This window comes from Synechocystis sp. PCC 7509, assembly GCF_000332075.2.
Lineage (GTDB): Bacteria > Cyanobacteriota > Cyanobacteriia > Cyanobacteriales > Chroococcidiopsidaceae > Aliterella.
The window spans coordinates 1778494-1889478 of the sequence record NZ_ALVU02000001.1; the positions used below are offsets into that span (position 1 = coordinate 1778494).

The following is a 110985-nucleotide window of genomic DNA, read 5'->3' on the forward strand; positions in this document are numbered from 1 at the left end:
CTCTCAAGTGGAACTTAGTCCTGAGCAATGGATAGTCAACGCCAATACAGCTAAACAGCTAATTGAATCAGACGCAACAGTTCTTGATGTTCGTAACAAAATTACCTGGAGATTGGGACATTTACCTAAAGCTCGTTGTATCAATTGGCAGCAATTTTCCCAAAAAACTATACCAAACAAAGGCAAACTTTTAGATAATTCTCAAGTTTTAGCTCAACTTCTCCGTCACCAAGGGATATCCAACCATCAGCCTGTAATTGTAGTTGGTAATCCCTCGCAAGCTTTCCACTTTGGCGAAGAAGGGCGAATTGTTTGGATGTTACACACCTTGGGACATTCTCAAGCCGCTTTTGTCGATGGCGGACAACAGGCGCTAGTTAACGCGGGAGTAGAACTAGAAATGTGGGGGAGTAAACCTCAAAAAGCAGGGGATTTTACTATTAATCGTACAGATCATTGGGAAATTCAAGCCGATCAATTGCAGTCTAGTCTAGCAAATTCCCAAAACCTGATTATCCTTGATAACCGCGAAGCAAGAGAATACGCAGGCGCTACACCTTACGGCGAAAAACGCGGCGGCCACATCCCTAGAGCAATACATTTCTACTTTAAAGAACTATTGCAACCTAATGGTTACTTACTCTCTTGCGAACAAATTAATTCCTTGCTTAACCAACTAGGGATTGAAAAGGGTAGCAATATTATTACCTATTGTACTGGCGGCATTCGTTCCGCTTTTTTTGTTGCCGTGCTAGTTAGTTTAGGCTACAACAACAGCAAAAACTATACGGGTTCAATGTGGGAATGGTCGCAAGCTGAACCTTCTAGCCATCCGCTTGTAAATTAAACAACTATTTTTCCCAACACACAACAAAGCCGCGTAAAATAAATTGCACGTATTCGGTGGACTTAGAAATTAAATCATGCCAGCAGCAGTAGGGACAATAGAAGCATTGGGATTTCCAGCAGTGCTTGCCGCAGCAGACGCAATGGTTAAAGCTGGTTCAGTAACGCTAGTTAATTACAACTTAGCAGAGAGCGGACGTTTTGTCGTCAGCATTCGGGGAAAGGTTTCGGAAGTAAAAATTGCTTTAGAGGCGGGAATTGAGGCAGGGGCAAAAGTTTGTGGAGAACAAGCAATAACTTACTTTATTGTCGCAAATCCGCCCGAAAATGTCGAAAGTGTTTTGCCAATTCACTATACGCCACAAGTAGAAGAATATAGAACATAGTAGCTTTTGGCAACATCAAGCGCGATCGCTCTTGCCTAAATGTTCGTACAATTATTGTCTGGTACATAATCTATTAAACTTAGGAGATTTCCCATGTCCTCAGCACAGGCAGTTGGGTCGATTGAAACGAAAGGTTTTCCGGCAGTTTTGGCAGCATCAGACGCGATGGTTAAAGCTGGTCGAGTTACCTTAGTTGGCTATTTGAGAGCCGGAAGCGCGCGTTTTACTGTCAACATTCGGGGGGATGTTTCGGAAGTCAAGGTAGCGATGGAGGCGGGTATTGCTGTAGTTGAGAAGGTTTACGGCGGTACGTTGGAATCATGGGTTATTATTCCTCGTCCTCATGAAAACGTTGAAGCAGTTTTACCGATTGGCTATGGTGATGATGTGGAAATGTATAGAGAATCCCTCGACCGACCAATTATTAGAGGCGCAAACTAGAAACTATATTTATTAAAAACATCATAAATTGCTAACACTGTAGAGATGCCTAAAACGTCTCTACTACCATTAACCTTAAAATGTCTCGCGTCTCAATTGTTATTCCTACTCTTAACGAAGCAAGCTGTTTAGAACGTACTTTGCACCAGTTAAGTATTTTAAACCCTCCCGCCGGGGAAATATTAGTAGTTGATGGTGGTAGTGAAGATGCAACGATCGCAATTGCTAATAAAATAGGTATTAAGGTTTTAAGTTGCCAACCACCAGGGCGAAGTCTGCAAATGAATTATGGAGCAAAAGCCGCTACTGGGGATATATTGTGTTTTCTCCACGCCGATACCTGCGTCCCTGATGATTTAATTGCTGTAATTATCGCTACGTTAGAAGATAAAAGTGTTGCAGGTGGCGGGTTTATTTCTTTAATGGCAGGTTTTGAAACTACCCGTTGGGGAGTATCGCTACATAACTATTTAAAAACTTACTATGCCCCATTAATCTTTCATCCACACCTATTTTTTAAAGGACTACGCTTGTTGTTTGGCGACCAGGTGATGTTTTGTCGTCGTGGAGATTTTTGGGAGTGTGGCGGCTTTAATGATGCCTTACCGATTTTAGAAGAAGCAGATTTATGTTTGAAGCTAGTAAAGCGGGGAAAGATACGCCAAGTGAATCGAATAGTTACTTCAAGTGATCGCCGTGTGGCTCGTTGGGGTACGCTAAAAGCTACAGGCATATATCTTTATATTGGTTTATTGTGGGGTTTGGGTGTTTCGCCAACCTATTTAAAAAAGTTCTACGAAGATATCCGTTGATTCTGGGTTAATAAACAGACAAGTTAGAATAAATAGGCGCAAGTTCTTTTTCCGGGTGAGTCAAAAGCTTTGCAAACACAAACTCTCAAACGCATACGGCTAATTATCAATCCGGTTTCTGGCGATGACGAGCCTAATTTGATGAAATTGCCAGAGATTATTGCCGCAATGGAGGCTGAGGGGATTAGAGCCGATATTGCCTTTACAGACCCCGATAACTCCCCGGCTTTAATTGCCCTTAAAGCGATTGAAGAAAACTACGAGTTAGTGGTAGTTGCAGGGGGAGATGGTACAGTTGGCGAAGTTGCTAAAGGTTTGCTGCGATCGCCCGTTACTTTAGGAATTATTCCTGTTGGCACATACAATAATATTGCCCGTAGTTTGAGCATTCCCACCGATATAGTTGCAGCTTGTCAGGTAATTGCCAATGGTCAAATTAAAAGTATTGATGTGGGTCAAGCTAATAACGAACATTACTTTTTTGAAGCGGCGGGAGTTGGTTTAGATGCGGCGCTGTTTCCCATTGGTGAAGAAATTAAAGGCGGTCGTTGGGGACAACTACTGCAAGCGATTCGACTAGCAATAAATTACAAACCCCAACGGTTGCGTATGGAGTTTGACCGCCCAATAACAGAAGCCCGTGTATCGACTGTAAAGCGGCGGTTTGTGCGGAAAAAGCCCCTTGCTAGGCACGAGTTGCGGCTTTCCGCCTTGCTAATTGTAATTGCCAATGGATCTTATTACGGTACTGGTTTTACTGTTGCTCCTGATGCCGCCATTGATGATGGGTTGCTCACAATTAGTGTTTTCCGCAACTTTAGCAAATGGGAACTAATGCGTCATTTTTGGTCAATTAGCAAAGGTCAGCGTCAGTATAGCCCCAAAATAGAAACTTATCGGGTTGGTGAAGTAAAGTTTACGTCTGATGTCAGTATACCAGTACATATTGACGGTCATCCTATTGGCGAATTACCCGTAATTTTGAAAGTAGTTAAAGATGCTCTCAATGTAATTGTGCCAAAAACTACCGTAATTTTACCTGTTGGTGAAACTTAGGGGGAAGATGTGTGATCGCTAAAAGTTTGTGTTTAGGAGTTAATGGTCATAGTCTACTGACCTAAAGATTTAAATCTTACATCAAAAAAGAGTTTTTCTATAAATTGTAAATATCTAACTGTGTATTGGTGGGCAGATTATTTATTGGTGAATTAGGTTCTGGCTCGTTATCTTCCCAAGGACGTAGAGATATTAATTGATATACCTGTTTTTCTTCTCCCGTCACAGGTGTGGAGTTATTAACTTCCTGAATAGTTGCAATGTATATCTGACTTATAGTAGCTGTTCCTGCGTCTGGCATTGCTTCCTCAAGAATTGCGCCTTTGTATTTTATTTTTGATTGAATATCTTGTATTTCAAATCTTTTATTGCGTTTATGAATTGCAATCAATTCTCCTATAATTTTATATTCATTTTGATTTTCTAGTTCTATTTGATTAATTATTTCTAGAACCTCTTTTACGAGAGAGAAAGATAATTCAGCAGAACCTCCTCTACCTGGAGTGGGCGAACCCCAATTAACATGAAGTCCAGTTCCAGCACCTGCTATTGAATGAAGAAAGTCACGATACTCAGACGCAGTTTTACTTTTTTCAGTACGAGTAAACGCCCATGCAATTCTTCACGATTTCTACCGATCCTCAGTAATTTTAAAAATTCTTCAATAGCATCTCCGGCAAGTGTATTACCAAAAATATCTTTTTGAGACGATGGTGACGAGCCTAGCGTTGCTACAAAAGAGCCTGAAGATGTTCCAGTGATTGCCATCTCTGTTTGCTTCAATATTTGTGAAGAAATCTTTTTAGATATTTCTCCCACACTCTTTATTTGACCAAGAGCATCTACAAAAGGTTGAAACGAACTTAAAGTTTTTCCTAAATGTAGCGATGGAGCTTCTGTTGACTGTACGGATGGAAACTTAAATGTAAAGTTTATAATTTCGCGCTTTTTTTCTAATGCTAATTGATTTATATTGCTTGCTTCCAGGGCAAAAAGAGATTCGTTTCCAACCTCAATCATTTCACCTGATTTAGGAAGTTGTTCATCACTAAGAGTTTTACAACTTAATTGCTCAACTTCAGCAGGACTGTTATCATAGAAGGTTGTAACTTTATAGACAAACCTATCTTCTGAGTTTAAAAAGACATTTTTTAAATCTATGTCTCCGGCTCTAATCCGCTTAAATCTCTGCAAAGAAACTGGAGCGTATAACCATGTTTTGTGAGTTTCTGTTTGATCTATCCAAACTGCAAGAAAGATTTGTCCCGAACCATTTTTACAGGCAAAAAGACAAGGTTCATCGTAATAATCATAAACCTCAATAATTTCAATATTGCCTAAAACACTCAATTGTAGAGAACTACTCATGGCAATGTCTCATCTGGAATACTGATAATTTGAAAGACAGCCCAAGGGCTAGTATCTTTATATAGCCATTAAGTATGGTGAGATTTACCTGTTTTTGAAGGAGTATTTTGTATTAACCCCAAATTAGAAGTTAAATTACCTAAAGCAAGCTTCTTTTTTTTAAAGGCTGGAATTCTTTTAGGAACTCTACGCACATCATCTATCGATCTATAAACAGATACCCCACAATATTGACATTCTGTAGCCCCTTTAGGGCAAGGTTTATCAGGGTTCAATTCCCGAAGTGATAAGAAATCTTCAGGTAGTGGGGTGCTATGGTTCATATCAATAAAACGATCCACTTCCCCAGAAGTGCTTTCGGTAGATGAAGGTGGACAATCACTAGGAAGATGAGCGCGAAATTCCATCATTTGCTAGATTAATGCAAAAGCCAGTTAATTAAGCATTCTAGCGATCTTTTTAGAGTTATGCTTTTTTTGTATGAAGGTTGTTATACAGTACAATTGTACTATTAAAGTTGAGAAACTCAACAGTTTTATTGCCAGTTGCTCTGACGGTTATTAGCGGTTTATCAAACTATTAACGTAATTTTCCGACTCAGTAATTATTTCAGCCCTTACATATACGTTATTAAGTGCGATCGCCTGTCTTCCCTAAATTAGAATGTTGTGGGCGATCGCCAGGTAGATAAGTTATTAAATGCGATCGCACATTTTCCCTAAAATAGAATTATTTATGCGATCGTATTATTAAAAACTTGTTAGTCTAATATCCTACCGCCGCCCCATCTCCGCGCGGATCTGCTCCTCCTGATTTAACATTAGTTTGAGGATCGATTAAAATTGCGCCAGCGTGTCCCATTGTATCGGTATAATCATCAACCATTTTGACAGGATGACCTCTTTTAACTAATTCTTCACTGACAGCTTTTGTGATTCGTCCTTCCATCTTTAAATCGTTAGAAGATGCGCCCCAAGTCCTTCCTTGCAGCCATCTTGGGGCTTCAATCGCCTCTTGGACGCTAAAACCAAAATCAACAATGCGAGTTACTAGCGCCGCTTGAGTTTGTGGTTGTCCTTCTCCTCCCATTGTGCCGTAAACAAGATAAGGTTTCCCTGTTTTAAATAGCATTGCTGGATTTAATGTGTGAAAGCTACGTTTTCGGGGTTGTAAATGATTAACGTGAGTTGGATCTAAGGAAAAGAAACTACCCCGATTTTGCAGCAAAACTCCAGTGTTTTTTGCAACAACACCTGATCCAAAATCATGATAAATGCTTTGAATTAAAGAAACAGAATTACCATTTTTATCTACTACCCCTAACCATACAGTATCGCCTTTAGGATCGAGGAGTTTTGCTTCTTTAACTGTCTTCGTTAAGTTAATGCGGCTGGCTAATTCTGTGCCATATTTTTTTGATAATAGGGAATCCAAGGGAATTTTTACAAACTCAGGATCGCTCAAATATTTATCGCGATCGGCAAAAGCTAGTTTAGTTGCTTCTACAATTACATGATAGTAATCTGCTGTTCCTTCTCCGATCTTTTTCAAATCAAAATTATTCAAGATGTTTAAAATTGATAAAGAAGCCATCCCTTGAGTATTGGGAGGGAAATTATAAGCCTGATATTCACGGTAATTAACAGAAATTGGATTTACCCAGTTGGCAGTATGTTGAGCAAAATCTTTAGTAGTTAAAACTCCGCCATTAGCTTGTACATCTGCTACTATATTTTTCGCAATTCCTCCTTGATAAAATTCTTTTGCCCCTTTAGTTGCAATTAATTTCAATGTTTTGTTAAGATCAGGTTGCTTAAAAATTTCTCCAGCTTTATACGGTTGATTTTTTGCATTAAGATAAGTTTTTCGGAAGCTGTCAAAACGTTGCAAATCGCGTAACTCTTTGTTATCTTGCCCGATATTTGTAGTAGTCCAAATTTCTTGACTTGGTGTTACTGGAAAACCGTTTTCTGCATAGGAAATAGCCGAAGTCATTACTTGCGACCAAGGAAGACTATTACCCATTGTTTTTTGAGCATATTTATAAGCTTCATCCCAACCGGAAATAGTGCCAGGTACGGAATTTGCAGCCAGATAGCCTCTAGCTGGAATTTTTTTATATCCCAAATCCTGATAGAATTTAATTGTTGCTTTTTCACTAGAACGGCCACTAGCATTTAAAGCTTTAAGTTCTTTAGTTTTTGCATTATAAATTAGCCAAAAGCTATCTCCTCCTATACTATTCATATGAGGATAAACTACTGCTAAAGTTGAAGCTGCGCCAATTGCTGCATCCACCGCATTTCCACCGTCTTTAAGAATATCTATCGCTGCTTGAGAAGCTAAATAGTGCGGAGTTGTTACCATGCCATTAGTTGACATGGTTGTTGGTCGGTTAGCGGCTTTTGCTACAGAAATTGTAGAGATTAATGTCCCTGTTGAAATTGTTGAAAATCCAATAGTTCCTGTTAAAGCAAAAGCTGTTACTTTTCTACTAATTAAATGCACCCTAAAGCCTCCCTAGAATTACTTAAGTTATAAATCTTTGTGGAATTAATGTAATGTTTCCCAAAATAAAAAATAGTAGCAAACTTTACAGCTTTTAGCCAAATAGATAAAATGTTTTTTATTTTAGTAGGGGCGCAATGCTTTGCGCCCCTAAGATTAATGTTTATGAATATAGATAGGATTGCTATATCTTCATCCTAATTAAAGATTGACAAAATAACGAAAATATATGTTTAGGATTCAAAGATAATTTGATTTCAAAACCAATGCAAGAGACGTTGCAAAAATTGGCGTTGTTAAACGTGCAATGATTTTCCTGAATCTATAGCTCTCCCGTCTCACCCTCTTTAATAATGTATTGGGAATTACTCATTAAAGTTATTACCAATTATCAATTACCTATTCAGCAACGCATTAATCAAAACTCAACAATTACAGGCGCGTGATCGCTAGGTTGGGTAAGTTTTCTAGGCGCAGTATCAATAATGCAGCTAGTCGCCTGTTTGTAAAGGTCAGAAGTTAGATAATGATGGTCGATTCGCCACCCCAAGTTACGCCGAAAAGCCGCAGCGCGATAGTCCCACCAACTATAATGTCCGCCTTCGGTAGTAAACTTGCGAAAAGCATCAGCAAAACCCAATTCAATAATTGCTTGCAAAGCTTGACGCTCTAACTGAGATGCCATAGTCTGACCTGTTAGTAAAGCTGGAGCATGAATATCTTTATCTTCTAAAGCAATATTGAAGTCGCCGCAAATACAAATGTTAGATATTTCATACAAAGCAAAGCGCAAGTATTCTCCCAAGGCTTTTAACCACGCCAGCTTGTAAATATATTTCTCGCTACCTACCGCGCCACCATTAGGGACATACACGCAGACAATCTTCACATCGTCAATAACCCCAGTAATTACCCGCTTTTGAATATCTAGGTCACTAACTCCAATTAAAGGTGCAAACCCTGTACTAACATCTTCCAAAGGCTGGTTGCTAATTATTGCCACACCATTGTAGGACTTTTGTCCTGAAGCATAGATGTGATAACCTAATTCCGTAAAAGGCGATCGCGGAAAATCATCATCTACAACTTTGGTTTCTTGCAAGCACAACACATCTACCGGATTTTCTTTTAGCCAATTTACCACCGTCTCTAGGCGAATCCGAATTGAATTTACATTCCAACTGGCAACTTTCATTGACTATAAGTAATTAATTTGTTAGAACTAGCTTGAACAAAAAATCTGATTTCTTAACTTTTTATCATACTAATTATTTAAGTTTATTTAACTAATAACATTTTTTTATTAATACATATTTCCAGTTTATTAACAGTAAACTTAAACTTACTCCTGAGAGCAAATAATTAAAATAATATTTATTCCTACCGATGGAAGCTAAATATAGCGTTTTCTAAATCAATTGTGAACGTAGCAATGCTTTGCGCCCCTACGAGATAGTGTTTATGAATCAAATAGGATTGCTATAGTAGCTATTAGTTATTGTGTTTAAATAGCTACTCTGGTAATATAAGCTTTTTGCCGCTACTCTTTATGCAATACTACATAGATGATTAAACAGTTGATTATAGGCTTCATGCAAGGCTTTAATGCACCTTGGTGGGCAGAAATTACAACTGTTAAGCCCCGTTGCGTGTACTACTTTGGGCCTTTCAAAACCTCTGCGGAAGCCAAAGCCGCCTATCCAGGCTATGTTGAAGATTTGAATAATGAAGGAGCGGAAGGAATTGTAGTAGTTGTTAAACGCTGCAACCCAAAACAACTAACTATAGATGACGAATAGCGCTCATAAGCGCCAAAAGAGTAAGAAGAAATAACAAATTTTAGTATAAATACCTTCTTACTCAGTCAAAGGTATTGATAAACTAGGTTTGGTAGAAGATGGGTTTATAACTTACAGTTTAAATCGCCAGATTTTTGCGTAAATCTAGAGTTTTCGCGGTAATCTACCGGGCAATCAATTACCGCCGGGACATTTTGGGCTAAAGCAGTTTTGAGGATAGGAATAAAATCTGTTGCCGATTCTACGCGGTAGCCTTTTAAGCCCATACTTTCAGCAAACTTTACAAAATCTGGGTTGCCAAAATGAACGTAGGAGGAACTACCAAATTGATTTTGCTGTTTCCACTCAATTAAACCGTAACCGCCATCATTGAAAATTAAAGTTACAAAAGGCGTACCGACTCGTAAAGCCGTTTCTAATTCTTGGCAATTCATCATAAAACCACCATCTCCAGTAGCTGCGACTACTTTACGGTCGGGATAAACAAGTTTTGCTGCTACCGCGCCAGGAATGGCGATCCCCATCGCGGCAAAGCCATTAGAAATTAAGCAAGTATTGGGGCGATCGCAATGATAATGACGAGCCAGCCACATTTTGTGTGCGCCAACGTCCGAAATTACAATATCTTCCGGGCCCATTACCTGGCGCAAATCGTAAATTAGTTTTTGGGGCTTAATCGGAAACCCGCTATCGTTGGCGTATTCTTCATAATCTGCCCGAATATCGGCGCGTAATTGCAAGGCGTAGGGTTCGGGTTTGCCTTGACGATCAACTCTGTGCAAAATCTCCTCTAAGGAATCAGAAATGTCGCCCACAACCTCCACTATTGGCACGTAGCTACTATCAATCTCGGCAGACATGGCATTGATATGGATAATCGGAATATGGGCTTGAGGATTCCATTTTTTAGGCGAATATTCGATTAAATCATAGCCGATCGCAATCACCAAATCCGTATTGTCAAACCCGCAATTGATATAGTCTCGCTGCTGCAATCCCATCGTCCACAACGCCAAAGGATGAGTATAAGGAATTACGCCTTTACCCATAAAAGTATTGACGACAGGAATATTTAACTCTGTAGCAAACTTAGTTAAAATCTCGCTGGCATTGGCTCTAATTGCCCCATTACCCACTAATATCAACGGATTTTTTGCTTCAGAAATAGCGGCGGCGGCGGCGGTAATACTTTGAAAAGCCGCATAGGTTTTTTGCAGAGCGCTGTTATTTAAAGGTGTCCCCACCGCAGGCATGGCGGCAATATTTTCGGGTAAATCGATATGTACCGCCCCAGGTTTTTCACTTTGGGCAGTCTTAAAAGCCCGGCGGACAATTTCGGGAGTATTGCTAGGTCTAACTATTTGGCTATTCCACTTGGTTACAGGGGCAAACATTGCCACTAAGTCGAGATACTGGTGCGCCTCAATGTGCATCCGATCTGTTCCTACTTGCCCAGTAATGGCAACTAAAGGAGCGCCGTCTAAATTCGCGTCAGCAACGCCCGTCATTAAGTTTGTGGCCCCAGGGCCCAAAGTTGAAAGACATACCCCAGACATACCCGTTAAGCGCCCGTAAACGTCTGCCATAAACGCCGCGCCTTGCTCGTGTCGAGTAGTAATAAACTTGATGGAGGATTTTTTTATTGCCTCCAAAACGTGCAGGTTTTCTTCTCCAGGTAAGCCAAAAATGTATTGCACGCCTTCGTTTTCTAGACATTGAACTAATAATTCTGCTGTATTCATTAACTTGCTTCCTTCACACTCTATATAAAAAATAGTTGACGCGATCGCCCTTCTACCTAATAGTTCCCAATTAGATAGGACTTTATTTCACCCAAACGGTTTTAATATTCACAAATTCATGAATCCCCGCTCTGCCCAATTCTCGACCATAACCGGACTTTTTGATGCCGCCAAAGGGCATTCGGGGGTCAGACTTGACCATACTGTTGATAAATACCGCTCCGGCTTCGATTTCGTCAATTAGGCGATCGCTTTGGGCTTTATTATTTGTCCACCCACTAGCACCTAACCCAAAGGGCGTATCGTTGGCTAACTTAATCGCTTCATCAATATTTGCTACTTTAAATAACAATGCCACTGGCCCAAAAAATTCCTCTTTTGCTGTGGGGCTTTCGGGGGGAATATCCGTTAATATTGTCGCTGGATAGTAGTTTCCGGGGCGTTCTAACCTTTGTCCGCCAATTAACACTTTTGCGCCGTCTTTTACTGCTTGGCTAACTTGATAGTCTAAGTCTTTGAGAATGTTCGGCGTTGCCAATGGGCCTAAGTCTGTATCTGGCTGCATGGGATCGCCGACTTTTAAAGCGGCAAATTTTTCTACTAATTTTTGCTGGAATTGCTCGGCAATTTCTTCTACCACAATAAAGCGTTTTGCCGCAATGCAAGATTGTCCATTATTAAGCATCCGCGCTGTGACAGCGGTAGTTACAGCAGCTTCTAAATCGGCGCTACCCAAAACTATAAACGGATCGCTGCCTCCCAATTCTAAAACTACTTTTTTAATTTGTTTTCCGGCGGCGGCGGCTAAACTTGCTCCTGCTACTTCACTTCCGGTTAAAGTTGCGGCAGAAATGCGATCGCTATTTATTAAATCGCTAACTTTGTCCGCTCCTACTAACAATGTTTGAAATACTCCCGTAGAAAAACCTGCTTTAGTAAAAATCTCCTCTATTGCTAAGGCACACTGCGGTACATTGGAAGCGTGTTTAAGTAAGCCTACATTCCCCGCCATTAACGCGGGTGCTGCAAAGCGAAATACTTGCCAAAATGGGAAATTCCAAGGCATTACCGCCAAAATTGCCCCCATTGGTTGGTAGCGAATAAAACTAGCACTAGCATCGGTAGCAACGGGTACATCGGCGAGAAATTTGGCAGCGTTTTCGGCATAGTAACGACACACCAAAGCGCATTTTTCAACTTCCGAAATTGCACCTTTAATCGGTTTGCCCATTTCTAAAGTCATAAGTTGCGCGTATTGCGCTTTATTTTGCTCTAACATGGCGGCGGCGGCGATCATTACCTCCGCGCGTTTGTTTATCGGTGTTTTTCGCCACTTTTCACTAGCTTGCTGCGATAACTCAAGTTTAGTTTCAATTTCACTATCTGTTAGTGCTGTAAAGGTTTTTAGCGTTTCCCCCGTAGCCGGATTAATTGTAGAAATCGCCATTACTTTTCGCCTCCAGAAGTGCGATCGCCTTTCCCTTTCTATTTTGGCGCTAAAATTAGGGAATGTAACGCTTTTTGAGCGATCGCTTTCTCCTTTGTTTTTGACAAATTTTTCATTATTTTAATAAAACGTATTGCTTTGTAAACCTAACTACAGCTTTCTCCAAAAACCTAAGCTATTGTTAAAAAATATTAAGTTTATTTGAGATGCCAACCAGTTGAATCTTAATAATCTTGGCTACTGTTAACAGCGATACTAAAACTTAGTTAGCTTTTTTGCCTGTCTCGTCTCAGTAATACAGTAAAAAATTAGTTAAGAGCCAGTCCGTCACGAGCGCCAGCTACGCCGCTTGGGGAATGCCTCAATTAGAAGTTAGGGCAAAAATGCTTTCGTCTGTTGATGAAGTCCCACTTAATGGAGTAAAAAAAATTGGAAGTTTTAGCTAAAAATAGCGAAACAATTGCTAAACAAGCACAAATTTTAGCTGTAGATGATAATGAAGATAATTTGCTGTTACTGAGAGAAGTATTAAATGTATTTGACTGTTCGTTAATCACCGCAACAGAGGGGCAAATAGCTTTACTCCTAGCCCAAGTTTACCATCCTGACCTGATTTTGCTAGATGTAATGCTGCCAGATTTAAACGGTGTAGAGGTTGTCCGCCATCTGAAGCAAAACCCAACTACAAAAAATATTCCTGTAATTGCTGTAACGGCTTTAGCTAGACAAGAAGACCGCGATCGCCTATTAGCGGCGGGTTGCCAGGAATATATCACAAAGCCCTATATGCTGGAAGAATTAGAAGCAATGGTGCGTTGTTATTTAGCTAGAAATAGTTAACTCTGGGGCATGAGCTAAAATCGCTACAATGCTAGTTCTCCCACTATCTAATGATGACTTGCTAATTAAATCTGTAAGTGGAATAGACGTAACTTCTTCAATTGTCGATTTAAGATAAGGTTCAAAAGCCAAGTGAATATTAGTTCTTACTTCTTGCGCCAATTCTCCCTTGCCAATATCTATCAATAACTGCTCTGGTTGGGTAACAGAATCTTCAATAATCACTGTTAAATTTTTATCTAGCAGTTTACAAGAAATTTGCTGGGGTTGATGTCCGAGAATTTTTAAATATACCTGTTGAATGCGCTCTAATAACTTTTGCTCTAACTGTTCTTGAGTTGGGGGAAAACTTTTTGTCATAAATTATTTGTTAAAAAAGTAACTAATTTAATTTTTTAATAATTTATCCGATCAAGGTTTAACTACAAACAACCCATAGGCATATATAGCGATCCTATTCGAGTTATGAAATATGAATAGCCCCCAACCCCCAATTAAAGGTGGCTAAGAGTCTTGTCCCCCAAAAAAAGGGAGTTAGGGGGCGAAACTCTCTTGCTGTTCACGACTGATTGCAAACGTTGTAGGGGGCGGCATCTTTTGGGGAGAATCCTTCTTCCCAAAAGATGCCTTCGCAATGCATTGCACCGGTGCATAAATAAAAAAGCAGAGCTTCCTGAGAAACTCTGCTTTTTTTAAAGTAACGGTTAAGGCGCAAGTAATACTTACACCTACGGACGATTAATAATCGTAGTCGCCGCCACCCATACCGCCACCTGCTGGCGCTGCGCCATCTTTTGGCTCTGGCTTGTCAACTACAATGCACTCAGTAGTTAAAACCATACCAGCGATAGAAGCTGCATTTTGCAGAGCAGAACGAGTTACCTTAGCAGGATCGACAATTCCCGCCGCAAACATATCGACAAATTCGTTAGTTGCAGCGTTAAAGCCGACATTAAAGTCTTTTTCTTTGACGCGCTCGGCAATTACTGCGCCATTTTGTCCGGCGTTTTCAGCAATCCGCTTCAGGGGAGCAGCCAAAGCACGAGAAACAATCATCGCCCCAATCAATTCTTCATCTTTGAGGTTAGCTGTTGCCCAAGCTTCCAATTCAGGAGATAGGTGAGCTAGAGTTGTACCACCACCGGGAACAATACCTTCTTCTACGGCGGCTTTAGTCGCGTTAATCGCGTCTTCTAAACGCAATTTGCGATCTTTCATTTCTGTTTCTGTCGCTGCACCAACTTTAACTACCGCTACACCACCAGCCAACTTAGCTAGACGCTCTTGGAGTTTCTCTTTGTCGTAGGAAGATTCGGTTTCTTCCATTTGACGGCGGATTTGTTCGCAGCGAGTTTTAACCGCTTGCTCGTTACCTTCAGCCACAATTGTTGTAGTGTCTTTGGTAATGTTGATGCGACGGGCTTTACCTAGCATTTCTAGCTTGGTGCTTTCTAGCTTCAAGCCAGCGTCTTCCGTAATTAGTTGACCGCCAGTCAATACGGCGATATCTTCTAACATAGCTTTACGGCGATCGCCAAATCCTGGAGCTTTAACCGCCGCTACGTTTAGTACACCCCGTAAACGGTTAACTACCAAAGTTGCCAAAGCTTCTTTTTCAATGTCTTCAGCAATAATTACCAAAGGACGACCCGAACGAGCTACTTGCTCTAATACAGGTACTAAGTCTTGAACTAAAGCAATTTTCTTGTCGGTTAACAAGATATAAGGCTCTTCAAAAATTGTTTCCATCCGCTCAGGATCGGTGGCAAAGTAAGGAGAGATATAGCCTTTATCAAAGCGCATCCCTTCGGTAATTTCTAGCTCGGTGTTCATAGATTTCCCTTCTTCTAGGGAAATTACGCCTTCTTTACCAACTTTGTCCATCGCGTCAGCAATCATTTGACCGACTTCTTCATCATTACCCGCAGAAATTGAGCCAACTTGAGCGATAGATTTAGAATCTTCTACTGGACGAGCGTGTTCGGCAATTTTGCCTACTAAGAAATTAGTTGCTTTGTCTACGCCACGCTTGAGGGAAATTGCATTAGCTCCCGCCGCTACGTTTCTTAGCCCTTCTTTGACCATTGCGTGAGCAAGGACGGTAGCTGTAGTAGTACCGTCTCCCGCCGCGTCATTAGTCTTAGAAGCTGCTTGACGAATTAGCGCTACGCCAGTATTTTCTACGTGGTCTTCTAATTCGATTTCTTTGGCAATGGTTACGCCATCGTTAACAATTTGGGGTGCGCCAAATTTCTTCTCTAGAACTACGTTACGACCTTTGGGACCTAAAGTAACGGCAACGGCTTCTGCCAAAATGTCCATGCCCTTTTCTAACGCACGACGAGCATTCTCGTTATATATAATTCGCTTTGCCATATGGATAAACCTGTGTGGTGAGGGGGTTAAATTGCTTAAGGACGAAAGAAAATAAATCTTTTATCTTTGCAGTGAGATTGCTTAGGCAACTACGGCAAGAATGTCTTTTTCAGATAACAGGACGTATTCTTCTGTACCAAGCTTGATATCTGTGCCAGCATACTTGGAGTAAAGGACTTTGTGTCCTATTTCTACTTCCATTTGCTGACGAGTACCGTCATCATTACGCTTACCATCACCCAAAGCGACTACTTCCCCTACTTGGGGCTTTTCTTTGGCGTTATCGGGCAAATATAGACCTCCGGCGGTCTTTTCTTCGGCGGCGCTGACTTTGACAAATACGCGATCGCCTAGGGGCTTAACTGTCGATACACTTAAAGTTACTGCTGCCATAAATAGGTTTCTCCCAAAAAATTAGCACTCTCTGCTCCTGAGTGCTAATTTAGCTAAATATGCAGCCTAAAAGCAACAAAATTTTGTGTACGGGTTTCCGAACTTATACCCTGTGATAGTTGCAATGGCTGTGGTAATTGGTTTAGAAGTGCGATCGCTCTATTGACACCAAATATTATCTTTTGTAACAATGACCCCAGAAAATCCCGCCGCCATCGAGCTAGTTGAAAAAAATGAAACTTGCCAAGCTAAAGACTTAGACTCCTTAGCTATTTGTATTAAAAACTTAGGATTAGAGCAAATTGAACGCCACATTTTTATTTGTGCTGGCCCAACTTTTCCTCAATGCTGCTCCACAAAGACGAGTTTAGAATCTTGGGAGTATCTAAAAAAGCGATTAAAACAGTTAAAACTCGATAAGCCAACAGATACTCGTCCTAGTTGTATATTTCGCACCAAAGCTAATTGCTTGCGAGTTTGTAGCGCTGGCCCAATTTTAGTAGTTTATCCTGATGGCGTTTGGTATCGTCAAGCAACTCCTGAAGTTATTGAGCGGATTATTCAAGAACATTTAATTAATAACTGTGTTGTTGAAGAATATGCTTTTTTAACTCATCCTTTACCGCAACCTGTAGTTTTTGATACACAAGTAAATAAATAATAGTGACAATGGTTTTTTATGCTAAGACAATATCAAACCTAATAGCAACATTTGTTGATAAGACTGCTAAGATTTTAGACGGAAAAATTAATATATAATAACGCATTAGATATACTATATAATTCCGTAGCATTACTGGAATGCAATTTTTTAAGATTGGCAACTTCGCTTTAACCGCTAGATGCTATCTTTCGGGAAACAAGGCAAGACACCTATTTATAAAATTTCCTTGAATTAAAAGTAACCACCGTAGCAAAGTATGAAAGAAACTAGCGTTAAAGAACACAAAAGACTGCTATTAATTGATGATGACCCAAATTTAATATTGCTAGTCAAGGATTATTTAGAATTTCGGGGTTATGAAGTGATCACGGCAGAAAATGGTAGAGAAGCTCTAGAAGTTTTAGAAAATGATGTCCCAGACATGATTGTTTGCGATGTGATGATGCCAGAAATGGATGGCTATGATTTTGTAAGTAACATTCGCGAAGATGAGCGTACTAGCTGGATTCCTGTCTTATTTCTTTCTGCCAAAGGTCAAGCTCAAGACCGAGTCAAGGGTTTAAATGTAGGCGCAGATGTGTACATGGTCAAACCTTTTGAACCAGAGGAATTAGTAGCCCAAGTAGAAGCATCGCTCAAACAAGCTTTTCGGCAAAGACAGCAATCAAGTGATGGGGGCGATAATGAATCAAAAATTCAAGTTCCCTTCGATGTTCACCTGACGCAAACAGAATTGAAAGTAGTGCAATTTGTAGCTAGAGGTTTAGCTAATAAAAATATTGCTGACGAACTCAATGTAAGTCAGCGCACCGTAGAAAGTCACGTTTCCAATATGCTAGGCAAAACCGGGTTGCACAACCGCACCGAACTAGCGCGGTGGGCAATTGAAAACCAAATGACTTAAAAGTTACAGAAACTCAAACTTATTATCAATTACCAATTACCAACCATCTTCTTCCGCCCTCGATTGTCCCCAAATTTCTAAATCCAACTCATTGAGGTAAGTCAAAGCACTTTGAATTTGCTCGGCTTTACCTCGCAATTCGAGTTCAAACCAGCCATCATCTCGGATATTTGCGCCCAGTAAGGCGGCAGCAATATTTACGGTGACACCATAATGTGAAACTAAACGCGAAATTATGGGTTCTTCGTGCAAGTTTTTGGGGATATGAATTTTGATTCGAGTTTGAGTTGGTCTAGAGTGCAAAGAAAAGTTGTCTTGATTTTGGATAGACATAACACGCTCTCCTATTCAATATCTTTGATTTGAGTTTTACGTTCCAAAACTTCCTTCAATACCAACGTTACCAAGGCTAAACCCGCCAGCAAAACCGCCGCCGCAAAAGCAGATTCGGTTTGATACTGCTTGTAAGCCTCCTCTACAAATAAAGGTAAAGTTTGGGTTTTGCCGCCAATATTTCCCGATACAACCGAAACTGCACCAAATTCGCCCATAACTCTAGCATTGGTTAAAATTACTCCGTAGAGCAGACCCCAGCGAATATTTGGCAGGGTGACGCGCCAAAATATTTGCCAATCGTTCGCTCCTAAAGTTTTTGCCGCTTCTTCTTGGTCAAAACCGGATTCTTCCAAAACCGGGATAACTTCACGGGCGACAAAAGGCATCGTAATAAAAGCACTAGCAATTACCATGGCTGGCAGCGCAAAAATTATTTTAATATTTGCCGCATTTAGTAATGGCCCAAACCAGCCATTACGCCCGTAGAGTAATACAAGCATTAATCCTGCTACTACGGGAGAAACGGCAAAAGGTATATCAAGAATGCTAATTAGCAATGCTCTACCGCGAAATTGATTGCGGGCAATTACCCAGGCTGCACAAAGTCCAAAAACGGTGTTGACGGGGACAACAATTAAGGCAATTATGACGGTGAGCTTAATTGCATGAAGAAAAACAGGTTGGGTTAGGTTTGTCAAAAAAGGCGCAAACCCTGACTTAAAAGCTTGAACAAAAACGTTTGCGGCGGGAATAAATAGAATTAAAGCAAGATAAGCAACCGCAATTCCAATTAAAACAAATTTTACCCAGGGGCGATCGCCATTAGCTAATTTTTTCTTAGGAAAACTTGCATTAAAAGACTTACCAGCAATGTTGTTAGAGTTCATAGCGTCGCCCCCAAGCTTGCAACAGGTTGATTGCTAACAAAATCAGTAGCGACAGCACCAGCAAAACTGTACCAATTACTGTTGCTCCCGAATAGTCGTATTGTTCCAATCTTTGAATAATTAGCACCGAAGCAATCAAGTCCTGATAAGGGATATTTGAGGCAATAATTACCACCGAACCATATTCCCCTACCGCACGAGAAAAAGCTAAAGCTATTCCCGTCAACATCGCCGGCATTAAGGGCGGTAAAATTACCCGCCAAAAAGTCTGCCATCTAGAAGCCCCCAATGACCAAGCTGCTTCTTCGATTTCTTTTTCCATTTCTTGCAACACAGGCTGCAAGGCACGCACGACAAAGGGCAGAGAGATGAATAACATCGCTATCCCTACCCCTAAGCGCGTAAAAGCTATTTTAATTCCGTAGGGGGCAACCAAAGAGCCAAGCCAGCCGTTATCGCTATAAACCGTTGCTAAAGTTAATCCGGCAACGGAAGTAGGCAAAGCAAAGGGTAAATCAATTGCCGCGTCTACTAAGCGTTTGAGCGGGAAATCGTACCTAACTAACACCCAAGCAATTAATAGTCCCAAAACTCCGTTAATTAGGGCGGCAACAAAGGCAGTAACAAAAGTAACATCGTAAGTTGCTAAAGCAACAGGACTTGTGGCAATTTTCCAAAAGTCAATTGGCTTTTCTGTTGCTGCTTTTAAAATTAAGGCTGATACTGGCAACAACAGCACAATTGTCAAGTAGCCTAAAGTAATTCGCCAAGGGACAGACAGCCCTAATATTTTGTTTAGGGGTTCCCAGGAAGTCGGTTTTTTTTGCTTGGAGTAAGAAGATACCATTTATAGTTTTTTGGTTGCGAATATTTCTTTAACTAGCTTGAATTTTGTCAAAAACTGCCCCATCTTCAAAAAACTTTTTCTGAATTTCGTCCCATCCGCCCATATCTTGGGCAGTAAACAAGGTTTTAATCGGTACGTACTGCTTTGACACTTCGGCTGCTACGGTAGGATCTACGGGGCGAAAGCCGACTTTAGCAAATTCTCTTTGGGCTTCTGGAGTGTAAAGATACTCTACAAAGGCTTGGGCAATTTCTCTTGTGCCGTGCTTGTCAACATTTGCATCTACCACTGCTACAGGATTGTCGATAGAGATATTAACATCGGGAACTACATAAGGCAATTTTTCGCCATTTAATCCTGCTAAAATTACTTCATTTTCGTAGTTAATTAATACATCTCCCTGTCCTTGCTTAAAAAATACATCGCTAGATTCGCGAGCATCCCTAGGCAATATCGGAGCATTTTTGATTACTTTAGTTGCAAAGTCAAGGGCTTTTGCTTCGTCGCCTCCGGTTCTTGTTACCGAACCCCATAATCCTAAAAAGTTCCATCGCGCCCCCCCGGAGGTTTTGGGATTGGCGGTAATTACGCCTACTCCTGGTTTGGCTAAATCTGCCCAAGTTTTAATGCCTTTGGGGTTGCCTTCACGGGTAACTAATGCCGCTACAGATTTATGGACGATCGCATTATTAGGTGCTTGTTGTTCCCATCCTGGTTCAATTAGTTTTGCTTGCTCGATTTTTTTTGTATCTAATGCCAATGCTAAAGCTACTACGTCGGCTTCTAAACCGTCAATTACTGCACGGGTTTGAGAACCACTACCGCCGTAACTTTGGTTAAAAGTGACATTTTGATTTTTTTCTTGTTTCCACTTGGCGGTAAATTGAGGAATAATTTTTTCATAAGCAGCGCGGGTAACAGCGTAGGAGACAAGGGTTAATTCTTTATCGCCTCCACTGGCGGCGGTGCTGGAAGTGCTGCTAGTGCTGTTTCCTCCCGAACAAGCGGCGATCGCACTTGATAATACTACTCCTACCAAAAATAAAGCTACAAAGTTTTTTAACTTGCTTTTAGTTATACGCCACCAACTCATACTCTTTTCTCCTTTTAATCCCCGGTTAATCGGTCGGAATACCGGACTATTGTATCAAAATAAATGATACAGGATAATTAGGCAACTGATGGGGAGGTAAAAATTTTTGTTACTTATTGCCATGAAGTATCCAAAGCCAAAGTAAACCACAACTGGCTGACTTGAATTTGGAAAATACAAATGTATTCAACTCCAAGCTAATTACCAGTCAGCAATCAAAAATCGCACTCACTGACTAAAACTAATCAATTAAATTACTTACAAGTAACCATTTTCCGCCAAAAACGCCGGAGTCAAATCATTTTCATGCCGGGAATTAGGAATTAATTTTTCCATGTACTTACCCAAAATATCGGCTTCCAAATTCACCGCATCACCTAGCTGTAAATAGCTGAGGTTAGTCTCTGAGTAAGTTAGGGGAATAACCGCTACTTTAAACCAATAACGTTCATGGTTATAATCAGCAATGGTTAAACTTATACCATTAACCGCAATACTACCTTTGGGGACAATGTAACGCGCGATCGCACTTGTAGTTGTAAAACTTATCTCCCAAGAAGTCGAAGTTTGCTCAATTGCGTCCACGTAACCAATCCCGTCTATATGTCCCATGACAAAATGTCCCCCCAACTTACTCCCTACGCGCAAAGAAGGTTCTAAGTTGACAAAACGATCGCTCCTCTGACTTTGAGCTAAAGTAGTTCGCCCTAGAGTTTCGGGAGAAACGGCGGCGATAAATCCTTGGGGCAAAACTTCCATAACTGTTAAACAAATACCATCTACCGCCACGCTGTCACCAAGGGCAAGATCGGTCAAAATTAGACTAGCATTATCATCGTTGCAACTGACCCTTAGGCGATCGCTGCCCAAGGCGCGAACTTGTCCTAAAGCCTGAACTAATCCTGTAAACATATAAAAAACTTACCTAAATAAAAATCATCTTAATTTCTTCTAATCCGCTTTACATAAAACTCATCAAGACGGGTCATACTGGGGTAAAGAGCGTTTGTTGGACACTGACACAAAAAACTAAATACCGCTCCTAAATTGGAGTTAAATCAATCCACTTTATCAATATAAATATGTATAACGTTTCTACTAGCTTATCTCTAGTTTCCGTTGACCTCCATACTGCGATCGCTATAAAAACAAAGAATTTTAGAGGCTACGTCAATGATTGAAATGAGAGTTGCTGGCATTGCCATAGATGCTGTAAACCGCAGCCCGATTGTATTGCTAAAAGACGGAACCGAGCGTCGGGCGCTACCAATTTATATAAATCAAGACCAAGCTAAGGCAATTATTAGCGCCTTAGAACACCAAAAACCGCCTCGCCCCCTAACTCATGACTTACTAGCAAATATGTTAGAAGTTTGGGGGATGGTATTAGATCGCGTGGTGATTCACTCAATTCAAGATGGGACGTTTTTCGCTGTCTTAAGCATCCGCCAAGGGGAAGTAAAAAAAGAAATTGATGCTCGTCCTAGTGATGCGATTGCGATCGCCTTGCGTACCAATAGCCCCATCTGGGTAATGGAAGAAGTAATCGCTGATGCCTCTATTCCCGTTGATAGAGATGCCGATGAAGCCGAACAACTAGCTTTTAAGGAATTTTTGTCTAATCTCCGCCCCGAAGACTTAATTCAAGGCAAAGGTTTTAGTCCTGGGGAAGCCTAAATTATTATTTCTTTATGCGTTATCGACGTTTTGGTAAAACTAATCTCTATTTATCTGTTTTCTCGTTGGGAACGATGCGCTACTTAGCATCTGCCGATTGTGCGCGACAAACTATCGAAAAAGCTTATGCTTGTGGCATCAATCACTTTGAAACAGCTAGAGGTTACGGCAAAAGTGAGGAGTATTTGGGAGCGGCGTTAGCTTCCTTACCCATCGAACGAAGTCAAATCTACATTACAACCAAAATCTCCCCCACCGTAGATGCTGATTCTATGAGTTGCTACATTGACGAATCATTGCAGCGCTTGCAATTAGACTACATAGATTGCTTGGCAATGCACGGCATCAATACTTGGGAACATCTCAAACAGTTACTTGGCAAAGGTTGCATGAGCGCAGTGCAAGCGGCGGTAAAGGCGGGGAAAGTCAAACACGTTGGGTTTTCAACACACGGCTCTTTGGAATTAATTACTGAAGCGATCGCCACAGGCTTATTTGAGTTTGTTAACCTACATTACTACTACTTTTTTCAACGTCATGCCGCCGCCCTAGAGTTAGCCAAAACTAAAGATATGGGAATATTTATTATTTCCCCCGCCGATAAAGGCGGTAAGCTCTATAACCCTCCCCAAAAGCTAACTGATTTATGTTATCCCCTCACACCTTTGGAATTAAACTACCGTTTTTTACTTAGCGATCCGAGGATTACTACTTTAAGTGTAGGAGCGGCTAAGGCGGAAGAACTCATTGAGCCGCTTAAACAGTGCGATCGCACTGAACCATTAAATCCCACCGAAATTGCTGCGTTTCAACGCTTAGAGGCGCAATTAACTACCATAGAACCGCAAAAATGCAGTCAGTGCTACGCCTGCTTGCCTTGCCCGGAAAATATCAATATTCCCGAAATTCTCCGCCTACGTAATCTTGCGGATGCTTACGATCTGAGTGACTATAGTAATTACCGATACACAATGCTAGAAAATGCTGGTCATTGGTTTCCTGGCAATAAAGGCGATCGCTGTACATCCTGCGGTGACTGCCTGCCACGATGCCCCGAACAACTAGATATTCCGGCGCTGTTAGCTGATGCTCACCAAAAACTTAATGGCTCACCCCGTCGTCGCCTCTGGGAATAGGTATAAAAAGTAATGTTTCTAAAAGCAAAGTAGCTTTTTGCCCACAAAAACTTAACTTACTCAATTAAAACTATGAAAATCAATTCCCTTGCGGATCTAAAACCTTTAGAAAACACTCAATTTTGGTTATTAGCGACTTCTGCTAGTTTGACAGCCGTTTATGCCAGTGTATATTTAAGGCTTGATGGTAATTCAAGTCAAGTAGCTGTAAGCTTGCTAGGTCTAGGGGCAGTATTTTCTTTACTAGCAGAGAAACGTCAAACTTTAAAATTTGAAAGCGATATTTTTTCAAGTTTGCTAGGTATTTTATTAATTGGTTTTGTTTTACTAAGAAGTAATTATGTTGGGGCTGTGGATTCTTTTGTAGAACTGACACCATTTATAGCTTTTTTTGGTCTAGCGCTGCTGGCTTCAGGGATAAAAGGGCTGCGTCAGTATTGGTTAGAACTACTAATTATTTTTGCTTTTAATTTACCTGTAGCTTATATTTCCCAACACTTAGATATATCAATATTTACAGCCAAATTTTCCAGCGCATTTTTAGCTTACTTGGGTTTGCCAGTGGTACGCCAAGGGGTAAACATTATCATGCCTACGGGAGCAGTAGAAGTCTATCCGGGTTGTTCGGGAATGGAAACTATATCGCAGCTAGTAAAGTTGGCTTTACTATTTCTAATTATGTTTCCTACCCACAGCTTATTTAAAAAAATCCTTGTTCCGCTTGTCGCGACAATCATTGCCTTCTTGATTAATGCCGTCAGAGTCGCGTTAATGGCTTATTTAGTCGCCAAATCAACCCCCGAATCATTTGACTACTGGCACACAGGTACAGGATCGCAGATATTCTTTTTAGCCTGCACGCTCCTTTTTGGTGGTTTTTGTTACTTAATTACCAAACAAGATGACGATAGCGATCGCAACGAACAATTGGAGTTGCCCAGCTAATGAAACTTAAACAGTTACATATTCCACTGCTGATATTTGTCTTTGCAAGTACCACTTTGGTTTTAGGCAAATTACTTATAGACCCAAACATTGGCAAACGCCAACTGACTCCGGTTGTATTTCCCCAAAACGTACCTTTAAACGGCTGGCAACTCCAATCTAGCGAACCATTGATTAGCAAAACTGCCGAATACGGTCAAACTATCGGTAAACCCTTTGACAAAGGTAAACAATATCGCTATAGCCAAAATAACTTGCTGCTAGATATTCAAATGGTCTATGAAATAGAAAGTCATAGTGCTTACCAGCAGTTTTTGTCAAACTACAGCCCTCTGCCAACTTCATCTAACGAACAATTTTTTGTTGCCCGCCAACAACCACAAGTCGGAACTTATAGTTTATACGTTGTCAAAGACCGTGCTTATCTAACTACTTGTATGAACTCGCGAGGTGGTAGTACCCTAACAAGGCAGGAGTTTAACGATAATCGCACTCGTTACGATTTGTTGTCAAATCGTACCATCCCTTGGCTACTAGGTCAGCTAAGTTTACGAGATACTCGTTGCTTATGGAACCATTTTTCCATACCCTTAAATAAGTCTTCGCCACAGGCAGCTTATGCCATTTTAGAAAAAGCGTGGATTTCTTGGTATCAGTGGTGGATTTTAAACTATCCCCAAGAATGATTTGTGTTCGAGATTAATTGTCGTAATTCAAGGTTTTGTTGGCGTGACAAAAGCAAATAGTAATGAATCGTGGTTCGCTCCTCTCTTTCGCATCGTTGGTTATGCGTTATTAGCTTTGTCATTATTTGACGTAATCGATATTTTTATCCCAGCGCTATTTACAAACGCCGCTTGGGAATTTCAAACAGTAAGAAGTTTGGTAGAGCGAGTACCTGTACCTTTACTAGGTGCGGTGCTGGTATTTTCTGGCGAAAAAAGCCTAAAAATCTTTAGATTTTTATCTTGGGCTTGTTTACTTGTAGGCATATTATTTTTCTTATTAGTACCTTTAGGAATTAGTGCCAGTTTGAGACTTGACAACCAAAGCGCTCAAGAACTTAATACTAGAGTCACTCAGCAAGCCAATCAATTGCAACAGTTGCAAGGTGTACTTAATAAAGCCACTACTCCCGCAGAAATTCAAAGCGTGTTAACGCGCCTCAATCCCCAAGCGGGTGCTGTACCGACTCAAAACGTTGCTGAACTCAAAACTCAACTGCTAGCCAGAATTGCTGGTGGTCAAAAGCAATTACAAGCCCAAGCCGCTACCAATCGCTCCAACGCTCAAAGATTGCTGCTCAAAAATACAGTTAAGTCAGTTTTGGGTGCTTTAGTTGCAGGAACAATATTTATTCTCATCTGGCGACAAACCAATAGAGCGATCAAAGCAAACCGACAACGAGCTTAGATGGTAATTTATCCGCCGATTTGTAGGTAGGACTGCTAAGTTAGTAGTAAGAACATCAACCAATTATTAAATTATGCGACTAGGTGTTTTGGTTAAAGCAAAATCGCTATTATTACTAACTATTAGCCTGTTTACGGCGGGTTTTATTTTCTTCTCTCCGTCTGCTACAGCAAAAACTCCTGCTGTACCATCACCTGCTAAGGAAGGATTGGAATTAAGTTTATTGGCTCCTAATGCTGCTATCAAAAATGGTGTGATTACTGCTAATAATATTTCTCAAAAACAATTAACTATTCCTAGCATCTGGTGGGCAAAAGAGCAGTTTGGAGGTAAGTTGCTAGACAATTGGTTGGCTTATCCAGCCAAAGGCAGCCGCGCAGCACGTATAGATTTAATTGTTAATCGGCAAATTTGGAGCTTGTTAGATTATGTAGAGCGTTATAAATTTGTCAATAACTTGGGCAATGTTGCCCGTGATTACGGTTACAACGTCCGAGTATTTAATTATCAACAGGAACTTTTAGCTACTTATACTTGCAACTTTAGCGTTCAGCCCCGCTTGTGTAGTATGGCGGAGCTTGATGCTTTGGGTAAAGCCAGCGTTCGCGGTTCTAGAGCAGTTAGTAATTAAAGCTTCATTGCTTGCCAAAGTGATTTGTATTGCTGCATAGTTTCTTTAGGCAAGGGTAGTAAAAATTCGCTTTGAGCAAAAGTTTCGGATTTAACTAGGAGTAAGTTTCTTAATCCCTCTTGAACATCTGTAGGATTGATGTCAATTTCTATGGGCGATAAAGCTTTACTCAAGATAGAAATTTGCTTTTGACTTTGAGGCAGCCAACAAAAATCAATCCACTGCTTTGCTAAAAGCTTATTGACAGGGCTTTTTGTCGGACTTACCCACACATCTGCCCAAATTGCGCTGCCAGACTGGGGGACGATCGCAGCAATTTCTTGATAGCGTTGAATAACCGGGATAACATCACTAGACCAACCTACAGCTAACCAAGTGTCTCCTAAAATTAATGGTTCCATATAGCGATCGCTACTATAAAACTTGACTTGCTGATGTAGGGTTTTGAGTTGGTCGGCTAATTGGGAAACTTGCTGTAAATTTTGACTATTGTAAGAGTAACCAAGTTTTTTTAAAGTTAAACCAATCACTTCTCGCGGCTGATTGGGTAAAGAAATGCGACTTCGCAATTCTTCCCGCCACAAGTCACTCCAATTCGTCGGTGTCCATCCCAAAGACTCAAATTTTTTGCGGTTGTAAGCAATTACTGTATTACCCCAACGATAGGGAGCAGCCCAAATTTGCCCGTTGATATCGACTTCACCTTGAGCGTTACGCCGAACCAGTTCTTGCCAACGAGAAGGTAGGTTTTGCCATTGGGATAAATCGGTAATTTCTAAGGGCTGAATTAGTTTTTGGGCGATCGCTTCTTTTAATCGAAAATCCCCCAAAGTCAATAAATCTGCTACGTCTGGCGCTGGCGGATTAATTAATGGAATTGCTGGTAGCTGCCAAGGGCTACTATTATTTACCTTTGGTTGTTGCCAAGACTTCAATAAGTCAAAAGCCGTCGCTAATTGTTCTACGGGTGCAAATTCTAAATTAGCAGGTTGTTTTAAATTGGCTTTAAATTGTCCCAACAACTGAGCCGGAATAGAACCTTTTAAGGACTGTACTTGCAGTTTTTGTTTGTCTTGACTATTACAGCCTGCTACTAACTGCAACAGCGCCATTGTCCCAGCTTGAATTAAAAAGTCCCTGCGATCCATAAGTTTAAGCGCTGTAGCGCCGCTCCACACCAAAACCAATTAAATCGATCGTAGTTGGTATTTCTCCTGGTTGTGGGCGCTGATAGGTAACAATTGTACGCATTCTGACATCGGGGGCAACTAAACGCATTTGATCGACGGCGACCGAACGCCGATAATAAGTTGTCATTTCCAAAGTTTGCCTAATAGGTTGATAGCTAAATCTTCCGGCGATCGCTCCAGCTTCAGAATACCCTTGATCGCGCAGATAAAAGCCCTTAATCAATCCAGTTTCCAAGCCTACTTGAGCGCTTAAGGGTGGCGGTGGTAAGTCTAGAGTCACTTGAGTCGGTACATAAGTATCAGGAACAAATAACGCTTGCAAACTCATAGAGACAGTTTCCCCAGTTTCCGATCGCGTGTCAAAAGTAATCGCAAATCCAGGAAATTTTTGCTGTTGTTCTATCAATTTTACAATTTCTACATTCAAGTTAGATTGCGCCAAAATCTCTTGTTTTTGAGCTTGATCGATTAAATCAACTCTAAACTCTGTATAAGACCTTTCTATTTGTCCTTCTAACAAAGAATGATAAATTCGCTCGGTTTTCCATAAACCACTACAAGCATTAAAAAATTCGTCAAAACTTAGCATCTAAATTCCTTTTGTCACTTAAGCTTGGGGGGATTTTAAAGCGCGATCGAGGACTTCGCGAGCAACTTCTGCTTTTCCTCTAGCTTCTTGATAGCGTAAATTAGCTTGAGCAAAGGTTTTCAACACCTTAAACCCTTCCTTTAGATCGTTAATTTCTTCCTCACTTACCAATTTATCCGTAAATAATATATCTACCGCCGCCCGTACCGCCAGCGCTTCGCTACGGGACTCTTGGACTTTTAATTTCAGCGTGGCAAGATTATTTAACACCTGTACCGCTTGAGTAATTCCGTCTTCATCACTGCGATCGCCTGGGGGTAAATCTTTAACCTCAATTAGCTGCTGAGGACTAAAACCTTCTTCAAGATCGGTAGCCAATGTTCCATCGTCCATAAGTTCCATTAGTCGATCCATTGCTTTTTCGCGAGCTTTAACAGAATCTTTACCAGGAATATCTAAAATAACTTCAGGACTAGCGGCGAGGGTGTACTTAACCATATTTTCAGTCAAAAATATTAACTAATTTTACTTTAATCTGGAAAGCCACAGGAAATCTCGCGCTCTCGGTCATTTTTGCCAGCTTGTCGATGGGAGGGCGATTTGTCTATGGTTGCAGTAAATATAAATTATTGCCAAAGGCGATCGCGCTATTAATTTTCTCCCCAATTTGCCTAAATTTTGCTGATAAAAACTGTAAATATAGCTGTTTTGTACTTAGGGGCGATCGCTCTTTGCAGCAATCATCCCACTCGAACAACATCCGCCGTCTGTACTACCTATAATTGAACGCAATCGCGCAATTTTGGGAATTTTTAATAAAACAACTATTTTCCCTTCTTTATACCTAAAAATTCGGCATATAAACTGATTGATGCTAGAAAAAATTAGCTTTTTTCCCATTGATTTAACTCCCGTGACTTACTAGCGCCAAAAAGCTAAACTAGACCCAAAGCGCCCCATTCTATAGGTATTAAAATGAAAGACCGTGACTATACTTTGATTATTGACAAAAGTGGCAGTATGTCCACTCCCGATCGGCAAGGTGGCAAAAGTAGATGGGAAATAGCTCAAGAATCTACTCTTGCTCTTGCTAGAAAATGCGAACAATTCGATCCCGATGGAATTACTGTTTATGTTTTTTCTGGTCGGTTTAAGCGCTACGATGATGTAACTTCTGCCAAAGTCGCGCAAATATTTCAAGAAAACGATCCATCAGGAACAACTAATTTAGCATCGGTGCTTCAAGACGCAACCAATAATTATTTTAAACGCAAAAGTAGCGGACAATCTAAACCCGCAGGCGAAACAATTTTAGTAATAACTGATGGAGAACCCGACGATCGCCGCGCAGTTATGGAGGTAATTGTTACCGCTTCAAGACAAATGGATAATGACGAAGAATTAGCAATTTCGATGATTCAAGTTGGTAGCGATCCTCAAGCAACTAATTTTCTGAAAGCTTTAGACGATCAATTGCAAGGAGTGGGAGCAAAATTTGATATCTGCGATGCGATTACGCTTGACGATATGGAAGATATGAGCCTTGCAGATATACTACTAAATGCGATTAATGATTAATTAATAATTAAAGTAATTCTCTTTGGTTAGCGGGTGCGTCAATAGTAGATTTAACGCTGTTATAATAGCAGCGTTGAGTCTTTTAAGGTGGCAAAATATGGATGCAATTGATAAACTATTGTCCCAAATTAAAGCCGACACTCCTAAACCCTCAAAACCTATCAGCCAAAAACCAATCATTGTACCGCTTCCCTCTAACTCAGAAGATATAGATAACCTTTTAGCAGAAGTTCAAGCTGACTTTCAAAATCAATCAACAACGCCCGCAGCTTTAAAAAATAATCCGCCGATAATTGAGAGTATTTTAGCTCAAGTTAAAACTCACTACGACGAACAAGACAAAACGAGATCGCAAAACGAACAGCAACAACTACAAGCAGAACAACTAAAACAAATTGAAAAGTTAAAAATTCGGGCTAAATCTTGGTTAAAACAACTAGATCCTTTATCCACCGAAGGGTTATGGTTTGAACAATTTGCTGAAGGCTATCCCACAAAACTAGCCGCAGCAATTAATTATCTTCAAGAATCATAAATTAAGTGAACCAACCCCAAGAAAAACCCTCAGCAGAACTTAATAGTACGGCAACTCACACTGCGGCTAAAGAAACATTTATGGCAACAGTAAGAGAATTAGTTTGGGCTTATCAAGGTTTTAGAAGTTACTCAGATGCTCAAATTCGACAAATGGGTTTAACGTCTTCCCAGTTTGATATTATCAGCACTTTGGGGAATACTTCTGGCATGACTTTTAACAAACTAGCAGAAAAAACTCTTACTACCAAAGGCGAACTTACAGGCATTATCGATCGTTTAGAAAAAAAAGGGTTGGTGCGGCGAGAAGTACCAAAAGAAGATAGACGCAGTTTTCTAGCTGTACTAACCCCCGCCGGAGAAAAAGTATTTACTGAAACTTTCCCCGCTCATATCGCCCATCTCAAACAGAAATTCGATCGCTTGAGTAGTGATGAATTGCAGCAAATTCAGAGCGCTTTGGCAAAACTGAGAAATTTGTTTTAATTTTGAATATAGATTATTTGTGTCAAAACAAAATTTCTATGGCGTGAGGTTTCGCAAGCCCCTACTAGCGGTAGTTGGTAAACTGTAAAGCTACGGGTAGTTCTTCTTGTTTTAAGCGCTGAATTACCACTTGCAAATCATCTTTGTCTTTGCTAGAAACTCTTACCGAGTCGCCTTGAATTGACGGCTGTACTTTTTTAAACTCATCTCGAATTAGCTTACTAATTTGTTTAGCTATTTCTTGACTAATACCTTTTTTCAGCTTGACTTCTTGGCGAATGCGATTGCCGCTTGCCGATTCTATTTTGCCGTAATCAAATATTTTCAGCGAAAGGTTACGTTTAGCGGCTTTTTGCTGAAGAATTGAGTGGACAGCATCTAAAGTAAATTCGCTATCGGTACTAATATTAATTACTTCGCCGCCCAATTCTACAGTTGTTTTAGTATCTTTGAGGTCATAGCGGCTGTTAATTTCTCGATCGGTTTGGTCTAAAGCATTGACTAATTCTTGGTGGTCAAAGTCGCTGACAATATCAAAAGAATAGTTAGAAGCCATAAAACTGCAATAAGTAAATAGTATATTCAAGCTTAGTAGCTATTAGCCATGCAGAACGCTCAAAACAAACAGCGTCCCCGCACAAAGATTTCCAATAGCAAACATCAAACTCCGTCCTACAGGTATGTTAGCAATATAAAACCCTGAATACAGTAACCGCGCTCCTACAAAAGTAATTGCCGCAATTTCTGCTATTTGGGAATTTTGCCCAGTAACGTAAGCCATCAAAGCGGCGGCGGCAAAAATTGGGAAGGCTTCAAGGGTATTTTGATGCGCCCAATTAGCTCGTTGAGCATAGGGCGGTAACTTGTCAAACATCGCACGCGGCGCAGCCATATCATAACCCACCTGGAATCGCCCGTAAGCGACCGCTAAATAGGGAATATAGATAAGAACTGCTGCCGCTACAATGCTAGTTAAAAAAACTGTCGGCGCGGTAAATAGCGATATCATTTTTTAATCAAAGTAGAATAATGTAACCACTTTTCTTTGATCTTCTGCTTCTTGGCAAGTTTGTAACAAAGTGCGGCTGTCATGAAAAGCAAAACAGATTAGTTGCTGACAACGGGAAACAATTTCTTGATTGCATAGCGAACTTGCTTCGGCTAAAGATAGGCGATCGTTGCCAGGATTTTCAACTAAGTGCATAACTTGTTCTAACTGCTGGCGCGATTCTTGGGGTTGACGCTCCAAACTTTGCGGCAAAATTACCGTTAGTAAGTTGGGATCGGCACGCATTGCACCGCGAATTGCTGCGGAATTTGTACCAGCAGCACCGGAAGTTAGCAAGCGATTTCCTGATAAAACTAAGGCGTAGCTCATCATCTCAATTAAGTGTTGATGAGTAAGGGGGACATGGCGCGAACCTAGTAAAGCAATCCGTTTAGAGCCTGTTTGCTGGATTGTTGCTAATTCTTGCGCTAATGTATCGATTTTGGGTAGGTCTATGGACTGACTCAAATTGGCGCGATCGCGTTTTTCAAAACAACCTCGTTATTTTAGCAGACACCGCCGCTATTGAATGCGATCGTCTACTTTAAGTAGTTCTATAGCTTCATCACACCAATTTAACCAGCTATTTTCCTCATGAATGCCTCTAATTAGAGTCAAATAACGAAATTTTGCGTCGAGGGAAAGTGCTGGAGGATCGGCAAAATACTGCTCCTCCAACTGCTTATAAGCCTGTAACTTCTGTTGATGAAGTTGGCGATGTCTTTGCAACTCTGTTTGCAGGGTTTGGGGTGCAGCTAAATAACCCACAAAAATTTTTACTAATAATTCGTCTTTAACTGGTATCGGTTCGCACTGTTGATTTAGCCAGTCAGTTAACTCCTCTTTCCCTACTTCGGTGACGCGATAGAGCTTTTTGTCTGGTTTTCCGGTTTGAGCAATGGTTTCGTAACTAACCCAGCAAAGTGCCTCGATTTTGGACAATTCCCGATAAATTTGTTGGTGGCTTGCTTTCCAAAAAAAGCCCACCGAACTATCAAACTGCTTTGCTAAATCGTACCCGCTACAGGGACAGTCATATAACAAAGCTAATATTGCCTGAGCCAAAGCCATAGAGATCATTTCCTTGACATATAAAACTTTTTGCATATACTTTTACTTATATGCCATTAGTTGCATATAAGTTAGAGCAAGTACAAAAGAATTAATCGTTAATAGCTTAATAAAATCAAGGAGTGTCTTGTATGGCTCAAGTAATTCCCGGCAGATTTACCGCTCAGATGGATGAACCGTTTGTTGTCTTTGTAATTGGGATGCGAATCAATCAGTTTTTCGCCTTTTCTAAATGGATTCCCACCGCCAGAGCAATGTCGCCAATGCTCCAAAACTTGATTCAAAACCCAGAAAAGGGATTTTTGGGCGGCGAAAACTTTATTTACTGGCGAGGTGTAGCACTAATTCAGTATTGGCACTCTTTTGAGGACTTAGAAAAATTTGCCAGAAATCCGGGAGAAATTCATCAACAGGCTTGGCAAAAGTTTAATAAATCAATTGGTAATGATGGCAGCGTGGGCATTTGGCACGAAACTTATGTAGTACAACCAAAACAGTACGAAGCTATTTATGTCAATATGCCTGTGTTTGGTTTAGCGGCGGCAACTAAGCATATTCCTGTCTCTGGCAAACGAGAAAGAGCAAGCCAACAACTTCAACAAGAGGCAAGTCTTTAAGATAAAGCTACCGCCGCATCTAGTCCCAAGATAGACAACAAGCGCTCAATATCAAAATGCTCCTGCATTAATTGGCGAATACAATCTACTTTAATTGGTTCGTGCAGGCGGACTTGTCCAAAGGCGCGATCGACAATTTCTACAGTGGAAAGAGTATCGAGATCCACCGACAAAATCGGAATTTCTAATTCTTCGGCTTTATTGAGAATAAAATCCGGTGGTGGTAATTGTCCAGTCAGAATTAGGCATTGAGTAGAACTTTCCAAGGCAGCTAATTGAATTTCTACGCGATCGCCCCCTGTAACTACTGCCATATTTCGCCGCTTGCGGAAGTATTTTAAAGCAGAATTGACATTCATTGCTCCAATAGCGAGGCTTTCTACCATTAAGTTAAGGCGATCGCGCCGACAAAGCACGTCCGCTTGTAATTGCTTAACAAGTTCTGCCACACTGACGCTACGCAGCAAAGCATTTTTTGGTAACATTCCCAGTACAGGGATATTTTGCTGTTCTAAAAACGGGCGCATTTGGCTATTGGCAAACTCTAATTGGTCGCTGGGAATATCATTTAGCAAAACGCCAATTAAGGAATCGCCCAAGTTTTGTTTTGCAGCTATGAGCGCCTCTATCGATAAAACCGATTTATAGCGCACTACCAATAATACGGCGGCATCAACCGCTTGAGCCACTTGAGGCAAGCTGAGATCAAATAATACTCCCTCAGCTAAATTACCCGCACCTTCTAGCAATACTAAATCGCTGCCAGTTTTTTGCAGATATTGTTTAGCTTCCTGTTGATAATTAGTTGTATCTTCACCGCTTAAACGTTTTTCTACAGTAGCGGCATTTAAGTTTAGCAGTGTGGGGAACAATTGACGGGGTGACAAATCGAATATCTGCTTAATAAGTTCAACATCTGCTTCCTCTACCTGTCTATCTCCATCAAAATTACCACCTACAGGCTTTCCATAGGCAATATCTAGCCCTTTTTTTTGCAGTTGATGAAATAGACCTAGTACCGTAGCGGACTTACCACTGTAAGCCTCTGTTGACCCAATTAGTAAATATTTAGCAGCTGTTGGCACGCGATCGCTCCTTAGTTCATGTTTGGCAGTATCTCCAGGAGTTCCCAGATTAAATACTTAAGTGCAACTTTTCGTTTATTTTAAGTTGAACTTGAGCTTTAAAAGGTAACAAAAATATTGTCCATGTTAGGAGAATTTTTAGTTTATTTAAAGATTAATCATCCTTACGCAAGAGTTTACGATAAAACCCTTTGGGAAAATCGGTAGTCTGAGCTAGTTGAAAAGTGACTACTACATCAATTAAAAAATCCACCAACACCGAGCTTGCCATCATGATTTCATAACTTAGCTCCGCATTACCATCAAACTGCATCCGACACCGGATCAAATCGGCAGGTAGAATCGAAACGTTCCAAGTCGCAACAAAAGGAATACTATCTCCTGCCTCGATTTTGCGCTGTCCTTCTAGCACTCCTTTTTTATATAAGCTAATGGCTAAAGGTAAAATATTGCGCTTGTTTCCCTGAAAATAGGGCATATATACGCGGACATCTTGCGGGTTAGCGGGCTGTAGTTGTTCGACAGACATAAAAATATTCCTTAAATTGATTGCTAAAAAGCTGTTAACCTAGACTGCTGTTCATAATATGCCCAAAAACTAGCGATTAATCCCACAGAAAATTACTAATTTCTGCTGCTAATTTTTTTAGTCAAAGTCAAAATGATTGACTCACGGTTTATTATGGGCTGAAGATGACTTAAGAAAATTCTGGTGAGCAAATTTTATGGCTCCACTGGTTGCCAACTACTACTTGACCTATCGGTGTAATGCTCGCTGTCACTTTTGTAACATTTGGGCATTAGAACCACCGAAAGAAGCCGATTATGAGACAATTCAACATAATTTGGTTGATTTACGCAAGCTAGGTGTAAATTACATTGATTTTACTGGGGGCGAACCATTGTTACGCGCCGATGTTGGTCAAATATACCACGAGGCAAAGCGTCTAGGGTTTATGACCAGCATGACGACAAATACAATTTTGTATCCCAAAAAAGCCAAAGAAGTTCAAGGAGTCGTAGACTTTTTAAATTTTTCTTTAGATGGCGCGGATTCTGAAACTCACGACCGATCGAGAGGAGTCAGAATTTTTGACAATTTGGTAGAATCGGTAAAAATTGCCCAATCTTTAGGGGAATATCCCGTACTCAACCACACTGTCACAGCGCAAAACTACGAGCGAATTGATGAGATTGGCGAATTAGGATTGCGATTAGGGGCGAGAGTATGGCTAAATCCAGCCTTTACCGCCTATGACAACTATAATTCCCAGAAAAACCCGACTCCCGACATGGTGGCGGCAATTCAAGCCAGTGGGAAGAAGTACAAAAATGTCGGGTACAATAAAGCTGCATTGGCTTTTATTGAAGCTGGCGGCAATGATACCAAAAACCCCCGTTGTAAAGCGGTAGATGCGGTAATTGCAATTTCTCCTGACGACCAACTGCTGTTGCCTTGTTACCACTTTGCCCAATCGGGCGTACCCATTAACGGTAAGCTTTATGAGCTTTATCGAGAATCGGAAGAAGTGGAGAAGTATCGCGCTTCTCAAGGTAAGCTATCAGTCTGTGAAGGCTGTACAGTATGGTGTTATTTGATCCCCAGCTTCAATATGGGTGTAGACAAATACTGGTGGCTAAATACAGTAACTTATGCCAGCGAATTTTTGGCAAGAAAACGATTCTTACAACGAGCTTGAAGCGCTTAATTCGTTGTTATCTGAGTTCTCCGAACCAGAGGAATCAACAGGAAGTGTTGAGGAGTCAATGTTAGAGGTTTCAGCATCTCTAACATCTGGCTATAAAGGACGCAGGCGCAAAGCGGCGGTAGTTTTAACTGTAGTTTGGGGCGGTACGATCGCCCTACACTTGGTTTCTTGGGGTACATGGTTTGTGGTCGGCATGACTACGATTTTTGGGATTCATGCTTTGGGACTGGTTTTTACTCGCCCCCGCATCGCACCCGCTCCATTATCGGGAGATTTGACAAATTGTCCTACAGTTTCCTTGCTAGTGGCTGCCAAAAATGAGGAGGCGGTAATTAGTAAGCTAGTGAAAATGCTATGTAGTATCAATTACCCATTGGATAAATACGAAATTTGGGTAGTAGACGACAACAGCACCGACAAAACACCAGAGTTGCTGGCAAAACTAGCGCAAAAATATCCTCAATTAAAAGTATTACGGCGCACCGAAACCAGTGGCGGAAAATCTGGGGCGTTAAATGATGTATTGCCATTGACAACCGGAGAATTTTTAGGTGTATTTGATGCCGATGCTCAAGTATCGCCGGATTTACTGCGACAGGTATTGCCCTTATTTGATAAACAAGTAGTAGGGGCTGTACAAGTAAGAAAAGCGATCGCCAATTCTGGAACTAATTTCTGGACAAAAGGACAAAGTACAGAAATGGCTCTAGATAGTTATATGCAGCAACAGCGCATTGCTAGAGGCGGTTTAGGAGATTTGCGCGGTAATGGTCAATTTGTGCGGCGAGAGGCTTTAGAGCGCTGCGGAGGCTGGAATGAGGAGACAATCACCGATGACTTGGACTTGGCTTTGCGTTTGCACCTCGATCAGTGGGATATTGAGTTTTTGAGCTTTCCCCCGGTGATGGAAGAAGGGGTAACTACGGCGGTTTCTTTATGGCATCAGCGCAATCGGTGGGCTGAAGGGCAATCCCAGCGTTATCTAGATTACTGGAGAGCAATTTTTAGCAATCGGCTAGGAAGGGTAAAAAGCTTTGATTTGGCGATGTTTTTAATCATTCAGCAGATTTTGCCGATCGCTTCCGTACCTGACTTAATGATGTCTTTAGTTCGCCATCGAGCGCCCGTAATGGCTCCCCTAACTGGTTTAACGTTGAGTTTGTCAGTAGTATCGATGTTTATGGGCTTAAAGAAAGAGCGCAAAGAGGAGTCGTTAAGTGCGGCGGCATTAGTAGCGATCGCACTGCAAACTTTGCGAGGTACTATTTATATGCTCCACTGGTTAGTTGTCATGGTTGGTACTACCGCGCGAATGTCAGTAAGGCAAAAGCGGCTGAAGTGGGTAAAAACAGTCCATGAAGGCAGCCACGATTAAAAATCTACTTCGTCGTCGTCTTCCTCATCCCAGTTACTAGCAGTAGCAATTTGCATTGCTGGGGCGGAGGTTTTTGGGCTAACAGATGGTTTGAAGTTAAAGTTTACCGTTTCGCCCTTAAAAGCCTCTGCTAAACGTTGGGAAGCAAGTTCTAATTGATTATCAACTACTTCAATGGCTGGATCGGTGCTAGGTGCGGCGGCTTCTGGAATTGGTGGCGGTGACTTAACGACGGGTAACTCTGGCGGTTTTGGTGGCGGAGGGGAGAAGTTATCATTGGGGGCGGTTTCTTGTGGCGGAGAAACAGTAGGCGATCGCATTTGTTCTGTTGGCGGTACTGTTTTAGTTTCGCTGTTACTAACTTCTAAAACTACTTTTACTTTTTGCGCTACCAAGATTTGAAAAGCGGCTTCAATATTAGGGATTTTATTTTGTGCTAACTTGAGCAACTGTTGAGAAGTAATCCCTACCCGCGCTAAACTACCATCAAAAGATAGCAATCGGCAATGTTGACTAACTAGAGCTTGAGCAGAAAGAGGTTTGATTTCCTTAACTATTTTTTGCCATAAATTGCTATCTCCGGCAGCTATGGGGGTTATTGGATCTGTTTCTCCCAAAGGCTGAGAAGGTGTTTCTATTTGGGAGCGATGGTAATTTTGATCGCTCTCTGCTTGTACTAGCTGAGAAGGTGTTTCTAGAGGTGCGATCGCCTTTGTAGGTGTTTGCTCAATAACGGGAATTGGTTTAATTTCTGGACTGGGTACGCTATTAATTGTCACAGTGGGTGTTTGAGCCGTATTTGTAGCCAATAATCCCAGTAATGTTACTTCTAACCACAAACGCGGTTGCGTAGAGTTTTTGATTTGGATTTCGCTTTTTGCTAGGTGCTGTTGTCCATTAACAATCGTGGCAATTTCTACATTATTTGCAAGTTTGCGTAGTGATTCCCAAGTTGCGGAAGTAAGGGAAACTAAATCGTTACGAGTGGGAGCAGTTTTAGCAATTAGTAAGTCACGGTAGAAGCTGGCAAGATTTTGCAACACTATCAAGGGTTCGCGTCCTCGATCCATGATTTTTCGGGCGCTTTCTAAGATAGTATCGGGGTGACAAAGGGCGATCGCATTCAACAATTCTAAGCAATCTTTTTCGCTGACTGAACCTGCTAAATCCCACACTCGCTCGATGGTAATTTCTCCAGACAATAAGCTCAACTGATCGAGCAAACTTTCCGCGTCGCGCAAGCCACCTTGAGCAAGCCCAGCTACCAATTGCAAAGCATCGGAACTAATACTAATATCTTCTTCAGTGGCAATGTAGCGTAAATGATCGGCGATCGCTTGCATCGGAATCCGGCGAAAATCAAACCTTTGACAGCGAGAAATAATTGTAGGTAAAACTCGCTCTGGATCGGTGGTTGCTAAGATAAATACTACGCTTTTTGGCGGTTCTTCCAGAGTTTTTAGTAAGCAATTGAACGCCGCACTCGACAGCATATGACATTCATCGATCGCATAAACTTTATAGCGACACTGTACCGGAGCAAATTGGGCGCGTTCGATAATTTCCCGAATGTTGTCTACTCCGGTATTACTAGCTGCGTCTATTTCAATTACATCTAAAGCAATACCTTTGGTAATTCCTTGACAAGCATCGCACTTGCCACAAGGCTTTTCTATAGGCGCGGGGCTACTGAGACAATTTAGAGATTTAGATAAAATCCGGGCGCTAGAAGTTTTACCCGTCCCTCTTGAGCCTGTAAACAAGTAAGCCGGGGCAATTTGGCTCTTGCGGATGGCGTTAGTTAACGTGGTTGCGATCGCCTCTTGCCCGACTAAATCAGCAAAAGTTTGTGGTCGATATTTGTGATGTAGCGGCTCGTAAGACATTGGTTTTAATACATTCTCTCCTATTAGGATAGAGGAGCAAGGGACGTAATGTTTGTTGATTTTAGTACAAAGTTACTAGAGGAGGATAGTTTTGCGGCGATCGCCTTTTTCTACCTTAGATAAGGAAACTGTAGGTTTAGTCTACGGTTTTTTGGGTGTACTTTGTTTTAGCTTAACTTTACCTGCCACACGAGTAGCAGTAGCAGACTTAGATCCGGTTGTAGTTGGGCTAGGACGATCGATGGTGGCGGCGCTACTAGCGGCGATATTGTTAAAAATTACCCATCAAAAACCCCCGACTCGCCAGCAAATAAAGAGTTTAGTAATTGTTGCTTTGGGAGTAGTAATTGGGTTTCCAATTCTATCAGCTTGGGCGATGGTAAACTTACCCGCTTCTCACGGAGCAATTGTTTTAGGGATTGCGCCCTTAGCTACAGCGATCGCTGGAACTCTCCGCACAGGCGATCGCCCTTCATGGGGTTTTTGGTTGGCGAGTATTTTGGGTAGCACAACAGTAGTTAGTTTTGCTGTTTATTCGGGGGCGGGACACTTGCAAATAGGAGATTTAGCTTTACTGGGAGCAATGATTGCAGCGTCTTTTGGCTACGCCGAGGGCGCATTACTAGCGCAAGTAATGGGAGGATGGCAAGTAATTAGTTGGGGGTTATTAGTCGCTATACCAATGATGCTATTGCCTGTTATTTTCGCCATTTGGCATCACGGTTTAGTAGCTTCGCCTACAGCATGGTTTGGATTTGGTTATATCGCGGTATTTAGTCAGTTTTTGGCGTTTTTTGCTTGGTACAAAGGTTTAGCAATTGGCGGCGTGGCGCGGGTGGGACAAGTTCAACTATTGCAGCCATTTTTAACAATTTCTGCCTCCGCATTGCTACTAGGAGAAGGAATTTCAGCTTCAACTATTGGGACCGCAATTGTTGTATTTATAATTGTGATTTTGGGCAAAAAAACAGCAGTAAAACGTGCTACCTAAGCGAACATCGACGCATTAGAGCTTTTTTAAGTAATCCTTGGTATTCAACATCTGCGATGCAATAAGCCCCAAACCTTTCCAAGTGTGGATTCATCATTTGGGCATCAAATAAGACAAAGGATTGCGATCGCAATTTTTCTACTAATTTCACCATCGCCACTTTTGAACCATTGGGAATCCGGTAAAACATCGATTCGCCGATAAATATCCCACCGATGGCAATTCCCAAGATTCCCCCGGCTAACTCGTCCCCTAGCCAAGTTTCAAAGCTATAAGCCCAACCATTGAGATAAAGCGTCCAATAAATATTTTGTAATTCCTGAGAAATCCAGGTAGTTTCCCGATTAGCACAGCCCGTTACTACGGCTTTAAAATCGCGGTTGATAGCAACTGTAAATTTATCGGAGTTTAAAACACGCTGTAATGATTTGGGGTAGCGAAATCTGTCATCTAGAGGAATTATTGTGCGATCGCGGCTGGAATACCATTGCAAGCTTTCGTCATCCTCTGCCATCAAAAAGTAACCTTGAGCGTAACCCTCAATGATGGCTAAAACGTCATAATCCATTAATTAATTTGCGCCTTTTTTAGAACGCTATTAATCTATATAAGCATAGCGTAGCTACGCTACAAGGAGTATTAAGGAGGATTGGCGATCGCCAATGCAGGATCTTCGGCTGTCCAACCAAGTCCAGAGGCATAACGTAGCTCAAAATGTAAATGCGCTAGTTGTGAACTAGGTTTTCCGGTAATGCCTACTTTGCCAAGTAAATCGCCTTTTTTAACTTGTTGACCCACATTGACAGAGATACTCTGTAAGTGGGCGTAGCGGGTTTGTTTGCCACTTTGATGATTGATGACAACCAAGTTGCCATAACTTGCTTGAACGCCCGCAAAAGCTACTATTCCGTCTTTTGCCGCCTGTACTGGCGTTCCTATGGGTGCTAATAAATCTATGCCACTATGAAAAACTACTTTAGTTGTAGTTGGATCGATTTGCCAACCATAACCCAAAGCTATGCTTGCTTGTTGGGGTAGAGGATAGCCGTTGAGAGTTTGTTTAGAGCTAGATATAACAGGCTGAGATGACCAATTTACCCCAGGAATAAAAACAAATTGCGGTACATTTTGACAACCGTTGAGTTCAAACAATACATCGGCGCGGACTTTGTATTTGGCGGCTAATTGTTTCCAAGTTTGACCTTTAGGGACTTGGATGCGAATACCATTGTAACGAGATAAATCAGGCGTAGAACACCTTGGTGGCGTAGGGGCAGAAAATAATTGCGGGTTGTCAGTGGCTAGTATTAAGCCAAAAAATGTAGAAAATAACAATAAGCGTAAAACCATAGCAATTAAAATCAGGCGTTGTTGATTCAAGCTTACAGGCGATCGCGTTACCCTAAAACGATAAAATATAGAGAAACATTAATAAATCCCTTGAAGGGATTGACAAATGAACGATTGGTTGTACAAATATCCGCCGCTTTATCCAGGAATTTTACTCAAACGCTATAAGCGGTTTTTTGCAGACATTGAGCTAGAAACCGGCGAAGTTATCACCGCTCATTGCCCAAATACCGGGTCAATGAGTGGAATTAGTACCCCTGGTAGTGCCGTGCAAGTATCTTACAGTAATAATCTCAAGCGTAAACTAGCTTATACGTGGGAGATGATTCAAGTATTTGATAACCAACCAACTTGGGTAGGAATCAATACCATGATGCCCAATCGAATTATTAAATTGGCATTAGAAAAATTTTTGTTTCCCCAATTAAGCAATTACCAAAAGATTCAGTTTGAGGTTGCTTACGGACAAGACAAGAAAAGTCGAGTAGATTTTTTATTAAGTAGCGATACTGAGCGCCCCATTTATGTAGAAGTAAAAAGTACAACTTGGGCGCAGAAACAACTAGCTTTATTTCCTGATACCGAAACCACACGCGGACAAAAGCACTTGCGAGAGCTTACAGCTTTACTTCCTCAATCACGAGCAGTAATGTTGTACTTTATTAACCGAGGCGACTGTAACCAATTTGCCGCAGGAGATAGTGCAGATCCAGTCTATGGTAAATTGCTTGTTAGCGCGATCGCTCTAGGTTTAGAAGTATTACCCTGTCGCTTTGAAATATCACCACAGGGTATACGTTATTTAGGTTTAGCTCCAGTGCTTGACTCCGTGCCACAGAACTAATAATTTGGCATTGATGCCATACTTTTAAGTCTGATTCACGCTCAAAGGCTTTAAATAATACCAGTTCATTTTTCCTGGTCTGCCTTCATCCATAAAATAAAGGATATATTTACGAAAAGCGATTTTAGATATAAATGATAGTGGCTCTGGAAAATCTGTTACTGTTCGCTCTCTGCTCCATACTTCAATAATTTCATGGGTCTGAGCGAAACGATTGGCGATAGTTTTTGAGATATTTTCACAAAAAACGTCATGTAACTCTACCAAAATATGCGAGGATGCAAGCTCTGGGATTATTTCTGGATTAAGTAAGTGTTCCTCGCCCCCTTCAATATCCATTATTACTAAAGATGGCGACTTAGCACCGCGTAAAGCCCTTTGCAGTTCAGTAGGTTTACAGAACCCTTTGACTACTATTTGTTTCTCTACTTGATTTTTAAGCGCCATCTCGGCTATTAGTTTTTGTCCTTTTTCTGTAGCCTCAAAGGCAAACACCTGAGAATGGGGACATTGAAGACAAAACCCTACAGCGTAATACCCCTCACCCGCACCTACATTTATAATCGTTTGAAAGTTATTAGCAATAAGAGCATAAACAATCTGATTAAGCTCCATTTCATAGCTACCAACAATTTTAGGAAAGTACGAACCACCTTGTACACCAGGTACATATTTCATGCCTTTGAAGGGTCCAGACATTACTAACCCATTGGAGCGTGCAGAAAGCCAGTTAGCTAGGAGAATCCCAGGCTGGTATTTTTTGGGGAGAAGTTCTCTAAGCGAATTTTTGAGTGTTGTAACCATGTATTAATACCTAAAAATTAGTTAAATTGCTGCACCCCTAAATTCAAATATATGCTACACATAAAAAATGTCAAATACTGAGTTAACAGATTAAAAGCTTTGTGGGTAATCAAAGGCAGCTTGATAGCTAATCACTTAATTTGTAAGTATATACACCACGCGTAAGCAAACGGCTACAACGATCGCAGTAATTTGAAACCAAACAACGACATCCCCAGGTCAAAATCATCTAAAACAAAAGAACAACCGAGTGTTCTTTTAGCTTGGGGGCGAAACCGTCTCACGGCTTTTGGTAATCTAGATAGTCAGGTATTCAGTAACCTAAAATAAATTGGTAGAATAACATATTGCGACTTCTGCCAGTATTTGGGTAGTTTATATAGAAATTACAGCAAAAAAAATCTGGATTCTACAAAGAGGAACTTTAATTGTTATGGGAATGACCTTAACGGAGAAAATCTTGGCTAAAGCCGCAAGTCAAGCGGTGGTAGAGCCAGGACAAAATATCTGGGTAGATGTAGATTTATTGATGACTCATGATGTTTGCGGCCCGGGTACAATCGGTGTATTCAAACGGGAGTTTGGAGCGGATGCTAAAGTTTGGGACAGCGAAAAAATAGTTTTAATTCCCGACCATTACATTTTTACCGCCGACGAGCGTGCTAACCGCAATGTTGATATATTACGCGACTTTGCCCGCGAACAAGGCATAAAATATTTTTACGATATTACCGATCGCTCTGACTTTAAGGCTAACCCTGATTATAAAGGCGTTTGTCACATAACCTTAGCTCAAGAAGGTCATACCCGCCCTGGGGAAGTTTTGTTTGGCACAGATTCTCATACTTGTAACGCTGGCGCTTTCGGTCAATTTGCGACGGGAATTGGCAACACTGATGCAGGTTTTATTATGGGTACAGGCAAACTTTTAATCAAAGTACCTGCAACAATGCAATTTGTATTGAATGGAACTCTGCCCGATTATTTACTAGCAAAAGACCTAATATTGCAAATTATTGGCGATATTGGCGTTGCGGGAGCAACTTACCGGACGATGGAATTTAGCGGGGAAACCGTGCAAAACCTGACGATGGAGGAGCGCATGACCCTATGTAATATGGCGATTGAAGCTGGTGGCAAAAATGGTACGATTTCAGCAGATGAAACTACTTATGAGTATTTGCGATCGCGTACAAACAAACCTTTTGAATCATTTTATAGTGATAGCGATGCCAAGTTTTACAGCAGCTACACTTACGATGTTTCTCAGTTAGAGCCTGTAGTTGCTAAACCCCACTCTCCCGACAATCGAGCCAAAGCGCGGGAATGCTCCGATGTGAAAATTGATCGAGTCTACATTGGGTCTTGTACTGGGGGAAAAACCACCGATTTTATCAATGCAGCGCGGATTCTTAAAGGTCAAAAAGTCAAAGTCCCAACTTACTTAGTCCCAGCAACCCAAAAAGTGTACGAGGATTTATTTACTCACAAGTACCAAGGACAAACTCTATCAGAGATTTTTATTGAATCTGGTTGTATCGAACCTGCTGCGCCTTCTTGTGCGGCTTGTCTTGGCGGGCCCAAAGACACTTTTGGGCGCATGAATAGCGCCGAAGTTTGTGTATCTACTACTAATCGCAACTTTCCCGGTCGCATGGGTGAAAAAAATGCCCAAATTTATTTAGCTTCACCTTACACCGCCGCCGCCTCCGCTATCACAGGTTATGTAACTGACCCACGCGAATTTTTGAGCTAAAGCAAACAATGGATAATAATTTTAATTACCAATTACCAAAATTTTTGTCTTCCCTCCGATAGTTGGATAGCGATCGCCAACTGACCTAGTTTATAACCGAAGGTAATGTCAAGAGACGCAAATATGAATTTACAAAACTTAACTTACACTATTAATAACCTCAGCCCGCGTCAAAAAGCGACGGCTTTAGCGGGAATTGTGGGAGCTAGTGCTGTAATTGGTACGATTGCCCTCTCACAGCGCCAACCCAATCGTACTATAGTCAACCAATTACCTAGTAGCAGTCTCTCTAGTCCTTCTAGTTCTTTAGATCCCTTGACTCCCAATACTACGGGTAATATTGATGCCACAGTGACACCGGATATTGTCAAACCAGGTACGACCACAAGTAGATTTAATAGTAGTATTGTGCCTAGCCCTGGCAATAGCTTAAATCCGGGAAATAGTAGTGTCGCACCAAATAATAATTTACGTTTAGGGACTGGTAGTGCCAGCAGCAGTAATCTAAATAGTTACGGTACTAGCAGCGTTGGAACTAATAGCGTGGGTGCGGTTGATTCAAATAGGATTAATTCTGCTGTTCCTAACCTAGCACCTAGTACACCCCCAGGACAGGTATCTGTACCTAATACTTCTTCTAGCACAAACATTGCTCCAGCTAGTCCCATCATACCTAGAGCTAGTTCTCCAATTCAAGATTTTAGTGTTCCTAGGGCTAATACAAGTCCAGTGACAGCAACACCTTCAGAAATTGGTACTACTTCTCCTGTTGATGACCCAATTCCTAGCAGTACGCAAACTAGCCCTACTTTTGACAGTAGAACTGGAACTTATACAACCACACCAAGCGTACCTAATAGCAATCTTAGGCAAAGTCTGAGAAGTCCTACCAATAGTGTAAATAATTCTCAGAATAATTCAGATTTTTACTCTAATCCAAATTTTAGCCGTCCTAGTGGAGGTTCTAGCGGCAACACCAATAACACTAGCCCAGTTTATGGTAGCTCTAATGGCACTACTAGCAGCAATCCTATCTATAGCAATCCTAATGGCAACATAAATACTAATTCAATTTATGGTAGTCCTAATGGCGGTAGCGGCTCTAGTACATCACCCAATGGAACTACACCCTAAAGCCAGATAAATTTACCAGTAATCATGATTGTTGTTGTGATGGGAGTTTCAGGCTCAGGCAAATCTACTATTGGTAAGTTGCTGGCAGCATCGTTAAACTGGGAATTTAGCGATGCTGATGACTTTCATTCGGCAACTAATATTGAGAAAATGAGCAAGGGTGTACCATTAAATGATGCCGATAGAATGCCTTGGTTGGATCAATTGCAAAATGCGATCGCCCAGTGGCTACTAGCAGATAAAAATGTAGTCTTAGCCTGTTCTGCTCTTAAGGCTTCCTACAGGCGATTATTGTGGTTAAATCCTGAACAAATGAGATTGGTTTACATCAAAAGCTCTTTCGAGCTACTGCAAAAGCGGCTACAACAGCGTCAAAACCATTTTATGGCTCAAACCCTCCTAAAAAGCCAATTTGATATTTTAGAAGAGCCTAAAGACGGAATTATTGTAGATGCCAATCAGCCAGCTATAGTTAGCGTCCAGCAGATTAGAGAAAGTTTACAATCTCAACCTATTTAGGGGACGCAAGCACCGAGGATGACGGAAGTAAATTTTTTAACCTCTAGTTGGTCTAAGGCGGCTTTGACGGCGGCGAGATCGTAAGGTATGGGTTGCGATCGCGGGATGTAATCGCGCTGGTTTGGCTCCCCGTGACGCAATACCGCGTTGATTAATACGCAAGGCTCATCGTCAAGGTTGATCGCACCGTGTAATACTCCTGGCGGGATAATTGCTACTACTGGAGTGCGATCGCTTAAAGCAATATATTCGTAGCACCGATTAATTAAAGTTACTAATACAAAGCGACCTTTGACTACTAACAACTGGTCTGTTTGCGCCTTGTGAACAAATAAGTCCTCAATGGTATGGGGAGGAATTTGTACCAAAATAGTTTGGTCGCTAGTTTGGGGAGTATAAAAATCAGTCATACCCCCCTTTGTAGAAGTCAACGGACGAATTTCAATCCCCTTAGCTGAACTCATATCCCTCTCCTATCAATTGAAGATACTTCAATCTAAGCTCTGAAAAATTAAAAATATGTTGCCAAAGCAACAATAATTAACCAATCTGTGATAGAGCAAAAAAAATGTATCAAAGAGCAGATATTTTTAAACTATTTGGTTCTCCCAGGTTTCCTTGCAAAACAATATCGCGTTTATTGGTGTGCAGATGACGCAAGATTTTGTAAATTACTTCAACTTGGTCTACTTCTCCAGCTTTTTCAGCAAGCTCCATCAAAGATAGGGGAGTTTTTTCTTGTTCAATCACTTGACAGATTTTTCTTTGTAAGTCCAAAACTGCCGCCGCCGCTTTTTTCCCGGCTTCTACGCCCGGTTGGTGGTAGGCGTTGACATTAATTAAAAAGCCGTAAAGCCCTACCGCCCGTTCGTACAAAGCAATTAGTGCGCCCACCATGCGTGGATTGAGTTGGGAAATAGTAACAGTAATCGAATCGCGTTGATTTTCGTAAAGTGCTTGACGAGTTCCTTGCAGCAAGCCGGATAAATAATCACCAGAAGTTACCCCAGGTTCTACTTCCGAGGAAGGGCCTAAACGATCTTCTAAAACTTCCACAAAGGTCATAAAAAAGTTAGCTATACCTTCGCGTAACTGTTGAACATAGGCGTGTTGGTCGGTAGAACCTTTGTTACCATAAACGGCAATGCCTTGATTGACGGTTTGATTGTCTAAATCTTTTTGTTTGCCCAATGATTCCATTACTAACTGCTGTAAATAGCGACTAAATAATAGCAAGCTATCTTTGTAAGGCAATACAACCATATCTTTTTCGCCTCGTCCATTGCCTGCAAAGTACCAAGCTAAAGCAAGTAATGCGGCGGGATTGGTTTTAATATCGGGGATACGAGTAAGACTATCCATTTCTTTAGCCCCGGCAATCATCGCGCGGATATCAATACCCTGCAACGCCGCCGGAAGTAACCCAACTGCTGACAATTGCGAAGTTCGCCCGCCTACCCAATCGTACATGGGGAAAGTTGCCAGCCAATTTTCGGATTTTGCCAGGTTATCTAAATTACTATTTTCACTGGTAATCGCGATCGCATATTTACTAAAGTCTAAGTTATGACCAGCGTAAGCTTTTTTAACTTCAATCATGCCGTTACGCGGTTCGGGAGTTCCTCCAGACTTAGAAATTACTAATACTAAGGTACTAGCTAGGCGATTTCTTAAGCGCGTGAGAATGCGATCTATACCTGCGGGATCGGTATTATCAATAAAATGTATTGCTAAAGGGGGAAAGTCAGGAGCTAAAGCTTCGGCGACAAATTGCGGGCCAAGGGCAGAACCACCAATGCCAACAGAAATAATATCGGTAAAATGAGCCGCTTGGGGCGGGTGAATGGTTCCATTTAAGATTTTATTAGTAAAATCCTCAATTTTATCTACGGTTTGAACCACATTTTGCTTAATTTCTTGGGTAGGGGCTAAATCGGGATTTCGTAGCCAGTAGTGTCCAACCATGCGATTTTCGTCAGGGTTGGCAATTCCTCCTTGTTCCAAATCTGCCATAGCTGCAAAGGCGCTGTTGAACTTTGGTTGCAACGCTTCTACAAAAGCATCATCAAACCTCATCCGACTGACATCTAAGTAAAATCCCAGTCCCTCATTGTAATAAAGCAAGTTTTGATAGCGTTGCCAAAGTGCCGCAGCATCCATAGAGTTCTCAACTTCTTCTTATGTTCTTACACCACATCAGTTTATATTGAATCTCCAGCAAATAATCTAGCCAGTTTGTTACCAAAAATAATCGTAGCAGTGCAGATAAAAAAAGCTTACAAAGTGCGAACGTGTGTTGTCCGAATTTGATTGGCGCTGTCCCAAGTTCACGGGCTTAGGGGGTAACGGTATTTGCTTTTAAACGCTTAAATATTTTTCAAGGGAATAACGCCTTTGTCGAAAATTATAGATTTGGTATCAATGCCGCTAATTTCTAGGCGATCGCTATATAATTCAATAGCTGCAAAACTAAGCTCACTATTTGCCCGCGCTGTCCACTCAGAAGCACCTACAGGGCGCGTCCCAGCCCCTGCACCACAAGTTAAATAGGTAGTGCCGTTAATACTGCGAGTCCGTTCGTAATGATGCTCGTGTCCGTTGATATAAAGCTGGACTCCGTGCTTTTGAAAAATTGGCGCTAGGGTTTTAACAAAGGGCTGATTTAAACCATAATGACCGGATGAATATATTTGATGATGTCCAAATACTATTTTCCAAGGTGCAATACTTTGGCTGAGTTCTTTGTCTAGCCAAGTTAGTTGGGCTTTCCAATCGGCGTTATGGTTAGTGTCTAAAGCGAAAAATTGAGCCGAATCTTGCCCAAAGGTGTAGTAACGACCACGCATATTAAAGCCAGGATATTTTAACTGAGGTTCGCCGTTAGCGGTGCGGATGTCGTGATTTCCCAAACACGCTTGAAACTTTACGCCTTGACTAAGTAATTCTTGATAAGGACGCTCAAATACTGCGTTGATTTTTTCAATTTCACCATCGTTATAAATATTGTCTCCAGCTAAAACTACCAATTTGTAGGGCTTTTGCTGGTAATATCGCGTCATCGCTTGGGCTACAGCATATTGACTTTTGCTTCCCGTCCCGGTATCAGCAACAGAAACAAAGCGGAAGGGAATTTCTGAAGTAGACGCATACTTAGTTGCGATCGCTTGTTCTACATTTACACTACTAGAAGCGTTTGGTTTATTTAACTTGTGGGTCAAAAAAGCCAAACCAAGAGCGCTAAAACTACCTAAAGCTAGAAAATGACGGCGTTTGATGGGCATATATTATCTACAGTTAGGGAAAGAGGATTACAGCCTTTAAAAATTTAGCCTATTTGCTCGTGTTGTAAGAAAATTCGATGTCACAGGAAACGTCAAATTCACCGCCACCAAAACAAAAGCCCTCGCTTTTGCAGGCGCAAAGTGTCAAACTTTTACGGGGAATAATTCGGGTATCGGAAAATGCGATCGCCCAGATTGAATCCCAGCAAAGTGCAGGTACATCAGGTAATATTGCTCTAGCTCAACAATTTTGGAGTGGAATACTAGCACCTGTCCGCTTTTTGCTACCGGAAACTCTATCGGCGAAGTTATCAGATTTGGGATTAACGAGTATTATTGCTGGATTATTGGCGGTGGTAATCTGGACAACTACAATATTTTCTAATTCTTCGCCGCAAGTAGCGACTATCCCGCCGGAAGTTGTACCCGTTGTAACTAATCCTGAACCAGAAACCACTATAACCAATCCTCCAGAATTAATAGCGCCAATAGAGGAAAGTAAACCCATAGAAGTTATCCCCACGCCGGAAATAGAAGTTATTCCCACTCCTAAAGTAGAAGTTACCCCTATACCTGAAGAAGTTGAACCAACTCTTAAAAAAATAGAACTCACACCCGAACAAAGCTTGATTGCATCGATTCAGGAGCAAATCATCCAACAGAGCGATAGCGCAAGCGCGCACGCAGGGCTTCGCATTTCTAACGGATTAATTCAATCAGTTCAAGCTAATTTCACTGGTGGTAGTTTGGTTATTCAAGTTAAAGATGATTGGTATAGTATTGGACAATCGGAGCAAGATAAATTAGCTCAAAAGCTGCTTGATGAATCGCAACAGCTAGATTTTACCCACCTGAAAATTACCGACTCCCAGGGAGATTTGTTAGCGCGGAGTCCTGTCGTAGGCAAAAAATATGATTATATTTAAGCGGGTTTAGCTGGCAATCGCTTCTTTATAAGCTTTAACTTGCAAATCTATTCCCGTAATCGCTGTACCCACCACTACCGCGTATGCGCCTAAGTCTAAAGCTTTACGCGCCGTTTGCGGGGAAGCAATGCCACCTTCACAAATTGCCGGAATATTTAGTTTAACTATTTGACTTAGTAATTTAAAACCTGGAGGTGTTAAACCCATTGTTTGGCTAGTGTAGCCGTATAAAGTAGTCCCGATCATGTCTGCACCCGCGTTTAAGGCTGCGATCGCATTTTCTATAGTATCTACGTCCGCCATTACAGGTTTATCTAGTTCATGAATCTGAGTAATTAAACTCGTAATAGTTTCACCTCCGGGACGCTCTCTAGATGTAGCATCGATTGCAATGATATCTGCACCCGCTTGAGAAACCGCCTGAGCGTGATGAAACTGGGGCGTAATGTACACATCATACCCAGATATTATTTGCTTCCACAGCCCAATTATCGGGGCATTGCAGCGTTGTTTGACAGCTTGAATGTGGGCGGGGGTATCGATTCTAATAGCTACAGAGCCTTGGTTTATGGCGGCAAGTGCGATCGCGGCAATTATACTTGGTTCGTACAGTGGCGAATTTGCAGGGGCTTGACAAGAGACAATTAAGCCATGACGCAGAGGTTCAATAACTTTAGCAAAATCAACAGGCATAAGAATATAGTTAGGGCTTAAAAATAGCATTCTAAGCCCTAACGATTGTTAAGTATATTTGTTACCTAGCAATTTATGCGTTGGCTGTAGCTACTTCTCTTTCGAGAAGCTCCTCAACAATGGGCTTGCGCGAACCTAAGTCAAACTTGTAACCATCGGGGAGAATGTGTAACTTTGCTCCACAAATTGCCAAGGCTTCATCTTTGAGGATTTCACCGATATTTGTATGAACTATGTCTGCAACATCTACGATAGTTACAGCGCCTTCTCCAACTACTTGCAATTTATTGTTCTGCACTAATATAGAAGTATTTTCATCAATACCGATACCCAAAACGGCGGGTTGTTGAGCTAACGCCGAAAGTAAGCGCCCCAAACGTCCGCGTTGCAAAAAGTGTTGATCTATGACTATTCCGGGGAGAAAACCCATACCTGGAGCCATTTCTACGACATTAACGCGGGGATTTGTTTCGGAATCTCCATCAACAATCATTACGTCAGGCATCATCGCCGCACCCGCACTTGTACCCGCAACTATGATTCCTTCTTGATAGCGTTTGTGAATCGCTGCGTCGATTTCGGTATCTTTGAGTATGCTGGTAATGCGAGATTGATCGCCGCCAGTAAAAAATACGCCTGTAGCATTGTTTACTGCTTCTAAATAAGTAGATGAGCTTGCATCTTCGCGCTGAACAGTATCAACTATGCGAATATCTTCCGCTCCTAAGCGCTCAAATACTTTAATGTAGTTTTCTCCTACTTCTCTAGGCATTTCTGTGGCTACTGTCATAACGACGATACGCGCATTCACACCCCCAGCACGACGGACAAATTCTCGTAAGATTTTACAATCTCCCTCTTTGTCTTCTGCACCACCAATAATTAATAGCTGTCCACTGCTTTCACTCACGGCTACATTTCCTCAAGCTTTTATTAAGTAATTTCACTAAAGCATGACAAAATCAACTAAGAAAACTGCTATTTGGTAGATATTGATACAGAAACTTATGGTCTTTTGAGGTATTGACTTACAGAGATAAGGTTTAATTTTTTTGGCAGGCAATAAAAAAGATGGATAGTACCCATCTTTACTAAAAGGAATTTTTATTTGTGCGTTAATAACAATTATTCAACTAAATGCGATCGCTCGATTAAATCGTTGAGAAAATCTCTAGCTCTTTCTAAAGGTAGATGTCTTGGTTTTCCTTCATAAACAATTTGATATTCATGGTTATCAGACCCATCTCCATACCCAGCAATTAACTTGAGGTGAAAAGCTTTATCAGCCAGTTCTTTAATTTCCTCTCTGAGTTCAGCTTCTTGGGGAGATATATTTGGCTGTCTCATAAATGGATTTTCTAAAGTGTTTTGTATATTGTTAACCAAAAGCGTGATGTCTTACACCTTTCAAAAGTTATATCTTCAATAGAGGGCGTTTAGCTAACAGGAGATTTATTTATGGTTCAAGCTCATAGCATGGAAACAGTTCGCGTCAATGCTAGAAAATCGGACGCATTTGATATATTCAATCTTAAACACTACCAAGGAGCAAACCCTTACTTAGAAACGGGAGCGATGGTATTTAGTTTCGCGCTAACAGGATACGAAGAACCTTTGAAAATTGAGGAGTATTTACAGATAATTGGCGATTATTATCCCCGAATGCTCAATGTTGAAGGTGGTTACAATTCCTACGCGCAATTGTTCGCCCGCACGGTAGCAGAAGTCGGACAGCTAGATATGGGTTTGCATTTGGATAAGTGGAGTTGCAAACCTGGAGAAGATGAATCAATTATTGCCGTGCAATCGCTCCACGCTAGAACAAGTAGGTCGGTAGTTTACTTTGTTTGGGACTGGTTTGAGGCGATGACGCAAAACCAGCAAATTGTATTTGACGAGCAAATTAAAGTAATTCAGGATATGTTTAGGCGCTCCGTTTACGGTGGCCCGACAGTGTATGCTTTGTTACGCACCGCCGCCGTTAAAGATATTCCTACTTTTTATCTGTGGGATGAAGGTTTGATGCAGTACGGCTATGGTAAAAAGCAAGTGCGCGGGATAGCTACAACTTTTGATAGCGATAGTCATATAGATTCAGACTTTACTACTCGTAAAGATGATTGCAAAGCTTTTTTAAATACTCTGGGCTTTCCTGTACCTAGTGGAAGTATTGTTACAACCCGTGAGGAAGCAATTTCTGTAGCTAAAAGTATCGGTTATCCGGTCGCTGTGAAGCCTGTAGTCGGGCATAAAGGGATTGGGGTAACGGCGGATGTTCAAGACTCGGAAGAATTGAAGGCGGCTTTTTCAAGGGCTGTAAAAGCGATTCCTGATGAGCAACTAACGCGGGTAATTGTCGAAAAAAGTGTTTCCGGGGCAGATTTTCGCTTGCTGTGTGTCAATGGTCGATTTGTCGCCGCTACGGAGCGCCGTCCTGCTTGGGTGGAAGGAGATGGAAGACTGAGTATTGATGAATTAATCGAGCGGGAAAATCGCACGAAAGCTCGCAGAGATACGCCAACTTCAGCGTTGAGTAAAATTCAGCGCGATGAGGCGATGGAGTTGTTTTTAGAAGAACAAGGTTTGAGTTCAGATAGTGTTATTGAGAAAGGACAGACGGTTTATCTGCGTAAAGTTGCTAATTTGTCTGCGGGTGGGGTGAGTATGGATGCAACCTCAACAGTACATCCTGATAACATTGTTTTGGCGCAAGATATTGCCCAGCATTTTAGATTAACTTGTTTGGGCATAGATGCGATCGCCCGTGATTTATCAAAATCTTGGAAAGCTGGCGGTTTCGGCATTTTAGAAATAAATTCAGCGCCGGGTATTTTTATGCACCTCAACCCCGCTACGGGAGAAAGTGTAGATGTTCCAGCGCGGATTTTGGAGACATTTTTTGATTCCGATAATGATGGCAAAATTCCCTTAATTACTTTTAACCTCATTGGCAAAGAAGAATTGGAGGCAATTATTGACTACATTCTTTTACAACATCCAGATTGGACAATTGGCGCAGTTTGCAAGGAAGGGGTATTTATCAATCGCTCTGAAAAACACCTAAATAAAGACTACAACAGCAACGTGCAAAACTTGCTCCGCAATCCCAAGCTTGACTTACTAATTGCTGAATATCAGGGAAATATTCTCGAAAGAGAGGGGATGTTTTACACAGATAGCAACATCGTAATTTTGGATAATCCCACCGATATAGAAGGGATGTTAGCGCGAAACATTGACGGAGATGGAATTTTGGTAATTAAGGAGACTAATAGTATCTCTATTAAACGCCAAGGTTTGATCGAACAATACGAACTTGGGGAAAACGAGCCATTTTCTCGCGTCTACCTCAAAGAAATTGCTACTATTTTGTAGCTAGTAATTACTAAGACTTACATAATTCTGTTTTCCAGAAACTAGGATGTTTACAGATAAGACCCTTTTGCAGGGGGTTTGGGGGAGGCAACTCGTCCCCCAATGGGGGGTTTGGGGGGCAGACCCCCCAATTCCTGGTTTTTACTAAAGCAAGCCCATAACAAAAAAAACTATGCATCGGATTAGCGCTACACCAGGAGGTTGGAATCCTCAATCTGAAGGAGTAATCTTTTTAGAACAAACTCCCGCTCCTATAATATTGCTGACGGCGGCGGATACAGATATTCAAACTATCGCCGCCGCCGTAAGTAATTTACCTGTAGGGTTTCCAGCCTTGCGGGTTGCCAATCTTTTGCAATTGCAGCAACAGTTAACTATTGATACCTACGCGGAAGAAGTTTTAGAAAAAGCTGAAGTAATTATTTTAAGGCTGTTAGGGGGAAGTGCTTATTGGAGTTACGGTTTAGAAGTAGTCCGAGAAACGGTACAAAAAACAGGCGCAGCTTTAATTGTTATTCCTGGAGATGATCGCACTGATCCTGAATTAATTACTTATTCTAATGTTTCTTTAGCTATAGTCAATCAGTTGTGGCGCTATTTTACCGAGGGTGGAGTTGAGAATATTATCCACGCTTTAGAGTTTGTTTGCGATCGCACTTTAAACTATAACTACAATCCACCACCACCCCAAAATGTCCCCCGCGTCGGTTTGTATCCTCATAAAGCTATTTCTGACGCGCTGAAGGTTGGCATTTTATTCTACCGCGCTCATTATTTAGCAGGAAATACGCTCCCCATTGAAGCACTTTGTCAAGCTTTAAGCGCGAGAAATTTACAAGCAATCCCCATATTTGTATCTTCTTTGCGCGACTTGGAAGTACAAGCAGAATTATTAGAGTATTTACAAGACGTTGATTTACTTCTCAATACAACTAGCTTTTCGTTGGCGCGATTGGAGACGGAAACGCCGCAACTAGATTTATGGGAAAAGCTGGATATCCCAGTATTGCAAGCAATTTTTAGTAGCGGTACAGCAGAAAGTTGGGAATCGCAGTTGCAAGGACTTTCACCCCGCGATTTAGCAATGAATGTCGCTTTACCAGAAGTAGACGGGAGAATTATTACTAGAGCAATTTCTTTTAAAGGAGTAGAAGCGCAAAACCCAGACCTAGAAACAGATGTAGTAGTTTATCAACCAAAGTGCGATCGCATTGATTTTGTAGCAGATTTAGCGGCAAAATGGGTATGTCTGCGTAACTCTCCACCCAAAGAACGAAAAATTGCCTTAATTTTAGCAAACTATCCTAACCGTGATGGCAGGTTAGCTAATGGCGTAGGTTTGGATACTCCCGCAAGTTGCATAGAAATTCTCAAAGCTTTGCAAACTGAAGGTTATGAAGTAAAAGATTTACCTGTTGATAGCGATGAGTTGATGCAATTATTGGTTTCTGGAGTAACTAACGATCCTGAAGGTCGAGAATTGAGGAAAGTTAGACAATCATTAGGAAAAGCAGAGTATGAAGAGTATTTTGCAAGTTTACCAGAAGCAGTAAAAAAGGGAATTTGCGATCGCTGGGGCAATATAAAAGATAACTTTGCAATCTCTGGAGTGCAATTAGGTAATGTATTTGTAGGGATTCAGCCATCTAGAGGCTACGACAAAGATCCTAGTTTAAATTATCACGCGCCGGATTTAGAACCTACCCACGATTATCTAGCTTTTTACTATTGGGTGCGGGAAGTTTTTGGCGCACAGGCAATCGTTCATGTGGGTAAACATGGCAATTTAGAATGGTTGCCTGGTAAGAGTATAGCTTTATCAAAAGACTGTTACCCAGAAGTTGCTTTAGGAGCGATGCCGCATTTTTACCCCTTTATTGTCAACGATCCGGGAGAGGGATCGCAAGCCAAAAGACGCGCCCAAGCAGTAATTTTAGACCATCTCACGCCGCCCATGACTCGCGCCGAACTTTATGGGGGTTTGCAGCAATTAGAAGGGTTGGTTGATGAATATTATGAAGCGCAGGGTTTAGATCCGGTACGAGTTCCCATTTTACGCGATCGCATTATGCAGTTAGTTACGCAAGAAAACTTAGCTGTCGATACTTCTACCGAACTATCGTCAATTTTGACCTATCTTGACAGCTATTTATGCGAACTAAAAGAAGCCCAAATTCGGGATGGATTGCATATTTTTGGTCAATGTCCCCAAGGTAGACAGTTAATAGATTTAGTTGTGGCGATTTCTCGTCAGCCTAGTAATGGCAGAATTGGGTTAACGTCTGCGATCGCAACAGATTGGGGGTTAGATTTTGCGCCCTTAACTACAGACTTGGGACTTCCATTATCTGCTGTTAGTCAGCAAATCCTTACTGATAAAAACTATTGTTGTCGGACGGTGGGGGATGCGGTGGAGGTTATTGAAGAATATGCAGCTAGTTTAGTTGAGAATGCGATCGCCAATATCGAAACAACTAATCCTCTAATGGATTGGGTAAAACTCCGCTTAATTCCAGCATTGCAACAAACCAATCGAGAAATTACCAATTTATTGCACGGACTTGATGGCGGTTACATTCCAAGCGGTGCTTCCGGTGCGCCAACGCGAGGTCGTCCAGACGTTTTACCAACGGGGCGTAATTTCTATTCGGTAGATATTCGCGGTATTCCGACAGAAACAGCCTGGAGTATTGGTAAAAAGGCAGCAGAGGTATTAATTGAACGCTATACCCAAGAAAACGGCGAATATCCCCAAACTTTGGGCTTATCTGTCTGGGGAACTTCCACAATGAGGACGGGAGGCGATGATATTGCCGAAGCCTTGGCATTACTTGGGGTACAGCCTGTATGGGATGGAGTTTCGCGGCGAGTGGTAGACTTTGAAATTTTGCCATTATCAATATTAGGTCGTCCCCGCGTAGATGTAACTCTGCGAATTTCCGGCTTTTTCCGCGATGCTTTCCCCAATTTAATCGATTTATTTGATGCGGCGGTGACAAAAGTAGCCGCATTAGAAGAAGCAGAAGATCAAAACCCCATAGCTGCGAAAGTAAAAAGCGAAGTGCAGACATGGTTAGCATCGGGTAAAAGTTTAGAACAAGCGCAAACAAACGCTCATTATCGAGTATTTGGATCTAAACCTGGGGCGTATGGTGCGGGTTTGCAAGGCTTAATTGAGGCGCAAAACTGGAACGATGACAGCGATTTAGCCCGTGCATACATCAATTGGAGTTGTTACGCTTATTCGGGTAAAAAAGAAGGTCGCGCCGCACCAGAAGCTTTTGAACAAAGGCTTAAAAGTATGCAAATTGTATTGCACAATCAAGATAACCGCGAACACGATTTGTTAGATTCCGATGATTATTACCAGTTTCAAGGCGGCTTAACGGCGGCGGTAAGGTCACTAACAGGCAAAAATCCCCAAACTTATTTTGGTGATAATTCCATTGCAGCCAATCCGCGAGTCCGTCAGCTAAAGGAAGAAATTGCTAGAGTTTATCGTTCGCGCGTCGTCAATCCCAAATGGATTAGCGGGGTAATGCGTCACGGCTACAAAGGTGCGTTTGAAATGGCGGCGACAGTAGATTATTTATTTGCTTACGATGCTACAACCCGTTGCGTTGAAGACTATATGTATCAAGGTGTAGCCGATGCTTATTTACTCGATCCCGCCGTGCAAGATTTTGTCCAAAATAAAAACCCTTGGGCATTACGCGATATGGCAGAACGGTTGTTAGAAGCTCATCAAAGGGGCTTGTGGCAAGGTGTTGATGCTCAAATGGTCGATAAATTGCGATCGCTTGTTCATCAAGCAGAGGCGATCGTTGAGGAGAAATAGTAAGTATTCACTCAAAAACGCCGCAACTCAAATATTAACTATTAAGTTCAACAATGGCAGCATTTACGAGTATCAGGATATTTCAGCTAATATTGCTCAAGCCTTAAAAACTAAAACTTTAGCAGGTCAATACTTTAACGAAAGTATCAAAGACAGACTTAAGTTACACCAAAAATCTACAACAGTAAACACCAAACCCTAGAAATTGTGTTAGAAAATTGATGACACAATCTGCCTTAATAAGATTTTAGATTAGCTAACAGAATGAGTATGACTCAAAATGATACTTTTGAACAACAAAAATTAGTTATAACACTTGAAGAGAATGCAATGGACTCTCTTGTTCATGGTATTGAGCATCACCTTTATGGCAAGCGTAAATCTGACTGGAAATATATTATTCTACATATCTTCCATGCAGTTGAACTTTTTTTAAAGGCAAGACTCGCAAAACATGATGCAAGACTTATTTACACTGATGGTAAAAGTGGACACACTGTTAGCTGTGTTCGGGCAATTGAACTATTGGTAAATGAAGTTAACATTCCATTAGATAGCTATGTAAAACGTAAATTAAATGATAAACAACCAGCCAAATATCAGTTCACAGGGGAACTAGAAGAGTTGCGACAAGCAAGAAATAATATTGAACACAAGGAAGCTTCTCTTAATAAAGACGCAGTAAATAATTTCCTGGGTGTTGCATTTCGATTTTTGGATGATTTTGTGAGTTTAGAGCTAGGACTGAGTTTGTCCGAGAAATTAGAAGAGCTTGATGAACTCCGATGGGAAGAGATGGCTGAAACAGGTATAGCAGAAGAAGATATCCCTGAGCAAAATAGTTACCAAGCACTTTCACTGGCATATCTTTCTTATGTTAAATATATGTCCGATCGAGGTATACCACTCCATCCTAAAAACAGAGTTGATCATTCCTTTTTTTCGTGCGAAATGTGTAGCGAAGAGGCAGTTGTTCTGCCCGATCCGAGATCGTACTCTACAACTACTTATTGTTACCATTGTCGTGCTAAATATGAAGGTTATGTATGTGCAAAATGCGATCAGTTTCACATAGAATACTTAGGTGAATGGGAGAAAGGCGATAGCCCACTTGAGCATCCTGATTTGGAAAGTCTTTTGAACGTTGAAGAACAGGATGTATCTTTTTGTAATATGTGTAAAGATTGGATTGCCGATCAGTAATAGTACAATTGCATTTTAACAGTGGGGATGTATCCGACGTTGAAAGATTGAAAGTTTTGATGGGGGTGCGATCGCTCATTAAGCCAAGGTGCGATCGCTTTTATCTGTAATAAAGGCGCGATCGCATTTCCCTATATAAACCACAAAGTCTCGCAATTTAAACCAAGGCGCGATCGCACGTTGAAGGCTAGTTATATTTAGCAAGAGGAAGCGATCGCTAAAGCGACAATTAACCAATTACTGCACAATTCCAATTATCAATACCGATTTTGACGGTTTAGATGATGATGGGAAATAGACTTGTGGAGGATGTCTGTGGGAGATTGCTTACTCTCGCTAAGGGTTAAAATGATGAATAAACAGTTGAATTACTCTAATGAAACTAGATCGCATTACAACCAATCCGAAACGAATGAATGGGCAACCCTGCATTCGTAATCTGCGCCTTAGTGTCCGTAGGGTGATTGAACTACTGGCGACTTATCCCGATCGAGAAGAATTATGTCGAGAATTTCCCGAACTAGAGGATGAAGATATCCGACAAGCCTTAATTTTTGTATCTTCTTATCTTGACGATCGCATCATTGAACTTTCTAACCGCTATGAAACTGTTGCTTGATCAGGGATTACCTCTCTCGGCGGCAACATTATTACGTAATGAAGGGATGGATGCCATTCATGTAAGTGAAATTGGGATGTCTGAGGCTGAAGACGCTGATATTATCCAAATAGCAAGAGAGGAGGGGCGTGTTGTTGCTACCCTTGATGCAGATTTTCATACACTGTTAGCACTTGATGCCGCCGTTACTCCTTCAGTCATTCGGATTCGGATTGAACGGTTACGCGCCCAAGCAGTAGTGGCTCTGTTGCTTACGGTGATTGCTGAGTGCAAGGAAGATTTGACCCAAGGATCGGCTATTACAGTTGAGCCAAGTCGTATTCGTACTCGTCGTTTACCATTGGGTTCAAGTATCTAACAATTCAAACGACTAGATAGAGTAGACGGGCGATCGCATTTACCCATACATCTAAACTGCAAAGTCTTGTTTATTAAACCGAGGCGCGTAAGTAGCTGTAACGACAAATTGTAACTACAATTGATTATTGTAGAAGTCGTTCAGTTATGGAATATGAATGGGATGAAGCAAAACGTCTTGCTAATCTTCGTAAACATGGAGTCGATTTCGTCGATGTTCCCGCCGTTTTCGATGGCGATATTTTAACGGTTGAAGACAATCGTTATAGTTATGGAGAGCAGCGTTTTGTCACATTCGGTTTGTTGCAAGGGCGAGTCATTGCCGTTGTCCATACAGAACTTAAAGATTACACTCGGATTATTTCTGCAAGAAAAGCAACGAAATATGAACAACGAACCTACTTCGAGCAATTCTCAAACTGATTGGCAACGATTGGATGCAATGAGCGATGAAGATATTGACTTATCAGACTGTCCAGAAATTACACCAGAAATGTTTGCTAAAGCAGTAGTGCGGCGGGGTTTACCTGCTACAAAAACCAAAGCTCAAGTTACTCTCCGCGTTGATAGCGATGTATTGAAATGGTTTAAGTCTCAAGGGCGAGGTTATCAGACACAAATCAATCAATTGCTACGAGCGTATATGGACGCACATCAATAACGGATTGTATTATCTCCGACCAATCAATAATTAACGGATTTACTTTATCGTGGGGACAATAGCTAATATTTGCGATCGCCTTTACTATAAAACTGCAAAGTCTTGTTTATCAAGACGAGGTGCGATCGCCTTTCCCTATAATAAAGGTGCGATCGCTTTAGGAAAACCTTAAATGTCACAAATCAACACTCCGATCGATCTTGAAACTACAGACAAACTCGCCTATGTTCAGCAGCTAACAAATCAATCTCTGTCTGACATCCGGCAATCGGCTATTAATGACTATTATCAAAAGCTAAAGCATAACCAGAAAAAAAACGCTTTTAAACTGCTCGAAGAATCAGGCTTTATTGGTTGTTGTTCGGTAGAAAGCGATTTATCTATTAACTACAAGCAAGTTATAGCAACGGATCAGAACCTTTTTCAAAACTAACCCCAATGCTGACAGGCGATCGCATTTCCCTTTATAAACTACAAAGTCTTGCAATTCAAGCCGAGGTGCGATGCTTTTGACCAAGGGCATTTAAGTAGTAATTAACGAATTGGGGAGTGCGATCGCATTTCTCAATAGACTATGGGCAAAAGATGTATTTACGGGGCTTAGTTGGTATTGTTTTGACAATAAGCACAAATTTTTTCTAGTGCTTCCATGTTCTTAACTTTTTCAGAACTACTTAAGATTGCGAGAACCCTTAGAAATTCGCTCTTGTTGTTCGGAAGTCAGCCAACTTGCTCTAGACAACTGACTTTGAGGTGATAAATACTCACGACGAGCAGTATCGTATTCTAGTATCTCTCCTGTTTCAATGTGATACATCCAACCATGAAGCTCAATTTCGCCTTTATGTAGTTTGGAATGAATCGATGGATAAGTACGCAAATTCTCTATTTGAGTCAGTACATTTTCCTCAATAGTTACCTGTAACAACTCCTCGCCTTCGTAATGCTGGTAATTCTCCTTAACTGTGCGGCGCGTGGCTTCAGTATGTTTAAGCCATTGATAAACTAAAGGCATATCTTCCTCTAATTTATCTAGCTTTAATAGCCCTTTCATTGCGCCACAGTGGGAGTGACCGCAAACGATAATTTCTCTAATTCCCAAGGCTTGCACGGCATATTCTACCGCCGCACCTTCTCCACCATTCGCCGCACCATAGGGCGGAATAATATTACCAGCATTGCGGATAATAAACATTTCTCCTGGTTCAGTTTGAGTAATCAAATTCGGGTCAATTCGGGAATCGGAACAAGTAATAAACAATACTCTAGGATGCTGCCCTTGAGAGAGCAACTCAAACATCTCTCGGTGAGTTGTTAAGTAATTTGTTTGAAAGCTGTGGACACCTTGAATTAGTTTTTTCATCTTGTTTTTTGCAGTGATTAAGAATTTTGCTTATTGACTATTAGCTTCAATCAATTGAGATGTAACTAGCCTATCCATCCATCCTTCTAAATAAACTTGATTTGCTTTTTGGTGAGCCGGATCTTGGCTGTCTAACGGGTAAGGCATCAATCCTAAAATGGCGGCGGTGGTAACGCAAAACATCGATTTTTGGAAACTGATACAAATTTGTACCCGCAAATCGTCTTCTCCTCGACGACTGCGATCGCGATAAAGCTCGTGGATATAATCGGGGAGATAATGCCGCATATCCTGCATTAGCAGCGTTGGAGGAATGCCAGAACCTCCAATAGGCAAAGGATCGGCGTACAAAGCGCCGTAATCAAAGCGAGTCAAATCTGGCGGAATTTGATGCGCCTGAGCGTTGTAAGAAACTGTCCCCGAAAACGGCGTACCCCGAAAGAAAATCGCCTCTACATAAGGGACAGCCGTATCTGCTAAAAATGTTATCCCCGCCGACGTTGGAATAATGTCATAACTACAACCATCAAGCTTTACAGCGTAAGTAATTGGCAAACTCGCCGCCGCCACTAAACCATTTTTGATGTGGTCTACAACTTGAGGAATTGATTGGATTTCGCCTAAGTCATAGCGATCGCTCAAGCTCAAAAACATCTCACTCATTACCCGCCAAAACTGCCCCAAAGCGCTGTAATAAACCTGTTGACGCACTTGTTCGGGGAGATAGTCGGGAAAAAGTTGATGTAATCCCAACATCAACGGATTACGCTTAAATTTTACGGCGATCGCTTTCTGACTATATTCCATAAATTCCGGCGAGTCTAAATAGTTATCTAAACCGCCACCACCATGCCAAAGCATACCTTTCATGCAGTATTCGGCGTATTCGTAATTAATGCGATCGCCCCACCAGTGTTTTAACAGTTTTTTTAAGGAAACATCACCGTTAAAGTATTTAAAAAAGGGAAAAAGTACCAAAAACTGATGTTCGGAAATGTATAGCAAGTTTTTGTAGTAAGCTTCCAGCACGATACCGTAGCTTTTTAAAATCCCCACTACATCTAAAACATTTTCTTTACTATCTTTTAGCAAAGCTTCGCCAGTCTTTAGCCGCTCAATAAACAAAGCTAAGGGATGACTAGATTTTGAAGTCGTGTCGATCATTGCCGATCCTTATTTAAAACAGTGTGAAGGCTAACAATAGCGGTAGGAGTTGGCATAAAAGTTGCGGTAGTGGTTTCACTCCAACGTAGCATCCAAGCAGGTTGTAACCCAAATACTACAATCGCCACAGCTAAAATCATTGCTGGAGTGCGGTCAAACCAGCCTACCGGAGGCAAATTAAGCACCTGGGTAGAAAGACGACCAAAAAAGACGCGGTTAACTAACAGCAAAAAGTAAACGGCGGTTAAACCTGTACCAATCATACAAAGCAATGTTTGAGTAGGAAAAACGGCAAAACTACTGCGAAATACCAGAAATTCTGAGATAAAACCTACCATTCCCGGTATACCGGAACTCGCCATCACACCTAGTACCATTAAGCTACCAATTAGAGGTAAACCACGTTCGGGATTTAATAAGCCGCGCAAAGTATCTAAGTTACGAGTGCCAGTTTTTTGGTAAACTACGCCCACCAATAGAAACAATAAAGCCGAAATTAGCCCGTGACTGACCATTTGAAAAATTGCAGCTAATAGGCTTAATGGTGTTGCTGTAGCGGCGGCTAAAAGCACGTAGCCCATATGAGCAATAGAGCTATAAGCTACCATTTTTTTCATATCGGTTTGGGCGATCGCTGTAAATGCCCCATACAGGACGCTAACTACTGCCCAGTTTGCCATTAATGGCGCTAAAACTGTCCAAGCTTCGGGAAATAAACCTAAGCCAAACCGCAATATCCCGTAAGTTCCAAGTTTCAGCAAAACTCCCGCCAACAGTACCGATACTGGGGTAGAAGCTTCAACGTGAGCATCGGGTAGCCAGGTATGGAAGGGGAATAAAGGAATTTTGATCCCAAAGCCAATAATTATCGCCCCCAAAAGTATTAATTGCTGACTCATGGGTAAAACTTGCGATAGCAATGGCTGATAATTAAAATCTGTCCTCCCACTGAGCCAAGTTAATCCTAAAAATGCTGCCAAAATTAAGATCCCGGAAATAGCTGTGTAGATAAGAAACTTTGTAGCTGCATAGGCGCGTTTTTCCCCTCCCCAAATTGCAATTAGTAAGTATAAGGGAATAAGTTCTAGCTCGTAAAACAAGAAAAATAGCAGTAAATTATCTGCCAAAAAAGCGCCAACTACCCCTGTATTCAGCAGCAACAGCAAAATGTAATATAGCCTTGGACGACTTACAGATTTTTCGCTGCTATAAATGGCAATCCAAGTTAGCAAGCCATTTAAAACCAGTAAAGGCAAAGATAAACCATCTACCCCTATTTGATAGGTCAAGCCGATGGAGTCTAGCCAGGGTATAGACTCCATAAATTGCAAAGTGGGGCTAGTAATATCAAATTGAGTAACAATAAACATTGTCCAGCCAAAAGAAAGCGCGATCGCAATTATTGCTCCGATGCGGAAGCGATTGGGGTCAGTTTTTTGCGGTAATAACCCAATAATAATTGCACCTAATATCGGTATCCAAATTAAAGCACTGAGCATCGTTTTTCTAAAATCCCCACAACAAATATCGCGTCAAAAATAAACCCAATAAACCAACACCGACTACGATTGTCAGCATATAACCTTGAGACTGACCCGATACGCTGTACTTCAAGCTTTCGCCACTAAAAATAGAAGCTAAACCAACCAAGTTAACGAAGCCATCGACAACATAACGGTCAAACCAATTGCTAAATCGAGAAATTTGATTGACGGCAAAAACTATGCTCACACGGTACAACCTATCGATGTAAAAGTCATACCCTAGCAAGTCTTGCACCACTCGCCAGGGCAAGTGTAGCGATCGCGACCAGGCTTTATGCAGATATACAGTACCGCCAATAGTACAGCCAATCACACTTGATAAAAACAGCACCGCCGCCGAAGGCTTATTAACATATTCCCAAGTTGGTAATAACGACAAACGTTGCAACATTAAGGGAACTAACAGATTGACAATTACGAGCGACACCATTGGCACAGCCATTTGCCAAGCAACTTCGGGTGTGCGCCTTGTCTTCTGTTGCGGCGAACCTAAAAACACCAGTCGAAATAAACGAGTAAAATTTAAAGCCGTTAAAGCATTGACTACAAGCAAAACCCCCACTAGCCAAGGTTGTCCCCACAAGTCGTCTACCCCTAGTTGCAACGCCCAAAAACTACCCAATGGTAGTAGTCCAATCATGGCGGCAGAACCAACTACAAAGGATACAGTTGTAGCAGGCATCCGCGACCACAAGCCACCCATCTCCGTCAAGTCTTGGTTAGTAGTGGTTTGAATTATTGAGCCAACACTCATAAACAATAAAGCTTTGGCGATCGCATGAGTAAATAACAACATCAACGCAAACCCCGTCCACTGTTCCCCAACAGCAATAAATACTAGCCCCAAGTAAGCGCTAGTAGAGTGGGATAGGGCGCGTTTAATGTCAATTTGGGCGATCGCTACCAAAGACGCGCCAATCGATGTTACCGTCCCAATAACTACCAAAGCTGCCAAAGCTACGGGCGATAAATTAACAATAGGCTGGAGGTCAATTAATACATAAGCCCCGCAAGCTACTACTACAGAGTTTCGTAAAATTGACGCGGGGTTTGGCCCTTCCATAGCTTCATCTAGCCACAAATGCAAGGGAAATTGAGCGCATTTACCTATCGGCCCAGCAATTAAAGATAAGCCTAGTAAAGTTGCCGTTAAAGGCGGTAAATTAGCAGTTTTCGCCCACTCATAAAGGTCTGGATAATCTAAACTTCCTACCATCGTTGCCAAGGAAACAACCCCCATTAGTAGCAAGATATCTCCTACCCGCTTAGTCAAAAATGCGTCTCGTGCGGCGGTGACAACTAATGGTTGAGCATACCAAAACCCTACCAACAAATAAGTTGACAAAGTCAGCAATTCCAGCAATATATAAGTCAAAAGCAAAGAATTACTAATAGCAAGACCGCTCATCGCGCCTGCAAAAAATCCCATCAACGCAAAGAAACGCCCCAAAGCCCAGTCTCTTTCCATATATCCCAAGGCAAAAAGTTGAGCCAAAAAACTTAATCCTGTCACCACTTCCAAAGCGCCCACATTTATCGACGAGATATCTACACTCAACGTCAAATCTATATCTGCGACTTTCAACCAGTGAAAAACTAATCTTAACGGCTGGTGATGCCAAGTTAAAGGAAAAATCAGCGTACTATGCACGAAGGCCAAAACCGTCATCAATAAATTAATATAAGCTGCTGGTCGCGGCCCTGTACGGCGAATGATACCCGTAGACCAAGGAAGGGTCACTACAGCACCAAGCAAGCCATAACAAGGAATCCACCAACCCACTTGTAGGAGGAACTGAGCCATCGAAATTACCATTGAGATTTTAGTAACACATTGCACTCTCTAGAACTACACCAAAATAGTCCCAGGGAATTTAGGAAGATATATAAAGTTTAGATTTTATCAAAGATCCTTTTATCGCCTTAATCCTGCTATTTCTCCATATTAGAGCTTTCAGTCCGCAAAATAATTCCTGAAATTATCAGCTTTATCGATCGCATGGCTTTGCTAAACTTATTTTATGATTTGTTAAGTTTATGTATTTGTTGGCGCGATCGCCTAATTTTTTTTGTTTTCTTAATCACAACCTATTAAATAAGTAATTTTAATAGTAAGTATTTAGACTTATCATCAAAAATTATATTGTCAAAGTAACAGCCGTCACTTTATTCTTAAATTCAGCACCCTAAAGAGCTTGGCTAAAAAAACAAAAATGGCATCCCCCGTGAAAATTTCATGAGGCAAATTGCCGTGAAATATTAGTGTCAAAGACTCGTACAATGGTAATGATAGGAGAATTAAATGCCAATAGCTGTCGGAATGATTGAGACTAAAGGCTTTCCTGCGGTGGTTGAAGCCGCAGATGCAATGGTCAAAGCAGCCCGCGTAACTCTCGTGGGCTATGAAAAAATCGGTAGCGCTCGCGTCACCGTAATTGTGCGGGGTGATGTTTCGGAGGTACAAGCCTCCATAGCCGCCGGAGTTGAATCAGCCAAACGGGTAAATGGTGGAGAAGTTTTATCTACTCACATCATCGCTCGTCCGCACGAAAATCTAGAGTATGTTCTTCCCATCCGTTACACCGAAGAAGTAGAACAATTTCGATTGTAAATAAGGTTAGCTGAGATTTAACAAAAAATCAGCGCATTTAGTACAAAATCACCAAAAAATTATCTAAGGACTAAAACTCATGGCAATTGCCGTTGGAATGATCGAAACTCTAGGGTTTCCCGCCGTTGTAGAAGCTGCCGATGCGATGGTCAAAGCAGCACGAGTCACCCTAGTAGGGTACGAAAAAATTGGTAGCGGTCGCGTTACCGTGATCGTTCGGGGAGACGTTTCGGAGGTGCAAGCCTCGGTAGCTGCGGGAGTAGACAACGTTAAAAGAGTTAACGGCGGTCAAGTATTGTCTACCCACATCATCGCTCGTCCTCATGAAAACCTGGAGTACGTACTACCCATTCGTTACACCGAAGAAGTAGAACAATTCCGCGATAGCGTTAGTGGCAGAGCGCTCCATTCCGGCCCTTACACTAGACCATAAATGCAAATTGCCAAAGTCCGTGGCACGGTAGTTAGTAATTACAAAGAACCTAGTCTTAGCGGCGTAAAGTTCCTCCTACTACAACTTGTAGATGAGGAGGGACGCTTACTACCAAAGTATGAAGTAGCAGCCGATTTCGTAGGGGCAGGGCTAGAGGAATGGGTGCTTGTCAGTCGTGGAAGTGCTGCCCGTCAAGTTCAAGGGAGCGAAGCACGTCCGGTAGATGCTGCCGTAGTAGCGATTATTGATACCGTCAACGTGGACAATCGCTCTATCTACAATAAAAAAGACGAATTTCGCTAGACCCATAGACACAAAGCGCGATCGCATTTATTGCAGCATTAAGTTCTTAGTTTGGAGAATATACTTATGGCAAAGCGTAGTTCCGCAGCTCCCCCTACCCCTTGGTCGAAAAGCCTAACGGAACCGAAAATTGACAAGAGCGCCTACATTCACTCATTTTCAAATATTATTGGGGATGTGCGAATTGACAGCAATGTGATGATTGCCCCAGGGACGTGCATTCGTGCCGACCAAGGCAATCCTTTTTATATTGGCAAAAGCACGAGCATTCAAGATGGCGTAGTAATTAATGGTTTAGAGACAGGACAGGTTGTTGGCGACGACAATAAATCCTACTCCGTTTGGATTGGAAATAATGTCTCTATCACTCACATGACCTTGGTTCACGGGCCTGCCTACATCGGCAATAATAGCTTTGTTGGCTTTCGCTCCACAATATTTAACTCGCGCATTGGTGAAGGCTGCATTGTGATGATGCACGCTTTAATTCAAGACGTGGAAATTCCCCCAGGTAAGTATGTACCGTCAGGAAGCATAATTACCACCCAACAGCAAGCAAACCGTCTTCCCAAGGTACAAGAAGCGGATAAAATCTTTGCAAGCCGTGTAGCAGGGGCAAATGAAGCGTTGCGAGCCGGCTATCAGTGTGCAGATGATGTCGAGTGCATTACGCCAATTAAGGAAGAACTAAATAGAACTTATGCCTTGAGTCCCACAGATAACAAAAGTATTAATAATCAGGAATATCAAGAAATGGGCTTAAATAGAGAAGTAATGGAACAGGTGCGCGATTTGCTGGCTCAAGGCTATCGCATTGGGATGGAACATGCCGACGAGCGAAGATTTCAAACAAGTTCTTGGAAAAGTTGCGCCACAATTCAATCAAGTCGAGATTTTGAAGTATTTGCGGAAATATCAGCTTGTTTAGAAGAACATGGCGGCGAATACGTGCGGATTATTGGCATTGATACCAAAGCTAAAAAACGGATAGTAGAGACAATTATTCAAAGGCCCAGCGATCGCCCCGGTAGCGAGAATGGTAGTAGCAATAGTCGTTCTAGTTATCAGCCAAGCAGCTACAGTAGTTCGTCTTCTAGCAGCGTATTACCAGCCGAAGCCGTTGAACAAGTCCGCAACCTTTTAGCTCAAGGTTTCCGCATCGGTACAGAACACGCCGACAAGCGCCGTTTTCAGACTAGCTCTTGGCATAGTTGCAGCCCCATTGATGCCAAAAAAGAATCAGAAGCGATCGCAGCATTGGAAGAATGTATCGCCAATCATGGCGGCGAATACGTGCGGATGATAGGCATTGACCCCAAAGCCAAGCGTCGGATTTCGGAGACAATTATCCAAAGACCCAATGGTAACAACAATATTACACCGACTACCAGCAGCTACAAAGCTACAACAACAAATAGTTCTAGCCGTAGTTCGTCCTCTACCAGCACTCGGCTTAGTTCGGAAGCTATTCAGCAAGTAAGTCAACTGCTCAGTCAAGGTTGCCAAGTTAGTACCGAATATGCCGACGAGCGCAGATTTAAAATCAATTCCTGGCAAAGTGGCGGCGTAATTCAAGCTCACCGTGACAATGAAGTAATTGCGGCTCTAGAATCAGCAATAGACGAACATAGTGGCGCGTACATCCGGCTAATTGGTATTGATCCCAAAGCAAAACGCCGAGTTTCGGAACTGCTAATTCAACGCCCTGCTAAATAAGACGTATTACCAGCAGATAAGTTGATCTCTACCCAATACCAAAGACTGTATTTTGATGAAGTTTCCCCCCTTACAACCCATTAGCAATACTCACTATTACGTTAATGGCGATGTGACTATTCACCCTGGTGCAGCGATCGCGCCAGGGGTTCTTCTGCAAGCAGACCCGGAGAGCCAGATTATAATAGGAGCAGGGGCTTGTATAGGTATGGGAGCAATTTTGCACGCCTATCAAGGAGTATTGGAGGTAGGGGAAAGCGCCAATATTGGCACGGGAGTTTTGATTGTTGGCAAAGGCAAAATCGGCATTAATGCTTGTATTGGTTCGATGACTACAATTTTTAATAGCTCCGTTGAGTCTGGAGAAGTGCTACCGCCGGGTTCTTTATTAGGTGATTCTAGCCGCCCTGGGGAGGCAGAATTACTAGAACTGGAAGCAACAGTTGTAGAATCAAACGGTCAGATAGCCGAGCCTGTAAGCGTTAATAGCACCCCATCGGTGGCGGCGGAGGTTGTACCACCCCAAGCACCGGAAGAAGTGGAAGTTAAAAGCAGTCCCGTTTATGGTGAAGATAGTCTCAACCGATTATTATCAACTTTATTACCCCACCGCCAAGCCTTAAATCGCCCGTTAGATAATAGTCCTAATAGCAGTTAGATAGATCGTTTAAGAGGTTTAAAATGGAGGGAAACAACCAACAATACTTGCAAGATTTTAGAGATAAAGCCCTGGGTTTAGTATCGACTCGCAGTTTTCCGGCGATCGTGCGCGTTGCTGACGAAATGCTCAAATCCTCCGAAGTGACTTTAGTTGGCTACGAAAAAATTGGTAGCGGCCATTGTACAGCGATCGTACGTGGCGGAATTTCTGATGTCCGTTTAGCTGTAGATGTAGGGTCAGCAGTGGCTCAACAACTAGATCAATTAATATCAAGTTTAGTTATTGCTCGACCATTACCAAATTTAGAGTTAGTTTTGCCTATTGGGATGCGTTTAGCTCAACTTACTAATAGGCAATCAGGTAGCAGCCTTAGCAATCAAGCTATTGGTCTAGTAGAAACTAGAGGCTTTCCGGCGATGGTAGGAGCGGCGGATGCTATGCTCAAGGCGGCAGATGTGCAACTATCGGCTCATGAATTTATTGGTGCGGGTTTGTGTACGGCAATTATTCGCGGCTCAGTGGCAGATGTGGCGGTAGCGGTAGAAGCTGGAATGAACGAAGCACGAAAGATTGGAGAATTGAACGCCGTCATGGTGATTCCCCGACCTTTGGCAGATTTGGAACAAACTCTACCTATAGCTAGTTGTTGGTTAGAAAGACCTCAACCTTTGGTAATTCCCACAAAAATTAGAGAAACCGAAAAAGAATTAGTAGAATTACCAGACCTTAAACAGTTAACCGTTCAGTTAGAAGAACAGTTAGAAGAATTTTAGATAGCACTCCGTTTTGAGTTATGAAATACAATCTGCCCCCAACCCCCAAGTCTGGGGGCTAAGATTCCTGTTCCCCCAAACTTGGGGGCTAGGGGGCGAAACCGTTCTGCTTTTTGAGGGCTGATTTAGATTGCCATAGCGCGATCGCACTTTTAAAGTTATCTCTGTACTGTTAAGCATAAATACCTCCAAACATAATTCATAAATGAAGTCAGTGATTTTGCCATTGGTGCAATTATTGATTTCATGTTTTTTTTGGGGAAAAAATCAGTAAATCCCTTGATGAATAAATAATGAAATGATCATAAAAACTTAGTATAAGCAACATTTAATTTAATATTTTTTGGCAGTCAAGTAGTTAAGAACCTATCTGACACAAGCCAAAGCTAAAAGTTACTCACTCACCTAATAATAGGAGTATTCTGCTCATGGTTGCCCTATCAGAAAATAAAATTATTACCCCTGCAAAGGAATTTAAAAAAGTTGAACATCCTTTAAAACATAAGTATCCCAAAAGGAACGCCCACTACAGTTTTACCGATTACTTTCATTTTGAGGGCGATCGCGGCATAGTTACCGATTGGAACGAAAGCCGTAATACCTTCGCTAGTGAAGACTTTATTATTGGCTTAATTGAAGGCTTAGAAGAAGAAGTAGGCTCGGCTTCCGCCGTCGTTATGTACAATATCGGCTACCAGTGGGGAATGAGAGATGCTAAGTTTTTTCAACAGTGGTTTGAGCAAGAGTATAAGAAAAATATCCGCGAAGTAAATTCTGTTTTCATGTTAGAAGCTTGGTGGTGGCCCTTTACTGCTCAAGGTTGGGGAAACTGGGAAGTAGATATGAGCGAACATAAAAATGGATTTATGTTTGTCAATATCTTTGATTCGGCGGTAGCTAGAACTTTAGGCGACGTTGGTAAACCTGTATGCCATATTTACGCTGGCTTATTTGCTGGTTTTTTTAGCGATATCGTCAAAAAATCCTTGAGTTGCATTGAAATTCAGTGCTACTCAATGGGGGAAACCTACTGTAAATTCCTCCTTAGCAGCAAAGATCGAGTTGATGCTGCCAATTTCTGGCACAACGAAGGTGCAACCGCAAGAGATATTGAAAAACGCTTGCGGGGTGGGGAGTTACTGCGATGAAATGTTCAGCTTCCTTATTGGGACTGAATGTAGCGGATTATTTTAACTTGTGTAATTGGCAGTTATTACCGCCGCCAAGTAATAACTTACCCAAACAAGCCAAAATCACTGCTCCTCATTGCCCAACTGTTTTATCTGCCCTCAGCGTCAAAGATTTTTTTGAGACTTGTAATTGGCAGCTATTACCGCCAACCGAGCCAGAAAAAGACAACGATAGTACCTCCCCTCTGTCGCCGCCACAGGTTGAACACGATGTTCAAAATCCCATAGTCTTACGGCGCTTGACAGTAACAGAATTTTTTGGCTTGTGTAACTGGCACTCTTTACCTCTAAAAGTTATTACTCAACCTTTAGAGCCAGAATCGTCCTTAGAGCCGAAATCGCTGAAAACATGGCAAGTTCAAGCTTTTTTTCAACGGATTTCTTGGGAAGGTAGTAGCCCAGAAATTGGCAGATTACCTCAAGCCTCAACGCTGTCAGAGTTAATTTCCCCAGCATCGGGAGAGATGAACTTAAACGATTTATCCAACTTATTTTAGAGAAACTTTGATTTATGAATGTCAATTTACAATCTTTGCTCTACGACGCAGACGAGCGCTACTTAAAGTCTGGGGAAATTGATACTTTTAAAAGTTACACAATATCTTTATCCCAACGTCTAGAAACTTACGAATTGCTGCGCGATAAAGAAATAGCCATTTTTCAACCTATAGCTAACGGGCTTTTAGCAAGCTTTTCCGACCAACAACCGGATTTGGAGCGCAGTTTAAAAAACTGGTTGGCAGTTTTGCGTTATTGCGCGACTTCCATGCTACAAAATAACCCGGAATTTCTCGAACGACGACTTTTAGAATGGCTCACCGATATCGTCCGAGTTCACCAAACCCAAGCTATTGATAGCGCTATCTACAAAGGACTACAAAAGCAATTACCCCAAATTCTTACCGATAAGCAATATTTATTATTGCAGCCATTTTTAGCTCAAGCGGCGGCTAGGCTCGTTACAGATTTAGCCCCCTCGTCCAGATAACTAACCAATTAAGGAGAATGCCCAAATGATTGCGATTGGTGATTTGCTCAAAGATCAACCTGTATTAGGCAATTACTTTGCCCCCGATGCTTATTTAAGTGGCGATTTTGAATCAGGACTAATTGAAAACCGTAGAGGCGATCGCCTTTTAGCTTTACCAGAAACCTTAATTGAAGGCATTTATGCCGCCTTAGACGAAGAATTAGGCAGCGCTAGTGGAATAGTTTTGTTTAATTGCGGTCGTTGGTGGGGTAAAAACTTCTATATCCGTTTTGCTGAAGAAGTTAGCGAATATTACCATAAATCCCTTGCGGAAATGGAAATGGTCGAACTGCTCCAATGTCTCAAACAATGCTGGAAAACTCACGGTTGGGGTACTTTTGACTTGGATCTTGACTACTATCAGCAAGGCTTTTTGGTCGTTCAAAACTACAACTCTCCCTTTGCCGAAGCTGCGCCAGTAAGCGATCGCCCGGTTTGTTTTCTCGAAGCAGGCATTCTCAGCGCTTTTTTTAGCCAACTTACCGGGAAACAACTGCATTGCGTGCAAACTTCCTGCGAATCTTTGGGCGCTGATTGTAACTACTTTATTTTAGGCTTGAGCGATCGCCTCAAAGCGGTAGAAGGATGGTTATCGGAAAATCAAGACCATCAAACCATTGTCGAACGCCTAAAAACCAGTAAAGCTGCTTATTAATCTTTTCATCAAGCTCAAAAAACATGGCTAAAACCATTAAGTTAGAACCAATTTCTCAAGAAACCGTTGTCCAAACTAATGCCAACATTCTCTCGGCGCTACTCGACAACGAACTAGATATTTTGCATGATTGCAACGGTCGCGGGATGTGTTCTACCTGTCACGTTTACATCAAAAGCGGGATGGAGAGCCTTTCACCAATGAACCGCCGCGAACAAAGGACGTTAGAAGTAATTACCACCACTAACACCAATTCTCGCCTTGCTTGTCAAGCAAGAGTTATGGGTGAAGGGGTAGTAGTGGAATTACCAACCGGAACTTATGTAACGGCGATTACAGATACGGAGTCTTTAATTGGTACTCGCGCCGAGCAAAATATCTTACACCCTATTACCAGCAAAGTTTTAGTCGAAGCTGGCAAATTAATTACGCGCTCGATGATTAGTCAGCTTAACGATACTCGTTCTCAAGTTAGCGATTACCTTGCTCGTACCACCGATACTTAAAATCCACTAATTACCAAAATGTTAAAACAACTAGCCCGTCTAAGCAACGAAACCGAAGGACGTTACGCCTCTAGTGCCGAACTCCAATTTATCAAAGACTATATTGAGTCGGTAGATACGCGCATTAGTGCTTACGAAAAAATTCAAGTTGCCGAAGCCGAAATTGTTAGCAAAGTAGCAGAAGCTAGAAGTGCGGCAGAACCTGAATTGTTTGCCAAGGTTTCCCAAGTTGACGGTACTTCGGTATGTCAGCGCGACTTTACTAATATTTTGCGCCACTCTGCTTCGGCTTTATTATTTGACGATCGCGATCGGATGCCGGAAAACTTTTTACTTTGGTACAAAACCATTGTGCGGACTTTTAGCTACGATCGCGCTGCGGGTGTAACTTATAAGCTTATTCAAGAGGTAGCCCAAGATTACCTTACTCCTGAAGAAACAGCTTTATTCAATCCAATTTTACAACTCAACCAAGTTGTCCTTGGTTGAAAAGTTTTGTCGCCATTTATTTATAGGAGATACTTTAACGTTATGCAATCAAACTTAAATACAAAAGATCGCGCTTGGCTAGACATGGTAGAAACCGTCTCTGTAGTTGGTTCTATTGGTGGTTCTATCGCCTCTATTTTTATCAACCAGGCGGCTTTGGCTGCGATACCTTTATCTATTACCGTTATGCTGAATTTGGTAAATCGCAGATCAATGTTAGAAGCGGCAGCTAAGAATAATTCTAGTGCGATCGCCCAAATTATGCCCGCAGTGGAGACAAATAGCCAGCAACTCAGCCAATTACAGCAGCAAGTTAAAAGTGATGTTCAAGAACATTCCCAGCAACTCCAAAGTGCCATACTTCAAGCGCAAAACGAAACTCAAGACAAACTTACAGCTATTGACTTACAGCTAACCCAATCAAATAGGGATTTTAGCCAACTTAAAAGCGATAGCCAAGAATACACCGAGATATTGCAAACAAATCAGCTAGCGATCGCCGAACTATTGCAAAGTAAAGCTGAAGCTCAAATTATTGTTGATTCTGTAGCCGCACAACTGGCAGAAATCCAAGAGATTATTCCTAGCTTAATTGAAGGCAACAGTAACTTGATGGAGTATGCCAAACTTCAAACCTTGTATGAGGAGCAAATGGAAATTGTCAGAAAAGTAGGTTATTTGCGAGAAATTGATACTTCTACTCAAGCAATTAGGATTACTCCCTACGATCCTGATGCTTACTACAAGCGAGGTGTTAGCTACCAAGCACTAGGAGACACTCAAGGCAGCATTGGCGACTTTACCGAAGCTATCAAACTCAACCCTAGCCATGCTTCAGCTTATTACAGTCGTGGTTTGGCTCATATTGAGCTAGGTAACAAAAAAAGAGCCGTTCAAGATTTACGAGAAGCTGCCAAACTATTTTTTGATATTGGAGATATTACCAGCTACCAAAAGGCAAAAGATGCTAGTAAGCAGATTCACGAGCTACATTCATCGGTTAGCAATGAAGAAGATAGCCAACAAGTTGCTGTTGGTAGCCTATTTGCCTAAGCCTTGCTGGTGAAGCGTAGTTTTATTTACCTTCAGTGCAAATTATTACGTTTCATCAGTAACCCAATTTAGTATGAACAACGAACCTAGTAAATACAAACAACCCGAATCTAAATATTGCAATTTAGAGCTAGTAGGACAAGGACAATTTGGGCGGGTTTTTCGAGCTACTCATAAAATAAGCGGACAAGTAGTTGCGCTTAAAGAATTAGAAAAAACTCGCTTCCCCACTGCGAAGTTTTTACGAGAAATACACTTTTTGCTTAGTTTACAGCATCCTAATGTTGTTACTTTTCAAGGTTTAGAACATACCTCAACTGGCAGGTATTTAGTCATGGATTATTGTGAGGGAGGTAATTTACGCAGTTTAATGAACTTGGAAGGAAAACTGAGTTTATCTTTGAGCTTAAAGTTGGTTATTGATATTCTTGCCGGATTGGATCATATTCATAGCTGCAAGATTATTCACCGAGATATTAAACCAGAAAATATTTTGCTCAGTGTAGATACCACAGGTTGGATAGCTCGTGTTTCTGACTTTGGGATGTCTCGGCTCAATCACGAACTTTGCTCCGATAAGCAGGACGATTGTGCGGGTTCTCCTGCTTATATGGCTCCAGAGCGCTTTTATGGTCAGTATTCGCCAGCTTCTGACATCTATGCTGTGGGGGTCTTACTGTTTGAGTTAGTAGTAGGTTTGCGTCCCTTTTCTGGCTTACCTGGCGAACTATTGAAAGCTCATATAAATCAAGCATTGATACTTCCAGAAACCGTGCCTTTTTTGTTGCGCTCTACTATTACTAAAGCTATGCAAAAGCTACCATCTCATCGCTTTAAGTCGGCAATAGAAATGTTAAAATCTGTACAATTGGCGGCGCAAGTAGAAGTAACAAATACTAGCTTGACTCCAACAAAATCTCTATTTGATTTAACTTTTTCTAGTATAGAAATCGGCTAGTTTTAAATTATGTTGTCTATAGAGTTTTTTATTTTAATATACATTAACTAAATGCTGGTACGTCTGGCTACCAAAAATATGAATTTATCTTTTTCAACTTGTTATTATATCCGCAAAATACTTTTACAAAATTCTAAAGATTTGCAATGGACAATAGAGCAAAATAATGGTTTTTGCATGAATTCTTCTGAAAATTTAAAGCAACTTTTAGATAGTGTATATTTGGAAGACATTTTAGAACAGCTTTTACAACGGTTATATAGTGAAGAACACGAAGTGAGCATCAAAATACAGCAACTAGAAGCTTTGTGTTTAGCTCACCAAAAAATTGTCGAAAAAACCCTTGTCCAATCCCAAGAACTACTAAATATCCAACAGCAAATATTTTTGCTTTTAGGTTTTAAAAGAATTGAAGTTAAAATTGCCGAAATAGTTAATGCTGCTAACCAGCTTAGTAAATATAGTAGCAACTACTTAGGAACAAAACTAACTATAAATAATTGGCAATCAAATCGCCCTGGTACTGATTGGCTAAACAATTTTTTTGTTGATTCCTCGGCAAAATTTACTTTTTCGGGGACAATAGCTGAAGAAGTAGAAAGTTTTGAACAACTGCAATGGATACATAAGTGGGTTACAGCTTTTGTTGAACAACACACTAAAACTTTTCGGGATTTCCCTCAAACTATTGAGCAAAAAAAACTGGGTGAAGTAAAAAAAGGTTTACTATTAAATCGTGTTGGTGCTTACTCGGCTTGGTTAAATGTAGATACAAGACCGATACCAAAAACCCTTGTTTTTTAAATAGTGATTAAATTGCCGCCTGAGTTTCGATCCGACGGCGGCTAAATCCCAAAACGCGGCGCTAAAGCTAGTTCGCAATTATTTATTGCAGGAAAATCAATTTTATATCTCTCAAATAAATAATCATAGCGAAGCGCTATTATTTCGGTTCTATGGTCAAGAAATAGCGTTGCAGTCAGGAATGGGAGTAAGTACAAATATTAAAGTGCGATCGCGAACATTAATGAGTATCTTTACTGACTTATTTGCTAAAAACGCTAAAAACTTTAAGTTTATTCACTAACAATTACCAATCCACAAATTTATGGACTGGTAATGATTACGGTGTGGGAGCAGGATTCACGGCGGGTGGTGACGCGGGGAGTTCTTGCAAAGTAGAACGAATGCGAGGAGCCGCTAACAATTTTTTGGTATCGTCTAGTAACCGAGTTCCCCACAGGTTTTGTTTGAGAAACTCCAAATCGCCGTAGCGACTATCTATTTTTAAAGCCGCAACTCCTGCGGCTAAACCGCGCTGCAAGTCGCCTTGAGCGTAAAGAGCTACAGCTATAGCTAGTTGAGGTTCGGCGGCTTGCTTATCAATTTTTAGGGCATTTTGCCAAGAAGCGATCGCCCCTGGAGTATCTCCTTGCTCGTACTTGATCAAACCGATATTATTAATTGCTGGCCAAAATTTTTTATTTCCGGCTACGGCTTTATCATATTGAGAAATTGCCTCCGCCAAACGATTGAGCTTGTAGTAAGAATTACCCAAATCAAACAAAGCCTCTGGATCGTTGGGCTTGAGTGTTAAGCCTGCTAAGATATTGTCCACCGCCGCTTGGTACTGTTCTTGTCCAAAATTTGCCGAACCTAAAGCAAACAAAATTGCTGGATTTTTGGGATCTAAAGATTTTGCTTGTTGTAAAGGAGCAACAGCTTCGGTGAACTTATTGGTTTGCAAATACAAACCACCTAATAACAGCCACGATTGGTAACTTTTGGGTGCTAATTGAGTTGCTAATCTTGCTCGTGGTAAAGCTAATTCGTATTGTTGAAACTGTGCTAATTGCGCTGCTTCTTGGGCTAAACTTAAGCCTTGCTTTTCTAATTCTGCGCTATTGAGTTGCACGTTATAGGGAATAAGAGCTTGTCCGTTTGCTGGTAAACTTACTCCCCAACCACCAATCATAACCAGTAATGATAACCAATAATTCCGATTCGGCACAAAAACGCCTCAACCAACTTTAGTAAATATTTTGATCTTTATAGGGATTATGACACTAAATTATGCCGATTAAGCGTAACACTTCTTTGTATACTCACATTATTTACGGCAACGAGCCGGAACTAATTGCTCTATTCAAACTTGCCAAAGCTCGGTTGTAGTTTAAAATCGCCGTGACTCGATTCCCTTCTGCTTGAGTTAGGCTGTCTTCTGCATCAATTACTTCTGTTTGAATACCTACCCCAGCTTGAAAACGTAACCTTGCTAAACGCAAAGCTTCTCGTGCTTGCTCCAAACCAACAGAGGCAGTTTGAATATTAGCTAAGTTTGATTGCAAAGTGCTATAAGCTTGTTCTACCTCAAATCTTATTAGGTTACGAGTATCGGCAAAATTTGTTTCGGCGATCGCAATATTAGCCTCTTGCGCTCTAGCACTAGCTCTAGCTGCACCGCCATCGTACAAATTCCAACTTAGATTTGCGCCTATGGAGTAGTCATCGCCAAAACTTTCATCATCGTTAAAAGTATCGCTAATGTTGTAATTGGTGCTAACAGCAACTCTAGGTCTAATACCCGCCAAGGCAATCCGCCGATTTTGTTCGCTAATATTGCGTTGGACTAACTGTTGTTGTAGTTCTGCGCGATTTTGAAAAGCTGCAATGATGCTGTCTTCCAACGCTAAATTCCAAACCCCGGCAATTTCTACAGGATCTGAGGCGATCGCATTGGCGACTTGAGCTAAACTCAGACGATTTACCAACTGACGACGAGCAACTTGTTGGTCGCTTAACGCATTTGTCAACTCTTGATTGGCATTGGCAAGTTGCACTTGCGATTGCAAAACATCGAACCGAGTCCCTACTCCTGCTAGTTCTCGCGCCTGAGCATCGCGTAAACTAGCCTCGGCATTGGTAACGGCGGCTCTGTTAATGCGTACTTGTTCGTCTGCTTGTTGTAAGTCGTAGTAATCGTTAGATACATCTAAGCGTAGTTGCTCGGTTAAGCGTTCTACGTCTAATTGGTCGAAGCGTAGTTGTTCTTCGGCGGCTCGGATGCGGGCAGTTCTAGCCCCGGCGGTATAAACGTTATAACTTAGTTCTACCGTGCCACTTAAAGCGGTAGAACTCCCGGTATTATTTTGGTTGAGTTGGTTGAGTAATGGCGATAGTTGATCGTTGCTATTATCGGCGCTAAATACGTTGCTTCCGGTAGCATTTAACCCACTTTGGATAGTTAAAGCTGGATACTCCTCGGCTTGGGCTTCTCGCACGCTGGCGCGACTGCGTTCTAGAGTCAGCAAAGCAACTTGCAACTGTCGATTGTTGCGCCGTGCTAATTCCAATGCCTGTTGCAAGCTAATTCCTTCAGTGGCTTCTAGTCGCACTTCTTCCGGCTTAGTTGGAAATTGTAGCGGATTTGGACTAGGGTTAAGTTTGCTTGGGGCGGGAGTGTTGCGAGGCGAAAGCTCTGTAGTGGGGGGATTTGGCGATCGCAAATTTTGGGGAAATCCTGGGCTATTAGTGGGGGAATTTGGCGATCGCAAATTTTGGGGAAATCCCGGTGTATTTCTATTTGGCGATCGCGTTTGCGCTATGGTTGATTCTCGTACTTGTTTGATTTTCTGCCAAGAATTGCCCGCCTCCAGTTTAATAGTTTGAGGCTTGTTAGAAATGCCTTCACCCTTACCAGCCAATACCTGATTAGCCCGCACCGACTGATTCACCAATCCAACTACGGTAATAGCTAAACAAAAGCTATTAAATATTTGTCTCACCACTTCTCCTCACCTCAAAATCTTCTATGTCACAAATTACTCTAATTACTGATATGGTGCTAATTTTTTGGCAACATAGAATTTATAGAGCTTTATAAAGAACGCTTCTCAATTACTTTATAAGCATTACTAGCCTTGCGTAAAGAGATTTGTTTAATTAAGCTTCGCGTACTAAGTAAATTGTATACTTATTTATACAATATGCAATGAGGGAGCAAAAACATCGATATTTTTCTAACATTGATCTTAGATAGCCATACAAAGTAAAAGGCAATTAATAACTTTAAGTAGCCGCCAACTTTTATTAATTGATTTACGAGCTTTGCATTTTAGACTACTTTAAACCTCCAGAACGGATAATACTAAAAATTAGCCACAAGCCCAATAAACTAGCAGCAGCAAACAAGACGCTACTTGGTAAAGACAAATCCGTTGTTTGCGCCTTACTAGAAATAATTGCCGCTCCCATAATCAGCGAACCTACCAAAATACTAAAAGACAGGCGATTAGCCGAATCATCCAAGCTACGACGCAGCCCATCAAGCCCGCGCAACGATATATTCCACTGTAAAGTTTCAGAAGTTACCCGATCTAATAATAATTCAATGTGTCGTGGTGACTGGAGAGACAAACTTTTAATATCTAAGGCAGTTCTGAGCAGCGATTGGAGAGGATTCGCGCCTAATAATTGTCTCCTAAATAAATCGGTAATTAATGGTTTAATTTCATCTAATAAATTTACCTCAGGGTTGAATTTACGGGTGACCCCTTCTAAATTGGCTAAGGTTTTAGCGTACAAACCCAAATTACTAGGGAGGCGAATTTTATTGTTTCGAGCAACTTGTAAAACTTCGTAAAATACCTGACTAAAATTAATTTGGGAAAGACTCAAATTGTGGTATCTTCGCAACATTCGGTCGTAGTCATTTTCCAAACGTGATAAGATTACAGGTTGAGCCGAATCTGCCAATTGTAATGTTAGCTGGCTGCAACGTTGAGCATCAAGATCGACGATTGCTAACAACATTTCGGTTAAAATCTGCTGAGTGCGCGGGTCTAATCTGCCAACCATACCGCAGTCTAATAGAGCTACGCGTCCATCTTTGAGATAAAATAAATTGCCTGGGTGGGGGTCAGCGTGGAAAAAGCCATCAATATATACTTGCTGAAAAAAGCAACGAAATAGTAAAGAAGTAATTTGTCCGCGTTCAATACTAGAATCAATGCCATCGCGATCGCTATTTAATGTCGCCGATAGTAAAGGCCCTCCGTCTAACCACTCCATCACCATGATTTTTTCGGTAGTCAAAGACCAGAAAATCTCTGCTACCACCAAGCGTTTTGAGTCAAACCAGCGACTATCTGCCAAATTTTTCCGCAATTGGTCAGTAAAGCTTGCTTCGCGTTTAAAATCTAACTCTGCTTGCAAAGCTGTGGCAAATTCTTCAGCTAAGGAATCCACCTCGTAACTTTGCCCAAATTCAGTACGAGCAACCAAATCGGCTACACCGCGAATTAGGGCAATATCTTGAGCAACGGTAAGATCGATCCCCGGACGCTGCACTTTTACCGCCACTTCCCGACCATCGGTCAAAGTAGCGCGATGAGTTTGAGCAATTGAACCCGCCGCTACGGGAATAGCACTAAAACTAGAAAAAGTTTCATCCATTGGCTGAGTTAATTGTTGGCGCAATAGCACTTCAATATCTGCCCAAGGTACGGCGGGTACTTCGTCTTGAAGGGTTGACAGTTCATCAATATAAGCTGCGGGCAACAAATCCGGGCGCGTACTTAATAGTTGACCCAGCTTGACATAAACCGGGCCCAAATCTATCAAAATATTCCGCAATACCGCCGGAGTGGGCAGTTGGGGTTCGTCGGCTTTGCCACCAGTCAAAAGGCGGCGCATATAGTCCCAGCCATTGCGTAGGACAACTTCAATAATTTCACGTTGACGGGAAGTAGTTTGAGTTAAAAACACAAGTTGAGTTAAATAAAAGAAACAGTAGTTTTGAAAAGAAACTTACTAGGGACAAGTCAAACTATAACTAAAACAGTGCTGTAAGCCTGTTTCTAGCTAAGGGCGATCGCCTATCAAGATTGTTTGGTTGTAGCTTAAAAAGCCCTTTTAGTGCCTCTGTCAAGAGATTTATAATAAGTCTCTAAATTTTGGATCGCTCTCAAGCTTTTTCAAAACTTGTTTAATCTCTTGGGTGCGGTCTTTTTTGACAATTAAAGTCACATTGCGATCGCGTACTATTACCAAATCCTCTAGACCAATAGTCACAATTACCTCATTTTCATCGGTCGAGTACAGTAACGAGCCTGTGGTATCTAACCCTACGTGACTTGCAACTTCTACATTGGGTGCATCAGTTTTTAATAACCGCTCAATGGCGTTCCAATCGCCCAAATCGTCCCAGGCAAAGTCTACAGGCAATACATAGGCTAGTTTGGTTTTTTCCATCAAAGCGTAGTCAATACTAATTTTAGGTAAATTGGCATAAGCCGCCGCGCCTTGAGCAGCAATGGGTTTGATAATTTCGGGAGCGTGGGTATAAAGTTCATTGATAACTACCCCAGCTTTAAAAATAAACATCCCGCTATTCCAGCTAAAGCGCCCAGTAGCAATAAATGATTCGGCACTTTGGCGATCGGGCTTTTCGGTAAAACGATTGACGCGGTAAACAGGTAAGCCGCCAAAAGTCCCAGTTTGTTCCCCTTGCTCAATGTAACCGTAGCCTGTAGAGGGGTAAGTTGGCTTTACTCCTAAAGTGGCGATCGCTTCTTGGGTTGCCGCTAATTCTATCGCCGAGCGTAAAGTCTGTTGAAAACTAAGCGGATCTTCAATCCAAGGATCTGCCGGAAAAAAGCCGACAATTGCATCTTCTCCGTAACGTTTGGCAATTTCTAAAGTCGTCCAAGTAACGGCGGGAGCGGTGTCTTTGCCTTCGGGTTCGGCTAGGATATTCTCTTTGGGTAATTGCGGGAGTTGCTCCAGTACTCCTTCAGCTAAGGCACTAGACGTTACCACCCATAGCTTATCCCAGCCATCAGCCAGGGGTAGCAAGCGCTCGGCGGTGGCTTGGAGTAAACTTTTGCCGCTCCCATCCAAACTTAAAAATTGCTTGGGGCGATGCTTGCGACTGAGTGGCCAAAAACGTTCGCCTTTACCACCAGCTAAAATTACCGGAATCAAAGAGCTAGTCATAGTTAATTTATTGCCACGATTTGCAAGGATAGTTTACTTTACAAGTGGCAATATTAACAGCTTGCATTACTATACCTGTAGTGCGATCGCCAAGTTGGGGAGAATAGTTGTGGTTAAGGGAGTTCAGAGAACATACAATTCATCGGTGCGTTATGCTCAAAACAATTTCCGCGATCGCCAAGTGGTCAAACGCAGCTTAGGAACATTGCGCTATCGTCTATTGCTAATTTGGCGCAAAAATCCGTTGCTATCTTGGACTTGTTTAACTACCTTGTGCGTGTTGCTAGGAGCAAATACGGCTTTATTTGCCCCAATATGGAGCGATCGCCCGATTTTAAGTCAAGAGCAGCAATTGGCAGAATTATTAAACAAACAAGGTAATAAATCTGTATTGTTTGCCAATTCGTACCAAATAGCCCGACCAGTAAATATTTTAGTCTTGGGAATCGATCCGGTGGCGGAGATGAAAAGCGATTTTGCTAAGTCAGACATGACGGCAAATAGCGACGCAATGCTGTTGTTGCGGGTAAATCCAACCACTCAGTTAATTAAAGTTCTATCAATTCCCCGCTCTAGTATGGTAGTTTTGCCAGAAATAGGCTTAGGACAAATAACTCTAGCAAATGCTAGTGGTGCAGCTACAGCAACGCGGGTAGTAAGTAAAAGTTTAAATAATGTGCCAATTGACCGCTATCTTCGTATCCGCCCTCATGGATTGCGAGAATTGGTAAATGCTTTAGGCGGTATCGAAGTATTTGTGCCGCAATCAATGTCTTATCAAGATGCTAGTCAAAAGTTAATAATCAATCTAGAAAAAGGCTGGCAAACTTTAAATGGCGACGAGGCTCAACAATTTGCTCGATTTCAAGACAAGGAAAATGGCGATTTAGGACGGGTACAAAGACAGCAATTGCTAATTAAAGCTTTAAAAAATCGGTTGACAAATCCAGCAATTATCGTCCGCTTGCCTCAAATTGTTAGTATTGTCCAAAACTATGTAGATACTAACCTTAGTCCAGAGGAAATGCTAACTTTAGCAACTTTTGGCGCTAGATTAGATGCTCAAAATCTGCAATTGCTTATGCTACCAGGTAATCTTAGTTCGTTAAGCTTAGATCCTAGTAGTTATTGGCTCGACCCAGGCGGTCAAGATCGAGTGATGAGCGAGTATTTTGGGGCAAAAGTTCTGAGTACGCCCAAAGCGCGATCGCTCTCTACGATAAAAATTGCCGTCCAAAATGCGTCAGGTCAACCGAGTTTAAGCGATCGCGTTACAGATAAACTCAAGGCTCAAGGCTTAGAAAATGTTTATATAACTTCTGATTGGCAAGACCAATTAGCGCAAACAGAAATTGTTGTCCAGCGCGGCGACTTGAAAGCGGCTACCGAGCTACAAAAAGTTTTAGGTTTAGGTAAAGTTGAAGTAGAAGCTACGGGGGATCTTGATTCTTATTTAACCCTGCGTTTGGGTAAAGATTGGCACGATAACTAAATAGATTTGTTGTCTTACTCAAATAGGTATTTGTTCGATACGTCTATTTAGGCAAAATAACTTAGGAATTGGGAATTGGGAATTGGGAATTGGGAATTGGGAAGAAAATCATCATACTTTCAGCAATGCCAATAACTTTTTAAAAAGGGGTCTTTAATAGATTTTCTGTTGCTGTTTTAAAAATGCTAACCCTTCAAAAGCGATCGCTTCTGGAGTTGAAGCCAAGTCGCGCCAAGTCCGGGTAGCCGCAGCTAACTGTGGATCTTTGAAGTTAAAGCTTTCAATCACTATCCAGCGATCGTACTCAATTTTGTGCAAAACGGCAAAAATACCTTGCCAATCAATGTGACCAGTTCCAGGAATACCGCGATCGTTTTCGCAAACATGAACGTGCTTTACGTATTCCTTGGCGTTAAAAATCGCCTCCGCAATATTCTTTTCTTCAATGTTGGCGTGAAAAACATCCGCTAATAGACCAATATTAGGGTGATTGACCGCTTGGCAAAGTTCCACCCCATCATTAAGAGTATTTAAAAAGTAAGTTTGGTAACGATTGAGGGGTTCTATTGCTAATTGAACTCCATGCTGTACAAGGGTTTCCCCCAATTGCTGCAATCCTTCAATGGCAAACTGCCACTCTTTTTGGGTGCGACGGCGATCGCAAAAATAGCCAATGGGTGCAACTAGCGGGCCGACAAGGGTTGTTGCACCTAGGGTTACAGCTATTTCCACCGCCTGCTTTATAAAAGATATAGTTCGTTGTCGCACCCCAAAATCATCATCAATCAAGCTCAAACCCGCCGTCAATCCACAACAAAGGGTACACTCTAGACCATTATTTCTCAATTGTTCGCCAATCTTAGCCGCCGGAAAGTCATCAAATTGATACCGGGCAATTTCTACGCCGTCAAAGCCTTGCTCTTTAATTTGGGGCAAAATAGCGGCGTTTGATAGATCGAACGTCTTTGTCCACAAAAATGTATGAACGCCAAACTTCATTGCTAGAACTCTCTTTAGATTAAACTTATCGGGGTTTTGCTTGACCAAAAAAAGCCAGCAGTTGTGCGGTCAAATAGTCGGGACATTCTTCGCTGATGTAGTGACCGCAACCTTCAACTATGCCACCAGTAACGTTTTGGGCTACCAATTGCATAGTTTGTAGCATTTTCATTCCTACAGCTTTTTCGCCGCCTAAAGCCAGGACAGGCATTTTTAGCTTCGTTTTGGCGTACTCTTGGTTTTGAAGGCGATCGCAAAAAAAGGCGCGGTAGTAAGCAAATCCAGCTTGCATCGCTCCCGGTGCAGAGTAGCAACGCACATATTCATCAATATCAGCTTCACTAATTGCCCCAGAAACCACTGATTTATTTTTGAAAAACCAGGATAAATAAAGCTTTTCTCGTCCCGCCGTCAACATTTCTGGGAGATCGGGAACAGCATGGAAAACAAACTGCCAAGTTTTAGAATCGGGTGATAATTGAAATGCCTCGTCCGGTGAGATCCCAGGAATAGCCGCATCAAGAACAACCAACTGCGCGACATTCTCAGGGTAAGCCGCAGCATAGGCATAAGCTACCCAAGTACCAACATCGTGACCTACTAAAAAAATGTGTTCAAAGTTTAGGTAATCAACTAAGCCATAAATGTCTTTAGCAACCGTTTGGGTATCATAACCGTCTGCTGGTCGGTCAGAGTCCCCCAGTCCGCGCATATCAACCGCAATAACTGTGTAATGCTCTGCCAGCATCGGCATAATATAACGCCAGGCATACCATGTTTGCGGCCATCCTGCTAATAAAACAACGGGTTCGCCTTGTCCTCCCCTAACATAATGCAAATTAACACCATTAATATTTGCTGTGTGATGAGTAAATTTACTGGCATCTGTATCAATTAATGTTGCATTCATGGGGTGTTTTTTCCTTATTTATTAGCTTTTTTCTAGCTCACTTCAACTAGCAGAGCGATCGCCTATTGTGTAAAGTATTTACGCATCCATTGAAAGCAAAAGCCACCTAAAGTTAGTCCCGCAGCACCTACTAAGCCGACTGGTGGGGGTGCGGGTAATGGTAATTTCAGCCATTCAAAAATCACACCAACAACCCAACCTGCAACTAAAGCGAGGATAATTTCTTTCATTTATTTTTACTATCTATCGTCAATATATTAAAGTTGTTAAACGCCAGCTATAGTTGTTTTGTTTCCTTAACCTCATGAATTTTAATAGTTGGCTCTCCCTCAATCATTCCTGAAAACTTTTGCATAAAGTCTTGAAAGTGTAGGGTTTGAAAATGTTTGTCGATTGCTGCTTGCGCCTGCCATTCTTCAAAAAATAAAAAACAATTTTTGTTGCTGCTATCTTCGTATAGGTTGTAACTAATGCAACCTGCTTCCGCTCTAGACGGTGCAAACATACTGTGAGCAAGTTGGATTAGTTCTTCCCTTTTATCTGCTTTAGCTCTAAAATTTCCTGTTATCAAATACATAAAAAATCCTTCCCATTTATAGGCTTAAAAACTTCTAAATATTGTGGGCAAAGCTGGCTTTTAATTCTACAGCTTGCCCTTATAAAATGACGATTCAGTAATATAAACGAGCTATTTACAACTAACTACACCGTCCTTTGTTTGTCTTCCTTTAACATCAGGAGATAGTAAAGCTAATAACTCTTTAGCGTGGTTATCCCCCGTAGGAAATTTGTAGTCTGTAGAGTTTACATATTGGTAAAAGTCGGAACTTTGATTAATTCCGTATTTAGTCCCTTGAGATACAAATAAAGCTTTGTTTTTTGGATCGATTGCTGGTGGATTCGCTGGGTCTGGCAAAGGTTGACCTACTTCTTTGAAATAGTTAGTAATTCCTACTTTTGCATCATCTGGTGTCCAAATAAAAACTAGCTTCTGGGGCTTTTTGGTATTATTTACAAATCCGTGAACGTAGTATCTAGGCCCATAAAATAAGCTACGACGAGTAGTTTTAACCATATGTAGAAGTTCTTTGGGTGCATTGAGTCCTGGAACTACATTTAGATCGGGAAATGTATTGCTACCCATTTCTAAAGTCAATCCTCCCTTGGGGAAGTAAAACCACTCGTCGGTATAGTGGTGAATATGAGGTAGTGGCCCACCACCTGGGGGAACTGTAGCTTCCGCCATTACATATTTACCGCAAGTTGTTGCCCCAGTTTTTACAAAAGTAAATCTCTCTCCTGCTGGACCTAATATATGTAGAGGATTTTTATCAGCTATTACTTTGGGAAATTTAAACTTTGGCGTGGCAAAACTACCGTTTGCCATCACTAATATTAATGTAAAAGCTAATACTAAAACAATAAAAAATCTGGATTTAGTTACAGCTATTTTCATAGTTAATCGTCTCCTTATAATGCTTAAAGTTTTAATATTTTTTTGAATGTATACAACTAAACTAATACCTATTTTTTAGCTTAAGTTTGTAAAGGTATGTTAAAGCTTTGAGTAGTTAATTAAAAGCTTTGGAAGTAACTTTCATAAATAGTATTAGAATATTTTGTAAAATCTACTACTGTATATTTACTGAGATTTGAAACAGAAAAAAATAAGTTGCCGTGAATTTACTGGTTGTTATAAATAAAAGTAAATTTACGATGTTAGCTAACGATTATTTTGCAAGCGATCGCTCTAGGATCGTGAAGTAATAACTTAAAGGAGTTGTTATTTTTGCAATCCATCGCCCAACAGTTGAGAATCCAAATGAACAAAGCGATATCACGCCGTAGGTTTATAGCGATCGCAACGGCAACAACTACAAGTAGTTTGGCGATCGCGAGCAAAGCGCAAGCATCGGCACAATTTCACTGCAAACAATTTCACAATCAGCCCAAAGACAGCCCCTTACACAAGTCTTTAGTAGCTATGTGGGCAGCAGTCAAAACCGAAACTGGAGGACGATTTCAGGTACAAACCTTCGCGCAAAATAACAATATTCCTGGTAGCGATCCCCAAGCTCTAAAAATGCTCGTTGCGGGGGAACTAGAATTTTTTACATTATGGGGTGCAATACTCGGCGCGGTAGTCCCGGTAGCTGAAATCCAGGCATTGCCGTTTATATTCAAGAACCGTCAGCAAGTATTTAGCGTAATGGATGGTAAGTTGGGCGACTACTTACGCCAAGAAATGGCGCTTAAAGGGATTTATGGATTTCCCCAGGGGTGTTTTGAGAATGGCTATCGTCAAATCTCTACTAGCACCAAACCAATTAGTGACGCGGCGGATCTAGTAGGTTTGAAAATTCGTACACCTAGCTCTCAACTATTTAACGACTTTTTTTGCTCATTAGGGGCTGAACCAAAAACAATTAATTTTGAGCAGTTATACGGAGCGTTAAAAGATCGAGTCGTAGACGGACAAGATAACCCCATAAATGTCATCGAAACAAACAAGTTTTACGAAGTACAGAAGTACATGAGTATTACAAATCATATGTGGTCTGGGTTTAATCTGCTGGCAAATCTCCAATTTTGGCAAACTGTTCCTAGGGACATTCAAGAAATTATCCAGCGCAACGTTGTTAAGTATGTAGCCCGCCAGCGCGACGAAGTAAATTTGTTAAATCAACAACTAACACGCAAACTAACTACACGCGGCATGATTTTTGCCCAGACAGATACAACAAGCTTTCGCAGTCAACTAGCACCATTTTACGCCCGTTGGCGGCAGCATTTTGGGTCAACGGCTTGGAGTTTACTGGAAACGCAAGTAGGCTTGATTGGCTGATTTGAAAATCAATAATCAATTAATTACTTAATTAAAGGCGATCGCCCAAATATGTTTAAACTTTGTCAAACTTTAATGGTTAGTGCGATCGCCTTCGTGTCGATTGCGGAGATAAACCTAGCAGATTTGAGATTTGGGCAAAATCCCGCCATTAGCCAATTAAGTAGTTCAAACGCGATCGCCCAAAAGCTTGTCGAAAAAGCTAGTTTTAAAGCTCATCAGAGCGCAGTAATGCGGCTTAACTACAGTCCCAACGGTCAGCAGCTAGTTACAGCATCTCAAGATGGTACTAGCAGGTTATGGTCGCTTTCTGGGCAGCAATTAGCGCAGTGTATTGGGCATCAACGTCCAGTTTTTAGCGCTAATTTTAGTCCCAACGGTCAGCAAATTATTACGGCGGGCTACGATGGGACAGCAAGATTATGGAATCTTTCCGGGCAGCAAACAGCCAAGTTTGACAAACATTTAGCCGCCGTTGTCAGCGCTAGTTTTAGCCCAGACAGTAAGCTGATTGTCACAAGTTCCGATGATGGGACAGCAAGGTTATGGGATCTTTCGGGGCGACAACTAACTACAGTTGTTAGTCAAGGTGTAGTGAGAAACGTAGTTTTTAGTCCTAATGGCAAAACCATCGCTACAACCTCTGATGATGGCAGCGTCAGTATATGGAAGCTTTCGGGGCAATTGGTGCGGAAGTTTAACACCCGTCAAGGACGGCTCAACAGTATTAGTTTTAGTCCTGATGGGAAAGTAATCGCAACGGCGGGTTTTGATGGGACGGCTAGGTTATGGGATCTTTTGGGGCAACAACTAATAGTATTTAAGCATGGCGGCGGCTGGGTTAATGGCGTAAGTTTTAGCTCGGACAGTAAGCTAATTGCCACAGTTGCCGATGATGGGATAGCTAGAGTTTGGCATCGCTCAGGAAAACTATTAGCCGTTTTTGATAGCCATCAAGGTAGACTTAGCAGCGTAAGTTTTAGCCCCATCACTGGGCAAATTACGATCGCTGGCATTGATGGTACAGTCAAGTTGTTAGACCTACTTTAAAAATCATAAGTGAACGTTGTAGGGGCGCAAGGCATTGCGCCCCTACGGCTAATGTTTATAAATCAAATGCGATCGCTATAGCTAGGGTTTAGGCAAGTAAACGCATCGGTTTTTACTTAAATAACTACAGCCTAGTAATTAATCCATTTCCAGCGCTAAATTGCTACTGTAGGGCTATCTTTACCTGCTTGGGACTACCGTATGTTTTTAACTTTTGGGCGATCGCTAATATGTAGAGATGTCTTAAAAAAAGCTTTATTACGTTTGCTGGGTCTAATTCTAATTTTAAGTCTGGCTTGGTTATGGGTATTAATAGCGGCAAAACCAGCTTTAGCCCAAGATAATACAATTAATTACAACAATGCCAATTTACAAAACCGTGATTTTTCCCACACTAATTTAATTGGTGGGGTATTTGTCGCCGCAGAAATGCGAGGGGCAAATTTTCAAGGTGCAGATTTAACCAATGCAATTATGACCAAAGGTGTTTTACTGGGAGCAAATTTAGAAGGGGCGAACCTTTCGGGTGCATTAGTCGATCGCGTAACTTTGGATAATGCCAACTTAAAAAATGCTATTTTTACCGATGCAACCTTAACTCGTTCTCGGTTTTTTGATGCTGATATTACGGGCGCAGACTTTAGTAATGCTTTAATTGACAGGTATCAAATAAATTTATTGTGCGATCGCGCGACTGGAACAAATCCCGTTACAGGGATAACTACAACAGAGAGTCTAGGTTGCAAATAAGTTGCTAGAAGAAATTGTCTCCTCTAGCAACTATATAGACTGCTAATTACTTTTTGAAGTTTACATTTTTTAGTTGCTTACTCGCAGGCGACGAACCCGAACGGCTGCGCTCTAGCAACTGTCTAGCATCCGCACCAGGGTTGTAATTCCCAAAACTAGCTGTACTGCGTTCGCTATCATCAAGAATTTGGGGAGTAAGCAATACGATTACTTCTTGGCGTTGATTTTCTCTATTAGTGCTTCTAAATAATGCACCTAATAACGGAATATCACCCAAAATCGGCACTTTAGAAACTGTCGTGCGATCGGTGTCTTGAATAATTCCTGACAAAATCAAAGTTTGGTTGTCGCGCAGACGAATTAATCCTGAATTAAGACTTCGCTCCGAGACTAAAAATATTTGTCCGTTTGGAGTTTGCGCTGGCGCTTGAGGAGCGCGGACAACAGGCGCTACCGATAAAGAGATAAATCCATTATCATCAATCCGTTCGATGCGTACATTCAATGTCAGCCCCACATTTTCTTTATCAACGGTCAATGTCTCTCTAGAACCACCAGCATTGTCTGTAATAGTTCTGGTAATATTTCCTACTACTTCTTGAGTTAAGTTGACGTTGGCTGTTTGACCTTCTTGAACTATCAGTGTTGGATCGGTCAAAATTTTAGCATTTCCATTGACAACTTGAGTCCGTAATGTAGACAAAAACCGAGTAGGGTACTGAAATAGCTGTGGTGGACCAAAGGTAGTTGTCCCACCAGTTTGATTAGTTACACCAGGTGCTAAAGGGTTGGAATTTGTGCCAAAAGACGGGCGCGTGCCAGTAACATTATCATTGAAAGGAGCATCCGGACGAGAGTTTAAGAATGGACCAACAGTAATTCCAGTAGGAAAGGGAGCGGCGGTGATCGGTGGCGTTAGGACGCTAGAATCAAAAGTTCCTGTTGTAGGTGGGTTTGTTCCCCCAACATTGGCTCTAATTCTGCCACCATCACTAGAGAAAAAGCTATCGCCAATCCCGAAGGAAAAGCTATTACTGAAGTCTTCAGTAGCTAAAAGGTTCACGTCTACAATTTTGACGTTCATTGCTACTTGACGGCGACGGGAATCAAGTTGAATTAGTTGAGACGTAGCCACATCTATTTGCTTAGGCGAACCAATTAAAGTTACAGAATTAGTCCGCTCATCTCCTAGAGCCTGTAATCCGCGCAGTAGGGGGCTAGAGTCTTGAAATTCTATGCGTTGCAGTTCAATTCTTGTTTCTGTGCTGGTTTGGGTTTGAGTAGCGGGAGTTGCCGAACCACCCACAGGTACAGCATTAACACTGGTAATCGTTCTTTCCCTACTCACGGCGCTTTCTGCACCCATCCCGACCAAAAAGTTTAATGCTACCCCTACAGTTACTTGATTGAGCCTAAAGCTGCGTACCACTAAGTCGCGGGCTTGGTTGGGTAATCTTGTGCCTACAAAAATCGTCTGTCCTTCGCGGTTTGCTTGCAATCCACTCAAACGCAAAACATAGTTAAAAACGTCTTGTACCGATTCATTTTCAATATCTAAAGAAATTCTTGGCCCTTCACTACCAGCAACGGCCGCCGCCGGGTCGGTAGCCTGGTTTGGTTGCCCCGCCGCACCATTACTAAAAGCAAGGTTAAGTCCGGCGGCGCGGGCTAGGAGAGCTAAAACTTCTCTAACTGGGGCTTCTCTCAATACCAACCTGGGAACGCGCTCTGTTGTACCCAAATCGATTTGAGCGGCGGAAGAATCGGTATTGGAAATGGCAATATCACCGACTGGTGGAGCAATGGCTCTAGGGAGTACCGGGGAAGTTGCTCCTGATGTCGGTACTCCATCAATGGTCATATTGGGATTTGGAACCATTACCCCAGGAGTTTGGGCTGTAGTCGTCGGTGATGGGCTGGTTCTTGGAGTCGCGTTGCTAGTTGGTTGTGGAGTTAAACTTAGTGTAAATCCTTTATCGGTGCGATCGCTTATTTGACCGTTAGGGGCGCTGTTATTGCCCGTTACCACCACCCGTACACTGTTTGCGTCTAGCCGGTTAATTATTACTAAACCCACTCCTGGCGCGGGGTTTACTTGGCGAAAAGTATCTCCTTGAGGTAGCTGTAGTTGCGTGTTGATAATATCTGCAACAAAACTATTGCCTCGCTTACTGGTAAAAACTTGCGGACGCTTGCCTGTAGAGGTTTCTAAGACTAAATTTAGACCACTACTTGTTTGATTTAGTTTGATATTTGTAACTTTTGCTAGTTGAGCAAACCCAGGATGGGCTGCCATAAACACGACTGTTGCTCCCGCAACTATTGCACTACTACTAATCCAAGGATTTTTCACGTCTTCACACTTCACTAATTTATAAATATAGATATTTACTTGAAAATCAAATTAAGGATACTAAATTTAGTTATTTATTTAGATTTAATTCCTTAAACTTATGCTTATTTTCTGACTTTACTGGTGAGCAGTCAAAAATTACTATACTACCTTTTTTCTAAAAGTTTTTTGTATTTTCTACCCATCAAACTTATTCAAGAACCTATCTCTATCTCTAGGGAATATACAAGCGAGAATTTACGGATAACTTTACTTAATGTTCATTTAAAAAGTTATTTTTAGTAAGTAATTACACGCAAATATAGGTTCTAATAACTATGTAACTGTACAAAAGCTGTTACTAGATAAAGAAATATAAAACAGAACTATTGGCAAGATTGAGAGCCAAATAGTTCTGTATTGAAATGATCGCGCGATCGCGAACATATATTATTTAGGAGCAGCCGCAGCCGCCGCAGCCGCCGCAGCCGCCGCAGCTTCTTCGGGGGTGGCTGGGATTAGTGCTTGCAGTTTGAACGCTGTGTTGATGGAGGCTGGAGGCAATCGTCCAGTAGTCGGATCGACGGGTTCTTGCAGCAAAGTTGAGGTGTAGTCATTAACAATCAATAACGGTTGCAGGCGCTCCATGTTACGTAATATTGACTGTGTTTGCTCGTAATTTCCAGCAAAAGCAACAGTAATTATCCGGCGTTTTAACTTGCCGTTTACTTCTGAACCATAAGAGCTATCGGTGATTATTTCTGCGGCTTGATTTGCTGGTTCAAATTTTTGCAGCTTTGAAATTACCCCACCACTACTTGCGTTACCCGACTCTACTAAACGATTAATGTCTAGCAGTAAAGTATCCAAGGTCTTTTCGTTAGCAAATAGGGATAAAATTTCTGTTTGCTGTTGTTTGGCTTTAACTAAATCAGTTTTTAGGTTTTCGCCTTGCTTTATATTGGCTTGTCTTTGGGCAATCTGCGACTGCTTTAGATCGCGCTCTGCGGTTAATTCTCCGTACTTTTGCCCTACTGGTACAACGAAGCTATTGGCAAGGTAAGCAGCTAAACCGATTAAAAATCCTGCAATCAAAATGCCGCTAAGTTGTGGCGTTAGTTTGATGCCAAACAAAGTTGGAGAATTAGCTGCCGAGCCTTGTAATTCTTGCCCTTCGCCGACCGTAATAAAATCATCGCTAAACGTCATTGTTGGATGAGTCCTCTTTGTTGCAGTGTACGAATTCGCGTTACTAAACCTAATGTGCCTTTGCGTTCTAGCTCTCTTAATAGCTGAGTAGCACCAGCCTCGCTGAAAGTTGATTGGATTGTGTAGTTTACTACCTGCGGAAGTTTAGCTCTCCCAGCACTGGATTGGACGGGATTTTCTACCAACGTAGCGGTAATTATTTTTGTTTCCGCACTTTGGAGGAAAGAAGATTGCTTGAGAGTGAGAATCAAGGCGATTTGTTTAATAGTTTGAATTTGAACAGCATTAGCGGGAATGCGATCGCGAATATCCTGCAAAATCGCTGACCAAGGTCTAATTTGGTTAAATACTGTCGCTAAGGCTCTATTTTGACCCTTAATCTGCTCTAAGTCGATTTTAATCCGTTGAATTTCCTGCTCTTGAATACCTAAAGTCGACAAGGTTTGGTCTAACTGAACGACTTCCGATGCGATTCGAGAGTTTTGGGCTGACAAAATTAATAGCCCCACTCCTACCAACGCACAAGACGCTAAACCTACACCCAACCCTATATAAATCGGGGTCATGTCCCCAGAAAGAGTGGGAACGTTAAAGCTTCTAACAACCGTATCTGCCTTTACTGGCTTGCGACTTTTAACAAAATTTACATCAAGACTATACATCGCCCCACGCCTCTCTAAGTCCTAATCCGAGTACAATTCCAAGTCCTGGTCTTTGAGCTTTGGTAAATTGCTCTTCGTCTACTTCTAACGACAAAGCCGATACCGGATCTATCTGCACTGTTGGTAAGTTTAACTTTTGGCGAAAAAATTCCTCTAGGTTATTAATTCCGCCTCCAGGTCCTGCTAATAAAATTTGCTGAATTTCCAAGTTGCTATTTTGATTCAAGTAGAAATCGAGCGAGCGGCGTAATTCGTCGGTTAGTTCTCCTAAAACTCTTAGCAATGATGCCATTCCTGGATTGGTCGATGTAATTGAGTCTTCAACCTCATCGCCCTCGGTATAAGGAATGGAAATGGTTTGTAACATCCGCGTATCTCTAGTTGCGGGTAATTTTGTTGCTCGTAATAGTGCCGCTTGTAACTGGTAAGTTCCTATTGGTACAGTGCGCGAAAATTGCGGCACTCCGTCAACAATAATGGCAATTTCTGTATTGTCAAACTCAATATCTACTAAAACTGCCGCTTCTTGGGGAGCAAATTGTCGTAGTTGTTCGCGGATAGTCCGAATCAAGGAAAAACTATTGATTTCTAAAACGTCTACTTCTAACCCTGCTTGAGCAAAGGTTTCCATATAGGCATCGGTAATCTCTTTGCGCGTGGCGACTAATAATACTTGGACTTTCTCGATGCCGTCTTCATCGACAAAATACCCTAGCTTTTGATAATCAACGTCGGCTTCTTCCCTAGGGTATGGTAAGTATAGACCAGCTTCGTGATTTAGTACCATTTCCCTCAGTTCGCGATCGTCAAGTTCGGCAGGTAAAGGAATTAGTCTGACTAAAGACTCTCTCCCTGGTACTGCTGTGGCGACGCGCTGGGCTTTGATTTTGCTTTGGGCTAAAGCTGAGGTAATTAGTTCTGCCAAGGCGGCAGAGTCAACAATTTGACCATCTTGAAAAATTCCTTCAGGAACTGGAAAAGATGATAATGCCGATAACTTGAACCCCTGACGTTGCTTGCTTAGTTGAGCTACATTAATTCTCTCAGGAGCAAGTTCAATGCCAACGCCTACTTTGCGTTTTGCCAATAAATTTTTAAAACGATTAACCACAGTTTTGTCAATTGCCTAAAGGTTGATAACTAAACTAGATGAGATATTTATATTAGTGCCTGTTACGAAAATGTAGCCTAAAAATGTCAAACTGCCTTAATCAATCCATAAGTTATAACAAATGTCAACAATACAAAGGTTAAAAAATAAAATCAGGCTTTGGCAAAAACTCGGAATTTTTGCAATACTTGGCTTAATGTTAAGCTGGCTTGTTAGCTGTAATACAGGTAACGTAAATACGCAAGTCCAGCAATCTAATAGTGCCAATCCGCCCCTAGAATTTTGGACAATGCAGTTGCAGCCAGAGTTTACAGATTATTTCCAAAGTTTGATTAGTACGTTTGAAACGGAGAATCCTGGTATCAAAATTAACTGGGTTGACGTTCCTTGGTCGGCAATGGAAAGCAAAATTTTAACGGCAGTAGCGGCGAAAACTGCCCCAGATGTTGTGAATCTTAACCCAGATTTTGCGTCTCAATTAGCAACGCGCAATGCTTGGCTAGACTTGGATACAAAAGTACCAAAGGAGGTGTTGTCAACTTATTTACCGAATATTTGGCAAGCTAGTACCTTAGAGGGTAAAAGCTTTGGTATTCCGTGGTATTTAACTACACGTTTAACTATTTACAATACTGAGTTGTTGCAGCAGGCAGGTATTAGTAAGCCGCCATCAAATTATACGGAACTTGCCCAAGTAGCGAAACAACTTAAAGATAAAACTGGTAAGTATGCTATGTTTACTACTTTTGTTGCCGAAGATTCCGCCGAAGTATTGGAGTCATTGGTGCAAATGGGTGTGACTTTGGTAGACGACCAAGGGAAAGCAGCCTTTAATACACCAAAAGGGAAAGAAGCTTTTGAGTATTGGGTAAATCTTTATAAAGATGGTTTATTACCAAAAGAGGCGTTGACTCAAGGGCATAGGCACGGTATAGAAATGTACCAGTCTGGCGAAGCGGCAATGTTGGCATCGGGAGGAGAATTTCTCCAGGCGATCGCAACTAATGCCCCACAAATTGCTAAAGTATCGGCTACAGCCCCACAAATTACCGGAGAGACAGGTAAAAAGAATGTAGCAGTAATGAATTTAGTGATTCCTCGCGATACCGAACAACCAGATAATGCGCTTAAGTTTGCCTTGTTTGTGACCAATAATCAAAATCAGCTAAGTTTTGCTAAAGCTGCTAATGTTTTACCTTCGACTACCGCCGCCTTGGGCGATAGTTACTTCAAAACCGTTGCGGCTAATGGGAGTGCTTTGGAAAAGGCGCGAGTAATTAGCGCTGGAGAATTGCCAAAAGCTGAAGTATTAGTTCCAGCGATGAAGAGTATCAATGTTTTGCAAAAGGCAATTTATGAAAACTTGCAAGCAGCGATGTTAGGAGAGAAAACTGTAGATCAAGCTGTAACCGATGCCGCCCAAGAATGGGACAATCGCGCTTAAATAAGTAGAAATGCGATCGCACAGTGCGATCGCTTTATTTTGCCTCCGAAAGGGGGTATTTTGCTTATGATGCAGAGATGGAAAAAACAGTTAAAGCTACTCCAGCAAGAAACCTATGCGATATATATTGCTTGCAAAGATCCGCGCGTACCTTGGTATGCAAGATTATTAGCGGCGGTGGTAGTTGCTTATGCTTTTAGCCCCATTGATCTTATTCCTGACATAATTCCGGTAATTGGTTATCTTGACGATCTAATTTTGGTGCCTTTGGGGATTGCTTTAGTAATTAAAATGATTCCCCCAGATGTATTAGTTGAATGTCGAGAAAAAGCAGCTACAGCAATGGCTGACGGGAAACCGACAAATTGGGTAGCCGCAATTATTGTAGTTTGTTTGTGGTTTTTGTTAGGGATTGGGGCGGTAGTATGGCTAAAAGCTATATTTGGCTAATTAAATTTTGTACAGAGATGCTCTAGTTTTATGTCAATCAAAAAAACTCTTTCTATCGCTTTACTTGTCTTCATTCCGATTTCAATTGCTGCGGAGTATTTGCACTGGGGTACGCTGACAGTATTTATTACGTCGGGAATTGCAATTATCCCTTTGGCGATATGGTTAAGTACGGCGACAGAAGAAGTTGCGGTTGTGGCGGGTTCGTCTATTGGGGCGCTGTTAAATGCTGTATTTGGCAATGCAACGGAGCTAATTATTGCTCTAGTTGCCCTAAAAGCAGGCTTGGTTGACATTGTAAAAGCAAGTATTACAGGAACTATTATTAGTAACTTGTTGCTGGTGATGGGGCTGTCTATGCTGCTAGGAGGATTGCGTTATAAAGAGCAAGAATTTCAGCCAATTGTCGCGCGGGTAAATGGTTCTTCGATGACGCTGGCGGTGACGGCGATCGTTTTGCCTACAATGGTAATTTATACATCCAATGGAGTTGAAGAAGGGGCAATTCTCAATCTATCAATTACTGTCGCCGTCATATTAATGATTGTTTATGCCTTGACGCTGTTATTTTCCTTGAAAACTCACAGCTACCTTTATGAGGTGGGGTTGGTAGAATTAGAAGGAGAAATTCAAGCTGGCGAAGCCGAAACTCCTGCTCATAAACCTAACTTGACTTTGTGGATTGGTGTATTAGTTGTTGCTACTTTGGCGGTTGCTTTTGAATCAGAAATTTTTGTAGGTGTTGTGGAAGAAGCTACAAAAGGATTGGGTTTGACTCCATTATTTACCGGGGTAATTCTTTTACCTTTAGTTGGCGGTGCTGCGGAATATGTTACGGCGGTAAGCGTGGCGATAAAAAATAATATGGATTTATCTGTATCGGTAGCAATGGGATCTAGCTTGCTTGTAGCGCTTTTGGTTGCACCTATTTTAGTTTTAGTTGGAGTTGCGATCGGTCAACCAATGGATCTTAATTTTAATCCCTTTGAAGTTGTTGCAGTTGCGGTTGCTGTTGCAGTTGCTAATTTAATTAGTTTAGATGGACGTTCTAATTGGTTAGAAGGAACATTATTACTAGCAACTTATGCAGTTTTGGGAGCAGCTTTTTACTTTCACCCAGCTTAACTAAATGATTACAGGCTCTTTAGCCTGTAAACTAAATTATTTTATAGATGATACTATGACAACTATCGATTTTCTCAGCCATCTTAACCCCAGCCAACGTCAAGCGGTAGAGCATTATTGCGGTGCTTTATTGGTAGTTGCGGGGGCGGGTTCTGGCAAAACTAGAGCGCTAACTTATCGCATTTCTAACTTAATTTTAAAGCATCGAGTCGATCCCGAAAATATTTTAGCGGTTACTTTTACTAATAAAGCTGCGCGGGAAATGAAAGATCGCATTCAAAAGTTATTTGCCGAACAATTGGCGGTTACTAATCATGGTAAACCTTTAGAGCAGTTGCCACCAGTCCAACAAGTTCAATTGCGATCGCACGTTTATAAAGAATACATCAAAAACCTTTGGGTGGGAACGTTTCACAGCCTTTTATCTCGCATTTTACGGTACGACATTGAAAAATATCAAGATGAAAAAGGGCGTAAATGGAATCGTAACTTCTCTATATTCGATGAAGCCGACGCGCAAGGATTGGTTAAAGAAATTGTTGTCAGAAAGCTAAATTTAGACGATAAAAAATTTGAGCCGCGTTCAGTTCGCTATGCAATTAGTAATGCTAAAAACCAAGGAATTACCCCCCAAGATTTTGAAAGAGATCAACCAAATTATCGCGGACGAGTAATTGCAGAAGTTTACGGTCATTATCAAGACAAACTAGCTGAAAATAATGCTTTAGACTTTGACGACTTGATCTTAATTCCGGTTAAGTTATTTCAACAAAACGAGCAAGTATTAGATTATTGGCACAGAAAATTTAAGCATATTTTAGTAGATGAATATCAAGATACAAATAGGATTCAATACGATCTAATTCGGCTCTTAGTTACAAATGGAGAAATGACTAAAAGTGAATGGAATTGGCAAAACCGCTCGGTGTTTGTAGTAGGGGATGCCGATCAATCTATTTATAGTTTCCGCATGGCAGACTTTACAATTTTGCTAGAGTTTCAGAACAATTTTGGCGATGGTTTGCCCGATGACGATACACGCACAATGGTTAAGTTAGAGGAAAACTATCGCTCTACAGACAATATTTTAGAAGCTGCTAACGAACTAATTTCCAATAATACCCAACGCATTGATAAAGTTCTTAAACCTACTAGAGGTGCGGGAGAACAAATTAATATATATAGAGCTGAAGATGAAACCGTTGAAGCAGATTTTGTAGTCAATCAAATTCGGACATTAGAAAGTAAAAACAGCGAACTTCACTGGGGTAGTTTTGCTATTTTGTACCGAACTAATGCGCAATCTCGCCCTTTTGAAGACTTGCTAGTACGGCGGGGTATACCTTATACAATTGTCGGTGGTTTAAAGTTCTACGATCGCAAAGAGATTAAAGATATTATAGGATACTTGAGAGCGATCGCAAATCCAGCAGATACGGTAAGTTTATTGCGTATAATCAATACACCCCGGCGCGGAATTGGTAAAGCCACCATAGATAATCTTTTAAAAGCTTCCCAAGAATTAGGTTTACCATTATGGGAAATCTTGAGCGATGAAACCTCTGTAAATACTTTAGCTGGACGTTCTGCTAAAGGTGTAAATAGTTTTGCAAGGATAATCAGCACTTGGATTGAACAAGTAGATACAGCTTCACCATCGGAGATTGTGCAAGGGGTTTTAGAAGCCTCTGGCTATGTGCAAGAATTGCAAAATCAAGGTACAGATGAAAGTGCTGAAAGACTGCTAAACGTTCAAGAACTTTATAACGCTGTCAAGCAATTTGAAGAAGAAACCGAAGAACCAAATCTTGGATCTTTTCTAGCAAGTACAGCTTTAACTTCAGATTTAGATAACTTAAAAGAAGGACAAACCGCCGTTTCTTTACTAACTTTACACGCCTCGAAAGGTTTAGAATTTCCGGTAGTGTTTTTAGTAGGATTAGAACAAGGTTTATTTCCTAATTTCCGCTCGTTAAACGATCCGGCATCTTTGGAAGAAGAACGGCGTTTATGTTACGTTGGTATAACTCGCGCTGAAGAAAGATTATACATTTCTCACGCCCGTGAACGTCGCTTGTATGGTAATAGAGAAAGCGCAACACCATCGCAGTTTTTAGCAGAGTTACCAGAAGAATTATTAACAGCAAAAAAACAAACGCGAGTTGCTAGTAAATCTACATCTAGTAAACGTACTACTCGCTCTAGCAATCAAATTTGGCAAGTAGGCGATCGCATTTTACACCGAAGTTTTGGAATTGGCGAAATTACCCACATTTTAGGTTCTGGGAACAAGATATCATTAGCGATCGCTTTTCCTAGTCTCAATCAAAAGAAAATTATCGATCCAAGAATTGCTCAATTAGAAAAAGTAGATTAAAAATATAAAGACAAGCCTGTTTATTCAAAGAGTACATTGAAAAATTTTTACAAACGTGGCGCGTTAAAGTGCTTTAATAAACGCTACCAATCCTTTTTTTAAAACTTATGGTATTGACATTACCTGTTGCTATTGATTTATTTGCTGGCGCTGGAGGCTTCGGTTTAGGATTTGAAATGGCAGGTTTCTCTATTCCATTATCTGTTGAAATTGACGTTTGGGCTTGTGACACCCTCCGCTATAACCGTCCTAATATGAATGTTGTTCAACATGATATATGTGATATCAACACTAATGACAGAATTAAAGAAATTTGTTCTATTGAACCAGATATTATTATTGGCGGACCTCCGTGTCAAGGTTTCAGTATTGCTGGCTCTGCTCAAAAAGATCCTAAAGATCCTAGAAATAGTCTATTTTTAAATTTTGCTCAATGGATAAATTGTCTTAGACCTAAAGCTTTTATAATGGAAAATGTTAAAGGCTTACTTTCTCGTAAAAACACTGAAGGTGAAAAAGTTATAAACATTATTAAAAAGACCTTTGAAGAGATCGGATATTTTGTTGAAATATGGCTACTCAATTCTGCTGAATATGGTGTGCCACAAATTAGAGAACGTGTGTTTATTGTTGGAAATACACTAGGAAAAACATTAGGAACTCCCCTAAAAACCCATAGTTTAAACTTATCAAATATGAAGGATTTTCAATTATCATCTCTTGAAAACACGGGCTTATTTCCTTCCCTTAGCTTATGGGATGCTATCTCAGATTTACCATCACTTAATGCCCGTGAGGGTAAAGAAGAACAGTCTTATATTTCATTACCCCAAAATATATATCAAAACTGGATTAGGAATAGCAGTCAGGTACTTTATAATCATGTTGCAATGGAACATTCCCAGAGGGTTGTAGAACGATTTAAACAGATTAAATGGGGTGAATCTAGTTCGGACGTACCAAAGAATTATAGTGCTAGACGACGTAGTGGAAATGGTGAGTTATCTATGATAAGTTACGATCAAAACAACCGTCGTTTGCATCCCTACAAGCCATCGCATACCATAGCAGCATCGTTTTATGCTAACTTTGTTCATCCTTTTCAGGATCGTAATTTAACAGCTAGAGAAGGGGCGCGTATTCAATCTTTTCCTGATAAATATCGTTTTTTAGGAAAGAAAACTGTTGTTTCTCACAAGTTACTACACCGAGAAGAAAGATTCAATGAGCAATTTTTGTGCCAGTATAATCAAGTAGGTAATGCTGTACCACCAATTCTTGCTAAAGCAATTGCACTTCATCTTAAAGAACAACTAAAGCTATGCCCGCAAGCTCTAGAAATCCTCTAGTTCACGGTTCTAATCTTGAACAGAAAGAAAGTCATTGTACAAAATACAGAGATGCTGATAGTAAAAGATATCTGAGCGAGATCAGGATTGAGTACAACAAGTGGAAATTAGCAAACTCGCAACTGCTGGGACCGACAGCAACTCCTACTAATAAGGATGATGAAGTCATTTTCAAAAGAATAAAACTTCTCTCGGAATACAAAGACTTTTTAGATGCACAGCATTATGCTGAGAAATTTGATTCTAGATCCAATCTTCATTCAAGCGTACTGAAAGAATTTCTCTATTATTTATTCAGGGATTTGGCAAAAGACTTTGGTGAAAATGCTCTGATTGGCAAATCACATACATTCAAAGATATCTTTTTTGTGCCACCCACATATTCTGAAATGCTTAAGCGTCCATATGCTCGTATAGAAAAAAAAGATCATGACTTTGTAATTGGAGCAACTATTCAAGCCTCCTTTGAATCAGCAATTCCACCAGAGCTAGATGAAAATCCTGGAGAAATATTAGAGATTCTGAAAGAAGAACCAGAAAGCTACTCAGAAGTTACAGTTACAGGTAATACCGAAACCCACATTTTTGATATTCCGATCGTTGCTATTGAATGTAAGACCTATCTTGACAAAACTATGCTCGAAGGTTCATCAAGAGCAGCCGAGGAATTGAAAGCACGAAATCCCAATAGTTTGTATATAGTGGTCATGGAGTGGATTAAACTAACTAACGATGTCAATCTGAGAAAGTATAAAGTAGACCAAATCTATGTACTACGTCAGCAAAAAAATACCGACCGAGAATTTAGATAAGAAGAGTCGTACATAAAAAATTCAATCAATTCAACGGTAGTTCAACATTTATTTCATAAAGTACGCAAACATCTAACAATGGAATGGACTGGCGGAGTGGAACATGGCATAAAACGTGGATGGCTAATTGATGATTAGCTATAAGTAAATAATATAAATGCCGAGCAATTGCAAAACTTGCTGTAGGGTTCTGACATTGCTGTAGTTAAGTGAGCCGAGAATTGCTCAATTAGAAAAAGTAGATTAGTTACCAAATTTTCGCCATTTGTAGTACAAATCCCGGTAACTCTGGATCTCCGCTTACTGATTCAGGATTATCTGATACTTCTGCTTCCTGATTAGGACGATAAATGTAAACTTTACGGTTTTGGCGATCGATTAACCAACCTAATAATGCACCATTTGCGATATATTCTTGCATTTTGGCTTGTAAACTTTTTAGAGTATCGCTGTTAGAGCGCAACTCAATTACAAAATCTGGACAAATTGGGGCAAAAGAAGCTTTTTGCTGCTCTGTTAAAGCGTTCCAGCGTTCTAACTTAATCCACGAGGCATCGGGAGCGCGGATTGCACCATTAGGTAAGGTAAAGCCTGAATTAGAGTCAAAAGCCTCGCCTGTACCGTCTCTATCTGCCCAGTTTGCCAGTTGTTGACCAATTTTAAGGTTACGATTACCTGTATCAGAAAAAGCTGGCGGCATAACAATTACTTCTCCATTAGCGCTACGCTCAATACGTAAATCTCGATTTATCTGACAAAATTCATAAAACTGTTTTGTCGTCATCGATTCGCTTCCGGGAAGAATTACCGATAGCAAAGTGCTTTCGCTTTGAATTAGTAATGTAGTCATGCTTTATGCACAGTAAGTACAGACTACTTAAAGTTTATCTGGTTTTAACTTTAGTAAAATAGGTAATGATTAGGGTGTTATAACCAAAGAAACGCCATGTTTGCGATCGCTTCTCCCTAAAAAATCCGCTACTTACCGCCCGGAAGCTGGCTGCGAATACCTGCAAAGCTAGGAAAAACACCAAATTTTATGTTAGTGACGTAGCGACAAATATATTCCTCGCATTAAGTTGGAAAAGTTTTATTTATGTCTTTACTTGTAATACGGTTAGGTTGAACTCCCTTAAAATTGGATAATTTAGGGGGTGAATGCTATAAAATCAGCTAACTGACTACTGCGTAGTTAAAATGGTTCAACTTCAATACCAAGACTTTGTAATTAGAGATTGGGAAACGCGCGATAGCAATTCCGCTTCGGAGCTAATTCGTTCGGTACTTAGCGATTACGGCTTATCCTGGGAGTCAACGGGCGCAGACTTGGATGTCATCAATGTTGAAGAATGCTATTTAGCTAAGGGCGGCGAATTTTGGGTAATTGAACGGCAAAATATTATCGTGGGGACGGGTGCTTATTATCGCACTTGTCGCGGTAAAAATGCCGTAGAAATTCGCAAAATGTATCTATTACCAACAGTTAGAGGCAAGGGATTAGGAAGATATTTGTTGCAAGAATTGGAAAACGCGATCGCCCGTAGGGGTTTTAAACAAATCTTGATAGAAACCGCTAGTGTTTTAGCCGAAGCTGTCAAACTCTACGAAACTAGCGGTTATTTGCCTACTGAAGGTGTGGAGACAGCCAGATGCGATCGTGTTTATTTCAAAAATCTCTAAAATTAGTAATTTCAATTATTTTATTCCCCCCCTTTTTAAGGAGGGTTAGGGGGGATCTGGCGCGAGCGCTAAAAAGCGTCTTGTAACTCGTAAAAGTCCGGGGAAATATAATCTTTTCGCAACGGCCAACCTACCCAATCTTCCGGCATCAAAATTCGCTTTAAGTTTGGGTGTCCTTCGTAGACAATCCCCAACATATCAAACGTTTCGCGCTCTTGGAAGTCGGCAGTTTTCCAAATCCAGTATACTGAAGGCACTATAGGATCTGTTCGCGGTAAAAAGACTTTAACGCGTACTTCTTGGGGGCGATCGGCGTTGTCGCTAACTTTAATTAAGTGATAGACGCTAACCAAATCTTGCCCAGCGCCTAAATCGTAGCCGCACTGGAATTGTAAGTAATTATACCCATAAGCATAAAGAGCCGTAGCAACGGGTAGTAAATACTCACGGTCAACTTTAATAATTTCTGTGCCACTGCGATCGCGTTCTATCGCTTCATGAGCAAAACCATTTTCTGTTAGCCATCGGGATGTTTTACCAGCTTCTACCAACTGAGAGGCTTCGGGAGTGGCTGTTTCTTGGGGTTGTTCTGGTGTTGATTCTTCTGCCACTTCTATGAGCGCTCCTTTTCTATTTGCTGTAAAGCTGGTGCTACAGGCATTCCCATTCCTTCGCTCAATTCTTTGGGTGCGGTGGTGCGAGTTGCGGACTGCAAGTATTTTCCTGTCAATACTGAATCCACTACCTTCATGTTGTGGGTAGTGCTGTAGTAACGATGAATTTGCTGAATTTGACCGCGCTCTTGAATGGAGTTATTGCTAATTTTTTTCCGCAATTTAATAATTGCATCGATAATTGCTTCCGGTCGAGGCGGACAACCAGGTAAATAGACATCTACAGGAATTAGCTTATCTACACCTCTTACGGCGGTTGGCGAATCTACGCTAAACATTCCCCCAGTAATTGTGCAAGCACCCATAGCAATCACGTATTTGGGATCGGGCATTTGCTCGTAAAGCCTTACCAATTGGGGAGCCATTTTCATTGTGATCGTCCCCGCCGTGATGATCAAATCGGCTTGCCTAGGGCTAGAACGCGGGATTAGACCAAAACGGTCAAAATCAAACCGCGAACCAATGAGGGCGGCAAATTCGATGAAACAGCAGGCAGTACCAAATAATAAAGGCCACAAACTAGAAAGTTTCGACCAATTGTAGAGGTCGTCTACAGTGGTGAGAATGACATTTTCTGACAGGTCTTGAGTAACGCTAGAGCGATCAATGGGGTTAATAATTCGCTCTTGCTGCTCGCCCGTAGTATTTGGTGTCTTATTAGTATTCAAGACCATTCTAAAGCTCCTTTACGCCAAGCATAAACAAGGGCAACAACAAGAATTGCAATAAAAATCAAAGCTTCCACAAATGCTAAAAGTCCGAGGCGGTGAAAAGCCACAGCCCAAGGATAAAGAAACACGGTTTCCACGTCAAAAATGACGAAAACCAGCGCAAACATATAGTAGCGGATGTTGAACTGAATCCAAGCACCACCAAAGGGTTCCATCCCTGACTCGTAAGTAGTGCGTCGTTCGGGGCTGCGACCACTGGGGCGGAGCAGTTTAGACGCTGAGAGTGCTAGGGCGGGAACTAGGCTACAGACTATGATGAAGCCTAGTAAATATTCATAACCACTGAGGACAAACACTTAATAATTACCGCTCTATTTTGTAAATATTTTTGTTACTTACTTTTACCAGTATATCGAGCTAGTTGTCACCACTGCCGGAAAAGCAAGTATTTGGTTAGTCTTTGATGACTATAAAAAAAGATAATCTTTACTAGAGGCGATCGCCTTATAACCACAAAACTTTTTAAGTTTAGCAACACAATTGCTAATTGATTTTTATCAATAGCTACGCCCTATGTCATAATTTGTAACAGATATTCTAAGAAACTGCTCTACAATTTATCATCTAAGCCATGAGCGACCCTGCTGTTGAAACCAAAGCGCTAGACCGCTATGAATGCCGTGCCTGTGGCTATGTTTACGAACCGGATAAGGGAGACAGCAAGCACCCTATCGATCCAGGAACACCTTTTACGGAACTACCTAGTTCTTGGCGCTGTCCAGTGTGCGGCGTGAGGACTTCTCAGTTTGAGAATATCGGCCCATCTGGTACAGCATCAGGCTTTCAAGAAAATCTTAGCTTTGGATTGGGAGTAAATAAACTAACACCAGCGCAAAAGAATTTACTAATTTTTGGTGGTTTGGCTTTGGGCGTGTTATTTTTTCTCAGTTTATACGGGTTACAATAACAACCGTTTGCTTAGTAAACAGTGAGCGATCGCAGACCTGCAAGTGCAATTAATTTTTTTCAATAAACCTGACAAATACAAATGCTTTCACTTTTTAAACTTGGACAACGAGTTATTGTACTTTTAGCAGTTGTCTTACTGTGCATCGGTTGTAGTAGTGTAGCAACTCTCGATCGCAACCCTTGGCAAGTGCTAACTGTACCCTCGGAAGCTAATTTTCAAGATATCACTTTTACAAACGATTCTCAGCACGGTTGGCTAGTAGGTAGCAAGTCAACAATTTTAGAAACCCACGACGGCGGTGAATCTTGGCAACAAGTTAGCCTAGACTTGGACGAAAAAAACAATCTATTTACTTCGGTAAGTTTTGATGGCGATGAAGGTTGGATTACTGGAGAACCTTCTATATTGCTTCACACCACCGATAAAGGCGAAACTTGGTCGCGGATTCCTTTAAGCGAAAAGTTACCCGGTAAACCCGATACTATTATTGCTTTGGGGGCTTCTTCCGCCGAGATGACCACCGATGTTGGCGCTATCTATCGGACAACGGACGGCGGCAAAA

Annotated in this window: 124 protein-coding genes (1 of these 124 only partly in view); 66 read left to right on the forward strand and 58 right to left on the reverse strand. The window is 41.5% G+C overall.

Going from position 1 to position 110985, the window contains the following annotated elements; translation table 11 throughout:
* The first annotated feature begins 7 nt into the window (after positions 1–7).
* From SYN7509_RS0209100 to SYN7509_RS0209120, 5 genes are all read left to right on the forward strand, one after another.
* Positions 8–847, forward strand: coding sequence for a sulfurtransferase (locus SYN7509_RS0209100; RefSeq protein WP_009633903.1), 840 nt, complete (start codon positions 8–10; stop codon positions 845–847).
* A 76-nt stretch (positions 848–923) separates the two neighbouring features.
* A complete protein-coding gene (locus SYN7509_RS0209105) occupies positions 924–1232 on the forward strand; it encodes a carbon dioxide-concentrating mechanism protein CcmK (protein ID WP_009633905.1) in 309 nt (102 codons plus the stop codon).
* 93 nt (positions 1233–1325) lie between these two features.
* Positions 1326–1673 (forward strand): carbon dioxide-concentrating mechanism protein CcmK, encoded by a 348-nt coding sequence (locus SYN7509_RS0209110; protein ID WP_009633906.1) that lies wholly within the window; start codon positions 1326–1328, stop codon positions 1671–1673.
* An 80-nt stretch (positions 1674–1753) separates the two neighbouring features.
* Positions 1754–2485 (forward strand): TIGR04283 family arsenosugar biosynthesis glycosyltransferase, encoded by a 732-nt coding sequence (locus SYN7509_RS0209115; RefSeq protein ID WP_009633907.1) that lies wholly within the window; start codon positions 1754–1756, stop codon positions 2483–2485.
* 69 nt (positions 2486–2554) lie between these two features.
* A complete protein-coding gene (locus SYN7509_RS0209120) occupies positions 2555–3541 on the forward strand; it encodes a diacylglycerol/lipid kinase family protein (RefSeq protein WP_009633908.1) in 987 nt (328 codons plus the stop codon).
* A 97-nt stretch (positions 3542–3638) separates the two neighbouring features.
* Here the strand turns inward: SYN7509_RS0209120 and SYN7509_RS0209125 are convergent, their stop codons facing one another.
* The 5 genes from SYN7509_RS0209125 to xth form a co-directional block, all read right to left on the reverse strand.
* Positions 3639–3932 carry a hypothetical protein gene (locus SYN7509_RS0209125; RefSeq protein WP_028954210.1) on the reverse strand — a complete coding sequence of 98 codons (294 nt, stop codon included), beginning with the start codon at positions 3930–3932 and terminating at the stop codon, positions 3639–3641.
* A 155-nt stretch (positions 3933–4087) separates the two neighbouring features.
* Positions 4088–4909 (reverse strand): DUF6575 domain-containing protein, encoded by an 822-nt coding sequence (locus tag SYN7509_RS30445; protein WP_009633910.1) that lies wholly within the window; start codon positions 4907–4909, stop codon positions 4088–4090.
* A gap of 68 nt (positions 4910–4977) precedes the next feature.
* Positions 4978–5319 (reverse strand): hypothetical protein, encoded by a 342-nt coding sequence (locus SYN7509_RS25515; RefSeq protein WP_009633911.1) that lies wholly within the window; start codon positions 5317–5319, stop codon positions 4978–4980.
* 355 nt (positions 5320–5674) lie between these two features.
* Complete coding sequence (gene ggt / locus SYN7509_RS0209140; protein WP_009633912.1) at positions 5675–7417, reverse strand: gamma-glutamyltransferase; 1743 nt, start codon at positions 7415–7417, stop codon at positions 5675–5677.
* 418 nt (positions 7418–7835) lie between these two features.
* On the reverse strand, positions 7836–8612 hold the full coding sequence (gene xth, locus SYN7509_RS0209145) for an exodeoxyribonuclease III (protein WP_009633913.1): 777 nt from the start codon (positions 8610–8612) through the stop codon (positions 7836–7838).
* 370 nt (positions 8613–8982) lie between these two features.
* Here xth and SYN7509_RS0209150 point away from each other — a divergent pair, with 370 nt between their 5' ends.
* Positions 8983–9216: a DUF1816 domain-containing protein gene (locus SYN7509_RS0209150; RefSeq protein WP_009633914.1), complete on the forward strand. Its 234-nt coding sequence runs from the start codon at positions 8983–8985 to the stop codon at positions 9214–9216.
* A gap of 104 nt (positions 9217–9320) precedes the next feature.
* Here the strand turns inward: SYN7509_RS0209150 and SYN7509_RS0209155 are convergent, their stop codons facing one another.
* Complete coding sequence (locus SYN7509_RS0209155; protein WP_009633915.1) at positions 9321–10958, reverse strand: acetolactate synthase large subunit; 1638 nt, start codon at positions 10956–10958, stop codon at positions 9321–9323.
* Positions 10959–11040: 82 nt separating this feature from the next.
* Positions 11041–12405 carry an NAD-dependent succinate-semialdehyde dehydrogenase gene (locus SYN7509_RS0209160; RefSeq protein WP_009633916.1) on the reverse strand — a complete coding sequence of 455 codons (1365 nt, stop codon included), beginning with the start codon at positions 12403–12405 and terminating at the stop codon, positions 11041–11043.
* Positions 12406–12834: 429 nt separating this feature from the next.
* Between SYN7509_RS0209160 and SYN7509_RS0209165 the strand changes: the two genes are divergently transcribed.
* Complete coding sequence (locus SYN7509_RS0209165) at positions 12835–13245, forward strand: response regulator (RefSeq protein WP_009633917.1); 411 nt, start codon at positions 12835–12837, stop codon at positions 13243–13245.
* Here SYN7509_RS0209165 and SYN7509_RS0209170 read toward each other — a convergent pair.
* The 3 genes from SYN7509_RS0209170 to groES all read right to left on the reverse strand — a co-directional run bounded on the left by SYN7509_RS0209170 (position 13228) and on the right by groES (position 16014).
* Positions 13228–13605: a Na-translocating system protein MpsC family protein gene (locus SYN7509_RS0209170; RefSeq protein WP_009633918.1), complete on the reverse strand. Its 378-nt coding sequence runs from the start codon at positions 13603–13605 to the stop codon at positions 13228–13230. The genes SYN7509_RS0209165 and SYN7509_RS0209170 overlap by 18 nt on opposite strands.
* A gap of 378 nt (positions 13606–13983) precedes the next feature.
* Positions 13984–15621 carry a chaperonin GroEL gene (groL, locus tag SYN7509_RS0209175; protein WP_009633919.1) on the reverse strand — a complete coding sequence of 546 codons (1638 nt, stop codon included), beginning with the start codon at positions 15619–15621 and terminating at the stop codon, positions 13984–13986.
* An 81-nt stretch (positions 15622–15702) separates the two neighbouring features.
* Complete coding sequence (groES, locus tag SYN7509_RS0209180; RefSeq protein ID WP_009633920.1) at positions 15703–16014, reverse strand: co-chaperone GroES; 312 nt, start codon at positions 16012–16014, stop codon at positions 15703–15705.
* 190 nt (positions 16015–16204) lie between these two features.
* On the opposite strand from groES, the gene SYN7509_RS0209185 reads away from it, so the two are divergent.
* Both SYN7509_RS0209185 and SYN7509_RS0209190 read left to right on the forward strand, forming a co-directional pair.
* Positions 16205–16675, forward strand: a complete 471-nt coding sequence (locus SYN7509_RS0209185) for a (2Fe-2S) ferredoxin domain-containing protein (protein ID WP_009633921.1) — start codon at positions 16205–16207, stop codon at positions 16673–16675.
* Between the two features lie 259 nt (positions 16676–16934).
* Positions 16935–17582, forward strand: coding sequence for a response regulator transcription factor (locus SYN7509_RS0209190; RefSeq protein WP_009633922.1), 648 nt, complete (start codon positions 16935–16937; stop codon positions 17580–17582).
* 36 nt (positions 17583–17618) lie between these two features.
* Here SYN7509_RS0209190 and SYN7509_RS0209195 read toward each other — a convergent pair whose 3' ends face one another.
* The 5 genes from SYN7509_RS0209195 to SYN7509_RS0209215 all read right to left on the reverse strand — a co-directional run bounded on the left by SYN7509_RS0209195 (position 17619) and on the right by SYN7509_RS0209215 (position 21657).
* The gene (locus tag SYN7509_RS0209195) at positions 17619–17915 is read right to left on the reverse strand and encodes an NIL domain-containing protein (protein ID WP_009633923.1); all 297 of its coding nucleotides are present in this window, start codon (positions 17913–17915) and stop codon (positions 17619–17621) included.
* Between the two features lie 11 nt (positions 17916–17926).
* On the reverse strand, positions 17927–18805 hold the full coding sequence (gene cysW, locus SYN7509_RS0209200; RefSeq protein ID WP_009633924.1) for a sulfate ABC transporter permease subunit CysW: 879 nt from the start codon (positions 18803–18805) through the stop codon (positions 17927–17929).
* Positions 18795–19652: a sulfate ABC transporter permease subunit CysT gene (gene cysT / locus SYN7509_RS0209205; RefSeq protein WP_009633925.1), complete on the reverse strand. Its 858-nt coding sequence runs from the start codon at positions 19650–19652 to the stop codon at positions 18795–18797. Before cysT ends, cysW begins: the two co-directional genes overlap by 11 nt.
* Before the next feature lie 28 nt (positions 19653–19680).
* Positions 19681–20745, reverse strand: a complete 1065-nt coding sequence (locus SYN7509_RS0209210) for a sulfate ABC transporter substrate-binding protein (protein WP_009633926.1) — start codon at positions 20743–20745, stop codon at positions 19681–19683.
* A gap of 258 nt (positions 20746–21003) precedes the next feature.
* Positions 21004–21657 (reverse strand): riboflavin synthase, encoded by a 654-nt coding sequence (locus tag SYN7509_RS0209215; protein ID WP_009633927.1) that lies wholly within the window; start codon positions 21655–21657, stop codon positions 21004–21006.
* A 261-nt stretch (positions 21658–21918) separates the two neighbouring features.
* On the opposite strand from SYN7509_RS0209215, the gene SYN7509_RS0209220 reads away from it, so the two are divergent.
* The 6 genes from SYN7509_RS0209220 to SYN7509_RS0209245 all read left to right on the forward strand — a co-directional run bounded on the left by SYN7509_RS0209220 (position 21919) and on the right by SYN7509_RS0209245 (position 26547).
* Positions 21919–22422, forward strand: coding sequence for a bifunctional nuclease family protein (locus SYN7509_RS0209220; protein ID WP_009633928.1), 504 nt, complete (start codon positions 21919–21921; stop codon positions 22420–22422).
* 14 nt (positions 22423–22436) lie between these two features.
* Positions 22437–23558 carry an aldo/keto reductase gene (locus SYN7509_RS0209225; protein WP_009633929.1) on the forward strand — a complete coding sequence of 374 codons (1122 nt, stop codon included), beginning with the start codon at positions 22437–22439 and terminating at the stop codon, positions 23556–23558.
* Between the two features lie 72 nt (positions 23559–23630).
* On the forward strand, positions 23631–24503 hold the full coding sequence (crtA, locus tag SYN7509_RS0209230) for a cyanoexosortase A (RefSeq protein WP_009633930.1): 873 nt from the start codon (positions 23631–23633) through the stop codon (positions 24501–24503).
* Complete coding sequence (locus tag SYN7509_RS0209235; protein ID WP_009633931.1) at positions 24503–25189, forward strand: cyanoexosortase A system-associated protein; 687 nt, start codon at positions 24503–24505, stop codon at positions 25187–25189. The genes crtA and SYN7509_RS0209235 overlap by 1 nt, the downstream gene beginning before the upstream one ends.
* A gap of 1 nt (position 25190) precedes the next feature.
* Positions 25191–25916, forward strand: a complete 726-nt coding sequence (gene hpsJ-A, locus SYN7509_RS25520) for an HpsJ-like protein, cyanoexosortase A-associated (protein ID WP_051482563.1) — start codon at positions 25191–25193, stop codon at positions 25914–25916.
* 73 nt (positions 25917–25989) lie between these two features.
* Positions 25990–26547, forward strand: coding sequence for a hypothetical protein (locus tag SYN7509_RS0209245; RefSeq protein WP_009633933.1), 558 nt, complete (start codon positions 25990–25992; stop codon positions 26545–26547).
* Here SYN7509_RS0209245 and SYN7509_RS0209250 read toward each other — a convergent pair.
* The 4 genes from SYN7509_RS0209250 to SYN7509_RS30100 form a co-directional block, all read right to left on the reverse strand.
* Positions 26544–27695 carry an extracellular solute-binding protein gene (locus tag SYN7509_RS0209250; protein ID WP_009633934.1) on the reverse strand — a complete coding sequence of 384 codons (1152 nt, stop codon included), beginning with the start codon at positions 27693–27695 and terminating at the stop codon, positions 26544–26546. The genes SYN7509_RS0209245 and SYN7509_RS0209250 overlap by 4 nt on opposite strands.
* A gap of 4 nt (positions 27696–27699) precedes the next feature.
* The gene (locus tag SYN7509_RS0209255) at positions 27700–28326 is read right to left on the reverse strand and encodes a phycobiliprotein lyase (RefSeq protein WP_009633935.1); all 627 of its coding nucleotides are present in this window, start codon (positions 28324–28326) and stop codon (positions 27700–27702) included.
* Between the two features lie 18 nt (positions 28327–28344).
* A complete protein-coding gene (locus tag SYN7509_RS0209260) occupies positions 28345–28836 on the reverse strand; it encodes a hypothetical protein (RefSeq protein ID WP_227501485.1) in 492 nt (163 codons plus the stop codon).
* 94 nt (positions 28837–28930) lie between these two features.
* A complete protein-coding gene (locus SYN7509_RS30100) occupies positions 28931–29086 on the reverse strand; it encodes a hypothetical protein (RefSeq protein ID WP_158506141.1) in 156 nt (51 codons plus the stop codon).
* 215 nt (positions 29087–29301) lie between these two features.
* Between SYN7509_RS30100 and SYN7509_RS0209270 the strand changes: the two genes are divergently transcribed.
* The 3 genes from SYN7509_RS0209270 to SYN7509_RS0209280 all read left to right on the forward strand — a co-directional run bounded on the left by SYN7509_RS0209270 (position 29302) and on the right by SYN7509_RS0209280 (position 30924).
* On the forward strand, positions 29302–29904 hold the full coding sequence (locus tag SYN7509_RS0209270) for a vWA domain-containing protein (protein ID WP_009633937.1): 603 nt from the start codon (positions 29302–29304) through the stop codon (positions 29902–29904).
* 97 nt (positions 29905–30001) lie between these two features.
* Positions 30002–30439 carry a salt stress protein, Slr1339 family gene (locus tag SYN7509_RS0209275; protein ID WP_009633938.1) on the forward strand — a complete coding sequence of 146 codons (438 nt, stop codon included), beginning with the start codon at positions 30002–30004 and terminating at the stop codon, positions 30437–30439.
* Positions 30440–30444: 5 nt separating this feature from the next.
* Positions 30445–30924: a MarR family winged helix-turn-helix transcriptional regulator gene (locus SYN7509_RS0209280; protein ID WP_009633939.1), complete on the forward strand. Its 480-nt coding sequence runs from the start codon at positions 30445–30447 to the stop codon at positions 30922–30924.
* A 64-nt stretch (positions 30925–30988) separates the two neighbouring features.
* On the opposite strand, the gene SYN7509_RS0209285 is transcribed toward SYN7509_RS0209280, so the two are convergent.
* The 4 genes from SYN7509_RS0209285 to SYN7509_RS0209300 are packed head-to-tail and all read right to left on the reverse strand — an operon-like array spanning position 30989 to position 33079.
* Positions 30989–31480 (reverse strand): YajQ family cyclic di-GMP-binding protein, encoded by a 492-nt coding sequence (locus tag SYN7509_RS0209285; protein WP_009633940.1) that lies wholly within the window; start codon positions 31478–31480, stop codon positions 30989–30991.
* A gap of 42 nt (positions 31481–31522) precedes the next feature.
* Entirely contained in the window at positions 31523–31933 is a 411-nt protein-coding gene (locus SYN7509_RS0209290) for an MAPEG family protein (RefSeq protein ID WP_009633941.1), read from the reverse strand.
* Positions 31934–31936: 3 nt separating this feature from the next.
* Entirely contained in the window at positions 31937–32440 is a 504-nt protein-coding gene (locus SYN7509_RS0209295) for a hypothetical protein (protein ID WP_009633942.1), read from the reverse strand.
* Positions 32441–32494: 54 nt separating this feature from the next.
* On the reverse strand, positions 32495–33079 hold the full coding sequence (locus SYN7509_RS0209300; RefSeq protein WP_227501486.1) for a PadR family transcriptional regulator: 585 nt from the start codon (positions 33077–33079) through the stop codon (positions 32495–32497).
* Between the two features lie 95 nt (positions 33080–33174).
* Between SYN7509_RS0209300 and SYN7509_RS0209305 the strand changes: the two genes are divergently transcribed.
* A complete protein-coding gene (locus SYN7509_RS0209305) occupies positions 33175–33660 on the forward strand; it encodes a DUF4188 domain-containing protein (RefSeq protein WP_009633944.1) in 486 nt (161 codons plus the stop codon).
* Here the strand turns inward: SYN7509_RS0209305 and SYN7509_RS0209310 are convergent.
* Both SYN7509_RS0209310 and ebsA read right to left on the reverse strand, forming a co-directional pair.
* Positions 33657–34745 (reverse strand): phosphotransacetylase family protein, encoded by a 1089-nt coding sequence (locus SYN7509_RS0209310; RefSeq protein ID WP_009633945.1) that lies wholly within the window; start codon positions 34743–34745, stop codon positions 33657–33659. The two genes, SYN7509_RS0209305 and SYN7509_RS0209310, sit on opposite strands and share 4 nt — an antisense overlap.
* A gap of 154 nt (positions 34746–34899) precedes the next feature.
* Entirely contained in the window at positions 34900–35274 is a 375-nt protein-coding gene (gene ebsA / locus SYN7509_RS0209315) for a type IV pilus biogenesis protein EbsA (RefSeq protein ID WP_009633946.1), read from the reverse strand.
* A gap of 196 nt (positions 35275–35470) precedes the next feature.
* Here ebsA and SYN7509_RS0209320 point away from each other — a divergent pair, with 196 nt between their 5' ends.
* A complete protein-coding gene (locus SYN7509_RS0209320; protein WP_009633947.1) occupies positions 35471–36445 on the forward strand; it encodes a radical SAM protein in 975 nt (324 codons plus the stop codon).
* Complete coding sequence (locus SYN7509_RS0209325; RefSeq protein ID WP_009633948.1) at positions 36399–37829, forward strand: glycosyltransferase family 2 protein; 1431 nt, start codon at positions 36399–36401, stop codon at positions 37827–37829. Before SYN7509_RS0209320 ends, SYN7509_RS0209325 begins: the two co-directional genes overlap by 47 nt.
* Here SYN7509_RS0209325 and SYN7509_RS0209330 read toward each other — a convergent pair.
* Entirely contained in the window at positions 37826–39715 is a 1890-nt protein-coding gene (locus SYN7509_RS0209330) for a DNA polymerase III subunit gamma/tau (protein ID WP_009633949.1), read from the reverse strand. The genes SYN7509_RS0209325 and SYN7509_RS0209330 overlap by 4 nt on opposite strands.
* A 91-nt stretch (positions 39716–39806) precedes the next feature.
* Between SYN7509_RS0209330 and SYN7509_RS0209335 the strand changes: the two genes are divergently transcribed.
* Positions 39807–40706, forward strand: a complete 900-nt coding sequence (locus SYN7509_RS0209335; RefSeq protein ID WP_009633950.1) for a DMT family transporter — start codon at positions 39807–39809, stop codon at positions 40704–40706.
* Here SYN7509_RS0209335 and aat read toward each other — a convergent pair.
* Complete coding sequence (aat, locus tag SYN7509_RS0209340) at positions 40699–41274, reverse strand: leucyl/phenylalanyl-tRNA--protein transferase (protein WP_009633951.1); 576 nt, start codon at positions 41272–41274, stop codon at positions 40699–40701. The two genes, SYN7509_RS0209335 and aat, sit on opposite strands and share 8 nt — an antisense overlap.
* A 71-nt stretch (positions 41275–41345) precedes the next feature.
* Entirely contained in the window at positions 41346–42056 is a 711-nt protein-coding gene (locus tag SYN7509_RS25525) for a M23 family metallopeptidase (protein ID WP_009633952.1), read from the reverse strand.
* Positions 42057–42162: 106 nt separating this feature from the next.
* Here SYN7509_RS25525 and sfsA point away from each other — a divergent pair, with 106 nt between their 5' ends.
* Positions 42163–42900 (forward strand): DNA/RNA nuclease SfsA, encoded by a 738-nt coding sequence (sfsA, locus tag SYN7509_RS0209350; protein WP_009633953.1) that lies wholly within the window; start codon positions 42163–42165, stop codon positions 42898–42900.
* A 24-nt stretch (positions 42901–42924) separates the two neighbouring features.
* Here sfsA and SYN7509_RS0209355 read toward each other — a convergent pair whose 3' ends face one another.
* Positions 42925–43704: a hypothetical protein gene (locus SYN7509_RS0209355; protein ID WP_009633954.1), complete on the reverse strand. Its 780-nt coding sequence runs from the start codon at positions 43702–43704 to the stop codon at positions 42925–42927.
* A gap of 433 nt (positions 43705–44137) precedes the next feature.
* Between SYN7509_RS0209355 and SYN7509_RS0209360 the strand changes: the two genes are divergently transcribed.
* From SYN7509_RS0209360 to SYN7509_RS0209370, 3 genes are all read left to right on the forward strand, one after another.
* Positions 44138–45460 (forward strand): 3-isopropylmalate dehydratase large subunit, encoded by a 1323-nt coding sequence (locus SYN7509_RS0209360; protein WP_009633955.1) that lies wholly within the window; start codon positions 44138–44140, stop codon positions 45458–45460.
* 123 nt (positions 45461–45583) lie between these two features.
* Complete coding sequence (locus tag SYN7509_RS0209365) at positions 45584–46594, forward strand: hypothetical protein (protein WP_009633956.1); 1011 nt, start codon at positions 45584–45586, stop codon at positions 46592–46594.
* Positions 46595–46618: 24 nt separating this feature from the next.
* The gene (locus SYN7509_RS0209370; protein ID WP_009633957.1) at positions 46619–47113 is read left to right on the forward strand and encodes a gluconokinase; all 495 of its coding nucleotides are present in this window, start codon (positions 46619–46621) and stop codon (positions 47111–47113) included.
* Here SYN7509_RS0209370 and SYN7509_RS0209375 read toward each other — a convergent pair.
* The 3 genes from SYN7509_RS0209375 to SYN7509_RS0209385 all read right to left on the reverse strand — a co-directional run bounded on the left by SYN7509_RS0209375 (position 47110) and on the right by SYN7509_RS0209385 (position 50394).
* Positions 47110–47577 (reverse strand): cupin domain-containing protein, encoded by a 468-nt coding sequence (locus tag SYN7509_RS0209375; RefSeq protein ID WP_009633958.1) that lies wholly within the window; start codon positions 47575–47577, stop codon positions 47110–47112. The two genes, SYN7509_RS0209370 and SYN7509_RS0209375, sit on opposite strands and share 4 nt — an antisense overlap.
* 109 nt (positions 47578–47686) lie before the next feature.
* The gene (locus SYN7509_RS0209380) at positions 47687–49273 is read right to left on the reverse strand and encodes a glucose-6-phosphate isomerase (protein ID WP_009633959.1); all 1587 of its coding nucleotides are present in this window, start codon (positions 49271–49273) and stop codon (positions 47687–47689) included.
* Between the two features lie 206 nt (positions 49274–49479).
* Positions 49480–50394: a metallophosphoesterase family protein gene (locus SYN7509_RS0209385; protein WP_009633960.1), complete on the reverse strand. Its 915-nt coding sequence runs from the start codon at positions 50392–50394 to the stop codon at positions 49480–49482.
* A 77-nt stretch (positions 50395–50471) separates the two neighbouring features.
* Between SYN7509_RS0209385 and SYN7509_RS25530 the strand changes: the two genes are divergently transcribed.
* Positions 50472–51320 (forward strand): hypothetical protein, encoded by an 849-nt coding sequence (locus SYN7509_RS25530; RefSeq protein ID WP_051482565.1) that lies wholly within the window; start codon positions 50472–50474, stop codon positions 51318–51320.
* 6 nt (positions 51321–51326) lie between these two features.
* Here the strand turns inward: SYN7509_RS25530 and SYN7509_RS0209395 are convergent, their stop codons facing one another.
* From SYN7509_RS0209395 to SYN7509_RS0209405, 3 genes are all read right to left on the reverse strand, one after another.
* The gene (locus SYN7509_RS0209395; protein WP_028954214.1) at positions 51327–52013 is read right to left on the reverse strand and encodes an N-acetylmannosamine-6-phosphate 2-epimerase; all 687 of its coding nucleotides are present in this window, start codon (positions 52011–52013) and stop codon (positions 51327–51329) included.
* Between the two features lie 73 nt (positions 52014–52086).
* A complete protein-coding gene (locus SYN7509_RS0209400; RefSeq protein ID WP_009633963.1) occupies positions 52087–52923 on the reverse strand; it encodes a cyanophycinase in 837 nt (278 codons plus the stop codon).
* Between the two features lie 215 nt (positions 52924–53138).
* Positions 53139–53360: a hypothetical protein gene (locus tag SYN7509_RS0209405; protein WP_009633964.1), complete on the reverse strand. Its 222-nt coding sequence runs from the start codon at positions 53358–53360 to the stop codon at positions 53139–53141.
* A 111-nt stretch (positions 53361–53471) separates the two neighbouring features.
* Between SYN7509_RS0209405 and SYN7509_RS0209410 the strand changes: the two genes are divergently transcribed.
* The 4 genes from SYN7509_RS0209410 (at position 53472) to SYN7509_RS0209425 (ending at position 60429) form a co-directional block, all read left to right on the forward strand.
* A complete protein-coding gene (locus SYN7509_RS0209410; protein WP_009633965.1) occupies positions 53472–55388 on the forward strand; it encodes an ATP-binding protein in 1917 nt (638 codons plus the stop codon).
* A gap of 172 nt (positions 55389–55560) precedes the next feature.
* Positions 55561–59226, forward strand: a complete 3666-nt coding sequence (gene cobN, locus SYN7509_RS0209415; RefSeq protein ID WP_009633966.1) for a cobaltochelatase subunit CobN — start codon at positions 55561–55563, stop codon at positions 59224–59226.
* Positions 59213–59428, forward strand: coding sequence for a KTSC domain-containing protein (locus SYN7509_RS0209420; protein ID WP_028954216.1), 216 nt, complete (start codon positions 59213–59215; stop codon positions 59426–59428). Before cobN ends, SYN7509_RS0209420 begins: the two co-directional genes overlap by 14 nt.
* Positions 59429–59496: 68 nt before the next feature.
* The gene (locus SYN7509_RS0209425; RefSeq protein WP_038021457.1) at positions 59497–60429 is read left to right on the forward strand and encodes a hypothetical protein; all 933 of its coding nucleotides are present in this window, start codon (positions 59497–59499) and stop codon (positions 60427–60429) included.
* Between the two features lie 78 nt (positions 60430–60507).
* On the opposite strand, the gene SYN7509_RS30105 is transcribed toward SYN7509_RS0209425, so the two are convergent.
* Positions 60508–60666 (reverse strand): hypothetical protein, encoded by a 159-nt coding sequence (locus SYN7509_RS30105; protein WP_158506142.1) that lies wholly within the window; start codon positions 60664–60666, stop codon positions 60508–60510.
* A 139-nt stretch (positions 60667–60805) separates the two neighbouring features.
* Between SYN7509_RS30105 and SYN7509_RS0209430 the strand changes: the two genes are divergently transcribed.
* From SYN7509_RS0209430 to SYN7509_RS0209450, 6 genes are all read left to right on the forward strand, one after another.
* Positions 60806–61048, forward strand: a complete 243-nt coding sequence (locus tag SYN7509_RS0209430) for a DUF433 domain-containing protein (protein ID WP_009633968.1) — start codon at positions 60806–60808, stop codon at positions 61046–61048.
* Entirely contained in the window at positions 61032–61406 is a 375-nt protein-coding gene (locus tag SYN7509_RS0209435) for a DUF5615 family PIN-like protein (RefSeq protein ID WP_009633969.1), read from the forward strand. The genes SYN7509_RS0209430 and SYN7509_RS0209435 overlap by 17 nt, the downstream gene beginning before the upstream one ends.
* A 146-nt stretch (positions 61407–61552) precedes the next feature.
* Positions 61553–61828, forward strand: coding sequence for a BrnT family toxin (locus tag SYN7509_RS0209440; RefSeq protein ID WP_009633970.1), 276 nt, complete (start codon positions 61553–61555; stop codon positions 61826–61828).
* Positions 61791–62066, forward strand: a complete 276-nt coding sequence (locus SYN7509_RS0209445) for a BrnA antitoxin family protein (RefSeq protein ID WP_009633971.1) — start codon at positions 61791–61793, stop codon at positions 62064–62066. Before SYN7509_RS0209440 ends, SYN7509_RS0209445 begins: the two co-directional genes overlap by 38 nt.
* Positions 62067–62115: 49 nt before the next feature.
* The gene (locus SYN7509_RS31280) at positions 62116–62238 is read left to right on the forward strand and encodes a hypothetical protein (protein WP_255327296.1); all 123 of its coding nucleotides are present in this window, start codon (positions 62116–62118) and stop codon (positions 62236–62238) included.
* Positions 62239–62499, forward strand: coding sequence for a hypothetical protein (locus SYN7509_RS0209450; protein ID WP_009633972.1), 261 nt, complete (start codon positions 62239–62241; stop codon positions 62497–62499).
* Positions 62500–62736: 237 nt separating this feature from the next.
* On the opposite strand, the gene SYN7509_RS0209455 is transcribed toward SYN7509_RS0209450, so the two are convergent.
* From SYN7509_RS0209455 to SYN7509_RS0209470, 4 genes are read right to left on the reverse strand one after another with little or no spacing between them, the layout of a single operon-like run.
* Positions 62737–63429, reverse strand: a complete 693-nt coding sequence (locus tag SYN7509_RS0209455; RefSeq protein ID WP_009633973.1) for a carbonic anhydrase — start codon at positions 63427–63429, stop codon at positions 62737–62739.
* 30 nt (positions 63430–63459) lie between these two features.
* On the reverse strand, positions 63460–64593 hold the full coding sequence (locus tag SYN7509_RS0209460; protein WP_009633974.1) for a CO2 hydration protein: 1134 nt from the start codon (positions 64591–64593) through the stop codon (positions 63460–63462).
* The gene (locus tag SYN7509_RS0209465; protein WP_009633975.1) at positions 64590–66092 is read right to left on the reverse strand and encodes an NADH-quinone oxidoreductase subunit M; all 1503 of its coding nucleotides are present in this window, start codon (positions 66090–66092) and stop codon (positions 64590–64592) included. The genes SYN7509_RS0209460 and SYN7509_RS0209465 overlap by 4 nt, the downstream gene beginning before the upstream one ends.
* A 7-nt stretch (positions 66093–66099) precedes the next feature.
* Complete coding sequence (locus SYN7509_RS0209470) at positions 66100–67941, reverse strand: NAD(P)H-quinone oxidoreductase subunit F (RefSeq protein ID WP_038020881.1); 1842 nt, start codon at positions 67939–67941, stop codon at positions 66100–66102.
* A 498-nt stretch (positions 67942–68439) separates the two neighbouring features.
* Here SYN7509_RS0209470 and SYN7509_RS0209475 point away from each other — a divergent pair, with 498 nt between their 5' ends.
* The 6 genes from SYN7509_RS0209475 to SYN7509_RS0209500 all read left to right on the forward strand — a co-directional run bounded on the left by SYN7509_RS0209475 (position 68440) and on the right by SYN7509_RS0209500 (position 72634).
* A complete protein-coding gene (locus SYN7509_RS0209475; RefSeq protein ID WP_009633977.1) occupies positions 68440–68748 on the forward strand; it encodes a carbon dioxide-concentrating mechanism protein CcmK in 309 nt (102 codons plus the stop codon).
* A 79-nt stretch (positions 68749–68827) separates the two neighbouring features.
* Positions 68828–69181: a carbon dioxide-concentrating mechanism protein CcmK gene (locus tag SYN7509_RS0209480; RefSeq protein WP_009633978.1), complete on the forward strand. Its 354-nt coding sequence runs from the start codon at positions 68828–68830 to the stop codon at positions 69179–69181.
* The gene (locus SYN7509_RS0209485; RefSeq protein WP_009633979.1) at positions 69182–69484 is read left to right on the forward strand and encodes a EutN/CcmL family microcompartment protein; all 303 of its coding nucleotides are present in this window, start codon (positions 69182–69184) and stop codon (positions 69482–69484) included.
* 66 nt (positions 69485–69550) lie between these two features.
* Positions 69551–71200 (forward strand): ribulose bisphosphate carboxylase small subunit, encoded by a 1650-nt coding sequence (locus SYN7509_RS0209490; protein WP_009633980.1) that lies wholly within the window; start codon positions 69551–69553, stop codon positions 71198–71200.
* Positions 71201–71255: 55 nt separating this feature from the next.
* Positions 71256–71858: an LbetaH domain-containing protein gene (locus SYN7509_RS0209495; RefSeq protein WP_009633981.1), complete on the forward strand. Its 603-nt coding sequence runs from the start codon at positions 71256–71258 to the stop codon at positions 71856–71858.
* 23 nt (positions 71859–71881) lie between these two features.
* Complete coding sequence (locus SYN7509_RS0209500) at positions 71882–72634, forward strand: BMC domain-containing protein (RefSeq protein WP_009633982.1); 753 nt, start codon at positions 71882–71884, stop codon at positions 72632–72634.
* 18 nt (positions 72635–72652) lie between these two features.
* On the opposite strand, the gene SYN7509_RS30110 is transcribed toward SYN7509_RS0209500, so the two are convergent.
* Positions 72653–72814 (reverse strand): hypothetical protein, encoded by a 162-nt coding sequence (locus tag SYN7509_RS30110; RefSeq protein ID WP_158506143.1) that lies wholly within the window; start codon positions 72812–72814, stop codon positions 72653–72655.
* Positions 72815–73062: 248 nt separating this feature from the next.
* Between SYN7509_RS30110 and SYN7509_RS0209505 the strand changes: the two genes are divergently transcribed.
* The 10 genes from SYN7509_RS0209505 to SYN7509_RS29625 all read left to right on the forward strand — a co-directional run bounded on the left by SYN7509_RS0209505 (position 73063) and on the right by SYN7509_RS29625 (position 79602).
* Positions 73063–73782 (forward strand): V4R domain-containing protein, encoded by a 720-nt coding sequence (locus SYN7509_RS0209505; protein WP_009633983.1) that lies wholly within the window; start codon positions 73063–73065, stop codon positions 73780–73782.
* Positions 73779–74321, forward strand: a complete 543-nt coding sequence (locus SYN7509_RS25535) for a hypothetical protein (RefSeq protein ID WP_009633984.1) — start codon at positions 73779–73781, stop codon at positions 74319–74321. The genes SYN7509_RS0209505 and SYN7509_RS25535 overlap by 4 nt, the downstream gene beginning before the upstream one ends.
* A 14-nt stretch (positions 74322–74335) precedes the next feature.
* The gene (locus tag SYN7509_RS0209515; protein WP_009633985.1) at positions 74336–74812 is read left to right on the forward strand and encodes a globin family protein; all 477 of its coding nucleotides are present in this window, start codon (positions 74336–74338) and stop codon (positions 74810–74812) included.
* Positions 74813–74837: 25 nt separating this feature from the next.
* Positions 74838–75509: a V4R domain-containing protein gene (locus SYN7509_RS0209520; protein WP_009633986.1), complete on the forward strand. Its 672-nt coding sequence runs from the start codon at positions 74838–74840 to the stop codon at positions 75507–75509.
* Between the two features lie 23 nt (positions 75510–75532).
* Positions 75533–76015 (forward strand): 2Fe-2S iron-sulfur cluster-binding protein, encoded by a 483-nt coding sequence (locus SYN7509_RS0209525; protein WP_009633987.1) that lies wholly within the window; start codon positions 75533–75535, stop codon positions 76013–76015.
* Positions 76016–76033: 18 nt separating this feature from the next.
* Positions 76034–76504 (forward strand): globin family protein, encoded by a 471-nt coding sequence (locus SYN7509_RS0209530; protein ID WP_009633988.1) that lies wholly within the window; start codon positions 76034–76036, stop codon positions 76502–76504.
* 42 nt (positions 76505–76546) lie between these two features.
* Entirely contained in the window at positions 76547–77557 is a 1011-nt protein-coding gene (locus SYN7509_RS0209535; protein ID WP_009633989.1) for a tetratricopeptide repeat protein, read from the forward strand.
* 73 nt (positions 77558–77630) lie between these two features.
* Positions 77631–78515 carry a serine/threonine-protein kinase gene (locus tag SYN7509_RS0209540; protein WP_009633990.1) on the forward strand — a complete coding sequence of 295 codons (885 nt, stop codon included), beginning with the start codon at positions 77631–77633 and terminating at the stop codon, positions 78513–78515.
* A 78-nt stretch (positions 78516–78593) separates the two neighbouring features.
* The gene (locus SYN7509_RS0209545; RefSeq protein WP_028954217.1) at positions 78594–79319 is read left to right on the forward strand and encodes a hypothetical protein; all 726 of its coding nucleotides are present in this window, start codon (positions 78594–78596) and stop codon (positions 79317–79319) included.
* A gap of 85 nt (positions 79320–79404) precedes the next feature.
* On the forward strand, positions 79405–79602 hold the full coding sequence (locus tag SYN7509_RS29625) for a hypothetical protein (protein WP_148297962.1): 198 nt from the start codon (positions 79405–79407) through the stop codon (positions 79600–79602).
* Between the two features lie 36 nt (positions 79603–79638).
* On the opposite strand, the gene SYN7509_RS0209550 is transcribed toward SYN7509_RS29625, so the two are convergent.
* The 4 genes from SYN7509_RS0209550 to SYN7509_RS0209565 all read right to left on the reverse strand — a co-directional run bounded on the left by SYN7509_RS0209550 (position 79639) and on the right by SYN7509_RS0209565 (position 85511).
* Positions 79639–80526 carry a tetratricopeptide repeat protein gene (locus SYN7509_RS0209550; protein WP_009633992.1) on the reverse strand — a complete coding sequence of 296 codons (888 nt, stop codon included), beginning with the start codon at positions 80524–80526 and terminating at the stop codon, positions 79639–79641.
* Positions 80527–80629: 103 nt separating this feature from the next.
* A complete protein-coding gene (locus tag SYN7509_RS0209555) occupies positions 80630–82303 on the reverse strand; it encodes a TolC family protein (RefSeq protein WP_148297964.1) in 1674 nt (557 codons plus the stop codon).
* A 331-nt stretch (positions 82304–82634) separates the two neighbouring features.
* On the reverse strand, positions 82635–84281 hold the full coding sequence (locus tag SYN7509_RS0209560) for an ABC1 kinase family protein (protein ID WP_009633994.1): 1647 nt from the start codon (positions 84279–84281) through the stop codon (positions 82635–82637).
* A 168-nt stretch (positions 84282–84449) separates the two neighbouring features.
* Positions 84450–85511 (reverse strand): mannose-1-phosphate guanylyltransferase, encoded by a 1062-nt coding sequence (locus SYN7509_RS0209565; RefSeq protein WP_009633995.1) that lies wholly within the window; start codon positions 85509–85511, stop codon positions 84450–84452.
* Positions 85512–85521: 10 nt separating this feature from the next.
* Here SYN7509_RS0209565 and SYN7509_RS0209570 point away from each other — a divergent pair, with 10 nt between their 5' ends.
* A complete protein-coding gene (locus SYN7509_RS0209570) occupies positions 85522–87003 on the forward strand; it encodes an LCP family protein (protein ID WP_202807221.1) in 1482 nt (493 codons plus the stop codon).
* Between the two features lie 153 nt (positions 87004–87156).
* Here the strand turns inward: SYN7509_RS0209570 and SYN7509_RS0209575 are convergent, their stop codons facing one another.
* The 5 genes from SYN7509_RS0209575 to SYN7509_RS25540 all read right to left on the reverse strand — a co-directional run bounded on the left by SYN7509_RS0209575 (position 87157) and on the right by SYN7509_RS25540 (position 90368).
* The gene (locus SYN7509_RS0209575; protein WP_009633997.1) at positions 87157–88002 is read right to left on the reverse strand and encodes a sugar phosphate isomerase/epimerase family protein; all 846 of its coding nucleotides are present in this window, start codon (positions 88000–88002) and stop codon (positions 87157–87159) included.
* A 25-nt stretch (positions 88003–88027) separates the two neighbouring features.
* Complete coding sequence (locus SYN7509_RS0209580; protein WP_009633998.1) at positions 88028–88912, reverse strand: alpha/beta fold hydrolase; 885 nt, start codon at positions 88910–88912, stop codon at positions 88028–88030.
* A 62-nt stretch (positions 88913–88974) separates the two neighbouring features.
* Positions 88975–89142, reverse strand: a complete 168-nt coding sequence (locus SYN7509_RS0209585; protein ID WP_009633999.1) for a DUF1427 family protein — start codon at positions 89140–89142, stop codon at positions 88975–88977.
* A 47-nt stretch (positions 89143–89189) separates the two neighbouring features.
* On the reverse strand, positions 89190–89489 hold the full coding sequence (locus tag SYN7509_RS0209590) for a putative quinol monooxygenase (RefSeq protein WP_009634000.1): 300 nt from the start codon (positions 89487–89489) through the stop codon (positions 89190–89192).
* A 111-nt stretch (positions 89490–89600) separates the two neighbouring features.
* Positions 89601–90368 carry a cupin domain-containing protein gene (locus SYN7509_RS25540; protein WP_009634001.1) on the reverse strand — a complete coding sequence of 256 codons (768 nt, stop codon included), beginning with the start codon at positions 90366–90368 and terminating at the stop codon, positions 89601–89603.
* A gap of 366 nt (positions 90369–90734) precedes the next feature.
* Between SYN7509_RS25540 and SYN7509_RS0209600 the strand changes: the two genes are divergently transcribed.
* The 3 genes from SYN7509_RS0209600 to SYN7509_RS0209610 all read left to right on the forward strand — a co-directional run bounded on the left by SYN7509_RS0209600 (position 90735) and on the right by SYN7509_RS0209610 (position 93557).
* Positions 90735–91757 (forward strand): TRAP transporter substrate-binding protein, encoded by a 1023-nt coding sequence (locus tag SYN7509_RS0209600; RefSeq protein ID WP_028954218.1) that lies wholly within the window; start codon positions 90735–90737, stop codon positions 91755–91757.
* Between the two features lie 51 nt (positions 91758–91808).
* Positions 91809–92807, forward strand: a complete 999-nt coding sequence (locus SYN7509_RS25545; protein WP_009634003.1) for a WD40 repeat domain-containing protein — start codon at positions 91809–91811, stop codon at positions 92805–92807.
* Positions 92808–93008: 201 nt separating this feature from the next.
* Entirely contained in the window at positions 93009–93557 is a 549-nt protein-coding gene (locus SYN7509_RS0209610) for a pentapeptide repeat-containing protein (protein WP_009634004.1), read from the forward strand.
* A gap of 46 nt (positions 93558–93603) precedes the next feature.
* On the opposite strand, the gene SYN7509_RS30965 is transcribed toward SYN7509_RS0209610, so the two are convergent.
* The 4 genes from SYN7509_RS30965 to pilM all read right to left on the reverse strand — a co-directional run bounded on the left by SYN7509_RS30965 (position 93604) and on the right by pilM (position 98871).
* The gene (locus tag SYN7509_RS30965) at positions 93604–95925 is read right to left on the reverse strand and encodes a type IV pilus secretin family protein (RefSeq protein ID WP_009634005.1); all 2322 of its coding nucleotides are present in this window, start codon (positions 95923–95925) and stop codon (positions 93604–93606) included.
* Between the two features lie 414 nt (positions 95926–96339).
* Positions 96340–97098, reverse strand: coding sequence for a hypothetical protein (locus SYN7509_RS0209620; RefSeq protein ID WP_009634006.1), 759 nt, complete (start codon positions 97096–97098; stop codon positions 96340–96342).
* Positions 97095–97760 carry a PilN domain-containing protein gene (locus tag SYN7509_RS0209625; RefSeq protein ID WP_009634007.1) on the reverse strand — a complete coding sequence of 222 codons (666 nt, stop codon included), beginning with the start codon at positions 97758–97760 and terminating at the stop codon, positions 97095–97097. Before SYN7509_RS0209625 ends, SYN7509_RS0209620 begins: the two co-directional genes overlap by 4 nt.
* Positions 97753–98871, reverse strand: a complete 1119-nt coding sequence (pilM, locus tag SYN7509_RS0209630) for a type IV pilus assembly protein PilM (protein ID WP_009634008.1) — start codon at positions 98869–98871, stop codon at positions 97753–97755. The genes SYN7509_RS0209625 and pilM overlap by 8 nt, the downstream gene beginning before the upstream one ends.
* Positions 98872–98992: 121 nt before the next feature.
* On the opposite strand from pilM, the gene SYN7509_RS0209635 reads away from it, so the two are divergent.
* The 6 genes from SYN7509_RS0209635 (at position 98993) to SYN7509_RS25550 (ending at position 106428) form a co-directional block, all read left to right on the forward strand.
* A complete protein-coding gene (locus SYN7509_RS0209635) occupies positions 98993–100315 on the forward strand; it encodes an ABC transporter substrate-binding protein (protein WP_009634009.1) in 1323 nt (440 codons plus the stop codon).
* 66 nt (positions 100316–100381) lie between these two features.
* Positions 100382–100765: a YkvA family protein gene (locus SYN7509_RS0209640; protein WP_009634010.1), complete on the forward strand. Its 384-nt coding sequence runs from the start codon at positions 100382–100384 to the stop codon at positions 100763–100765.
* A gap of 30 nt (positions 100766–100795) precedes the next feature.
* On the forward strand, positions 100796–101890 hold the full coding sequence (gene cax, locus SYN7509_RS0209645; protein ID WP_009634011.1) for a calcium/proton exchanger: 1095 nt from the start codon (positions 100796–100798) through the stop codon (positions 101888–101890).
* A 55-nt stretch (positions 101891–101945) separates the two neighbouring features.
* Positions 101946–104267 (forward strand): DNA helicase PcrA, encoded by a 2322-nt coding sequence (gene pcrA, locus SYN7509_RS0209650; RefSeq protein ID WP_028954222.1) that lies wholly within the window; start codon positions 101946–101948, stop codon positions 104265–104267.
* A gap of 107 nt (positions 104268–104374) precedes the next feature.
* Positions 104375–105616 carry a DNA cytosine methyltransferase gene (locus tag SYN7509_RS0209655; RefSeq protein ID WP_009634013.1) on the forward strand — a complete coding sequence of 414 codons (1242 nt, stop codon included), beginning with the start codon at positions 104375–104377 and terminating at the stop codon, positions 105614–105616.
* On the forward strand, positions 105589–106428 hold the full coding sequence (locus SYN7509_RS25550) for a Bpu10I family restriction endonuclease (RefSeq protein ID WP_009634014.1): 840 nt from the start codon (positions 105589–105591) through the stop codon (positions 106426–106428). Before SYN7509_RS0209655 ends, SYN7509_RS25550 begins: the two co-directional genes overlap by 28 nt.
* Positions 106429–106675: 247 nt before the next feature.
* On the opposite strand, the gene SYN7509_RS0209665 is transcribed toward SYN7509_RS25550, so the two are convergent.
* Positions 106676–107278, reverse strand: a complete 603-nt coding sequence (locus SYN7509_RS0209665; RefSeq protein WP_009634015.1) for a Uma2 family endonuclease — start codon at positions 107276–107278, stop codon at positions 106676–106678.
* A gap of 347 nt (positions 107279–107625) precedes the next feature.
* Here SYN7509_RS0209665 and SYN7509_RS0209670 point away from each other — a divergent pair, with 347 nt between their 5' ends.
* Complete coding sequence (locus SYN7509_RS0209670) at positions 107626–108108, forward strand: GNAT family N-acetyltransferase (RefSeq protein WP_009634016.1); 483 nt, start codon at positions 107626–107628, stop codon at positions 108106–108108.
* Positions 108109–108176: 68 nt separating this feature from the next.
* Here SYN7509_RS0209670 and SYN7509_RS0209675 read toward each other — a convergent pair whose 3' ends face one another.
* Genes SYN7509_RS0209675 through ndhC form a run of 3 tightly spaced genes read right to left on the reverse strand, consistent with a single transcriptional unit; the run spans position 108177 to position 109809 of the window.
* Positions 108177–108719, reverse strand: a complete 543-nt coding sequence (locus SYN7509_RS0209675; protein ID WP_009634017.1) for an NAD(P)H-quinone oxidoreductase subunit J — start codon at positions 108717–108719, stop codon at positions 108177–108179.
* A gap of 2 nt (positions 108720–108721) precedes the next feature.
* Positions 108722–109456, reverse strand: coding sequence for an NADH dehydrogenase subunit K (locus SYN7509_RS0209680; RefSeq protein WP_009634019.1), 735 nt, complete (start codon positions 109454–109456; stop codon positions 108722–108724).
* The gene (ndhC, locus tag SYN7509_RS0209685) at positions 109447–109809 is read right to left on the reverse strand and encodes a photosynthetic/respiratory NAD(P)H-quinone oxidoreductase subunit C (protein WP_009634020.1); all 363 of its coding nucleotides are present in this window, start codon (positions 109807–109809) and stop codon (positions 109447–109449) included. Before ndhC ends, SYN7509_RS0209680 begins: the two co-directional genes overlap by 10 nt.
* A gap of 275 nt (positions 109810–110084) precedes the next feature.
* On the opposite strand from ndhC, the gene SYN7509_RS0209690 reads away from it, so the two are divergent.
* Positions 110085–110420, forward strand: coding sequence for a rubredoxin (locus SYN7509_RS0209690; RefSeq protein WP_009634022.1), 336 nt, complete (start codon positions 110085–110087; stop codon positions 110418–110420).
* Positions 110421–110501: 81 nt separating this feature from the next.
* Positions 110502–110985 carry the 5' end (the start) of a photosynthesis system II assembly factor Ycf48 gene (locus SYN7509_RS0209695; protein ID WP_009634023.1) on the forward strand. Its footprint extends 524 nt past the window's final position, so 484 of the gene's 1008 nt are visible here — the first part of the coding sequence; the start codon lies at positions 110502–110504; its stop codon lies beyond the right edge, outside the window.

What these genes read in the sequence shown, in the direction of transcription:
- SYN7509_RS0209105 (WP_009633905.1), top strand. Translation starts at nt 924, where the DNA reads ATGCCAGCAGCAGTAGGGACAATAGAAGCATTGGGATTTCCAGCAGTG.
- SYN7509_RS0209110 (WP_009633906.1), top strand. Translation starts at nt 1,326, where the DNA reads ATGTCCTCAGCACAGGCAGTTGGGTCGATTGAAACGAAAGGTTTTCCG.
- SYN7509_RS0209115 (WP_009633907.1), top strand. Translation starts at nt 1,754, where the DNA reads ATGTCTCGCGTCTCAATTGTTATTCCTACTCTTAACGAAGCAAGCTGT.
- SYN7509_RS30445 (WP_009633910.1), bottom strand. Translation starts at nt 4,909, where the DNA reads ATGAGTAGTTCTCTACAATTGAGTGTTTTAGGCAATATTGAAATTATT.
- SYN7509_RS25515 (WP_009633911.1), bottom strand. Translation starts at nt 5,319, where the DNA reads ATGATGGAATTTCGCGCTCATCTTCCTAGTGATTGTCCACCTTCATCT.
- xth (WP_009633913.1), bottom strand. Translation starts at nt 8,612, where the DNA reads ATGAAAGTTGCCAGTTGGAATGTAAATTCAATTCGGATTCGCCTAGAG.
- SYN7509_RS0209150 (WP_009633914.1), top strand. Translation starts at nt 8,983, where the DNA reads ATGATTAAACAGTTGATTATAGGCTTCATGCAAGGCTTTAATGCACCT.
- SYN7509_RS0209155 (WP_009633915.1), bottom strand. Translation starts at nt 10,958, where the DNA reads ATGAATACAGCAGAATTATTAGTTCAATGTCTAGAAAACGAAGGCGTG.
- SYN7509_RS0209160 (WP_009633916.1), bottom strand. Translation starts at nt 12,405, where the DNA reads ATGGCGATTTCTACAATTAATCCGGCTACGGGGGAAACGCTAAAAACC.
- SYN7509_RS0209170 (WP_009633918.1), bottom strand. Translation starts at nt 13,605, where the DNA reads ATGACAAAAAGTTTTCCCCCAACTCAAGAACAGTTAGAGCAAAAGTTA.
- groL (WP_009633919.1), bottom strand. Translation starts at nt 15,621, where the DNA reads ATGGCAAAGCGAATTATATATAACGAGAATGCTCGTCGTGCGTTAGAA.
- groES (WP_009633920.1), bottom strand. Translation starts at nt 16,014, where the DNA reads ATGGCAGCAGTAACTTTAAGTGTATCGACAGTTAAGCCCCTAGGCGAT.
- SYN7509_RS0209185 (WP_009633921.1), top strand. Translation starts at nt 16,205, where the DNA reads ATGACCCCAGAAAATCCCGCCGCCATCGAGCTAGTTGAAAAAAATGAA.
- SYN7509_RS0209190 (WP_009633922.1), top strand. Translation starts at nt 16,935, where the DNA reads ATGAAAGAAACTAGCGTTAAAGAACACAAAAGACTGCTATTAATTGAT.
- SYN7509_RS0209195 (WP_009633923.1), bottom strand. Translation starts at nt 17,915, where the DNA reads ATGTCTATCCAAAATCAAGACAACTTTTCTTTGCACTCTAGACCAACT.
- cysW (WP_009633924.1), bottom strand. Translation starts at nt 18,805, where the DNA reads ATGAACTCTAACAACATTGCTGGTAAGTCTTTTAATGCAAGTTTTCCT.
- cysT (WP_009633925.1), bottom strand. Translation starts at nt 19,652, where the DNA reads ATGGTATCTTCTTACTCCAAGCAAAAAAAACCGACTTCCTGGGAACCC.
- SYN7509_RS0209210 (WP_009633926.1), bottom strand. Translation starts at nt 20,745, where the DNA reads ATGAGTTGGTGGCGTATAACTAAAAGCAAGTTAAAAAACTTTGTAGCT.
- SYN7509_RS0209215 (WP_009633927.1), bottom strand. Translation starts at nt 21,657, where the DNA reads ATGTTTACAGGATTAGTTCAGGCTTTAGGACAAGTTCGCGCCTTGGGC.
- SYN7509_RS0209220 (WP_009633928.1), top strand. Translation starts at nt 21,919, where the DNA reads ATGATTGAAATGAGAGTTGCTGGCATTGCCATAGATGCTGTAAACCGC.
- SYN7509_RS0209225 (WP_009633929.1), top strand. Translation starts at nt 22,437, where the DNA reads ATGCGTTATCGACGTTTTGGTAAAACTAATCTCTATTTATCTGTTTTC.
- crtA (WP_009633930.1), top strand. Translation starts at nt 23,631, where the DNA reads ATGAAAATCAATTCCCTTGCGGATCTAAAACCTTTAGAAAACACTCAA.
- SYN7509_RS0209235 (WP_009633931.1), top strand. Translation starts at nt 24,503, where the DNA reads ATGAAACTTAAACAGTTACATATTCCACTGCTGATATTTGTCTTTGCA.
- SYN7509_RS0209245 (WP_009633933.1), top strand. Translation starts at nt 25,990, where the DNA reads ATGCGACTAGGTGTTTTGGTTAAAGCAAAATCGCTATTATTACTAACT.
- SYN7509_RS0209250 (WP_009633934.1), bottom strand. Translation starts at nt 27,695, where the DNA reads ATGGATCGCAGGGACTTTTTAATTCAAGCTGGGACAATGGCGCTGTTG.
- SYN7509_RS0209255 (WP_009633935.1), bottom strand. Translation starts at nt 28,326, where the DNA reads ATGCTAAGTTTTGACGAATTTTTTAATGCTTGTAGTGGTTTATGGAAA.
- SYN7509_RS30100 (WP_158506141.1), bottom strand. Translation starts at nt 29,086, where the DNA reads ATGTTGTTCGAGTGGGATGATTGCTGCAAAGAGCGATCGCCCCTAAGT.
- SYN7509_RS0209270 (WP_009633937.1), top strand. Translation starts at nt 29,302, where the DNA reads ATGAAAGACCGTGACTATACTTTGATTATTGACAAAAGTGGCAGTATG.
- SYN7509_RS0209275 (WP_009633938.1), top strand. Translation starts at nt 30,002, where the DNA reads ATGGATGCAATTGATAAACTATTGTCCCAAATTAAAGCCGACACTCCT.
- SYN7509_RS0209285 (WP_009633940.1), bottom strand. Translation starts at nt 31,480, where the DNA reads ATGGCTTCTAACTATTCTTTTGATATTGTCAGCGACTTTGACCACCAA.
- SYN7509_RS0209290 (WP_009633941.1), bottom strand. Translation starts at nt 31,933, where the DNA reads ATGATATCGCTATTTACCGCGCCGACAGTTTTTTTAACTAGCATTGTA.
- SYN7509_RS0209300 (WP_227501486.1), bottom strand. Translation starts at nt 33,079, where the DNA reads ATGCAAAAAGTTTTATATGTCAAGGAAATGATCTCTATGGCTTTGGCT.
- SYN7509_RS0209305 (WP_009633944.1), top strand. Translation starts at nt 33,175, where the DNA reads ATGGCTCAAGTAATTCCCGGCAGATTTACCGCTCAGATGGATGAACCG.
- ebsA (WP_009633946.1), bottom strand. Translation starts at nt 35,274, where the DNA reads ATGTCTGTCGAACAACTACAGCCCGCTAACCCGCAAGATGTCCGCGTA.
- SYN7509_RS0209320 (WP_009633947.1), top strand. Translation starts at nt 35,471, where the DNA reads ATGGCTCCACTGGTTGCCAACTACTACTTGACCTATCGGTGTAATGCT.
- SYN7509_RS0209325 (WP_009633948.1), top strand. Translation starts at nt 36,399, where the DNA reads ATGCCAGCGAATTTTTGGCAAGAAAACGATTCTTACAACGAGCTTGAA.
- SYN7509_RS0209330 (WP_009633949.1), bottom strand. Translation starts at nt 39,715, where the DNA reads ATGTCTTACGAGCCGCTACATCACAAATATCGACCACAAACTTTTGCT.
- aat (WP_009633951.1), bottom strand. Translation starts at nt 41,274, where the DNA reads ATGGATTATGACGTTTTAGCCATCATTGAGGGTTACGCTCAAGGTTAC.
- SYN7509_RS25525 (WP_009633952.1), bottom strand. Translation starts at nt 42,056, where the DNA reads ATGGTTTTACGCTTATTGTTATTTTCTACATTTTTTGGCTTAATACTA.
- sfsA (WP_009633953.1), top strand. Translation starts at nt 42,163, where the DNA reads ATGAACGATTGGTTGTACAAATATCCGCCGCTTTATCCAGGAATTTTA.
- SYN7509_RS0209355 (WP_009633954.1), bottom strand. Translation starts at nt 43,704, where the DNA reads ATGGTTACAACACTCAAAAATTCGCTTAGAGAACTTCTCCCCAAAAAA.
- SYN7509_RS0209360 (WP_009633955.1), top strand. Translation starts at nt 44,138, where the DNA reads ATGGGAATGACCTTAACGGAGAAAATCTTGGCTAAAGCCGCAAGTCAA.
- SYN7509_RS0209365 (WP_009633956.1), top strand. Translation starts at nt 45,584, where the DNA reads ATGAATTTACAAAACTTAACTTACACTATTAATAACCTCAGCCCGCGT.
- SYN7509_RS0209370 (WP_009633957.1), top strand. Translation starts at nt 46,619, where the DNA reads ATGATTGTTGTTGTGATGGGAGTTTCAGGCTCAGGCAAATCTACTATT.
- SYN7509_RS0209375 (WP_009633958.1), bottom strand. Translation starts at nt 47,577, where the DNA reads ATGAGTTCAGCTAAGGGGATTGAAATTCGTCCGTTGACTTCTACAAAG.
- SYN7509_RS0209380 (WP_009633959.1), bottom strand. Translation starts at nt 49,273, where the DNA reads ATGGATGCTGCGGCACTTTGGCAACGCTATCAAAACTTGCTTTATTAC.
- SYN7509_RS0209385 (WP_009633960.1), bottom strand. Translation starts at nt 50,394, where the DNA reads ATGCCCATCAAACGCCGTCATTTTCTAGCTTTAGGTAGTTTTAGCGCT.
- SYN7509_RS25530 (WP_051482565.1), top strand. Translation starts at nt 50,472, where the DNA reads ATGTCACAGGAAACGTCAAATTCACCGCCACCAAAACAAAAGCCCTCG.
- SYN7509_RS0209395 (WP_028954214.1), bottom strand. Translation starts at nt 52,013, where the DNA reads ATGCCTGTTGATTTTGCTAAAGTTATTGAACCTCTGCGTCATGGCTTA.
- SYN7509_RS0209405 (WP_009633964.1), bottom strand. Translation starts at nt 53,360, where the DNA reads ATGAGACAGCCAAATATATCTCCCCAAGAAGCTGAACTCAGAGAGGAA.
- SYN7509_RS0209410 (WP_009633965.1), top strand. Translation starts at nt 53,472, where the DNA reads ATGGTTCAAGCTCATAGCATGGAAACAGTTCGCGTCAATGCTAGAAAA.
- cobN (WP_009633966.1), top strand. Translation starts at nt 55,561, where the DNA reads ATGCATCGGATTAGCGCTACACCAGGAGGTTGGAATCCTCAATCTGAA.
- SYN7509_RS0209425 (WP_038021457.1), top strand. Translation starts at nt 59,497, where the DNA reads ATGACTCAAAATGATACTTTTGAACAACAAAAATTAGTTATAACACTT.
- SYN7509_RS0209430 (WP_009633968.1), top strand. Translation starts at nt 60,806, where the DNA reads ATGAAACTAGATCGCATTACAACCAATCCGAAACGAATGAATGGGCAA.
- SYN7509_RS0209435 (WP_009633969.1), top strand. Translation starts at nt 61,032, where the DNA reads ATGAAACTGTTGCTTGATCAGGGATTACCTCTCTCGGCGGCAACATTA.
- SYN7509_RS0209440 (WP_009633970.1), top strand. Translation starts at nt 61,553, where the DNA reads ATGGAATATGAATGGGATGAAGCAAAACGTCTTGCTAATCTTCGTAAA.
- SYN7509_RS0209445 (WP_009633971.1), top strand. Translation starts at nt 61,791, where the DNA reads ATGAACAACGAACCTACTTCGAGCAATTCTCAAACTGATTGGCAACGA.
- SYN7509_RS0209450 (WP_009633972.1), top strand. Translation starts at nt 62,239, where the DNA reads ATGTCACAAATCAACACTCCGATCGATCTTGAAACTACAGACAAACTC.
- SYN7509_RS0209455 (WP_009633973.1), bottom strand. Translation starts at nt 63,429, where the DNA reads ATGAAAAAACTAATTCAAGGTGTCCACAGCTTTCAAACAAATTACTTA.
- SYN7509_RS0209460 (WP_009633974.1), bottom strand. Translation starts at nt 64,593, where the DNA reads ATGATCGACACGACTTCAAAATCTAGTCATCCCTTAGCTTTGTTTATT.
- SYN7509_RS0209465 (WP_009633975.1), bottom strand. Translation starts at nt 66,092, where the DNA reads ATGCTCAGTGCTTTAATTTGGATACCGATATTAGGTGCAATTATTATT.
- SYN7509_RS0209470 (WP_038020881.1), bottom strand. Translation starts at nt 67,941, where the DNA reads ATGGCTCAGTTCCTCCTACAAGTGGGTTGGTGGATTCCTTGTTATGGC.
- SYN7509_RS0209475 (WP_009633977.1), top strand. Translation starts at nt 68,440, where the DNA reads ATGCCAATAGCTGTCGGAATGATTGAGACTAAAGGCTTTCCTGCGGTG.
- SYN7509_RS0209480 (WP_009633978.1), top strand. Translation starts at nt 68,828, where the DNA reads ATGGCAATTGCCGTTGGAATGATCGAAACTCTAGGGTTTCCCGCCGTT.
- SYN7509_RS0209485 (WP_009633979.1), top strand. Translation starts at nt 69,182, where the DNA reads ATGCAAATTGCCAAAGTCCGTGGCACGGTAGTTAGTAATTACAAAGAA.
- SYN7509_RS0209490 (WP_009633980.1), top strand. Translation starts at nt 69,551, where the DNA reads ATGGCAAAGCGTAGTTCCGCAGCTCCCCCTACCCCTTGGTCGAAAAGC.
- SYN7509_RS0209495 (WP_009633981.1), top strand. Translation starts at nt 71,256, where the DNA reads ATGAAGTTTCCCCCCTTACAACCCATTAGCAATACTCACTATTACGTT.
- SYN7509_RS0209500 (WP_009633982.1), top strand. Translation starts at nt 71,882, where the DNA reads ATGGAGGGAAACAACCAACAATACTTGCAAGATTTTAGAGATAAAGCC.
- SYN7509_RS30110 (WP_158506143.1), bottom strand. Translation starts at nt 72,814, where the DNA reads ATGCTTAACAGTACAGAGATAACTTTAAAAGTGCGATCGCGCTATGGC.
- SYN7509_RS0209505 (WP_009633983.1), top strand. Translation starts at nt 73,063, where the DNA reads ATGGTTGCCCTATCAGAAAATAAAATTATTACCCCTGCAAAGGAATTT.
- SYN7509_RS25535 (WP_009633984.1), top strand. Translation starts at nt 73,779, where the DNA reads ATGAAATGTTCAGCTTCCTTATTGGGACTGAATGTAGCGGATTATTTT.
- SYN7509_RS0209515 (WP_009633985.1), top strand. Translation starts at nt 74,336, where the DNA reads ATGAATGTCAATTTACAATCTTTGCTCTACGACGCAGACGAGCGCTAC.
- SYN7509_RS0209520 (WP_009633986.1), top strand. Translation starts at nt 74,838, where the DNA reads ATGATTGCGATTGGTGATTTGCTCAAAGATCAACCTGTATTAGGCAAT.
- SYN7509_RS0209525 (WP_009633987.1), top strand. Translation starts at nt 75,533, where the DNA reads ATGGCTAAAACCATTAAGTTAGAACCAATTTCTCAAGAAACCGTTGTC.
- SYN7509_RS0209530 (WP_009633988.1), top strand. Translation starts at nt 76,034, where the DNA reads ATGTTAAAACAACTAGCCCGTCTAAGCAACGAAACCGAAGGACGTTAC.
- SYN7509_RS0209535 (WP_009633989.1), top strand. Translation starts at nt 76,547, where the DNA reads ATGCAATCAAACTTAAATACAAAAGATCGCGCTTGGCTAGACATGGTA.
- SYN7509_RS0209540 (WP_009633990.1), top strand. Translation starts at nt 77,631, where the DNA reads ATGAACAACGAACCTAGTAAATACAAACAACCCGAATCTAAATATTGC.
- SYN7509_RS0209545 (WP_028954217.1), top strand. Translation starts at nt 78,594, where the DNA reads ATGAATTTATCTTTTTCAACTTGTTATTATATCCGCAAAATACTTTTA.
- SYN7509_RS0209565 (WP_009633995.1), bottom strand. Translation starts at nt 85,511, where the DNA reads ATGACTAGCTCTTTGATTCCGGTAATTTTAGCTGGTGGTAAAGGCGAA.
- SYN7509_RS0209575 (WP_009633997.1), bottom strand. Translation starts at nt 88,002, where the DNA reads ATGAAGTTTGGCGTTCATACATTTTTGTGGACAAAGACGTTCGATCTA.
- SYN7509_RS0209580 (WP_009633998.1), bottom strand. Translation starts at nt 88,912, where the DNA reads ATGAATGCAACATTAATTGATACAGATGCCAGTAAATTTACTCATCAC.
- SYN7509_RS0209585 (WP_009633999.1), bottom strand. Translation starts at nt 89,142, where the DNA reads ATGAAAGAAATTATCCTCGCTTTAGTTGCAGGTTGGGTTGTTGGTGTG.
- SYN7509_RS0209590 (WP_009634000.1), bottom strand. Translation starts at nt 89,489, where the DNA reads ATGTATTTGATAACAGGAAATTTTAGAGCTAAAGCAGATAAAAGGGAA.
- SYN7509_RS25540 (WP_009634001.1), bottom strand. Translation starts at nt 90,368, where the DNA reads ATGAAAATAGCTGTAACTAAATCCAGATTTTTTATTGTTTTAGTATTA.
- SYN7509_RS0209600 (WP_028954218.1), top strand. Translation starts at nt 90,735, where the DNA reads ATGAACAAAGCGATATCACGCCGTAGGTTTATAGCGATCGCAACGGCA.
- SYN7509_RS25545 (WP_009634003.1), top strand. Translation starts at nt 91,809, where the DNA reads ATGTTTAAACTTTGTCAAACTTTAATGGTTAGTGCGATCGCCTTCGTG.
- SYN7509_RS0209610 (WP_009634004.1), top strand. Translation starts at nt 93,009, where the DNA reads ATGTTTTTAACTTTTGGGCGATCGCTAATATGTAGAGATGTCTTAAAA.
- SYN7509_RS0209620 (WP_009634006.1), bottom strand. Translation starts at nt 97,098, where the DNA reads ATGACGTTTAGCGATGATTTTATTACGGTCGGCGAAGGGCAAGAATTA.
- SYN7509_RS0209625 (WP_009634007.1), bottom strand. Translation starts at nt 97,760, where the DNA reads ATGTATAGTCTTGATGTAAATTTTGTTAAAAGTCGCAAGCCAGTAAAG.
- SYN7509_RS0209635 (WP_009634009.1), top strand. Translation starts at nt 98,993, where the DNA reads ATGTCAACAATACAAAGGTTAAAAAATAAAATCAGGCTTTGGCAAAAA.
- SYN7509_RS0209640 (WP_009634010.1), top strand. Translation starts at nt 100,382, where the DNA reads ATGATGCAGAGATGGAAAAAACAGTTAAAGCTACTCCAGCAAGAAACC.
- cax (WP_009634011.1), top strand. Translation starts at nt 100,796, where the DNA reads ATGTCAATCAAAAAAACTCTTTCTATCGCTTTACTTGTCTTCATTCCG.
- pcrA (WP_028954222.1), top strand. Translation starts at nt 101,946, where the DNA reads ATGACAACTATCGATTTTCTCAGCCATCTTAACCCCAGCCAACGTCAA.
- SYN7509_RS0209655 (WP_009634013.1), top strand. Translation starts at nt 104,375, where the DNA reads ATGGTATTGACATTACCTGTTGCTATTGATTTATTTGCTGGCGCTGGA.
- SYN7509_RS25550 (WP_009634014.1), top strand. Translation starts at nt 105,589, where the DNA reads ATGCCCGCAAGCTCTAGAAATCCTCTAGTTCACGGTTCTAATCTTGAA.
- SYN7509_RS0209665 (WP_009634015.1), bottom strand. Translation starts at nt 107,278, where the DNA reads ATGACTACATTACTAATTCAAAGCGAAAGCACTTTGCTATCGGTAATT.
- SYN7509_RS0209670 (WP_009634016.1), top strand. Translation starts at nt 107,626, where the DNA reads ATGGTTCAACTTCAATACCAAGACTTTGTAATTAGAGATTGGGAAACG.
- SYN7509_RS0209680 (WP_009634019.1), bottom strand. Translation starts at nt 109,456, where the DNA reads ATGGTCTTGAATACTAATAAGACACCAAATACTACGGGCGAGCAGCAA.
- SYN7509_RS0209690 (WP_009634022.1), top strand. Translation starts at nt 110,085, where the DNA reads ATGAGCGACCCTGCTGTTGAAACCAAAGCGCTAGACCGCTATGAATGC.